Raw genomic sequence first — 115,343 nt, forward strand, 5'->3', positions numbered from 1 at the left:
CAAATGCAAAATCGGAAATGGCGCGCGATTAGTGTAATTGCTGATGTCGTCGAGCTCGGTATCGTCAAATTGGAACTCGGGATGGAAACTAGCCACCTGCAAAATACCTTCTAATTCATGCTCAGCCACAATCTCATCGGCGAGCGCCTGCACATCATTAAAGATCTCAAAGTCAGGAAACAGTGTTGGATGAATTAACAAGGTGGTATCGACTTCCGCTGCAGGCGTTTGCGCCAGAAAATCAAGCTCGCGATCAAGATCATCCAAAAAACCATCTAAATGCTTGGCATTACTGACCACATAACGAATCTGGTTTTTAACGAATACCGCTTTCGCAAACGGGCACAAATTTAAGCCAATAACGGCGTTTTCTAACCAATGCTGGGTGGTTTTGATGATGTGGTCGTGATCCATAGTGCTTCCTTGACAAGATTTGACAATTTTACCTGCCCACGCTGATTTTGGCTTGTTAACAATCACCACCCATCAATTAGAAAATAAAAAGCGTCGATCTCACGATCGACGCCTTGAGGTATATTAGCACAAGCAATAAAAATACTAAGCCATATCCAGATACCCACTATCTCAGCAAACTTAATACCTGACCAGCATTCGCTCTGGCTTGCACTTGCATTGCTAAACCCGCATTAGTGCGAATGTTTTCCTGCGCCAATCGCGCGGTTTCAGCGGCGTAATCGGTATCGGCAACTCGGCTTTTTGCCGCCGAAGTATTAATCGCTGTCGTTTGTAAATTTTGAACGCCATTTTCTAATCGACTTTGGAAAGCGCCCAAATTAGCGCGTTGCCCAGAAATCATATCGATATCGGCATCCAATGCTTGCAAACTCGCAGTCGCAGCGGCTGGACTGGATAAATCAACACGGCCAGCGACACTATTTAAGCCCGATGTCCCACCCAGTTGAGCATTGCTCAAGCTCAACTGATCGCCCGCATTGGCACCCGCTTGAAAGTTGAACTGCCCGCCTTGCAGCACCGCTTGCCCATTAAACTGGGTGTTTCTAACAATATCATCGTTACTTTGTGACAAAGCGTCCGCCTCAGCTTGCAAGGCTTGCCGATCACTGGCCGATAGCGCGCTATTGCCAGCAGCGACCGTTAATTCACGTAAGCGTTCGGTATTTTCCGCAATCGAACTTAAGGCTCCTTCAGTCGTTTGCGCCAAAGAGATACCGTCGCTCAAATTACGCACCGCTTGATTACTACCTGCAATTTGCGCGGCAAACTGCTGAATGATGGCCGCTCCGGCGGCATCGTCTTTCGCACTATTAATCCGCGCACCGCTGGATAATTTTTGCAAACTCGCTTCCTGAGCATTCTGTGCCCGAGAAGTATTGTTTTGTGTAATTAGCGCGGCGAAATTGTTGTTTGGATTGATCATCATGATAAACCCCGCCAAAGTGATTGCAGCTCAAAACAGAATACGCCAATTGCCGGCAAAACCCAATCGATAGTTGACTAACGGAAGCAAAAATACGCCATAGAATCAATCATTAAGAACGATAAAACCACAGGTCAATAAGGTATTTCTTTACAGCCAAGTCCATAAAAAATCGCTATGCTGCGCAGCAATTGAATGACTTTATAACGAGATGTAATGCCGCATCCCCCTCACACCTTACTCGACGATTTACAAGGCATGCTCAGTGGCGTGATTTTAGTCGCACTAGGCTTGCAATTTTTCAAACATGCCAATTTATTAACTGGCGGCGCGACTGGTTTGGCATTTGTTGTTTTTTATCTTGGTCAGCTACCGTATGGGCTCATTTTATTCGTGCTCAACCTGCCCTTTTATGTATTTGCCTATCGAGTAATGGGCAAGGAATTCACGCTGAAAACCTTTGCCTGCGTGGCTAGTCTAGCCATCATTACCGAGTGGATGCCGCAACTGATTCGCTTACAAGACGTCAATCCCATTTTTGCGGGACTGATGGGCGGTTTGCTCGCTGGCGTTGGCATTCTGATGCTGATCCGCCACAAGGCCAGCTTGGGTGGTGTCACCGTTTTGGCATTGTATTTGCAAAAAACCAAAGGCTGGCGCGCTGGTCATGTGCAGCTGATTGTGGATTTGGCTATTTTGGCGGTGGGGATGTTGATTGTCAGCTGGCAACAATTAGCGATTTCAATATTCAGCGCCTTCATCTTAAATATGGTGATTGCGACCAACCATAAAACTGGGCGATATATGGGGATGTAAGCCTAGCAACAGAGATTCGCCTTAGTCTATGATGAAGCTGCTAAACTCCACTCAAACCAATAAATGCCGTGTCATCGATTCGTTAACACTAAACTCGCCAACAAAAAAGGCATCGTTACATGCTGATTGTTTTGTCTGTCTGCGCAGGCATTTTATTATTACTATCAGTGCTGCTTGCACTCCAGCTGCTACGCGCTCGGCGTAGCCTACAGCAGTATCAGTCCTTACTGGATAGCATACCTGATTTAGCTTGGGTCAAAGACAAACAAAGCCGTTTTGTCATCGTTAACCAAGCATTTCGCGACATCTGGAATATCAAAGACCCACAATGGCTCATTGGCAAAGACGATTTTGCCTTATCGCCCCCCGACTTGGCCGCCAGCTACCAAGCCGACGATCGCCGTGTCATGAATGAAGCACAAGCACTGCAGTTTGAGCGAAACTTTGAGCACATTCGCGATGGCACACGCTGGATGGAGTTGATCAAAGTGCCAGTCTATGAACATAACGTCATTATTGGCACAGCAGGTATTGCTCGCGATATCAGCATGCGTAAGGCCGCCGAAGAACGCCTCTCTTGGCTGGCGCATCACGACCCATTGACCAAGCTAGGTAATCGCAGCTATTTAGCGATCAAAATCAAAGAACGCATCGACAGTGCAATTCCGTTTTGCGTTTGGCTAATCGACTTAGATCATTTCAAACGCATTAACGACGCCCTAGGCCACCGCGCTGGTGATCAAGCACTGGCACAGGTCGCCGAGAGCTTGAGCAAAATTGGCGCGGAAGTATTCCGATTGGGAGGGGACGAATTCGTATTACTGGATGATCTACGCCATGCCGAAAGCATCAATGATGCACTGAGCCAGCAAATTAAAATCCCCGTCACCATTGAAGGACTGTATTTCGAGCAAGGCTTTACCGCGGGTCAAGTGGATTTCCCCAACGATGGACATACCGCCGAGCAACTACTCAAGCACGCCGACGTTGCCTTATATGAAGGCAAAGAGCTAGGCCGTGGCCACATACGCCGCTTTGAGTCCCATATGGCAACGCAAGCGGTGCGACAACTGGAATTAGAACGCGACTTACGCCGTGCGCTGCAAGAAGGGCAGTTCCGGCTGGTTTATCAGCCACAAGTGGCACTGGATAAAGCCGAACTCATTGGTTTTGAAGCTTTGCTTCGCTGGCGTCATCCCGAGCGCGGCGAAATTGCCCCCAATGACTTCATCCCATTTGCCGAGCAAACGGGCATTATTTGTCGCATCGGCGAATGGGCACTCGATTGTGCCATCTGGCAAATCAAAGCATGGCACGAAGCAGGTTTGGCACTGGTGCCCATTTCAGTGAATGTTTCTGCGCTACAATTGGCACAGCCTTTGTTTGCACAAACCGTGATTGCACGACTGGATGCACTCCCCGCCTATTTACGGAGTCAAATCGCATTAGAGCTAACCGAATCAACACTGATGCACGAACAAGCGCTCGATAGTGTGCACCAGCTCACCGAGGCCGAGATTCCCATCTTTATGGATGATTTTGGCACCGGTTATTCCAATCTTTCGACGATTTCACAACTGGCGCTCTCCAAGCTCAAATTTGACCGCAGCCTGATCAAAAACATCGGCAATGATGCCGCCCACCAACGTGTATGTCGTGCCTTACTGGATTTAGCCGATGCTTTGGCACTCGATGTGATTGCCGAAGGGGTCGAAACACAGGAAGAAGCTCAATGGCTCGCTCAACAAGGTGTACTTTATGCGCAAGGTTATTGGTTTAGTCGCCCGCTAGAGAGTCAAATCGCGGCTCAGCACTTAAAACCCAAAACAAAGTAAGCAAAATCACAGAATACCAAGCAAAAACTTACAAAAAACAATACTTTGTAGAAAATAATCATTCACTGTACTAAGATGCCAGTTCAAAATTTGCCTTGAATGAAACTGTGCCAGCTCGCTTTGATTTTCAACCCCACATTCGCCACTCCTTCGTGCTTGGCACGCTGCTGCTACTGCTTGTGCTGAGCTATTTCTCACTTCCTTTCTGGTTAGGCGACGATAAATATCTCTGCATATTAATCCCCTATATTCAGTGGCTGATTTTGGGCTGTATTGGCATTATCGCGCTATTTGGCCTACACCCCTACTGCAGCCCTATTTTTCGATCACCCGCTAGCTTGAGCGCGAATTCTGAGCTGCTATCCAAAATCCCGACTGAGGGACGAAAAAGATTCAGTCTTGCTGCGATTAGCCAATTTCTGTTGCCGCCCACCTGGTCGATTGAATTTATGCAGCAACTCAGTCCAGAGCAATTTACCCAACTGTGCCTAGCGTATTACGAAGTAAAAGGCATCCCCCACACTACGCACAAATTAGGCGCATCAACGGGTTTGAATATTTTGATTTGGCAAAATGATATCGTGAGTAAAGTCATTCATTGCAGTAACGATCAAGTCGTTGAAATGAAGGCGCTACGCCAATTTTTAGGCGTGCTGGTACACGAGCGCGCACATGCCGGCGTTTATATTCATCGGGGGAAATTTGGTGAGGAAGTCCGCAACTTTGCTGCAAGCCACAATATACAATTGCGCAATGAATACGCCTTACTCGCAAAAATTGAAAATCTGTCTGAACGACGCAAACAAAGCTTGCTGAAGATGATCCAAAACTAGGTTTAGTTGAGACTTGGTTTCCCGCCGCGCTAGCACGATTTTCATAACAGCAAATTGTCACAAGCTGCGCGGAGAAAGGCGCTATTCTGTGCCGCAGGCACTGAAACCTCATTAATACCTAATCTGAACGGCCCCCGAGGCAAGTGTTTGGACTCGCCACGGGGCTTAGCGGCTCAATCAAAGATGAACTTCAATATTATCAATCAAGCGTGTTGTGCCGATTCGGGCGGCAATCAGAATCACTAAATTTTTATCGGTACTTGCCGCGGGTTTAAGCGTTTCGGCGTTGCGTGTATCGACGTAATCAATGTCAATCCAGCCCCGCACGCGTAAATCAGTCACCGTTTGAATCGCAAGTTTGGAATAATCCCGTTCACCCGCTTCAATCGCGGCTTTCATCCGTGATAAATGATGATATAAACGCGGCGCCTCAATGCGTTGATCGGCGGTTAAAAACGCATTGCGCGATGACAAAGCCAAACCATCATCGGCGCGCCCAGTGTCGACTGGTAGAATTTGAATATTCATATTCAAATCGCTCACCATACTCTGAATCACAAATAACTGTTGATAGTCCTTGCGCCCAAAACAGGCAATATCAGGCTCAACGATATTAAATAGCTTAGTGACCACCGTCGCCACACCACGGAAATGCCCAGGGCGGAACGCGCCGCACAGCTCTTCGGCAATCGCCGGTGGCGTCACTTGATACTGCTGAATCACATTCGGATACAGCTCTTTTTCATCCGGCGCGAAAATCACATCCACACCGCCTTGCTCAGCAATCAGTGCGGCATCATTTTCCAGCGTACGCGGATAGCGATCAAAGTCTTCACCTTGGCCGAATTGCAAGCGATTAACGAAGATACTTACTACAGTATGTTCCGCTGAGGCTTTTGCAGCATGGATCAGCGACATATGCCCCGCGTGCAAACTACCCATCGTCGGCACAAATGCCACCGTGCCGACAGTTTTACGCCAAGCGCGAAGTTCTGCAATGGTATGGATGATTTTCATATTATCTGTAAGGAGTAAGGGGTAAGGTGTGAAGCGATCAGTTGATTCGGCACTCAGGTTTTACCCCTCCCGCCTAACACCTCACGCCTCACCGGATTAAAACGAATGCTCTTGAGTCGGGAAAGTTAAGCCTTTTACTGCTTTCACATAGGCTTCAACTGCACCTTGAATACTGTGAACGCTGCCGCTCATAAAGTTTTTCACAAAGCGTGCCTTTTTGCCCGGATACACGCCAAGCATGTCGTACAGCACCAGCACTTGACCATCAACATCAAGGCCTGCGCCAATCCCAATTGTCGGCACCGTCAATGATTCGGTAATGGCTTTAGCGACACTCGCCGGCACCATTTCCATCAGCACCATACTCGCACCTGCCGCTTGCAGCGCCAGCGCATCGCGCTTCAAAATATCAGCTTCAGTCTCGGTTTTGCCTTGTACCTTATAGCCGCCGTATAAATGCACCGATTGCGGTTGCAGGCCGATATGCGCGCAAACTGGAATACCGCGCTGAACCAAGAAATCCACCGTGTCGACCATCACCGCGCCGCCTTCGATCTTCACCATTTCTGCGCCTGCCGCCATCAATTTGGCGGCGTTTTCGTAAGCTTGCGCATGTGACGCTTGATAGCTGGCAAACGGCAAATCGGCCAAGACCAAGGCTTTTTGCGTACCACGTGCCACTGCGGCGGTGTGATAAATCATATCGTCCATCGTCACCGGCAAGGTCGAAGTATGACCTTGAATCACATTACCCAGCGAGTCACCAATCAAAAAGATATCCACGCCCGCTTCATCCAGCAAATGCGCAAAGCTCGCGTCGTAACAGGTCAACATGGCAATTTTCTGGCCATCTTGCTTCATTTTTAAGAGGGTATTTAACGTCGTCTTCATGGTTCGGTATCCATGGTTAGCAGATCTGCACTCTTGGTGCAGCTGGAAAAAAGGTCGCCCACCATTGCAAATGGAGGCAAAACGCAGCTAGGCAATCGGTCAGCCTCATCTGCAGAGCAAGAAAGCAAATCCTAACGGAAAGCGGGCCGGAATTCGACAACTTTACGCAGAAGTAAGGGATTTCTCGGGGATTCGCGTCAATGTTTGCGCTGCGACGGCCGCCAAATAGTCTTGCGCGGCCCCCAATCCGGGAATCTGCGCCTGCGGTGCAATTTCTAGTAGCGGTTGCAACACAAACGCACGTTGATGCATGCGAGGATGCGGCACGGTTAAATCAGCTAAATCAATTTGCTCGTTGCCGTACAAGATCAAATCCAAATCTAAAGTGCGCGGTGAATTTTTGAAATTTCTTTCTCGACCATTTTCCGCTTCAATCGCCAGCAGCGCGGCCAAAACGTCCACAGCGCTGAGTTCGGTTTCCAACTCACACACCGCATTCACAAAATCCGGCTGATCGGTATAACCCACTGGCGCGCTGGCGTAAAACGACGAAGTTTGCAACAGTGTCATCGTCGGCCACGCCGCCAAATGGCGTAATGCCGCCTGTAACTGCGCCACTGGATCACCCAAATTGGCGCCTAAAGCCACATAAATACGAGTCAAAATTAAACCTCGGACTGCTTGGCTGACGCTGGCTTGCGATGACGACTACGTTTACGCCGTTTCGCTGGCACATCGCCCGCCAAGCCATTTTTAGCGGCCAATTCAATCATTTCCATCCGCTCGGTGCTTTCACTGAGTTGGAATTTCGTCCACCAATCGGCCAGCTCTTGTTCAACCAAGCCACATTCAGCGCGCAACAACAGGAAATCATAAGCCGCACGGAACCGTGGTTGCTCAAACAGGCGGAATGGGCGCAAACCAACCCGCTGTTCAAAGCGTGGTTGCATCGCCCAGATTTCTTTCATCGCGGCACCGTAGCGATTTGGAATCGCCAAGCGCTTGCACACTTTGCTTTCCACCTCATTCATCGCTTCGATCAGCGCAGGCGTTTTCACTTCGCCAGCAGCGATACGTTTATGCCAGTTTTGCTCGACTTCATGCCACAGCAAGGCCGCGAATAAAAAACCAGCCGAAACAGGCTTGTCTTCCGCCAAACGCTGATCAGTATTTTCTAAAGCTTTTTGCAAAAATTTAGCCGTATCAGGCTTGGATAACAACTTGTCAAGCAGCGGAAACAGCGGCTTATGCAAACTCAATTCACGCAAAGTTTGCACACACAGCCAAGCTTTGCCAGACAGCAATAGCTTCATCATTTCATCAAACAAACGTGCTGTCGGAATGTTTTCCAGCAAGACCGCATGTTCACGAATTGGATTTTTGGTGTCGGGTGCAATTGCTAAATCGAGTTTGGCCGACAAACGCGCTGCGCGCAGCATACGAACTGGATCTTCGTGATAGCGTTTGACGGGATCACCAATCATCACCAGCTGCTGTTTTTCGAGATCTTCGATACCGTGATGAAAATCGATAATTTCTTCAGAATTCGGATCGTAATACAGCGCATTGACAGTGAAATCGCGGCGATCAGCGTCCTCGCTAATCGTACCGTAAACGTTGTCGCGGATAATGCGGCCTGAGGCATCGGTAGGCGATTCGGCGCTACCACGGAACGTAGTCACTTCAATAATTTCTTCGCCCGCGCGATCATAAAATGGCACGTGCACAATACGGAAGCGGCGGCCAATAATGCGTGAACGATGAAAAATATGCCGTACTTGCTCTGGCGTAGCGCTGGTGGCCACATCAAAGTCCTTGGGATCTTTGCCGAGCAGTAAATCACGCACCGCACCACCCACAATATAGGCCTCGTAACCCGCCGCTTGCAGCCGATCACAGACTTTCAACGCCCCCGAATGCAGTTGATCACGGCGAATGCCGTAGTGCTTGGCGTGAATCACACGTTTGCCTGGGCGCCGCAGCACCTTGCCAATAAATTTACGAATCATGGGTGTTTTTGCTGTTGCTATTGATTTTGCCAAAGCGGCCAAGCCCAGTATTATACAAGCTGAGTCGCGCATGCAGGGGATGATTTACCGACTTAAGCGACTACAAATCAGCCCCTGAGCTACCCTCCATCGGTTTTAACGCCAGCACATCAGACGTATATGCTGGTATATCAATATTGAAAAAGCATTGCTAGCAATACCCAAGGATAAATCAATGAAACGAGTTCATTATCAACTAGTCAATGTTTTTGCGACGGAAGCACTTTTTTCCGGTAATCCGCTCGCTGTATTCACCGATGCCAGCGCCATTAGCGAAACCGAAATGGCCGCGCTTGGCCAGCAAATGAATTTATCCGAGATCACGTTTGTCAGCCCCTGCGATGACGCCGATGCGCATGTGCGAATTTTTACACCTTCGTATGAAATGCCATTTGCCGGCCACCCGACCCTCGGCACCGCATATGTGCTCGCCAACGGTAGACCCGCACTGCGACTCAAAATGAAAGCCGGCATCATTCCGGTCGCCTGCGATGGTGAGCAAATCACGCTCACCGCCAACGCGCCCACCTATCGCGATGGCCCTGCGCTCGCGCAACTTGCCGCCGCGCTCAACATTCAAGCAGAACAAATCAGCGGCACGCCGCGCTTTGTTAATTGCGGCAGCGAACAACTGATAGTACCGCTCGACAATGCCGCAAGCGTCGCGCAATGCAATCTCAACTTAGCGCTATTTGAGCAAGTAGCCACTAATCTTGAAGGACGTTCCGGCGCTTTAGTGTGGGCGCGCCAGCGCAACGACGACGGCAGCGAAACCATTATTGCGCGCTATTTCTGGTCACAAAACGGCCAAGCCGCCGAAGACTTCGGCACTGGCTCAGCCTGCGCCAATCTAGGCGGCTGGCTGCTCGCCGAAAACGCCCCATTACCGTTGCAAATTTGCATGGAGCAAGGGCATGGTATTGGACGTATTGCTCGATTGAACTTGTTAATCAAAGCAGACAAGCAAATACAGGTAGGGGGTAAAGTGATAGCAATTGGTCAAGGCGAATTTAAGCTCGAAACATAGCCAACTCAATCCCCGAAATCCTGCAAGCCTCGTTACGGGGCTTTTTGCTGTCAAGCCGAAACATTCACTCTGATTTCGCGGAACAAAACCGCAAGATGGCCGTCAGTAGCTTGGGTTTGCCCGTATAATTGCCCACACTTTTGTTCACCCTTTTCATAGCTGACCCCCATGCCACGCATTGCCATTACCGCCAGTTTGATTGCCGCGCTCTTTAGCAGCAGTATCGCCCACGCTTTTGTGCCGCCGGTGCCAGAAATCGCCGCCAAATCGTATTATTTATACGATAAGCAAAGCGGCCAAGTGCTCGCCGCGCGCGATCCGGATATGAAGGTCGAGCCTGCTTCACTGACCAAATTGATGACTGCTTACCTCACGTTTAAAGCGGTCAAAGAAGGCAAACTCAAGCTCGATCAAATGTTGACGGTGTCGGAAAAAGGCTGGAAAACCGAAGGCTCACGGATGTACCTCGATCCGAAAGTCCCCGCCTCGGTCGATGATCTGATCAAGGGCATGATCGTGCAAAGCGGTAACGACGCTTGCGTCACGCTCGCCGAAGCGATTGCGGGCTCAGAAGAAGTGTTCGCGCAATTGATGAACAAAGAAGCCAAACGCCTTGGCTTGCATGATTCATTCTTTACCAACAGCACCGGCCTACCCGACCCAAAATTGCACGTCACCACCAGCGATTTATCGCGTTTAGCCAGCGCCATCATTACTGATTTTCCTGAGTTCTATCACATCTACTCGATCAAAGAATTCAAGTACAACAACATCAGCCAACCCAACCGCAATCTCTTGCTCTATCGTGACCCGTTTGTCGATGGCATGAAAACCGGCCACACCGAAAGCGCAGGCTACAACTTGGTGGCCTCAAGCAAACGCGATGATCGCCGCCTGATTTCCGTTGTCGTTGGTACGACCAGCCCTGAAGTTCGCGCGACTGAATCATCTAAATTACTGAACTGGGGCGCGCAATTTTATGAAACACCGCGTCTTTACACCGCCAAACAAGCCGTGCAAACCGTGCCAGTCTGGAAAGGCAAAGCCGATACGGTGGGCGTAGGCTTCATGACTGATCAGTTCATTACCGTACCGAAAGGCGACGCAGCGAAGATCAAAATTGAACTGACTAGCCAGCAACCGTTGATTGCGCCGATTAAAGAAGGCCAACAAGTCGGCACGCTCAAAATCATGCTCGATGGCAAAATGCTGTCGGAACGCCCTGTGGTGGCGATAGCGGCAGTCGAAGAAGCCAATATTTTTGGCCGGGCGTGGGATACGATTCGTCTGTGGTGGAAAGGGATTTTTGGTTAATCTCTGAGTTTTCCGAACGAGTTTTTAAAAGCCCAACGTTGTTGGGCTTTTTTGTGGGTATTTCATTTTAGCCATTGATTAAAAATAGCTAGATCGATATACCCAATAGATCTAATTCATACTTTGAGTTGAGTGCTGAAAAAAAGTCGTTTTACTAAAAATAGAAACTTCAATTTTCTACTCACCATAGTCGCGCTAATGCCGCGCGGCACCTACCTTTCTTGAACGGCCAAGAAAGGTAGGCCAAAGAAAGCCGCCCTGCATCTGCGTCCCGCTACGCGGGATGCCCTCGCTGCGGACAATCGGCAAGGCGTCGGGCTTTAACAAAACAGAGCCCGCCGAAACCCCCTTGCCGCTTGTTCCTCGCTCGGCTTGATGCAAGGGATTTCGCGCAGCTCAACCACCGCGGCATAGCATCAACACAAAATCTGACCACCACCTTTTTATTGCAGTATTTATTTTGAGCCATACCCCACGCACGCGGTTTAAAATACCCCAAATTATTCGCAAGGCCACACGATGTATAACTCAGACCCGCAACACGGCATTACATTAGAACGCATGCTGATCGATTTAGTTGATTATTTCGGCTGGGAAGAACTGGCACGGCGGATTCCGATTAAGTGTTTTTCGAATAATCCATCAATCAAATCCAGCCTGACTTTCCTGCGCCGCACCCCATGGGCACGGGCGCAGGTTGAGGAATTGGATGCGAGGATGCGGCGGTGAAAAGCCAGCTTACTAAATAAGGATGAATTTTGATAAATTGCCATTATGTACCGAGGTTGATTTTACGCCATTTTGCTAATGAAGAGAAAATTCAGTACTGTGACTTAGATAAAAGTAAAGTAGAAAATAGAAACATCAAGTCTACTTTTTCCGAAAAAGGATATTACCCAGACGAAATAGAAAAAGAATTGTGTTACAAAATTGAGTCACAGTTTTCTAATCTTTTGAATAATAAAATTTTAAAAGAGCGCTATAAAGTTTCTCTTTCGAGACAGGAACTTTTTATTCTTAAGAAATATCTTATTGTTACTGCAATAAGATTCAACGTAACCGAAGGAATGGAAAGTGTGGGAGCCCACCCTAACATTGTAAAAAGTTATTCTAAAAGTTTTTACACTAACATTAATAAAGTGCTAGCTTGTGTAAATGCTGAAGAAATATTTACACATCTAGATATTGATACCGATGAAGCACTAGAAAATGCAAGTAATAGTGATTGTTATGGTGAAGTAAAGCTTTGGGCGAATATAAAGAATATTCTTCACTCCTACATTGCAATCGTTAGTACAGATAGGTGCAAGGAAGATTTGATTGTTCCTGATGCCGGATTTTCTTATAAAGCAACAAATATTGCTTTCGGTCTAGGTGGGAAGTTTGATAAGTGTATGTATACACTGAATTACGCATTAAAAAGTGGAAACCCTTTCTTGCTTCAGATGTCGCAGATGCTTACTCCGTATGACTATATGCTTTTTCCTGTGGCAAAAAAAATGGCCATTGTGTCATTTAGTGTATTTTATAAATTCTTCGATAATAAGTCAGGTTTTTCTGGTTTGCTGCCGCTCAATGGAATGACTGTAAGTGAGTTAATTGGTTTTGGAAGTTCCGATATTGTTGAACCGCCAAAGGTGAAGCTGCAAAACGGAAAACCTGTAGGGTATGAATACGGAATAAAACAACTATCAAAGAGTGATGTTATCTCTCTTAACACCGCCATGTTTAATACCGCTGAACATTATTTTGGATATTGTGATTTGGAAGCAATTAAATCGAGCTTAGAATACTATAACTCACTCAAGAAAAACGAACGAAGATACGATCTTCGTTACATCCTTGAACCGTAATTCCGCAGGTTGGGCTAAATAAAATGCAGCCCAACGTTTACCGCGAATGTTGGGCTTCGCTAGCTCAGCACCAACCTACAAAATAAAAACTTGGACTTAGCGGCAAAGAGTACGCATAAAAACATATTTTGCTTGCTTCACCACAAAACCAAGCCCACCCATTTCGCTTAAACTAGCACCCAATCCGTCATCGAGTCATCACCATGTCATCACCCTGCTCTACCTTAGAAACGCCCACCAATCCAGCCCTGATCACGCTGGCGCAAGCGCATTTGCATGATGTGTTGACGATTGCGTTTGAACACATCGATGGTGAGCAGCAGGCGGTGGTGGTGTTTGATACGCGCTGTGAATTGGCGGCGACGTTGGCGGCGGCGTATCGGCTGGCCTTGCCCAACGCGCTGTTTATTGATTTTGACGCCAGCACGCCAGAGCAAGTATTGGCGGCGTTTGCGCCACTGGCGGCGAAAGATTTGGTCGTGTTGGTGCAATCGACCAATTTCCGGCTTGAAGCCTTCCGCATCCGCGTTGAGCTATTCAAGCGTGGCTTGAAAGTGATTGAGCATCCGCATTTGGGGCGCATGGTCGGTGATGAAGTGCCGATTTATGTTGATTCGCTGGCCTACGATGCGGCCTACTATCGCGGCGTCGGTCATACGCTGAAAGCCAAAATCGACAGCGCCAGCCGTGGCCTCGTTGATAGTGGCGACGGCAATGTGCTGCACTTTGCGGCGCCGTTTGAATCGGCCAAGCTCAATATTGGCGATTACAGCCAGATGAATAATATCGGGGGGCAATTTCCGCTCGGCGAAGTGTTTACCGAGACGCAGGATTTTGCGGCGGTGAATGGCCGGATTCGCATCTTTGTATTTGGCGATACGCGTTTTCGCGTCAACCGCCCTGCCTTGCCGATTACCTTGGTCGTTGAAGCCAGCCAAGTGGTTGACGTGATCGATTCAACGCCCGAGTTTGACGCCATGCTAGCGATGATCCGTGCTGATGAAGGCGGTGTGGTGTGGGTGCGGGAACTGGGCTTAGGGCTCAACCGCGCGTTTAGTTTTGATCGCACCGTCAGCGATATTGGTACTTACGAGCGCATGTGCGGGATTCATTTATCGCTGGGCATGAAACACGGCATTTACGCCAAACCGAATATCAAACGTGGTGAAGGCAAATATCATATTGATGTGTTTGCGATTACCGAGTCGGTGCAGTTTGACGACGACATCGTTTACCGCGATGGGGCTTGGGTGATTTAGCGGCCTTTAATCTGTAAGCAAAGTTCAGACTTGATATTGATGCTGTATCGCGCTCGTTGAGCTAAAGGTTGTAAAACCCCTCATATCAAACCGACGAAGTCGGTGCAGATATATGGGGCGCCTTCTTTTGCTTACTTTTCTTGGCGAAACAAGAAAAGTAAGTCCCCGTCGCGGATGGCGACTGTAAAACACCGTGCACCCTGAGGGTGTGGGCTTTGCTAAGCCGCCAGCGGCTAAGCGACACCATACCGCAGGCACATAAAACCATCAATCCATAGTCTGAACATCGACATATAGCAAAGGGTATTGCCATCTATACATTCAAAGACAATGCTTATATAACAATACCCATATTGATTTAAATACTAGGCCGATACAGCACACACCGCCGCTTCGTCTTCTTCATCCGCCGCAGTACCCCAGTGCGGAAATGGGTCGTTCATTTTCAGCCATGCATCGGTGCCCAAGGCCAATTCAGCTTCGGTGAGCAAACATTGGTTTAAGCGTTCACGCAGTAGCGCTTCATCCATATCGATGCCGATAAACACCAATTCTTGCTTGCGGTCGCCAAAGTCGTCGTCCCAACGATCCATGATGCTATCGATTTGCTCGTCGTCAGTCGGCCAGTGCGCTTTCGGTACGCTGGCCCACCAGTAGCCTCCCGCGCCGTGACGGCAGGCGCCGCCCGCTTGCGACCAACTTCCGGCAAAACTTGGGCGGCTGGCCAGCCAGAAAAAGCCTTTCGAGCGCAACACCCCTTGCCATTCGCTGTGAATCAAGTTCCAGAAGCGCTCTGGATGCAGCGGCGCACGCGCCTGCCAGACAAAGCTGCTGATGCCGTATTCTTCGGTTTCTGGGATATGCTCACCGCGCAACTCAGCCAACCAGCCCGGCGCATTGGCTGCCTCTTCGAAATCAAAACGCCCCGTTCCTAAAATAGCATTCAGTGGCACCTCGCCATTTTCCGCGACAATCTGCACCGCGCGCGGATTGAGCGCGGCAAGAATGCTTTGTAATTCAGCCAATTGGTCAGGCGACACCAAATCAGGCTTGCTAATCACTAGCACATCGCAAAATTCGACTTGCTCGGTCAACAAATCAACCACGGTACGGTCATCGCCCTCACCTGCGGTCTCACCGCGTTCGGCCAGTAATTCGCCCGTTGAATAATCGTGCAAGAAATTAAACGCATCGACCACCGTCACCATCGTATCGAGTTGCGCGATGTCCGAGAGCGACTGCCCCGCTTCGTCGCGGAAGGTAAATGTCTCAGCAACGGGGGGTGGCTCGGCGATGCCGGTGGATTCGATCAATAGGTAATCAAAGCGGTCTTCTTTTGCAAGGCGCGCCACTTCGAGCAGCAAATCTTCGCGCAAAGTGCAGCAAATACAGCCATTGCTCATCTCAATCAGCTTTTCTTCACCGCGCGCAAAGCCGCCTTGATGAATCAATTCACCATCGATATTCACATCCGACAAATCGTTCACAATCACCGCAACGCGCAAGCCGGCGCGATTTTTCAGCACGTGATTCATCAAGGTGGTTTTGCCAGCGCCCAAAAATCCTGACAACACCGTAACGGGTAAGCGCTTTGCCATTTTGCCTCTCCTTCAAAAAAGTAAAGCATACCTTTTTGCAACTTGGTTGCGCAACTATGTTGCATAAAGTCGGTAAATCAAACAGGCAAAAAAAACCACCTCGTTTGAGGTGGCTCATTTTGATGCAAGGATTTATAGTTGCTTCGGATCAGGGTAAATCAGGGGTGTTGCTTGCAAAGCCTTTTTTAGTGGTGGCGGCGGGGTAATACCCATCGACATATACACGCTAGTGAGTTTATCAACGCCAATATTGGCCGGGCGAATCCACTCCTTCGGAATGTAGAGCAAGCCACCACCAATCGGCACTGGCGCAGTCGGCACTAGCACGGCTTGATATTCGCGGCCTTCGATATCCATGATTTCTGGGTTCGGCATCAGTGCCAACACCGCCACACCATCGCCGCCAAACAAACACCACACCGGGCTCATCGCGCCGATATCGGCGTCTTGTTTTTGGTCGAGCAAACTGACAAAACGATCAGCCACATTATATAAGCTGCCAATCACCGGAATCCGGCGCACGGTTTTATCGAGCAAGGCGGTGATTGGCCCTTTGAGGCGCGACTGCACCACAATCCCCAGCGGATAAATTGCGCCCACTACAATCGCCCAGCCCAGCAGATAACCCAAAATCGGGTTATTCACCATCGGCTGACCTAGCATCGCAAACAACTGCCCAGCAAAGCTGCTTGGCCCCAAGAATTTATCCAGAATATTGACCACCCAACCGAGTAATGACACGGTCAAAATCAACGGCAGCAGTGCCAACAAGCCGGCAAACCACGTGGTCATGACACTTCTTATACTACGTTTTATCATGCAAACTCCAAATTCCTTCTTAGGTATATCTATCAAAGCTTTATAAATAAAAACTTACAGCACAATACATATCAGTCATGAAGCATTACACCTCACGGTAAAGCTTTTTATCCACCGACTTCATTTTCTCAAATTCGCTGCGCAAAATACACACCAGCTCACCATCGCCAATCCCGCGCACCGCCACCGCGCGAGTGATAATCCGGTCGGTAAAAAATGGCGTGGTGCGGCTGTCTTCCAAATCAAAACCACGCCGATTAAAGGCAAAACTAATACCCGGCAGCTTTTGCATCCGCGCCGCCATATTGATACACGAGCCAACATAATCATTGCCCTCGCCCACCGAATACACCGTGCCGCGCGCCAACCCTACGCGCAAACGCGTTGGTGGCTCGACCACCCGCGATTTAAGCGATGGCAAAAAGTCAGTTTGATACTTTTTACAAATGCTCCACGTACTGGCAATCACATTGCGCATCGCCGCCTGTGACAAGTCTTTGCTCGACCAAATCACCAGCAATCCATCGCCCAAAAACTTGGTAAAAAACGGCAAGGGGCACCACAACGCCACGCCCTCTTCTTCGTCTTTTTGCTTCATCTGATTGCGCAACTCATCCATCAGCCAGCTTAAAAACGGATGCAAAAAGCTCGGCACCGACAAGTGTGGATCAATTTGATTACAAAATTGGCTAAAGCCTTCCAAATCAAACACCGCCGCAATCGCATCGGTTGGCTTCGATTCCAGCGTTAAATTTCCTAGCCCCAGCATCGATGCATTAAAGCGATCAAACGCCGGATAGCTCAATAACTTGCGACGATGGCCATCAATGATAGTACGCACATAATCGGCGCTACGAGGTTTATACGTTGGCATGGTTGGGCGCAGTAATGAAACGAATCGGCAAATGCTTATCTTACAGTATTAGACGGCGCAAAGCTTGCTCACCGTGTATTGCGTTTTTTCATAACACGGTGGTGGAACGGCGTCTGCTTTGCCAAAAAAATGAAGTATCACGAGGCGAAAGGCAGCGGATTCTGTTGACGTGAGTCACGCTAATGCCGCGCGGTACTTACTTTTCGCTGCAGAAAATATGCAAGCGCCCTACATCTGCACCGACTTCGTCAGCTTGATATCAAGGGTTTTAAAAGCACTCAATCAACGATCAAGAATAAATATGGATGTATTGCCAGCTAAACATTGAAAAATAATAGCTACAAGCAAATACTTCGACACTAGCAAAGCTAGTAACAAACGCTGATTAAAAAAGCTACCTGCCGCGGGCGCCCCCGCCCGAAAACCCACGCGGCATGGCCGGATAAAGCAAAACAGTCAGAGCCAATCAACGGTTTATGTTTATTTCCTATTTTTTTAGGTTCAACGTAATGCGCGCGGCTTGTGTCGCCCGACTAACCCATTCCGCCACACGCTGTATTTCGCAGAAAACAAAACCAAACCCAACAACCTTTGGCTATAACATCCCCAATCGCATCTTGATCGGCCAGCGCACGGCGCGGTACTGGCTAGGGTCTCCCCACATTGACCGCAGCTCTGTGGCAAAATTTTGCAATATATCTTCGCGCGACGCCTCGCGCACGCGGCGCACCGCCGACCACGTCGAAATGTAGCCTAATAACTCATCCAGCTTCCAGGCCTTGCAAATTGCCAGCTCGGGCGCGACCTGTTCTGCAAACGGAAACGGCAAATCGGCGTAGCCGCTATCCACCAGCTTGCGCTCAGCAGGCCAGTACGGGCCGATTTCCTGCCAATAAAAACGCCCGAAACGCGCATCTAACTCCTCATCCAAACGCAGCACGCCGTAGCTAATCAAGGCCAGCAAGGCGTTGCTGCTGGCGACTCGCCACACTTGGGCATAAAAACGAGGCAGGTCAAACCAATGCGCCGCTTGCGCCGCAGTAATTAAATTAACGCTGTGATCCGCAAGCGGCAATTGCTCCGCCGGCGCGCACGCGTACTGCACCCGAGGATGCGCAATAGCATGGGCGATTTGATCGCTACTCGGATCCAAGCCCAGCACCTGATCAAAATGCTGCGCCAGTTGGCGGGTCAGCTGACCATTCCCGCAGCCCACATCCAGCGCCAGCGCCTTATCCTTGCTGATGCTCGCCAAAAACTGCGCCAATTCAGGCGGATACTCTGGCCGAAAACGCGCATAAGCCTCACCACCTTGCTCAAACCAGTTACGAGACGCTCCCATGCTGACGCTCCTACAAATTGTGTGAAAACCGCTAGCCCATCATAGCAAATCAGCCAGCGACAAGGGTTCGCGTAATTTGACGAGGTCTTAAATACAGCAGATGTATTGCCCGATAAGCATTGAAAATAAAAGGCTTCAGTCAAATACATCGACATGTAGGGTGTGAAAATTCCGCAGGAATTTGCGCACCGAGAATGCGATTCAAATTAGCAAAAATTTTAATTACCGCGAAGTCCGCGTGCGCAAATAAAACCTTGCGCACCCTACTCGGCTCAGTGGAATCATGGTTTTCAAATCCCGTCTAAGCACACCGAATGCGGAGCGCTTTGAGAATTGCTGCGGTGTTCTTTCGGAATGAGTCGCGCTAATGTCGCGCGGCACTTACTTTCTTTTTCGCTCCAGAAAGTAAGCAAAGAAAGGCGACCCTATATCTGCACCGACTTCGTCGGTTTGATATCAAGGGGTTTAAAAACACATATCAACGATCAAGAAACAATATCGATGTATTGCCAGCTAAGCATTGAAAAATAATGGCTATAACTAAATACGTCTATAAAAAATAGGTAGCAGCAAATCCTGATTACTCAGCGCCAGCACATTACCAAGAACGCCAATGGTGGATGCATGGTTTTCAAATCCCGTCCAAGCGCACCGAGTGCGGAGCGAGACCTAGGCTCGCGACAATCGAGGGCATCGGGGACCGATGCGCGCCCGGGGCTCCTTTTCTTTGGTTCGTTTCTTTTGGAGAAGCAAAAGAAATGAACCTGCCGCGGGCAGCCCCCGCCCCAAACCCCACGCGGCGCAGCCGCATAAAAAACAAAACCGCCAAAATCAATCGACGGTTTTTTTATTTAACGTTTTTCATACAGCTCAATGCACGTGGCATTTTTCGCCCTACGATATCATTCCGCAGTATGCGGTAGCCCAACACCAAGCTTGCTGTAAGCGATCAGCTCATATTTTGAATGCGTATTAGCTAACGCTGTTTGTTAACCCGCCTCCACAAAGTTACAATAAGCTTTCTTAAAAAGAATAATCAACAAATTTAAAATTACAGGTCGGAGAATGTATTAATGAAAACCAATAAAATTGTATCCACTTTACTTCTTACTCTGCTCACCGCAACAGCATCGGTAGCATCAGCGAATGTGATCACCTTCGATGAATTTACCCCAGATGGGGCTGAGCCTGCTTGGATTACAAATGGTTATCAAGGCTTTCAATGGTACGCATTTGGTGTCTACAAGGGAGATGCTTATCGTGGTTCTGGCTACGATACAGGGACGGTTTCAGGTGAGAATGTAGGATTTTACGCAGGCGGACTAACTGGTTCATTCTCAAGTGACGATGCGTTCACTCTAAATGACTTGTATGCAACAAAAGCTTGGGATAACGGAACAACCCACTTTGAGGGTTATGTTGGTGACAAATTAACCTATTCCAAAGATGTTTTTGCGAACGCTAAAGAACGAACACTCGTAACTCTGAATTGGACCGGTTTAAACCGGGTTGTCATTTACACTACAGATTGGAGTCGCCAAACTGCAATCGATAATATTCGTGTTAATGAAGCTATAACCGCACCAGTTCCAGAACCAGAAACCTACGCTTTGATGGGCATGGGCTTGCTGGGGCTAATGGCTGCTCGTCGTCGTAAAATGAAATAGTCAGCACCATTTAAAAAACCGCCAATTATTAGTTTGGCGGTTTTTTTGTGGCTGTTGATGGCGCTATCAACACTGATTTCCGTTTTATCGCCCCAAACCATTGCTCCGTTCACGGTGGTTACTTAGGATGAATATTAAAACACCAACAAACAGCAAATAATTAATTTCTTATATAATACACAAGGCTTTCTATATTTTGACATTTACCCCAGTTGCCATGATTATGAATGCATTAATTCATATCAAAAAGTACTTACGATGAAACGATACCTAGCATTAACAGCATTATTCCTATCAATGAGCGCATCTGCTGCGGTGATCGATCTCGGCACATGGGAAGGCCGTAGTGATACTAACGGCTATACGTCACGCGAAATTTGGATTTCTGATGTCAATCAAGTTGATCAACGAATCAATAACTTTAGTAATGTCTATACCTTCGAATTAAAAGCGCCTGCGCTGTTTGGTATTCAATATATTTCATCAGCTGTAGTGCCTCAAATTGGACCTGGTACTCTAGTTAGCCGTCAAGCGCAGCTAGAAAAACAAAACAGTGATGGAACATGGCAAACCATTACTAACCGTGGGCCTCAGTATGAAGATACTAGCTTTGGCGGATGGAGCCTCTTAGATATGCGCAGGCGAGATGGAACCTTTTACCCAAGCAATCCAAATCATATTGATACAATGGGTAATTATCGTTTGACCTTAGCAGCACAAGCCGCAGATGGTCAGTATTTATCATCATTTGTTTATTTAAATGCGAATTGGGCTTTAAATGCAAACGCACCAATTACAGCACCTGTGCCAGAGCCAGAAACTTATGCCTTGATGGGGATGGGCTTGCTAGGTCTAATGGCTGCGCGACGCCGCAAGACAAAATAATCAATACCAACTTCATGAAAACCCGCTCAGCGAATTTCATCGCCAGCGGGTTTTTATTTATTTGAGCATCTAATATCACCAAAAATAGCTGTAAACCTTGCACGTATACAACTCACATAATTTTGTTAAAACATACGGGCAAAGTTCACAAAAAAATCACCCCTGATACTTCCCCATCAACCGCACATAATGCGCTGCCGAATAGGCAAAATGCTTAATCTCATCTTCCGTTAACGCCCGCACTTCTTTCACTGGCCGCCCCATATATAAATACCCCGAACGCAGTACTTTATTCGGTGGCACCAGCGAGCCTGCGCCGATCATCACGTGGTCTTCTATGACGACTCGATCCAGCACGATGGTTCCCATGCCGATCAGGCATTCATTGCCGATGGTGCAGCCGTGCAGCATTACGCCGTGGCCGATGGTGACGCGCTCGCCGATCACCAGCGGCGCGCCGAGCGGATCATCAGGGCGTTTGTGCGTGGTGTGCAGCACGCTGTTGTCTTGCACATTGCTGTCTTTGCCAACGTGGATATGATTCACATCCCCGCGCAGCACCGCGCCCGGCCAGATCGAGACGTTTTCACCGAGTTTCACTTCGCCAATCACACTCGCTTGCGGGTGCACCCATGCGCCTGCGCCGATTTCGGGTTGGATTCCATCAAATTGTTCAATTGACATTGTTGCTCCTAACTTGAATTCGGGCGAGAAACGCCCATTTATATTAAATCGATCAAAACCATAGTCCACGAACAACACGAAAAGCACGAAAAGTGCAAAAACAGGCCGTTTTGATTATCTGTCAGTGCGAACTAACTATGACAGCATTGCACTTTCGGACAAGCCTGCCAGTGCAAGTTCTTACCTACTGAGAAGAACCACTTTATTTTCGTGCTTTTCGTGTATTTCGTGGACAACCAATTTCATTATTCTACCTGAGAGCTTTCATGACACTCGCTAATCCACTCCTCGATTTTGCCGATTTACCTCGCTATAGCGAAGTCAAACCCGAACACGTGAATCCTGCGCTGGATATTTTGCTGGCGGATGCCACAGCGGCGATTGCGGCGGCGGAGCAAATTACAGATGCGTCGTGGGATAGTTTGAGCGTTTTAGAGGCGCCGCTAGAAAACCTCGGCCGCGCTTGGGGTGTGGTGGCGCATTTGGAATCGGTGGTCAATTCGCCTGAATTGCGCGAAGTGTATAACGCCAATATTCCACGGATTTCGAATTTCTTTACCGAAATTGGCCAAAACGAAAAACTGTTTGCTTTATATAAAGCAGTCAAAGAGCGTGAATACGATAGCTTGAATTCAACGCGTAAAACGGTAATTGATGATGCGATTCGTGGCTTTGTGTTGTCGGGCGCAGAATTGCCAAGCGAGCAAAAAAATCGTTTCAAAGATATCGAAGAAAAACTGTCTGAACTCACGACCAAATTCTCACAAAATGTGCTCGATGCAACCGATGATTTTGCGCTGTATGTGACTGCGGAAGAACTCGTTGGCCTGCCAGCCGATAACCTCTCTGCTGCGGCAGCAGCGGCGAAAGCCGACGAAAAAGAAGGCTACAAAATTACGCTAAAAATGCCATCGTATATGCCGGTGATGCAATACGTACAAAACCGCCCGCTGCGCGAACAATTGTATAAAGCGTATTCAACGCGCGCTTCGGAATTTGGCAAGGCCGAATGGGATAACGGCAAGTTGATTCCAGAAATCTTGGCGCTACGCCAAGAAGCGGCGACTCTGCTCGGCTTTAAGAATTTTGGTGAAGAATCTTTATTCACTAAAATGGCCGATAGCCCAGAACAAGTAATTGAATTTTTGTCGGATTTAGCCGCGCGCGCTAAGCCGTTTATGCTCGAAGATCGTGCGGAGCTTGAAGCGTTTGCGAAATCTGAATTTGGCATCGACAAGCTGCAAGCATGGGATGTGGCCTTGGTATCGGAGCGTCTACGCGAAGAAAAATACTCGTTTAGCGAACAAGAAGTGAAGCAGTATTTCACCGAGCCAACCGTGCTGACTGGCTTGTTTAAATTGATTTCCGAGCTGTATGGCCTGCAATTCGTTGCTGCAGATGCGCCAGCGTGGCATACCGACGTACGGTATTACGAACTCAAAAACAACGACGGCAGTTTGGTTGGCGGTCTGTATATGGATTTGCATGCGCGCGAAGGCAAGCAAGGTGGCGCGTGGATGAATGATGTGCGCGGTCGTAAATTGCGAGCAGACGGCATGGTACAAACGCCAGTGGCGCTGATTGTGTGTAACTTCGCCAGTGGCGTGGATGGCAAAGATGCGATGTTGCCGCACGATGACGTGATTACGCTATTCCACGAAATGGGCCATGCGCTGCATCATTTGCTGACTGAGGTGGATGAATTGGAAGTATCAGGCATCAGCGGCGTGGAATGGGATGCGGTGGAATTGCCAAGCCAGTTTATGGAAAACTTCTGCTGGGAATGGCAGGTATTGCCTGCTTTGACGCATCACATCGAGTCTGGCGAATCGTTACCCCGCCCGCTATTTGATAAAATGCTGGCGGCGAAAAACTTCCACAGCGGCTCAGGGTTGCAACGCCAGTTGTATTTCTCGATTTTTGATATGGCTTTGCACCAAAAATCAGAAGCGGTTTCGGCTGGCGATTTAACGACGTTCGCGCAAGCGGTACAACAAGAATTAGCGCTGCCTTTGCCACCAGAATACAACCGCTTCCCGCAATCGTTTAGCCATATTTTTGCTGGCGGCTACGCGGCGGGTTATTACAGCTACAAGTGGGCGGAAGTATTGAGCGCCGATGCGTATGCGGCATTTGAAGAAGCAGCGGATCAAACCGGTCACAGCGTAGTGAATGCCGAAGTCGGCGCACGTTTCCGCAAGGAAATTTTGGCCGTCGGTGGCTCACGCCCAGCGGCCGAATCCTTTGCCGCTTTCCGCGGCCGCGCGCCAGCGATTGATGCCTTGTTACGCCACAATGGGCTGACCGCTTAATCATTCAGCGCATTATGTAAAACACACCAAGCGGAACTTCGGTTCCGCTTTTTTTATGTGTCGCATATTCATCGCATTTACTGCTGCGACATAGAGAGTGCTGGCGTTTGTTGATCTATATCAAGTTGCACAAATTCGCTCTGGGCAATATGAGCGCTTCAACGTGGAGTGCAGCAATGAGTTTATTAATCGAATGGAATGACAGCTTATCGGTCGGGATTCAAGAGATCGACGAGCAGCACAAAGTGCTGGTCAACTTGCTCAATGAATTGCATGAGGCAATTCGTCAGCATCACGGGCGCGAAGCGTCGGTGGAAATTTTAAATCGACTCGCTGACTACACGCGGATTCACTTCACCGTCGAAGAAAGTTTGATGCGAATTTTGGCCTACCCCGATTACGAAGCGCACAAAAAACATCATGAAGACTTGATCCAACAAATGCAGGATTTACAAGAACGCATGAATCACGGCGATGCGGTGTCGTTTGAGTTGCTACATTTTTTGCGCAATTGGCTAACCAATCACATTATGGAAGGCGACCAACGTTACGTTGAGCATTTTTTGTCGCGCGGCGCGCAGCGCACTTGGCAAAAGAAAGGTTGGTTGGAGCGTTTCTGGTCATAACGCAGCCATGAAATAACCATGTAGGTATATGTATAAAGCGTTTCATTTACATTACCTACATGGCAATACCCCAATATTACTTCGCAGGACGGCCGGTTTTAATTTTCTCTAGGCCAGCAATCGTTGCAAGTAATTGCGCTTGATCCATCGCCACCAAAGCAGCCAAACCTGCTCGCATTAATTCGCTTTTTTTCACTTCCACGCCCGCTTTTAATAGCTGCTGTTTGAGCGCAGCGATCTGTGCGTAATCGTTGGCTGGGAAAGTAAAGCTATCACGGACTAATTTGGGTTTCTTAGCCGCTTTCTTTTGTGCTGATTTTTTTTGCACCAACACCGTCGCGCGATCAAGTTTCTTTTCCATCTTCGCCACCGGTGCGGCATTCGACTCTTCGGCGAGCAAGGCTTGAGCGATCTCTTCTGGCTTGGCCGCGGGTTTTACCGCAACAGGTTTTACCGCTACGGCTTTGGCTGGGGCTGGTTTTGCTGCAAGGCTAGACTTGGTAGTCGCTGCGGGTTTTGCTGCTGGAGCTGGCTTCGCAGCGGGAGCGGATTTAGCCGCTGGAGCTGGCTTCGCTGCTGCGACTGATTTTGTCGCTTGCGCCGACTTTGCCGCTGGACGGGGCTTAGCTGCGGTTGCAGGTTTTGCAGCGGCGGCTGCCATTTTTGCTTCATTGGCAGCAATCACCGCTTCACTGGATGCTTGCAGAGGGGACTTAGGCATAAATAGCTCCTGAATTAAGTGTATAAACGGTATAAATCATTTTTTATCCCATTCTGCACTGATTTCAATCCGCTGTGTGTTGCATTTTTATGACTAAGTCATCCCCTAAAAAAAATACTACACCTGCGCGAGCGCTTGCTCCAAATCAGCCAAAATATCGTCGATATGCTCGATGCCAATCGACAAACGAACCATGTCTTCGGAAACCCCTGCTTTTTTGAGTTCATCCGGCGACAATTGGCGGTGCGTCGTGCTGGCTGGATGGCAAGCCAGAGATTTAGCGTCGCCAATATTCACCAAACGCGTAATCAATTGCAGCGCATCTTGAAAACGAGCGCCACCATCACGGCCGCCACTCACACCAAACGTCAGTAGACCCGATGCTTTTCCACCGAAGTACTGATCAACCAAAGCTTTACTTGGATGACCAGCCTGCCCCGCGTAGTTCACCCAAGCGACTTTTGCGTGTCCTTTGAGGAAATCAGCGACTTTAAGCGCATTTTCCACATGCCGATCCATGCGTAGCGCCAACGTTTCTAAGCCCTGCAAAATCAAGAACGAATTAAATGGCGAAATGCACGCACCCATATTGCGCAGTGGCACCGTGCGGGCGCGGCCGATAAAGGCAGCTTCACCCAGCGCTTCGGTGTAAATTACGCCGTGATAGCTCACTTCTGGCTCGTTCAGGCGACGAAAACGCGCTTTGTGCTCAGCCCAAGGGAACTTGCCGCTATCGACAATAATCCCGCCAATGCTCGTACCATGACCGCCCATATACTTGGTCAAACTATGCACCACAATATCTGCACCATGCTCAATTGGTCGCGTCAGATACGGCGTTGGCACCGTGTTATCAACGATCAGCGGCACGCCACCAGCGTGCGCCACAGCAGCAAAAGCAGCAAAATCAACCACGTTACCGAGCGGATTGCCGATTGATTCGCAATAAATCGCCTTGGTTTTCTCATCAATCAGCGCGGCAGCGGCTTGCGGATCATTGGCATCGACAAATTTCACGCTAATGCCGTACTGTGGCAAGGTGTGTGCGAACAGATTGTAAGTGCCACCATACAAGGCACTCGTGGCGATGATATTGTCGCCCGCTTCGGCAATCGTCAGAATCGCATAGGTAATCGCCGCTTGACCCGATGCCAGTGCCAACGCACCGATACCGCCTTCTAGCGCCGCAACGCGTTGCTCGAGCACATCAGTAGTCGGATTCATAATCCGCGTATAGATATTGCCTTTGACTTTCAAATCAAACAAATCAGCGCCGTGCTGCGTATCGTCAAACGAATAACTGGTCGTTTGATAAATCGGCACTGCCACGGCTTTGGTGGTGGGATCGGGGCTGTATCCGGCGTGAATCGCGAGCGTATCGAATTTCATCGTGAGTGTTCCTGAGGGTGAAGGACCCAAACACTCTAGCAGCTTGTCATTTCAATGATAAATGCTTGTTACGACTAATCTTGTTGCTGATTGATCTAAGGCAATAATGCAGGCCAGCATGAAGAGAGAGAATCGCGATGGGCGCATCATGAAAGATGCTCGTAAAAATAATCCAGCAGCAATGAGAAAACCCCAGCAAATTTGCATTTGCTGGGGTTTAATATTTTTGGTGCCGACGGCAGGAATCGAACTCGCGACCCCCTGATTACAAGTCAGGTGCTCTACCAACTGAGCTACATCGGCAACAGGACTGCATAATATACAACACCTAGCGTTTAGGCAAGAACAACTTACAATTTAATTGATAAACGTTTGGTTTTACGACGTTTATTGATTCACATCCTTGCTACTAAAGAAGGCGTCAGAGAAAAATTCATCGGCTGGTAATTGGTGGGCAACAAAACTCGTATACGCCGCCTCGACCATCACCGGGGCACCGCATGCGTACACTTGGAAGTTTTTCAGGTTATTAAAGTCTTCCAACACCACCTCATGTAAAAAGCCCGTCCGGCCTTGCCATGCGTCTTCGGGTTTTGGCTCAGACAACACCGGGATAAAAGTGAAGTTTGGATATTCCTGCTGCCATTCAGATGGCAAATACGGCATATACAGGTCTTCTAAGCTACGGCACCCCCAATAGAGCACCATCTCGCGTTGTGTATTTTTCGCCAACGCATGCTCAACGATACCTTTAATCGGCGCAAACCCCGTCCCTGTAGCCAAAAATAAAATCGGTTTATCGCTGTCTTCACGCAAAAAGAACGATCCCAGCGGTCCCGTGAAACGGAAAATTTCGCGTTCGCGCAGTGTATTCCACATATATTCAGAAAATTCACCGCCCGGCACACGTCGAATATGCAATTCAATAAAGCCTTCTTGCTCCGGCGCATTGGCAATCGAAAAACTGCGTTTCTTGCCTGTTTTGGTATGAATATCAATGTACTGCCCAGCCAAAAAGGTGAGTTTTTCAGTCGACGGGAGTTTCAAAGTCAGCACAGCCACATCGTGCGAAACTTTATGAATCGCCTCCACCCGCGTGGGCAAAGTTTTGATTTGAATGTCTTTGGTCGCGGCGACTTCTCGACATTCAATACTGACCGAGCTGCTTACTGGTTTGGCACAGCAAAATAGTGCGTAGCCTTTTTCAGCTTCGGCTTGGCTCAACGCGGTCTCAGAATGCGCGTCGTGGACGACTTCGCCGCTGAGCACTTTGCCTTTGCAAGCTCCACAAGAACCATTTTTGCAGCCGTAGGGCATATTAAACCCTTCACGCATCGCGGCATCGAGGATGGTTTCTCCTTCAAATACCGAAAGTTGCTGGCCCGAGGGTTCGATGGTAAGTTGTTGGCTCATACTCTTTTATGTCCATAAATTATTTATAAAACTACGGTTTTAAACGCTTTCAAAACCATCACGAAGCACAAAATCGAGGATCGCTCTCCCTTCAAATACCGAATTTGCTAGCCCGAAGAGGAGATGGTAAGTTGTTGGCTCATCCATATTTCCGTACTTATATTTGCAACGCGAGGCCTTGAATGAACAAACCCCGCTTATTAATTGTGGGTTGCGGCGACGTCGTGCGCCGTGCCTTGCCTTGGCTAAAACAACGTTTTACGGTGTATGCGACTGCACGCACTGATAAGTCTGCACTACAACTCAATACCCTAGGTGTAATACCGATCTATGCCGATTTAGATCATGCACAAAGTTTACGCAGACTGAGAGGGATTGCCCAATTTTTGATTCACAGCGCACCACCTGGTGAGCGCCAAGGCGACGCGAGAACGAAGGCCTTGCTGGCCGCTCTGGGCCACACCAACCGAAGTAAAATTTTACCACAAGGCTTACGCCGCGCAGTTTACATCAGCACCAGCGGCGTGTATGGCGATTGCGGTGGCGAATGGATTGATGAAACGCAGCCTTTGCGCGCCCAATCAACACGCGCGCTACGCCGAGTCGATGCCGAAACACAGCTGCGCAATTGGGCTGGCCGCCATGGGGTGCGCTTAAGTATTTTGCGTGCGCCCGGCATTTACGCCGCTGAGCGATTGCCGCTGGAGCGGGTGCGGCGTGGTGATCCCGTTTTGCATGCTACAGAGGATAGTTACAGCAATCACATTCATGCTGACGATTTGGCGCATGCGCTGTGTTTAGCTTTGTTTCGTGGCTTGCCGCTGCGTACTTACAATATTGTTGACGATGAACCGCACAAAATGGGTGATTATTTTGACCAAATCGCCGACTACGCCCAACTGGCTCGTCCACCTCGTATCAGCCGTGCGGCAGCGCAAAGCCAGCTCTCGCCCGCCCTGCTTTCCTATTTAAACGAATCGCGACAAATCAGTAACGCACGCGCCAAACGCGAACTCAGACTCAAACTCGCTTATCCAACGCTCAGTGATTTCATCGCTCAGCACTGCTGAGGTTTATTCACCGTGCACAGTTGTCATTTTTGTCACTGATAAAAATTGAACGCCATCGCAAACAAGGGAAATTTTCATAATTATTTAATAATTATGTGTTTTGACTTTTTTATTTCTTTGTATATCCTGACGAAAAACAAAAGGAAGCGAAGAAATGCCTGCAACATTGATCCCGATTGCGCTCATCATCGGCTTTGCGGTTTACTTGCTGTACTGCTGGTGGGCAGATAAAAAATCACCTAGCTCGCCCACCGCAATCGCGGATGAAGTGCACTTTAATCCGCATCTCTATGTACACGCCAAGCAAATTTGCGGGCACAAATCGATGCACAAAGAATAGCTTGATCGGCGGCAAGACACTCTACCGCCCAGCAACAAAGATGTATTGCTCGCTAGACCAATTAATATAATGGCTAGCAGCAGATACACCAAAACCTAATCAACAATGGACTGCTTGATTTCGCGCAGCAATACATTTTGCAAAGCGGCAAAGCATTCGCGATCAATCGCAGAATCCACCATCCCCTGCATAATCTCTAAAGTTCGCTCTGGTGAATTGGCGGCGTGGTATGGACGCTCGGCACTGATGGCATCGAAAATATCGGCCACGGTAATAATCCGAGTTTCCAAGCGGATCTCAGCGGCGCTCAAACGGCGGGGATAACCGTTCCCATCGAGTCGCTCGTGGTGGGCACCAGCCACTGTAGCCAACTCGTCAAATTGCGCGATTTTGCCAAGGATTTCTTCAGTTAAACGCGCGTGTTGCTGCACCGCGCGAAACTCTTCGTCAGTCAGGCGGCCGGGCTTTTCTAAAATGGCGCTGCTCACTCCCAATTTGCCCACATCATGTAATAGCGCCGCGCGCTTAATCCAATTGCATTGCGCCACAGGCAAACCCAATTCTTGTGCAATCGCTTCGGCATAAAAACCGACACGCTCAGAATGGCCGGCAGTAAACGGGCTTTTTGCATCGACCACCTGACCAAATGCCGATGCAATGTCGTCCATATACGCATCATCCAGTGGCAAGGTAAACTGCGCGGGCTCTAGTGATTGCACTGCCGACGCGATGTGTGCGTCATCTAAAACTTGCCAAAAAGCGGCATCGTTTGCCACCACTTCAAATGCCGCAACTAAAGCCGGATCAAACCAAAAACCGGCGCGCAGCTTGATTTCTTGCAGCGCCGCCTGTTTTCCATGCGAAAAATGAAAGACATCAATCACTTGCGCCAACAAAGCAATCCGCGCATTCAATGGAATAGCGTCGCCACGCAATGCTTCTGGTCGCCCTGAACCATCCCAATGCTCATCCAGTGAATGAATTCCCAAGGCTACCGTCTCTGGAAACCGCAACTGCCGCGCAATCCGCGCACCGCGATCACAGCGGGTTTTAATCAACTCATTAGCAATCGCATCACCGTTACGAATGATATTCAAAATCGACGTCAGACGTTTAGTCCAACTTTGATTGCGCCCGGTGTGCTGAAAAACGAAACTCAGTACCTGCGATACATTGCTGCCGACCAGCTTAAAGTCTCGCTTAAAGCTCTGATCATCAGTGAGATACAATTCACAAATGCGCGCTGCATTGCTACTGCAGCCCAAATCTTTGAGCAGCAAGGTATAGTACAAAGCCCAAATCGCTTGCTCGTCCATGCCGATTTGTCTTCCGATATGCACACCAATCCAGCAGCAACGAACGCAATGCCCTTCTGGTTGCCCCTCAGTCATATCTAAGGCATAAGAAAGTGCACCGAGTAATTCAGCGAGTTTAAGCTTATCGACCAATTTTTTACTCCAAAACACAGCTTCAAAGTATAGACATAAAACTTCGCCGTACAGCAGCAGAACTCTTGCCAATATGTAGCGATCAGCAAAGAACAGCAAATGCCGCCCCCAATGACAAAACAGACGTTGTGCACTATGGTGATTGAATGAAGTAAGCCGCCGGAAGCTAAGCCATGCTGCACAAATCCAATCCACCTGACTTATTGCACTCTTTAGCCGAATTTACTGGCTTAATTGATCGTGATGATTTGGCAGCTAGTTTATGCATCACGCTGTTTGAAATGCTGCAAGCTGACGTCATGGATTTTTATCGCGTCACTCATCGCGCGAATCAACGCCCAGAATTGCATTTACTAGTCGAATTTGATCAACAAGGCATACGCCAACACTCGATGGAACAACTGCGGGCAAAACAATCACCAACGCCGCATACCGCAGATGGTTTTCTAGCCAGTGCTTTGCACAGCAATAGTGGATTATTGATTGATCCCACCGGTTTACGTGTCATTTTATGTCTGAACCGACAAAACGAACTGTACGCCCTACTTGATTTTCGCTTAAAAAACGGATTGTCAGCGGCTGATTTACGGATGCTGCAGGGAATAGTGCGAATTTATGAAAACCATATTGCCTTACTCGATTATGGTGAAACCGATACGCTGACCGGCTTGCTCAATCGTAAAACGCTAGAACGGCAGCTATTAAAAATAGTGTCCTCGCTGCAAAACTTGCCCAGCACTGAGCAACTACAACAATTGAGCCGCGATGACGAGACAAACTATTATTTTTTGGTCGTGCTCGATATTGACCACTTCAAACGCGTTAATGATAAATGGGGACATTTATTTGGCGACGAAGTACTGCTCACTATCTCGCAAATCAAGCGACAAAATTTTCGCGAAGTTGATTATCTATTTCGCTTTGGTGGCGAGGAATTTGTGATCATTCTTGGGCCACAAACCCGAGCCAGCGTGGCGATGGCGTTAGAACGATTTCGCGAAGCGGTAGCCCAGCATGATTTTGCCCAAATTGGCACCATCACGATTAGTGGCGGCATTACCGATATTCGACCGTTTGAAGTACTCAGCATGACATTAGGACGCGCCGACTTAGCTTTGTATGCAGCCAAAGAAGGCGGCCGCAATCAAATGTTATTTTTTGATACCTTGCCAGAAAGTCAAATACAAAGCGGCAGTGAAGAATTGTTTTGATGTTCAAATCCCGTCGATGACGGTAGACCACGCCTTACCTACTTTCACAATCACCCTACTCTGTCGTGCTCGGATTACTCCAAAACACTTGCTTCACAGGAGGCAAGGCAATCAGTTTTTCGATCATCGCGTCCAGCGTTGCCGACTCCACCGCACCCGATGGCAAAGTGGCAGTAATTTCAACGTCATCATCACCAAACGGCGTCACATCGACATTGCTTAAAGGGCACTGCGCTTCTTCCAGCAACAGCTCTAATTTAGCCATCGCGTATTTTTGCTGCGCTTCGTCGACAATCACGCAAAGCTGGTATATCACTTCGCTGTCTTCATCATTAATAGGCTGGCGATTAATAGCCTTCACAACCGGGCGCAATAAAGTATTCGCGGCGAGTACGAATAGCGCGGCCAGCACCGCTTCAACAATCAAATGCGCGCCAGCGCAAGCGCCTACGGCGGCCGAACCCCACAAGGTCGCGGCGGTATTCAGACCGCGAACATTCAGACCGTCTTTCATAATCGTCCCCGCGCCCAAAAAACCAACGCCGGACACCACATAGGCGACGACGCGTGCTGCGCCACCCGAACCGTCAAGGCTATACGCCATATCGACAAAAATCGCCGCGCCAACGGCGACCAAAGTATTGGTGCGCAGCCCGGCGGTACGTTGCCGATATTGCCGCTCGTAACCAATCAATGAGCCAAGCACAAACGCGACCACCAAACTAATTAAAGTATCAAATAAGCTAAACCAGCTGAAGTTGGCCAAGGTTTGCATCTTGCTTCCTTAAATAAAAATGGCGCAGCCGCCCGCGCCATCATGATAAATATCTTCAGTGACACGCTTATTGCCAGCCGTAACGTCTCGCGTAAAACCCTTTCATCGCTTGCGTGAGCGAAGCGTAGCCCAGCAATATTGCGATCAGCCATGGGAAGTAGCTCAGTGGCAATGGCTCAAGCTTAAAGTAGCTCGCCAACGGCCCCATCGGCAGAAAAATCCCAATCGCCACAATCACCACCGTCATCGCAATCAAAGGCCACGCAGCGCGGCTTTGGAAGAATGGAATCTTGCGCGTACGGATCATGTGTACGATCAAAGTTTGCGATAGCAAACCTTCAATAAACCAACCCGATTGGAATAGCGTTTGGTTTTCTGGCGTGTTCGCGCTAAATACAAACCACATCAACGCGAACGTCGCGATATCAAAGATCGAGCTAATCGGGCCAAAGAACAGCATAAAACGGCTCAGCTCGTTTGGATTCCACTTTTGCGGCTGCAGCAGCAACTCTTCGTCGACGTTATCAAACGGAATCGCCACTTGCGATACATCGTAAAGCAGGTTTTGCACCAAAAGATGCAAAGGCAACATCGGCAAGAATGGGATAAACGCACTGGCGACCAGCACCGAAAACACATTGCCAAAATTCGAGCTGGCAGTCATTTTGGTGTATTTGAGCATATTGGCGAAGGTCTTGCGGCCTTCGATCACGCCCGCCTCCAGCACCATCAAATTCTTTTCTAGCAGAATAATATCGGCGGCTTCTTTAGCGATATCCACCCCCGAATCAACTGAAATCCCGATATCGGCGGCGCGTAATGCCGGAGCGTCATTAATACCGTCGCCCATAAAGCCAACCACATGGCCGTTGCCGCGCAAAGCCATCACCAGACGCTCTTTTTGCAGCGGCGATAATTTGGCAAACACCGTTGCCGTATCGGCTGCGGCCGCTAATTGCGCATCATCCATCAAATCAATTTTGCTGCCGAGCAAGACTCCTTTCACGGTGAGGCCAACTTCTTTGCAGACTTTCAGCGTGACCAACTCATTATCGCCCGTTAACACTTTGACATCGATGCCGCTAGTTTGCAGCGCTTTCAGTGCGGGCGCGGTGGTTTCTTTCGGAGGGTCTAGGAAAGCGATATAACCGACCAAGGTCAACTCGGCCTCATCAAGCACACTATAAATATCGCGCTCGGGCACTAAACGTTTGGTCGCCACAGCCACCACACGCAGCCCTTCTTGATTGAGCTCTGTCGTCACACTACGGATTTTTTCCAATAGCGTGGGGCTGAGTGGCTCAACCGTATCGCCGTGCTGCACTTGCGTACACACTGCAAGCATTTCTTCCAGTGCGCCCTTGCAAATCAATAGATGTTGATCATCATATTCGCTGAGTACCACCGACATTCGCCGCCGCACAAAATCAAACGGAATCTCATCGACTTTGCGAAACTGACTGGCAAGATTAAGCTGATTATGAATCTCGGCATGCTCCAGCACCGCCACATCGAGCAGGTTTTTCAAACCCGTCTGGTAATAGCTATTTAGATAAGCCATATCCAGCACGACATCGGCTTGCTCGCCAAATACGTCGGTATGCCGCTCCAGCACGATTTTGTCTTGCGTTAAGGTGCCGGTTTTATCGGTGCATAAAACGTTCATCGCACCGAAGTTTTGAATCGCATCGAGCCGCTTAACGATGACTTTTTTCCGGCTCAGCAGCACCGCGCCTTTAGCCAGCGTTGACGTCACAATCATCGGCAGCATTTCTGGCGTTAAGCCCACCGCCACCGACAATGCAAAAAACGCTGCTTCAACCCAATCGCCCTTGGTGAAACCATTCAAGAACAAGACGACCGGTGCCATCACAAACATAAAGCGAATGAGCACCCAGCTGACCTGATTCACGCCAGCCTGAAACTGCGTGACTGCACGATCTTGGCTGGTCACTCGATGCGCCAAAGCGCCAAAATAGGTTTGATTGCCCGTGCCAATCACCACCGCCAGCGCCGTGCCACTGATGACATTGGTGCCCATAAAGCACAGATTGTCGCGCTCTAGCGGGTTTCTAACGCTGTGATCGCGCTGCTCAGCAAATTTCTCCACTGGCATCGATTCACCCGTTAGCGCGGCTTGGCTGATGAATAAATCTTTCGCCGTCAGAATCCGCAAATCAGCCGGAATCATATCGCCCGCCGACAGCACCACGATATCGCCGGGAACGAGCAGCTTAATCGGCAACTCGATGCGGTGCGCGTCTCTAGCATGCAGCGACGTTGCGGTATGGTATTCAGCATCGGGCGCGATATCGCGACGCAAGACGGTTGCGGTATTGCTGACCATCGCCTTGAGCTTGTCGGCGGCGGTATTGCTGCGTTTTTCTTGCGCAAAGCGCAGAAGCGTTGAAATCAGCACCATGCTGGCGATCACCACCGTCGCAATATCATCGTCGCTGGCATAGGAAATCAGCGCCAGCACCGTGAGCAGCACATTGAATGGATTGCGATAGCACAACCACAAATGCTGGTACCAAGACATCGGCTTTTCGTGCTCAACTTCATTCAAACCGACGCGCTCGCGTTTTGCCGTCGCTTCAGCGTCAGACAAGCCCGCTTCTTGCGTGCCCAAACGATTGAGTAAAACACTGGGGATTAATTGCGATTGCACCTGAATCCGCTCGATAAAATCAGGCGCGACATCATTGAGCGAGGCCTTACCCGCTTCGCTACCACGCAGCAGATCGGCAAAAGCACGGCGGCGAAATTGCTTCGCGCTCAGACCTTGTTGCAAAAAGGCCAAAATATTGAATTTAAAAAAACGCATACATCACTCCTGCCGAGCGCGTGCCTGCGCCCAGCCTATGGCAAGGTGAAGTCCGATCTCGATCATGCGCCGCTGCGGATCAGCAGTCAGTGCAAAGACGACATTTCAAACGCGAAGCCGCACGGCTGCTCAAGAGCTGCGTGCATCAGCTTACACAGCCAGACGCGACAAACCGTAGAAACGGCAAAGCCAAACGACGGAGCAAGCTGCCTCGCAAAGAAATGGGACTAAAAAGTATACGGATGAGGAAACGCCGCGTTGGAATAACGCAGTGATGCCACTACCCGCCAATGAGCTTGGCAAGGCAGCAGCAGAATGGAAGTCCTGCGATGGCCTTGCCTAGCAATCGATCATCGATCGACAACTCGGACTACTGTCCACAATTGGACTCCATCAAAAAAAGATGCGCGTAAGGTAGGCCGAAGCTGCGCTGGGGTCAAGGCGAAAAGGCGGGAAAGTAAATATTTCCGAACAGCGAAAAGTGGCAGGTTCCCAGATGAAATAAATTGAGTAGAGCAAAGCGCCACTAACAAATCACAAGGGTATCTAGCCAAAAGCAATGTTTTATATTGCATAGAAGCATATACGCCAACAGCCACGCAAGGTGGCTGTGGTGGTCTAGCTTAAACTACACGTTAAAACGATCAATCGACGCCACGTGCACGGTCGGCGTTGAATTTTGCGACAAATTGCGGAAACTGATCGACTTCAATCGCGGCACGCATCTCCGCCATCAGCACTTGGTAGTAGTGCAAATTGTGGATGGTATTGAGTTGTGCGCTCAGGATTTCTTGGCAACGGAATAAATGATGCAAGTAAGCGCGGCTAAAATTGCGGCAGGTGTAGCAATCACAGCTTTCATCAAGCGGGCGAGTGTCTTTTTTGTAATGCGCGTTTTTGATTTTAACATTGCCATAACGGGTAAACAGCATGCCGTTGCGGGCATTGCGGGTTGGCATCACGCAGTCAAACATATCAATCCCTTGTGAAACGCCGTACACCAAATCCTCCGGCGTACCGACGCCCATCAAGTAACGCGGCTTGTTCACTGGCAATTGCGGCGCGGTATGCGCTAAGATGCGCTCCATTTCTTCTTTCGGTTCGCCAACCGACAAACCACCAATCGCCATACCGTGAAAATCAAGTTCATTCAGACCCGCGAGCGATTCATTGCGCAAATCTTCGTGCATACCGCCTTGCACAATTCCAAATAGTGCATTCGGATTTTCCAATTTATTAAATTCGTCTTTCGAGCGTTTGGCCCAGCGCAAGGAGAGACGCATCGAATCAGCGGCAGTTTTATGATCCGCCGGATACGGCGTGCATTCGTCGAATATCATTACAACGTCAGAATTGAGCACCTTTTGAATGCGCATCGATTCTTCAGGCGTTAAAAACAATTTATCGCCATTAATCGGACTTTGAAACTTCACGCCTTCCTCAGAAATTTTGCGCATTGCGCCGAGGCTAAAGACCTGAAAACCACCCGAATCGGTCAACATCGGCTTATCCCAGCCCATAAATTGATGTAGGCCACCGAATTCTTTAATCACGTCCAGACCTGGGCGCAGCCACAGATGGAAAGTATTACCGAGAATAATTTGCGCGTTAATATCGTTCAAATCGCGCGGCGTCATTGCTTTGACCGTACCGTAGGTACCAACCGGCATAAATACAGGGGTTTGTACGACACCGTGATTGAGTGTCAACGTGCCACGACGCGCACCCGCGGAAGTCGTGTTTAATTCAAATTTCATGGTAAATCCTCGCAAGCCAGAAAACAGTCCGGCGCATTTTTATAGGTAAGGAGTAAGGCGAAAGGGGTGAGGCGTAAAAGCTGTAACTCCTCACGCCTCACACCTTACCCCTCACGTTTTTCAAGCAACATCGCATCGCCATAACTAAAAAAGCGATATTCATTCTTCACCGCATGCGCATACGCAGCGCGCATGGTGTCAAAGCCAATAAATGCAGCCACTAGCATTAATAGAGTTGACTTGGGCAAATGAAAATTAGTGATCAAGCGGTCGACCACTTTAAACTCAAAACCGGGTGTGATAAAGATGTCGGTATCCCCGACTGGCTCAGCCAAAACACCGTTTTGCGATGAGGCTTCGAGCGCCCGCAAACTGGTCGTACCCACTGCAATCACGCGACCACCGCTGGCTTTGGCCGCATGAATGACGGCGATGGTTTCAGGCGGAATGTAATAGCGTTCGTAGTGCATCGTGTGCTCGCTGATATCATCAACGCGCACTGGCATGAACGTGCCCGCTCCCACATGCAGCGTCAAAAATGCCGTTTGCACACCCATGGCGCGAATTTGCTCGAGTAAGTCATCGGTAAAATGTAGCCCCGCTGTCGGCGCAGCCACCGCGCCTGGATCCCGCGCATAAACCGTTTGGTAGCGTTTCGCGTCTTCATCATCCGGCACATGTGTGATGTACGGCGGCAAAGGCAACAACCCCGATTGCTCCAAGATTTCTAAGACACTGGCATCTCCATCAAAATGCAGCTTGAACAGGTCTCCTTGTCGCTCAACCATCTCGGCCGTGAAACCGCCGTGAAAATGCAAAATCGTGCCGGCCTTAGGCGCTTTCGACGCTTTGATATGCGCTAAAGCAGTACGCTCATCCAAAACGCGCTCAATTAAAGCCTCAATCTTGCCGCCGCTGGCTTTTTCACCGAACAAGCGCGCTTTAATTACTTTGGTATCGTTAAACACCAAAACATCTCCCGCGCGCAAAAAGCTGGGCAGAGATGAAAACAGTGTATCTTCTCGCAATTCACCATCAATATGCAGCAAACGACTCGCGCCACGCACCTCTGGAGGAAACTGCGCGATCAACTCATCGGGCAAATGGTAATCAAAATCTGCAATCTGCATTTAAAATACGCCTTCATCACACCTGTAGCAAAACTACATGATTATATCAGCAAACATCGATATAAGCCGCGCCAACATTGATGTAGCACGACTTTAAAACGATCGTTTATAAATTAAAGTTAAAAGAAAAAGTACGCTTTTTCTGGACAAGTTCGCAGAACTTGCGGCAAACTTCGCCGATTACATAGCGTTACAAGGAATCACGAATGGCCGACATTGGTAAAATTTTGGTTTTGCATGGCCCAAACCTTAATTTACTCGGACTGCGTGAACCACAACATTATGGCAGCAATACGCTGGCCAGCATCAATCAGCAACTGATTGACTTGGGGCTTAGCCAAAAAGTTTCCGTCGAAACTTTTCAATCCAATCGCGAATACGAAATCATCGAACGGATTCATGCCACGCTACAAGATGGCACGGACTATATCGTGATTAATCCCGCCGCATTCACCCACACCAGCGTTGCGATTCGCGATGCCTTGGCTGGTGTCAAAGTACCGTTTGTTGAAGTGCATTTGTCCAATGTGCACGCGCGGGAAACGTTCCGCCATCATTCTTATTTCTCAGATCTCGCCATCGGCGTGATTTGTGGCTTAGGCGCTAAGGGTTATACCTATGCGCTGCAGTTTGTCATCGACAAACTCACCTTGAGCGACAGCAAAACAGTTTAAACCCATAAGGCGTCCTGCATGACAGGACACCATTTTTACTTTTCAGAGGGGATTGCAACATGGATCTGCGTAAACTTAAAAAACTAATCGACTTAGTTGAAGAATCAGGCATTGCTGAATTAGAAGTAACCGAAGGTGAAGAAAAAGTACGGATTACCCGCAACGTACAAAATGCCGCTCAACAATATATGCAAGCGCCGATGCAATACCATGTAGCCCCCGCTGCCGCACCAGCACCGACAGCAGCTGCAGCACCGGCAAGCAGCGCGGAAGCCGCTGCACCGGTCGTTGCAGGCAATACCCAAAAATCACCGATGGTCGGTACGTTCTACCGCTCTTCTAGCCCTGATGCAAAACCTTTCGTTGAAGTCGGTCAAAGCGTCACCGCAGGCCAAACATTGTGCATCATCGAAGCGATGAAATTATTGAACGAGATCGAAGCCGAACACAGTGGCGTCGTGAAAGCGATCTTGGTAGAGAATGGCCAACCCGTTGAATACGGCGAGCCAATGTTTGTGATTGGGTAAGGAGTTAGGAGAGAGGGGTAAGGAGTAAAAGCAAGAATGCTTAACTCCGTACTCTACACCTCATACCTCACACCTCACACCTCACAGGACATCCAAATGTTTAAAAAAATATTGATCGCCAACCGTGGTGAAATCGCGTTAAGAATTTTGCGCGCTTGCCGCGAAATGGGCATTAAAACCGTTGTTGTTCATTCTGAAATCGACCGCGAAGCCAAATACGTCAAACTGGCCGATGAATCAGTGTGTATCGGCCCGAACCCATCGGCACAAAGTTACCTCAGCATGGCGGCATTAATTTCAGCTGCCGAAGTCACCGAAGCAGAAGCAATTCATCCTGGCTATGGCTTTCTGTCAGAAAACGCGGATTTCGCTCAGCGCGTAGAAGAATCTGGCTTTGTATTTATCGGCCCGCGCCCAGAAACCATCCGTATGATGGGCGACAAAGTCTCTGCCAAAGACGCGATGAAAGCTGCTGGCGTACCTTGTGTACCCGGTTCAGACGGCGCTTTGCCTGATGACGGCGATGAAATGATTAAAATTGGCCGTCAAGTGGGCTATCCAGTCATCATCAAAGCCGCTGGTGGTGGCGGTGGTCGCGGTATGCGCGTGGTTGAGCGCGAAGAGGACTTGCTCGCCGCCGTGGCAATGACGCAAGCCGAAGCCGGTGCCGCATTTGGCAATCCAGTGGTGTACATGGAACGCTATTTGCAAAATCCACGCCACGTCGAAATCCAAGTTCTGGCCGACCAGCATGGTAATGCGATTTACTTGGGCGAGCGTGATTGCTCAATGCAACGTCGCCACCAAAAAGTATTGGAAGAAGCGCCTGCACCGGGCATCACCGATGAACAACGCCAACGCATTGGCGAATCTTGCGCAGAAGCTTGCCGCCGCATGGGCTATCGTGGCGCGGGTACGTTTGAATTCTTATTTGAAAACGGCGAGTTCTTCTTTATCGAGATGAACACCCGCGTGCAAGTTGAGCATCCGGTGACTGAATTGATTACCGGTATCGACATCGTGCAAGAACAAATTCGCGTTGCTGCGAACTTGCCACTGCAATACACGCAAGACGATGTGAAGCTCAAAGGCCATGCGATTGAGTGCCGGATTAATGCCGAAGACCCACTCAATTTCTTCCCAAGCCCAGGCCGGATTACGACCTACCACACTCCAGGCGGCCCTGGTGTACGCGTTGATTCTCACGTGTATCAAGGCTATTTTGTACCGCCAAACTACGACAGTATGATCGGCAAAATCATCACTTACGGTAATACCCGTGAGCAAGCGATTGCCAAAATGCGCATCGCGCTGTCGGAAATGGTTGTACAAGGCATTGCTACGAATATTCCCTTACACCAACAATTATTGGTCGATGCGGAATTTATCAAGGGTGAAACCAGCATTCATTACCTTGAGCACCAGATGCCAACCATTCGCGAATTGATTGCCAAAAAAACGGCAATCTAATCCTGATCTCAACGGAGCCACTCGGCTCCGTTGTTCATTCTGCCCCGCCAAGCAAAATCAAAAGTAATCGAAGGCTTGCACTTCATACTCATCACCTTGCTATCAACATCAACAAATAATCGACACGAATAGAAAACGTTTTCGTCGAAGTTGCGTGGTTCGTGGCAAAATACGCCCCTACAGAATTTAGGAAATACCATCATGGCTTGGCAAGAACTCCGCCTCACAACCGACTCCAAACAGGCCGAAGCCTATTCGGACGCTTTATTTGATTTGGGTGCGCTTTCAGTTTCGATTGAAGACGCTGCTGCTGACACCGCAGACGAAAAACCCATTTTTGGTGAGCCCGGAGAGCCTGTCGACCAATTGTGGGACAACAGCATTGTATTGGCGCTCTTTGATGTTGACATCGATGTCGATGCCATCGTCGCCACCGCCGCTGCAACACTGAAATTGGCCGCGCCAAGCTACGTGATTGTGAATATCGCCGACCAAGACTGGGTACGTTTAACGCAATCACAATTTGACCCCATTCCGATTTCACCGCGCCTATGGATTACCCCAACGTGGCACGAATGCCCAGATCCTGCCGCAGTCAGCATTCAACTTGATCCGGGCTTGGCATTTGGCACGGGTAGTCACCCGACCACCCGCCTCTGCTTGCAATGGCTAGATTCGAACCTTGCAGGTGGCGAAAATGTGCTCGATTACGGTTGTGGCAGCGGAATTTTAGCAATTGCCGCACTCAAACTCGGCGCAGGCGAAACCGATGGAGTCGATATTGATACGCAAGCGATGATTGCCAGCAAGCAAAATGCCGAGCAAAACGGTGTGGTTGGTCAGTTCTACCTGCCCGATGCTGCGCCTAGCAAAACCTACGATCTGGTCGTTGCCAATATTTTGACCAATCCACTCAAAGCACTCGCGCCACTATTGGCTGCACGTTGCCGCAGTGGTGGCCGTTTGGTGTTGTCAGGTATTTTGGTCGAACAAGCGCATGAAATTGTCGCAATTTATAACGAATGGTTTGACTTTACTGCCCCCGCCGAATTTGAGGGCTGGGTGTGTTTATCTGCAGTGCGTAAATAAGCGACTCCCGCTTACCTTCGAGTGAGTGGGATTTAGTATTGATTGCCATGATTTGATAAAGAAGTGAAATAAGCGCATGAGCCAAATTACTTGCTGCCCTAATTGCAGCACCACCTTTCGTGTTACCGACGCACAGCTCGCCGCGCACCAAGGCAAGGTGCGCTGTGGCCGCTGTGCTTTTGTGTTTCATGCGCCTGATTTTATTCAGTCATTAATCATTGATACGCCTAGCGCGGCCACAACCGGCTCAGTCACGGCGGCGAATCCAGTTGCCAGTCAGTCCTTAGTCCAGCCTAAAGAAATGATGCACAGTAGGGCTTCAAACTCAAGCACGGCTGTAAGCGAACAATCAAATACAACAAGTATAACCAGCAAAGCTAACAAAAATACTGCTAGCAATCAGATACCCAAAGAAATTTCTGCAAACATCCCCCATGACGCGCAGCACGAAAAACTCGCTCAACTTGCTGATGAAGAGCTCGCCCTCGACGCCGCTTTGAGCAAAAACGAAGCAATGCTCGACTTAAACATTGAGCCAGAAGAAGACGCAACCGACACACCTGCCCGCGCCGTTATTGAAATAGATAGTGAATCCGAATATCAACCCATTCTCACTGACGATGATTTATTCGCTCCGGCTCAAGCCAAATCTCGCTTTACTTGGCTGTGGGTGCTCGGCTGTGCGCTTGCCAGCATCGTCTTGGTGGCGCAGCTTATTTATGTATTTCGCAACGAATTAAGCCAAGAATTTCCAGCACTGCGCCCCAAATTGCTGGTGCTATGTGAACATTTAAACTGCAGTTTACCGCTACCGCGCGAAGCGCAATTACTGCGTTCGGAATATTCCGAACTCACATTTATCCCCAATAGCCCAACCCTCATCCAACTAAATGCAACGCTTAGAAATTTGGCTCCATTTGAGCAAGAATTACCCAAACTTGAAGTCACACTAACCGACGAAAACGAAAAAGTGGTCGTCCGCAAAATTTTTACGGCTCAACAATACCTGCTGCAAAACGAAAGAACGCAAAACACCATCGAAGCCAACGAAGAAGTTAGAGCTTTTTTACAGCTCGATTTAGGTGAACTGCACTCGACGGGCTATTCGCTGTATTGGTTTTATTGAACAGCAGACGGCGACAGCAAGTAGGATTCAACACCACTCAACATCGGTCAAATTCAAGCTAGATAACTTGTTTTTCAGGCATTTCAAGCCATACTGAAAAGATTCGATGTTCAGGAGTCTTCAGCATGTCTACCGTAATGCTCAATAGCACCCCCATCAGTATTGGCGGACGCTTTCCTCGCGCCGGAGAAACCGCGCACAGTTTTATGCTGGTTGACCTACAGCTACAAGATGTAGCGCTTTCCAAATTTTGGGGGCAACGCAAATTGATCGCCGTTGTTCCCAGTTTGGATGCCGCAATTGGCCTCACCATTGCGAAGAAACTAGAATCCATCGGGTATGAGCTGGATAACGTTGCTATCATGACGGTATCAGTCGATACCCCCTATGCGCTATCACGAATCAATGAGGCAGAAGGCTTTCGCAAAATTCAACTCATGTCGACATTACGTGGTCGTGATTTTCACAAAGACTATGGCGTGATGATTACCGATGTACCACTCTCAGGCCTGATGACCACCGCACTCTTTGCGCTCGACACCGACGATACGGTACTGTATTCAGAATTAGTCAGCGATTTAAATTCCGAACCGAGCTACCAATCCGCAATCGAAAAATTAACGCCTCCGGTCATTCACAAGGCGGAAACAGAGCCGGATCAAAAAGAATAATTAATCTGAAGGCCGCAAGGCCTTTTGTTTTATCGAATACACCCCATTTATGCAAAGCAAGACTTTACAATAACACTCTCTGGAGCCACTACATGTCAGCAGTCACTCTCGGCGGTAACCCTGTCGCTATCAACGGTACTTTCCCAGCAGTAGGCAGTAAAGCCCCTGCTTTTAGCTTGGTTGCCAAAGATTTATCGGATGTAACTTTGGCGAGCCTCGCCGGCAAACGTAAAGTATTGAATATTTTCCCAAGCGTAGACACGCCAACTTGCGCCACTTCAGTGCGTCGCTTTAACGAAAGTGCGGCTGGCCTCGCCAATACCGTAGTGCTGTGCATTTCGGCCGATTTACCATTCGCGCAAGCACGTTTCTGCGGCGCGGAAGGCATTGAGAACGTCATCAACCTATCCACCATGCGTGGTCGTGAATTCTTAGCGAATTATGGCGTTGAAATCACTAGCGCACCTTTGGCTGGCGTTGCCGCACGTGCCGTTGTGGTTCTTGATGAAAATGACCAAGTTTTACACGCTGAATTAGTTGCTGAAATCAAAGACGAACCAAACTACGACGCAGCGCTGAAAGTTTTAGCCTAAGTAGCACAAGCAGGGTTAGAATCCTATCGGAGAAATAACCCTGCAAATTTTGTGTGAATTAACTTCAATGATCTCTTGGCCGCTCGACTTCTTTCGCAACACCCCTGCCTTTGCCCCCATTCTCCCCTTTCTAAGTCGCTTTAGCCGCCCTCCTAGTCATGCAGATTGGTTGACTGTTAGCGAACACATCGTAACCGAAGGTGGTGCGACCGTCCGCTTTGTTGACCCAGACAGTATCACCCAATATTACGAGCTCGAAATTTATCAACTCGGCAACGTGGCGACCCGACTCAATTGGCATGACACTTTCAATGCGATGGTTTGGCAGTCCTATCCCAAAACGAAAGTAGCACTCAATGCGCTACACTACCACGCGATGCAGCACAGCCCGAACACGACACGCGGCGCGCTGCGTGATGCCGCCACGCTGTTTGATGAATGTGGTTTTATTCTGCCGTACAGCAATCCAGCCTTGCTGGAATTAATGATTCAGCATGAATGGTATGAACTATTTGTTACCCAAGCACAAAGTTGGGGCAGAGAAATCAATGCACTGGTGTTTGGTCATGCGACCTTTGAAAATCTACTCGCGCCATTTATTGGTCTAACCGGAAAATGCTGGCCAGTACTTGTAGACTCTGCTTTTTTTAACTTAGATTTCCCCGCGCAACGACAACACCTCGACCACGTCATCGCCGAGCAGATTCATCAAGGCTGGCTACAACGCCCAAGACAGCTGCCGCCACTACCCTATTTAGGTATTCCACAGTGGTGGCCACAGCAAGACGAAGCTTTTTATCGCAATCAAGCCTATTTCCGCCCCCGTCGAACCACAGGCTAGATCGCACCAAAAAAAGGCATGACGCACCCTTTTGAGCCCATTTAAACGCACCAATAACGACATCACTCGCACCACTATCAGCCAAAAAAAACCAATAATTCATACAAAACAAATAGATAGGCAATTTGGCATACTGCTTGCTTTTAGTGCATCCACAATAATATTGCTTACCATTTTGGAGAGATGTTGATGAGTGCAAATAGTAGCGATGTGCTATTTATTCTGCTGGGTGCCATTATGATTTTGGCCATGCACGCTGGCTTTGCGTTTCTTGAACTAGGCACGGTACGAAAAAAAAATCAGGTCAATGCCCTAGTAAAAATTCTGACTGACTTTGCCGTTTCAACAATTGCTTATTTCTTTATCGGCTACAGCATTGCCTATGGTGTCAGCATGCTAGCTCCGGTTAGCGAACTGAATATTGCCAATGGCTATGGCATGGTGAAATTCTTTTTCTTGGTCACCTTTGCCGCGGCCATTCCCGCTATTGTGTCAGGCGGCATTGCCGAGCGCGCCAAGTTTCACCCACAAACAGCGGCAACTTTTATCTTGGTCGGTCTGGTGTACCCCTTCTTTGAAGGCATGATCTGGAATAATAATTTCGGCGTACAAGACTGGATGAAAGCGAGCTTTGGCGAAACATTTCACGATTTTGCTGGTTCGGTCGTCGTGCACGCCGTTGGTGGCTGGATTGCGCTGGCAGCCGTGCTCCATCTTGGTGCACGACGCGGTCGTTACAGCAAAGAAGGCCGCGTTGCAGCACATCCGCCATCGAGCATTCCATTTTTGGCGCTCGGGGCTTGGATTTTAATTGTCGGTTGGTTTGGCTTTAATGTGATGAGCGCGCAAAAAATCGACGGCATTTCTGGCCTAGTAGCATTAAATTCATTGATGGCCATGGTCGGCGGTACACTCGTTGCGACCTTTACTGGCAAAAATGACCCTGGCTTTATCCATAACGGCCCATTAGCAGGCTTGGTTGCCGTTTGCGCTGGCTCAGATATCATGCACCCAATCGGCGCCTTGGTGGTTGGTGGCGTAGCAGGTGGGATGTTTGTTTATCTATTCACCATCACGCAAAATAAATGGAAGATCGACGACGTACTTGGCGTGTGGCCTTTACATGGCATTTGCGGTGCCTGGGGGGGTATAGCAGCAGGCATATTCGGTAGCAAAGCTTTTGGCGGCATGGGTGGGGTGAGTATCCTAGCGCAACTTGTTGGCACAATGATGGGAATGACTATTGCTTTTGTGGGTGGCTATATCGTTTACGGCTTATTGAAAAAAACCGTCGGCATTCGCTTGACTGACGAAGAAGAGTTTAATGGCGCAGACCTGAGCATCCATCAAATTTCCGCCAGCCCAGAACGAGAAACCAATTGGTAAGCATGCTGAATCTGAATGAAAAACCCGCTTAGCCAGCGGGTTTTTTACATTTAACTTAAGATTTTCTTCTTATTTATGCAACACAAGGATATTAGGATGTATTAATGTGCATACCAATGATCGAATGGCGATGAACTCGATACCTACAAGCATACTCAAAACCATCTTTCGAAAAACGTCGGCTGGTAATCAAGAAATACTCACTCGCCAACTTGGTTTATCAGCTAAAGAGCGTCGTGTGTTGATTCTAATTGATGGTGATAAATCAGTCAGTGCTCTGAATAAAGTAGTTCTCGAAGTTGATTTATTACCCGCGATCATCAAGTTACAAGCGCTTGAATTGATTCACTCTTCACAAAATCAGCAACTTGAGCAAGCGCAAGTTGAGAATGACCCCATCGATACCATCGAGCAGCAACGAGATGAACCTGTAAAAACAGATTCAACTTTAGACTTTGCACGTTTTAATGCCATCAAAGCACTGATGATCGATAGCTCGGAAACATTATTGGGGGTGTTTGGCAAACCCTTGGTTGAAAAAATCAAAGTACTCCATGACGAGTCTGAGCTAAGTAATACCATTACGCAATGGAATCTCAGTCTACGCGAATCGAAAAAAGGCCAACAACATGCAGAGCAGTATCTAGAGGCAATTAAAACACTGATGAAATAGCCACAATCGTAATGGCAGCGATATACTGAGCGCCTACCCATTTTAAGTAGGTTTGCCCTAATGTTTGCTCGAATTACTTCTTCATTCTTTGCCGCATTGACTGCTTTCAGTGTGGTCACTTCCCCTGCTGTTTTAGCGGCGCCCAATAATCAAGCCATTTTGTGGAAAGTAGAAAAAGAAAACACCCCTCATTCTTGGCTACTGGCCACGATCCCAGCAACGACAGCACAACTGGCTGAGTTTAATCCCTCCACTCAAAAAGCACTCAGCGAAGCAAAATATATCGGCACCGAGTTTCATAATGACATTAATTCTGTCGTTGAAATGGCGCAAAATATGCTGGATGACAAGCCCAGCCTAGAGCAAAAAATCGGCAAAGATGCCTTTGCCAAGTTAGTACCATTACTAGAAGCTCGCGGTTATCCAAGTAGCGTTACAGCGAAGCTCAAGCCATGGGCTGCCATCATGATGCTACTTTCTCCTCGCCCAGCCAAAGAAATTATTCCTATGGATGATCGCCTACTGAAATACACCATGGAGAATAGCCGTAAATACTTTGCCGTCGAAACTGTTGAGCAACAGTTGGCACCTTATAAAGCGATTCCCGCTGACAAACAAATTCCGGTATTAAACGCTTTAATTAAGAACGAAAGTAAATTAGAACAAAACTTCAGCAAAATCATCGCGGCCTATCAGCAACAAGACTTAGAAAAAGTAAAGCAATTGCTACAAGATGAAACCATTGCGATGGAGCCCAAAGAGCGTGAATGGTATAAGCAGTGGCGTCTACAAACCATCAGCCAACGCAATAAGGTGATTGTGGAACGCCTCAAAATTCCTTTTGAAAAAGGAGATTCATTCGTCGGAATTGGTGCCGCACAATTACCAGGCAAAGATGGACTGTTAGCACAACTGCGCGCAGCGGGTTACCGTGTTTCACCAGTGACCAAGGCGAGCAAATAATGATCGCAACTCGAACTTTGCCTGGCACAGAGCTATCCGTATCTAGCCTGTGCTTGGGCACCATGACTTTCGGTGAACAAAACACTGAAGCCGAGGCTCATGCTCAGCTCAATCGTGCAATGGAATGCGGGATTAACTTTATCGATACCGCAGAAATGTACCCTGTGCCAGCCAAAGCGTCGAGTCAAGGCTTGACTGAATTGTATGTAGGGAGTTGGCTCAAGCAACAAGCACGTGACAAAATTATTCTTGCCAGCAAAGTAGCGGGCCCCAATCGCGGAATGGAATGGATTCGTGGCGGACCTCAACTCAATCGGGCGCAAATTATTGCGGCATGTGATGCAAGTTTGCAGCGCTTAAACACAGACTACATCGATTTATATCAACTGCATTGGCCTGCTCGGCATGTTCCGATGTTTGGTCAAACCTACTATGAACCCAGCCAAGAATATAGTAATACACCGACCATATTCGAGCAATTATCTGCCTTAAACGAATTGGTACAGCAAGGCAAGGTTCGCTATATTGGTGTTTCTAATGAAACACCTTGGGGCGTTTCAGCCTTCATCAAGCTAGCGGAACAGCACAACTTACCTCGCATTTGCACAATCCAGAATGTTTACAACTTAATCAATCGAAATTATGACCATGGATTAAGTGAAACTTGCCATCGGGAACATGTCAGCTTATTGGCCTATAGCCCTCTTGCATTTGGTTTGCTCAGCGGTAAATATCTCGACAATCCTGCTGCCGATGGCCGTATGAACCGTTTTGCCAATTTTGGCCAGCGTTACCTGAAACCACAAGTGACACCTGCCGTGGCCGCATTTTGTGAGTTAGCAAAGCGCCATAACATTAGTCCTACACAAATGGCTTTAGCATGGCTGCAAAGCCGTTGGTATATTGCAAGCACAATTATTGGTGCAACGAATTTGCAACAGCTTAATGAGAATATTGCCAGCTCAAGCACCACACTCAGCCAAGACTTACTCAACGAAATCGAAGCAATACATCGTATTTCTCCAAGTCCAGCGCAGTAATTTTAAGAATCGTTCTCTCAATTGCAGACAATAAAAAAGCCGCTCAAATTGAGCGGCTTTTTTATTGAACAAACCTGCGATTAGCGGTTACGCTTAAATGCCAAACCTTCTGCATCAAACAACATGCAATGCTTCTCTGGGAACACCACACGTACTGTGTCACCAAATTTCAATGCCGTCATATGCGCAGGCAATTTCAAGCAAATGATTTCATTGATACCAGGAATTTCAACGTAAGCCAATACGATATCACCCAAGTGCTCAACCAAGTCAATCTTCGCTGGAATTGAGCCAGCAACGCTTTCATCTGCCAATTCAATATGCTCAGGACGAATACCCAAAGTGACTTTGTCGCCAACTTTAGCATTACCAGCCTGAACTGCTGCGCGTGCAGTAATGCCTTTTGGCAAGCGAACCACTGCAGCACCTTGTTCAACAGACACCAATTGTGATTCAAATAGATTCATTTTTGGCGAACCCAAGAAACTTGCAACAAACAAGTTCGATGGGTTTTCATACATTTCTAACGGGCTACCCACTTGCTGAATCACGCCGGCATTAAATACGACGATACGGTCAGCCAAAGTCATTGCTTCAACCTGGTCGTGTGTCACATAGAGCATGGTCGTTTTGAGTTCTTGGTGCAATTTAGACAACTCAACGCGCATGTTCAAACGCAATGATGCATCCAAATTAGACAATGGCTCATCGAGCAAGAATACTTTTGGATTGCGAACAATCGCACGACCAATCGCGACACGTTGACGTTGACCACCTGACAATGCTTTTGGCTTGCGATCCAGTAAATGCGTCATTTGCAAAATTTCAGCTGCTTTTTTAACGCGCTGATCGATATCTGCTTTTGGTGTACCAGCAAGTTTTAGCGCAAAGGCCATATTGTCATACACAGTCATATGTGGGTACAGGGCGTATGATTGAAACACCATCGCAATACCACGTTTAGAGGCATGAACATCATTAGCCAATGTATCACCAATGTACAACTCGCCAGCAGTAATCTCTTCCAAGCCTGCAATCATACGCATCATCGTAGATTTACCGCAGCCAGATGGACCTACGAATACGATAAATTCACCATCTTTAATTTCTAAATCGACACCTTTAATCACGCAAACATCTTTGGTGTAATTTTTCTTAACATTTTTAAGAGTAATGCTAGCCATTTTTAATATTCCTTAATTCTGAATTGGGTATTTGATAAAGCGCCAATACACAAGCATCTTATTTAACTGCGCCATCCATACCAGAGATAAAGTAGCGCTGCGTGAAGGCAAAGAAAATCAATACAGGGATTACAGTCAGAATAATGGCTGCCATCAGTGTATTTTGCGAACCAGCTAATGGGCCAGTTAAATCATTAAACACACCAACTGCCAATGGCTGCATCTCTTTTGCCCGCATAATAATCGACGGCCAAATAAAGTCATTCCAAGTATTCACCAACGTGAAAATACTCAATGCCGCAATAGAAGGCACGGTCACCGGCAACATCACACGCCATAAAATTTGCATCTCAGTCGCACCGTCAACGCGTGCAGCATCGATCAAATCTTGTGGAACAGCTTCAAATGCTTGCTTCATCAAAAAGATGCCGAATGCCCCAGCAACACCTGGTGCGATTACAGCGAAATAACTATTTACACCAACAAAACGCTTCCAAGTTTCATCAGGGCTACCCAATATAGCTTGCAATTCATTCATCCAACGTCCCATGTTTGAAACAGTAATGTAGTTCGATACAAAACCAGCCTCAATCGGGAGCATCAAAGTTGCAATAATTGCAACAAAGATAAAATTACGACCAAAGAATCTCATACGTGCTAATGGATATGCCGCCAGTAGAGAAATAATTGCCGTAAATACTACTGAAAATCCAGAAATGACTACCGAATTGAAAAAGTATCTTGAAAATGGAATTTCAATAAAAACTCGTTCAAACCAAATCATAGTCATGCCAAAGGTGTAATTACCATCTGCGTCAGGTGTAGTTGGTAAAAAACCTTGTGGAAATTTATATGCCGTTGAACCGTCTTGGGACAGCGCAAATGATAGCGCCCATACCAAAGGAAACACGGTAAAAAAGGCAAACAAAATCAAGCCGCTGTAATGTGCCGTAATCGCTATGGCTTGGCGGACTGCTTTACTTTTAAACATAACAATTCTCCTCTATGTTCTTATTGTTTTTCGCCAAAGAAGCGGAATTGAATCGCCGCAAGCAGCACGCAGAAGAAGGTCACTACCAAACCTGCCGCAGCCGATGTACCGAAACTGAAGTTTTTAAACGCCTGATCATAAACATAAAACAGCGCGGTATAGGTTTCTGCTTTACCAGATGTCAGTACCACAACCTCCTGGAATACTTTCAACGCACCAATCGTTGACAGCATCGTACACAGCAGAATGGTTGGTTTCATCATCGGCACTGTAATTTTCCAAAAACGATCCCAAGCATTCGCGCCATCCAGAATAGCTGCTTCTTCAACTTCGCTCGGAATTCCCTGCAAACCAGCAAGGTAAAGCACCATGTAGTAACCCAAACCTTTCCAGAAGGTAAACAACATAATTGAGTACATTGCGATACTTGGATTACCTAGCCAGTCGATTTCGAGCATTTTGCTTGGCGGCAGCAAAAAGAAGAAATGACCAATCGATGACAAAATCGCATTGAGCATACCTGTGTAGTTCAATACAAAAGACCAAACCACGCCGGCAATAGAAATTGCTGTAATTACAGGGACATAGTAAACCGCACGAAAGAATGTCATCCCTGGTAACTTGTTATTTACTAGCTTAGCAATCAGCAAAGAAAACAACTGAATTGGCGGCACTACTAACAAGAAAAACAATGAGTTTTTTACTGCTTGATGAAACAGCGGATCTTCCCAAATTTGCTTAAAGTTAGCAAAGTTGTTCCACGTTGTGGCTCCCCCTGCGATTTCATAATCATGAAAAGCCAAATAGGTGTTAAAACCCACAGGCCAAAAAACAAAAATACCCATCAGAATCAAGGCTGGTGCCAAGAAAAAGTAGGCTAACAAGTTGGAGTTTTTCACGTTTCGACTCTTCAGTGCGTTACAGACAAGGTAGATAATAACTCAAACCGCGTAAATTGTGACTTGATATTAACCAAACCCATGTGATTTACAATCAAGCAATTATAACTTAGCAATCCCTTTTTTGCACATTTACACTGTATTTTTGGCAATCCAAAATTAAAAACCATAACCGCTAGCATCTTGATCGCTAATTTACTGCAACAATACAGTGCAGAAGTAAAAAAAATTGCATCACAATAGTGCGACAGAAAGTAATGATAAATTTGAGGTAAGCAAATTAAAATAAAACACAAGGAATTACTGCACCGCACAAATAAAAATGGCGGTAATGCTTAAGCATTACCGCCACTAAATTTATTCAGTAAATATTATTTACCGAATGCTTTGTTCCAAGCTGCAACTGCTTCGTCCAAAGCTTGTTGAACTGGGATACGGCCTTGAATAGCAGCATCGATCTTATCGTTCATTACTTTAGTCAAAGCTGCTTCGTCAGCACCAGCTGGCAAATCTTTTACCATGAAGTGACGAGTTTTATCGATTACCATGCCACCCATTTTGAATGCTTTCTTGCCTGGGTCAGTCATGTCGTTCAAAGCTGGATCTTTAGCAGCTGCTGCATTTGCCAATTTAGTAGATGCAAATGTGTAAGAAGCTTTAGCAAATTGCTCTTGAGCCCATTCACCAGTGATGAAGTTACCAACAACACCTACTGATTTCATGTCTTTTTGGCCTTTTGGAACTACGTACATAGTAGTCCAACCACCAAATGCCAATTTGCCGCTATCACCCAATGGGAATGCAGTTACGTCAGCTGCTTTGTAAGCTGCTGGGTTTGCATCTTTAATTTTCTTAACTGCATGGCCGCCTTCAGCGAACATAGCAAAGCTGTTGTTTGCAAAACCAGCGATTTGCTTGTCAAAGTCAAGATTCACGTCTTTAACGATGATGCCTTCTTTATAAGCGTCAGCAAATTTTTGCACCAAAGCTACGTGTTTTGGGCTATTGAAAGCTGCTTTGCCATTTGCCATCAATGGCAAACCTTCAAACATGAACCAGCCAGTGAAGCCGTCTTGAAGTTTAGAAGCCCAGCCTGGTTTGCCAGTAGCTGCTTTGATTTTACGAGCTGCAGCAAATACGTCATCCAAAGATTTGAACTCTGGTTTAACGCCTGCTTTAGCAAACATTTCTTTGTTGAAAACCATAACAGCAGTTACTTGGTAAGATGGGAAACCAAAGATCTTGCCGTCAACAGTTGCATTTTGCAAAGCTGCAGAAGTAAATTGTGCTTTGTTGATGATGCTGTCAACTGGAGTCAACAACTTACCAGACATTTCATTCATCCAGTCAGTTGGAACCAATGCCAAGCCTGGTACGTTACCTTCAGCAACAGCAGCAACGATTGCTGGCTTCATTGCGCCCCAGCCCAAATCTTTGTGAACTAGTTCGATGCCATTGTTCAAGCTGTTGAATTTAGCAACAACTTCTTTGTGGTATGCATCGTAAGTTGGTGCCAAAGAGTGAGACCAGAACTCAACTTTAGTAGCAGCTTGAGCTGTTACAACAGAAGCAGCGAAAAGTGCTGCACCAACAAGAACGGAACGTTTAAAGTTCATAACAACTCCTAAAATTTAACATTAAATCTAGCAACACAAAGGATGCAGGAAAAAGGCGCAAGTCAAAAACTGCAAAACTACTTTAAGGCACAACAAATTTCAGCGTCAACTTTAAAGGAAAAAATCAGCACCTAAATGTAACAACCTAACAAGGCTTGGGCTCCGCCAAATCTTTGCGAAGTCAGCTAATTTTCCAAATCAGCACTTGGCACATTCAGCTCACCAGTCAAGCTAATACTATGTAAGCTGCTGTTTGACACTACGGGAGCTAGATTACCGTAAATCGTGAATGGGGTGAACTCTGTTACTTGGTTCACAAGAAGGGTTTAGCGCCTAAATATTCAAGACGACACAGCTTAATTTGTCTGATTACCCTACTTGCATACAGAGAAATATGTAGGCAATACCCCTAACACATTCTGCAATACTACAAACTGGTAGTACAAAGCCAAAAAATCCTAATTAAAAACAAGAAAATAAGCCGACTTTTGATATATCCATGTAGCAAACTACAAAACAACCTGCACGCACCACGTCAAAAAGTACATTTTTTAAAAGTAACCTTCGCTGAAAATAGCAGCCTCAAGAGCTGATTCATGCTGCATTTTTAAGCAAATAAACTTATTTGTATTTTGTATTTTTTTGTATCAAAGCTGCAACACTAGCAATAAAAATGGCGTGTAGACCGTCGCCTCACGCCATTTTTATTGCAATGTTTTCAAGTTCTATCTATAAAGTTCGACGACAAAATCATAGTAGTCACTTCTAAACCAAGAGTGAGTTAGCTCAATAGCCGAACCATCATCCAAGTAACCAACCCGCGTTAAATGCAGCATCGCAGCACCAGTCTCGACACCGGTCAGTTTAGCCAGCTCTTCGGTTGCATTAATAGCACCAATATTTTGAATCGCTCTAACTACGCTAATATTGGCCTCTCGCATAAATTCATACAAAGACTCGCCAATCAGCTCAGGCTCTGGCACGTAGTGAAATGGTAATGAGGTATGCTCAACCGCCATTACCACATCGTTAGCCAACCGCAACCGCTCTAAATGAGCTACTCGACTATTTGGATTCAAATTCAATCGAAGCAGCTCTTCTGAACCTGCCAATACAATTTCACGCTTTAGCCACTTCGATGAAGGACGAAAGCCGCGCTGTTTCAGCATTTCAGACAGATTGGTCAAACGTGTCAAAGGCTGCTCAAGCTTTGGCGTGATATAAGTGCCAGAGCCTTGACGACGCAAGATCAAACCTTGCTCAAACAACAAATCCAAGGCTTTACGCGCGGTAACTCGTGAAATCCCAAGCACATCACAAAACATTCGCTCGGACGGAAGGGGGTCATCCGCTTTCCAAAACCCAGCATGAATTGCTGCGGCAAGCTTGTGACCAAACTGCAAATATAACGGTGTTGCACTGTCATTATCCGGCTTGAGCACTAACAGCTTATTTTGGTTTTGCATCCCCGACCCCCCAATTCCATTAGCGGATTACTTAAACTCACGAGCAATCAAAATTAATGCACCAGCACAGGAATCTTTCTGCGCCCGTGTTGTGCTGGCTAGAAACTCTGCCGGCATATAAGGACGCAAGGCTTCTGATAACCCACCACCACAAATTGCAATCGGCAAATCAGGCGCAGAAGCACGTAAAGCTAAGCCAATATTTTCAATTTCACGGCCAGCATCCAGCAAAAACGCTTTCGCATACTCATCAGTTTCGCCGAACTGAACCACCGCTGGCGATAATGTAGCGCATTCGCTTTGCTTCATTTTACCCATCCACTCAAATACTTTTTCACGTGTATTTCCCGTGATAGAGAGCAGTTTTTCACCAAATGGTGTTACTGGACGACGGCCATCCATAATGCGCTGTACATGATTAATCGCTTTCAAGCCAAGATAAGCCCCCGAGCCCTCATCCGAGGTTGGGAATCCCCAGCCACCGACTTCAAGTCGAGTGCCATCAGCCAGCCACGCCTCACCAATCGAACCTGTTCCGATTGCAATAATGCCGCCATGTTGACCATTATGTGCGCCCAATAAGGTCGAATAACCATCCGTTTCAACCACAATCTTTGCAAAGCCTGGGTTTTTAGCCGTAAATTCATCGGCCCACGCTTTCACGGTGACGCCTGACAAACCAAAGCCCACAGCGCATTGGCTAAAATCAGGCTCATCAATGCCTAATGCTTTAAAGCCATCATAAATCGCTTGAGTAATATTGGCCCACGCTTTATCAATTCCCTGCCCCAAAGCCGAAGGACCAGCCTCAGCACGCAGCTTCTCAACACCATCCAGTCCTGCGATACAAATGCGTGTACCTGTACCACCACCATCAACACCAATCAAATACTGAATATTGCTCATTTCTTTTTCCTTCTTGTGAAGAGATAGCCGATTGACCTAATTCAAAATAGAACTTAAAGACCACTTTGGAAGTAAATTATTTGTCGTCAGCGCTTAAACCAACAAAACCAAGCCTTAAACTCAATACCTAGCGTGAAACATCAATGCAACAAACGTACCAATTTAGTCAGCCCGACCTCAATTGTCAATTGTGCATGCAATAAAAAACGCCCGATTTCTCGGGCGTTTGTTTTCAAACAACAATCACTTACTTCAAAATACTCACCGCAGCGGTTTTTACATGCAAACCACACTCTTTGTTCTCTGGATTTTCCCACCACCAACGACCAGCGCGAATATCTTCGCCCATCGCAATCGGCCGCGTACAGGGCGCACAGCCAATTGAGGGCACATGTTGATCGTGCAATTTATTGTACGGCACATTATTTTCACGGATGTATGCCCAGACTTCTTTTTCGGTCCACTCTATCAGAGGATTGAATTTCTCAAGACCATTGCCAGCATCAAACTCTTGATATCCCAAATCAGTGCGCGTTGGTGATTGTTCGCGGCGCAAGCCAGTGATCCACGCTTTTTGACCCGCTAATGCACGTTGCAATGGCTCAATTTTACGAATGTGGCAGCATGATTTGCGTAATTCAACTGATTCATAAAATGCATTGATGCCTTTTTCATTTACGTATGCCTCTACGGCTGCCGTATTCGGGAAGTACACTTGAATTGGGTGCGTTGGATAAGCCACTGCCACTTCTTGCATCAAGGTATACGTTTCAGCAGGCAATCGCCCTGTATCCAAACTAAATATCTTCACCGCGACTTGATGCTTAGCCAATAAATGGGTAATCACCATATCTTCTGCACCAAATGAATTAGCAAATACCGCAGGGCTATATTCAGCTGCAATACGTTCTAATAAGGCGACCGTTTCTGAAAGCTTTTGTGCAAAATCCATTCTTTTATCCTTATTAAATGACTGTCCAACAGTTTTCGCGCAAGGCATAAAGCCGCAGACAGTATAAATAGTATGGTAAGGCGCTGTAACGAAGCGTGGAAACCTTTCCTACTACTTAGAATACTAATTTATAACCAATTAACACCAGCATCGTTGCCAAGCAAGGGCGCAATACATGATCTGAAATACGGCCAGTCAAGTGACTACCTAAATAAATACCTGGCAAAGAGCCCATTAATAAATAACCTAACAAGCTCCAATCCATATTGCCCATGCTGGCGTGCCCCAAACCTGCCACCAACGTAAGTGGTACTGCATGCGCAATTTCAGTCCCAACGAGACGCTTAGTCGCCAGTAATGGATAAAGTAAAAACAAAGCCACCGTACCGAGCGCACCAGCACCGATTGAAGTGAGCGTCACGATCGCGCCGAGAAAAATACCCGTGATTACTGTTAAGGTATTTAAGCGTGTCGCGCTCATTTTAAACTTATCGCCAGCGTGTTTTTGGGCGAAAGCAATAATTTGCTGCTTAAACACAATCGCCACGGCAGTAAATAACAAGGCCCAGCCCAGCGCATGCTTAATCACCGCGTTCATCACTTTGGTATCGGTATGCAGATTATGTAGCACCCACAAAGTAATCGCCGCCGCAGGCACACTGCCTAGCGCCAGCCAACCGGTAATTTTCCAATCGATATTTTTGTTCTTTTGGTGAACATAGACGCCACCTGCTTTCGTAATCGCGGCATATAGTAAATCAGTGCCAACCGCCGCGGCTGGCGGAATACCAAACCACAATAGAATAGGCGTCATCAAAGAGCCGCCGCCGACACCTGTCATACCCACGATAAAACCCACCACTAAACCAGCGACGACAAAACCAAGCATGCCAACTTCAATTATTCCCAAATCCATAACTCGTCCTAAATCGCCTTTGATGAGCGGGTTTTTATTCAGCCTCGCATCATAGCAATTTTACTTATAACGCCTTAGACAAATATGTTACGATTTTAGAACTAGAAATTCTCAGCGAGAACGCGCATGAAATTACAACAACTCCGCTACTTAGTCGAAGTCGCCAAACAAGGCCTGAATGTTTCTGAAGCTGCTGAGAAACTCCACACCTCACAACCGGGAATTTCGAAACAAATTCGTCTGCTTGAAGATGAGCTCGGGGTGCAAATCTTTATCCGCAATGGCAAGCGTGTGGTGGATATTACCGCCCCCGGTCGAGAAATCTTGCGAATTGCGGAGCGCATTTTAATGCAATCGCAAAATCTCAAACGCATCGGAGAAGAATTCGTCAATGTAGAAGGCGGCAGTTTGACGATTGCCACTACACATACCCAAGCGCGCTACGCATTGCCGAAAACGATCCAAACCTTTTTACAGCGCTACCCTAAAGTACGCTTATCAATTAAACAAGGTAGCCCAACGCAAATTTCTGAAATGGTAGTCGACGGTAGCGCCGACATCGCGATTGCAACCGAAGGGATTGATCACTATCCCGAACTAGCGATGCTCGACTGCTACACGTGGAATCGCAGTATTGTCGTACCCAAGGGCCACCCTTTAACCGAATTACAGCGTCAAATCAGCTTAGAAGACATCGCGGCATGGCCATTGATTACCTATGATTTTGCCTTTGCCGGACGTTCCAAAATCAACCGCGCGTTTGAAAGCAAAAAACTCAGCCCGAATATCGTTCTCACCGCGATTGACTCGGACGTCATTAAAACCTATGTGGGCTTAGGGCTGGGTATTGGGATTCTAGCTAGTATGGCGTTTGAGCCTGAGCGAGATACCCTACTGACCGCGATTGATGCCAGCCATTTATTTGAAGCATCAACCACTCGGATTGGTATTCGCAAAGATGCGTACTTACGCGGCTATGGCTATGACTTTATTGAGTTATTTGCCCCGCACTTGAATCGCCATATTGTTCAAGCAGGCTTACTGTGCGAGAGTGAAGACGAGTAATAGCAACGTATTGCCAGCTAGACTTTATTATTTATAAGGCTAGCTAGCAATACCCATCAAACCAAGCCTTTCTGCTGCGCCCAAAAAATACCGCTCACCGTTTTGGCATCGGTAATCGAGCCATCTAAAACGCCGGCAACTAATTCGCTCATGCTTAGCGTGATACTTTCTAGAAACTCACCTTCATCAAGCTGCTTCTCACCAGCAGTTAAATCCTTGGCAAGATAAATTTTAATTTCTTCATCGGTATAAGAAATAATCGGGTGCAGCACGCCCAAATATTCCCACGATGCGGCGCTGTAGCCGGTTTCTTCAAGCAATTCACGCTGCGCGCACAATAAAGGATCTTCTCCAATTTCAAGCTTGCCTGCCGGAAACTCAATAAATACACGGTCTAGCGGATAGCGAAATTGGCGTTCGAGTAGTAAACGACCATCCGGCAATTGTGGAATAATCATCACAGCACCGGGGTGCTTGATGTACTCGCGCGTAGCCTCCGAGCCGTCAGGTAAACGCACCGTATCGCAAAATGCATTGAGCAATTTGCCTTTAAATAAGGGCTGACTTGTAATTTTCTCTTCAATTAAATGACGATCCATGATGATTTCCAATTCTCGAATAAAAAACGGCGACCTGTAGTCGCCGTCAAAACAGATTTCAGCTGAGTCTACACCGTAGGCCTCATCTTTTACACTTCATCACATCAAAGTTTGACCGGTTTGGTATACCAAATGCGGTCGGCGTATTCTTTAATGGTGCGATCCGACGAGAAATGCCCCATGCCAGCCACATTATAAATTGCACGTTTGGCCCACTCTTCTGGCTTGGCATACAAAGCATCTACTTTAGCTTGGGTGGCCACGTAAGATTCAAAATCCGCAAGGAGCTGATAATGATCGCCCCAATTGACCAGCACATCAAAAATCACCCGATAACGCTCTGGCTCAGTCGGGCTAAAATAGCCTGAAGCCAACATATTGAGCGTATCGCGTAAATCTTTATTGCCCTCATAAATTGCACGCGGATTGTAACCATTGGCGCGTAATTCGCCGACTTCTTCCGTGGTATTACCAAAGATAAACATATTATCGGCACCGACGGCGTCTTGCATTTCAACGTTAGCACCATCGAGCGTACCAATCGTTAAAGCGCCATTCAGGGCAAATTTCATATTGCCAGTGCCTGAAGCTTCAGTACCGGCAGTTGAAATTTGCTCCGACAAATCAGCCGCTGGAATAATGATTTCCGCCAAACTGACGCTGTAATTCGGTAGGAACACCACTTTGAGCTTGTCGCCAATGCGGTGATCATTATTGATCTTGATGCCGACATCATTGATGAGTTGAATCACCAATTTGGCCATGTGATAGGCTGAAGCGGCTTTGCCGGCAAAAATCACTACACGTGGTTGCCAGTTTTTGTCTGGGTTGGCCAAAATTTGGTTGTAACGGGTAATCACATGCAACACGTTCAGTAACTGACGCTTGTATTCATGAATCCGTTTCACCTGCACATCAAACAGCGCATGTGGATTAATCACGCCACCCAAAGTACGCGCGACATAATTGGCCAAACGTTTTTTGTTTTCGAGCTTGGCTTCACGGAACGCTTCAACAAATTGCGGGAAATCAGCCGAGCCTTTCAATTCAGCCAACTCAGTCAAATTAGCACGCCACGTTTGGCCAATCGCCCCATCAATCAGTTTAGATAAGGATGGATTGGCCAAGGCCAACCAGCGGCGTGGTGTCACGCCATTGGTGACATTAGTAAAACGCTCTGGATACAAACGCGCAAAGTCGGCAAAAATCGACTCCACCATCAAATCCGAGTGCAGCGCTGAAACACCGTTGATTTTATGACTACCAACGACAGCTAGATACGCCATCCGTACTTTACGATCACCATGCTCTTCGATCAAAGACACGCGACGCAAAAAGTCTGTGTCATTCGGCACCACCAATGCGACTTCTTTCAAAAAGGCTTCGTTAATATCAAAAATAATTTTCAAGTGACGCGGCAACAAGCGACCAATCATGTCCACCGGCCATGTTTCCAAGGCTTCGGACATCAACGTATGGTTGGTATAACTAAAGACCTTACTGGTCATCGCCCATGCTTCATCCCACTCATAATTGTAATCATCAAGCAAAATGCGCATTAATTCAGGAATCGCCAACACCGGATGCGTGTCGTTTAAGTGAATCGCGACTTTGTCTTCCAAGCGATCCAAATTATCGTGAGTGCTCAAATAACGATGGATAATGTCTTGCAAGCTAGCGGCAACAAAAAAGTACTCTTGGCGCAAACGCAGCTCTTTGCCCACATACGTTGAATCATCCGGATACAGCACGCGTGATACGTTTTCAGAGAGATTTTTCTCTTCCACCGCCGAGAAATAATCACCTTGGTTGAATTTTTTCAGATTGATTTCACGCGTTGAACGCGCAGTCCATAAACGCAGTGTATTAGTTGATTTGGTTGCGTAGCCTGGAATCACGATATCGTGCGCCACTGCCAGTACATCGTTTTGGCTATCGAGCCAACGCACTTTTTTACCTTCTAACTCAAGTCGACCACCAAAACGAACGCGATAGCACACTTCATCACGCGGAAAGTCGACGATATTCACCGAGCCCAACCAGGTATCGGGCACCTCAACTTGACGACCTTCAATAATGCGTTGCTTAAACATCCCAAACTGATAGCGAATCCCATAACCCATCCCCGGGATGCCCAAAGTCGCCATCGAATCCAAAAAGCAAGCAGCCAAACGCCCCAAACCACCGTTACCTAAGGCCGCATCCGGTTCTAAACCAACCAGCTCATCATAATCAACCCCCATTTCATCGAGCGCAGCGCGAACTACATCTTCCATATCCAAGGCCAATAAAGCATTGGACAAAGCGCGGCCAATCAAGAATTCCATTGAGAGGTAATACACACGTTTCACATCTTGTGAGTATTGTGCGCGAGTGGTTTCCATCCAGCGCTCGACCATTTGGTCACGCACAGCAAGAAAGGTCGCGTCCATCCAATCTTTCGGTTGTGCTACCCGCGGGTCTTTACCAATTGAGTACATTAATTTATTGGCGATGGCTTTTTTCATTGATTCAGCATCATGCTGATTCGCTGAATCGTATAGAAATGGCAAACTCATAAATGGATTACTCCTAGTTAAACGGGATGTGGCCAAAGGCTGCGTTATGCGCCTAGCGCACGATATAAAGCACAATATTCTGTTGCTGCGGTATGCCAGCCAAAATCTGAATTCATCGCTTGCTGGCGCACTGCTTTCCACTCTTTAGGACGCGCCCACAGTGCAAACATCCGGCGAATACCCCGGGTGAGTTCTTCACTAGAAAACCCGTTAAATACTGCGCCAGTGGCAATACCGTCTTGCAAATTTTCCAATGAACAATCAACCACCGTATCAGCCAGCCCACCAACGCGGCGCACCAGTGGCAAAGCACCATATTTCAAACCATAGAGCTGCGTAAGCCCGCAAGGCTCAAAACGGCTTGGCACCATAATGACGTCGCTACCAGCCATAATTTGATGCGAGAATGATTCGTCATACCCGATCTTCACCGCGATTTGAGTTGGATTTTCGGCAGCGGCCACACGAAACGCCGCTTCCATCGCGGCATCGCCACTACCAAGCAGCACAAACTGACCACCACGATCAGTGATTTCATGCAAAGCAGCCAATACCAAGTGCAAGCCTTTTTGCTCTGTTAAACGGCTAACAACGGCAAAAATTGGTTTATCAGCGGCCACCTCCAAACCCATCATGGTTTGTAATGCGGCTTTGCATTTTGCTTTGCCGGCGGGCTTTTCAGGGGTGTAACTGGCAGCAATCAAGGCGTCGTGCGCCGGATTCCAAATCGCATCATCCACGCCATTAAGCACGCCCGACAACGCACCGCCGCGATCTCGCAATAAACCGTCCAAACCGCAACCTTGCTCAGTTCCGGTTATTTCAGCAGCATACGTCGGCGATACCGTCGTCACGCGATCAGCAAAGTAAATCCCCGCTTTCATAAACGACAAATGACCGTGAAACTCAACGCCATTGACGTCAAAAAAGTGCGCGGGTAATTCAACCGCAGCAAAATCCGATGGTGAAAATACGCCTTGATACGCCAGATTGTGAATCGTGAACACACTCCGGGCCGGGTGACCCACCGCCGCCAAATACGCTGGCGCCAACCCTGCGTGCCAATCATGAGCATGCACGACACTCGGACGCCAAAATCCATCGCAGCCTTCGGCAATTCGCGCCGCCACCCAGCCAAGGATGGCAAATCGCAGATGATTATCAGCATAAGGATGATGATTACCGTCTTGATATGGATTACCGCCGCGGTCATACAAATGCGGCGCGTCAATCACATACACGCCGACACCATCAGCTGTTTTGCCAAACAACAAACGCACCGCACCGGCAAACGTATCAAAGTGAGTCACTTCACCATCAATCGTGAGCCCGGCAAATATGCTGGGAAAGCCAGGCAATAAGACCCGCACATCACAATCTAACGGTGCCAAGGCCAAAGGCAAAGCACCAGAAACGTCGGCCAAGCCACCCGTTTTTAATAATGGAAACATTTCCGCACAAACATGCAGTACGCGCATTGTGAGCATCCTGTGTAAATTAATCTGAGCAATCCACTAAGCCAAGCAAGCCTCAGAGTTTAATGATCGTTCTTTACAGTTTGGCCAACATGTCTTTGGTAATCAGCACGACTCCCGTTTCACTGCGGTGGAAACGGCGGGCATCTTCTTCCGCGTTTTCACCAACGATGGTGTTTTCCGGCAGCACACAACCACGATCGATAATGCAGCGACGAATACGCGAACCGCGACCAATCGTCACCTGCGGCAATACCACGGTTGAATCAATGGTGCAGAATGAATGAATCCGTACTTGCGAGAACAACACTGAGTTAATCACCAAGGAACCCGACACAATACAACCACCGGACACCAAAGAATTAAGCGTCATTCCATGGCTACCGTTGAAGTCTTGCACGAACTTGGCGGGCGGCAATTGCTCTTGCAAGGTCCAAATCGGCCAATTGGTATCGTATACGTCCAAATCTGGCGTGACTGATGCCAAATCCAGATTGGCAGCCCAATACGCATCTACGGTGCCGACATCGCGCCAATATGGCTGTGCTTTCTGATCACTCATCACACAAGAGAGACTAAATGGATGCGCAAATGCTTTGCCTTCACCCACGGCTTTTGGAATCAAATCTTTGCCGAAATCATGTGTTGAGCCTTCTAGCACGATATCTTCTTCCAACAAGCGCTCTAGATATTTGGTATTAAAAATGTAGATGCCCATCGACGCGAGCGAGACATTGTCATTGCCCGGCATCGCAGGTGGATTTTCTGGTTTTTCGACAAAGTCGACAATTTTCCGTGTCGAATCCACCGCCATCACGCCAAATGCATGCGCTTCTGCGCGCGGCACTTCGATACACGCCACAGTAACCTCTGCGCCAAGCAGGACATGGTCGACCAGCATCCGTGAATAGTCCATTTTGTAAATGTGATCACCCGCCAAAATGACGACATACTCGGATTCGTACGTGCGCAAAATGTCTAAGTTTTGATAGATTGCATCGGCAGTACCGCGATACCAATGCTCATCAGCCACGCGTTGCTGCGCAGGCAATACATCAACAAACTCATTCATTTCATTGCGCAAAAACGACCAGCCGCGTTGTAAATGGCGCATCAAAGAATGCGATTTATACTGCGTAATCACGCCGATTCGGCGAATGTCCGAGTTAATACAATTTGACAAAGCAAAGTCGATAATCCGGAACTTGCCGCCAAAATACACGCCGGGCTTAGCGCGATGATCAGTCAATTGCTTCAAACGCGAACCGCGACCGCCAGCCAACACCAAGGCCACTGCGCGGCTGGGCAATTGACGGGCTAATGTGGCTTTATCAATCAGTTGGGTTTCCATCTTCTTCTCCGATTTAGGTCACGACCGTCGCGGCATCGCGACCAGTACGCGTTTTAATTTGTGCCAATTGATCTGCAATCACGATCAACTCAGCCAAAGCCGTTTGCGTTGCGACGCCATGCTGCGCAGCATCTGCAGCGTATTTTTCTAAGTAAACGCGTAGCGTCGCCCCTTCTGTCCCTGTACCAGAAAGACGGAACACCACACGGCTACCATCGGTCATTACCACGCGAATTCCTTGCTTCTCGCTGCGCGAACCATCAATCGGATCGTCATAGGCAAAATCATCCGCCAGCGCCACCGTAAATGAGCCTAGTATTTGCCCTTTTAGCCCTGCTAACTGGCTACGTAAATGCGCCATCAAGCCATTAGCGGCTTCGGTATCCACCGCTTCATAATCATGGCGCGAATAAAAATGGCGGCCGTATTGTTGCCAATGCGCCGTCACGATCTCCTCTACTGATTTGCCCGTCACCGCCAGCAAATTCAGCCAAAACAATACCGCCCATACACCGTCTTTTTCACGCACATGGCCAGAACCCGTGCCATAGCTTTCTTCACCGCACAAAGTCACTTTGCCTGCGTCGAGCAGATTGCCGAAAAACTTCCAGCCTGTTGGCGTTTCATAGCAAGGCAAGTCCAGTTTTTTCGCCACTGCATCTACGGCGCATGAGGTTGGCATTGAGCGCGCTACGCCCGCAATGCCTGCAGCATAGCCTTTGATTCGCGTCGCATTCGCCGCCATCACCGCCAAACTATCGGATGGTGTCACCAAGAAATTACGTCCCAACACCATATTACGATCCGCATCACCATCGCTGGCCGCGCCAAAATCTGGCGCATCCGCGGCTGACAAATGTGCAACCAAATCATCGGCATACACTGGATTTGGATCAGGATGCAGGCCACCAAAGTCTTCAAGTGGTACACCGTTGACTACCGTGCCTTTCGGCGCGCCGAGCAGACCTTCAATAATGCGAGTCGCGTATGGACCAGACGCGGCGCACATCGCATCAAAACGCATCCGTTTGCCCGAAGCGAACCAAGCACGAATCGCATCGAAATCAAACAGACTTTCCATCAATTCGGCGTAATCACTGACCGGATCAATCACCTTCACCTGCATCTCACCAAGGGTATATTCACCTAGCGATTCAATATCAATGGCCGCAGCCTTATACATCTTATACTCAGTAATCGTTGTCGTACGCTCATAGACCGCTTCGGTGATTTTTTCTGGCGCAGGGCCACCATTGGTCACATTGTATTTAATGCCGAAATCACCCTCCGGCCCGCCGGGATTATGCGACGCTGACAAGACAATCCCACCGACCGCCCCATGTTTGCGAATCACACAACTCACCGCAGGCGTCGACAACAAACCTCCTTGCCCGACCAAAACCTTGGCCACGCCATTGGCGGCGGCCATTTGCAAAATCGTCTGCACTGCGGCGCGATTGTGGTAACGACCATCGCCACCCAGCACCAGCGTGCCGCCTTTGAGTTCTGGCACCACATCAAAAATCGCTTGGACGAAGTTTTCTAAATAATGCGGCTGTTGAAATACCGTGACTTTCTTGCGTAAACCGGACGTACCCGGACGTTGCCCAGCGAACGCAGTTGTTGCTACCGTTAAAACACTCATTACTAACTTACCCCTGATTTTGATTTAGATCTCTTTGTAATATCGTCACACTACGCGCCGCAACGCGGCAGTCTTTACCACTAAAATCCGATTGTGTATCACCCGTACTTGCCAGGCGTAAAACCCAAGCGCCGGCAGGTAAATGGAAATGAATTTGATGCGCTGATGCATTCATTAGTATCAATAGATTTTTCGCCAAACACACCATCAGTGCGCGGCCAGCAGCGTCTTCCCAGTCGTGCGCATGCAGCGGTGCGCCGGAAGGATTGAGCCATTCCACATCCAAAATATCGTCTTCATCCGGCACTCCCGTCCACCAGCGACTATTTTGCAAAACACTGCATTCGCGGCGAATTGCGCTTAATTCAGCGACATAATCGATCAAATCCTGATTCGCTTGCGACCAATTGAGCCAAGTAATTTCATTATTCTGGCAATAAGCGTTGTTATTCCCTTGTTGAGTGTGACCCAATTCATCGCCCGCCAACAACATCGGCGTGCCTTGACTGAGTAATAATGTCGCCAACAGTGCTTTGGTCGCGCGTAAACGCAATAGCAATACGCCCTCATCTTCACTCGGCCCTTCCACTCCGCAATTCCAACTGTGATTGTGATTGTGGCCGTCTCGATTGTGCTCTTTATTCGCTAGATTATGCTTGCGGTTGTATGACACTAAATCGCGTAGATTAAAACCATCGTGCGCGGTAATAAAATTAATCGATGATTTTGGCGCACGGCGTTGCTTATGGAAAATATCACTCGATGCGGCAAAACGTCGCGCAAACAGAGCGCGATTCACGCCGTCGTGCAGCCAGAATTTACGCATCACATCACGATATTGATCATTCCACTCAGCCCAACCTAAGGGGAAATGCCCAACTTGGTAACCACCCGAGCCAATATCCCATGGCTCAGCAATCATTTTGACTTGTGATAAATGTGGATCTTGCGCAATCGCGGCAAAGAACGGCGCTTGCGGCGTAAATCGACCATCGAGTCGTCCCGCAATTGGCGCCAAATCAAAACGAAAGCCATCAACATGACACTCGTTGACCCAATAACGCAAACTATCCATCACCATCTGCAACACGCGTGGATGCGAAACGTTCAGGACATTGCCGCAGCCCGTCCAGTTTTCATACAAAGCGGGCTGCCCCGGATTCAGCACGTAATAACTGGCGTTATCAATCCCTCGATATGACAGTGTCGGGCCGATCTCATCTTGTTCGGCGGTATGGTTAAACACCACATCCAAAATCACCTCTAGCCCTACTGCGTGCAAGGCTTTGACCATATCGCGAAACTCGGACAAGGGCGTTGTCCCCGCTCGTTTGGACCAATAGCTCGCGTCCGGCGCAAAAAAGTTGATGCTGTTATAGCCCCAATAATTTTGCAAACCCAATTGCAATAGCCGTGGCTCATCGACATGAAAATGCACCGGCAATAGCTCAATCGCCGTGATACCCAACTTTTTGTAATGCGCCAGCATCACCGGATGTACTAAGCCAGCGTAGCTACCACGTAGTTCGGCAGGAATATCAGGATGAAGCTGTGTCAAACCACGGACATGCGCTTCATAAATGATCGTTTTCGACCATGGTACTCGCGGTGCTTCATCATCAGCCCAATCATAAGCTTCTGAGACAACCTGCCCCTTCAGTGCAACCGATGTATTATCCTCTGGGCAAGCCAAATCAGGGTTATCTGCCCGATAGCCATGATAAAGAGGACTATCCACAAATTGCCCGACCACCGCTTTGGCATAAGGATCGAGCAAGACTTTTTTCGGATTGAAGCGCTGCCCAGCATGCGGACTATACGGGCCAGATACCCGATAGCCATACACCAAACCCGGCTTAGCATCGGGCAAATACCCGTGCCAAATCCCATGGCTGAACTCGAGCATCGGCAAACGCGACGTTTCGATCAAGCCAGTTTCATCAAACAAGCACAACTCAACCGCAGTGGCATTCTCGCTAAACAAAGCGAAATTCACGCCATCGCCATCAAATGTAGCCCCCAGCGGGTACGGCGTACCGCGTTCTAGCATCAAGCGTTACTCCAGCGCAAATACACTGTTGCCAATGGTGGTATTGTCATACAAATAGAATTAGCTCTACCGTGTGCGGCAATACCCTCGCTCGGCAAGCCGATATTACCGATATTGCTACCACCATAATATTCCGAATCACTATTGAGAATTTCTTGATACAGGCCTACCTTTGGCACGCCCAAACGATAACCGTGGCGCGGTACGGGGGTGAAATTACTTACCACCAGCACAAATTCATCCTCCGCTTCGCCTTTACGGACAAAGCTGAAAATCGAATTTTCGCCATCGTCATGGCTAATCCACTCAAAACCACGATGATCAAAATCGATTTGATAAAAAGCTGGATTGGCGCGATACGCCGTATTTAAGTCTTTGACCAACTGCTGCACACCACGATGCCAAGGATTGTCGTCCTGCAACAAATGCCAATCAAGGCTGGCATCGTGATTCCACTCTGCGCCCTGCGCAAATTCGCAACCCATAAACAGTAATTTCTTACCCGGATGCGCCCACATAAACGCGTAATAGGCGCGCAAATTGGCAAACTTTTGCCATGCATCACCCGGCATTTTGTCGAGTAATGAACCTTTGCCGTGCACGACTTCATCGTGCGACAACGGCAGCACAAAATTTTCGGTAAACGCGTACACCAAACCGAAAGTCATTTTATTGTGATGATATTTACGATTGATCGGGTCTTCTTTCATGTACGACAGCGTGTCATTCATCCAACCCATATTCCACTTGTAGTGGAAACCCAAACCGCCCATCGCCGGCGGGCGCGATACCGAAGGGAATGCAGTGGACTCTTCGGCCAGCGTAATCGCTTCGGGGCGCTCAACGCCAACCACTTCATTCATGCGGCGCATAAAATCGATGGCTTCAAGATTCTCGCGGCCACCAAATTGATTTGGAATCCACTCACCGTCTTTGCGCGAATAATCGCGATACAGCATCGAGGCCACGGCATCAACGCGCAAGCCATCAATCCCGTAGCGTTCCAACCAATACAGTGCATTACCAATTAAATAATTACGAACTTCATTGCGGCCAAAGTTGTAAATCAGCGTATTCCAATCTTGATGAAAGCCTTCGCGCGGATCACTGTGCTCGTATAAATGTGAGCCATCAAATTCGGCCAAACCATGGGTGTCGGTCGGAAAATGCCCCGGCACCCAATCGAGGATGACACCCAAGCCATTGGCATGCGCGGTTTCAACAAAGAAACGGAAATCATCTGGCGTACCAAAGCGTGACGTAGGTGCATAAAGCCCTAGCGGCTGATACCCCCACGAACCATCAAATGGGTGCTCATTAATGGGTAACAATTCAATATGGGTAAAGCCCATTTCAACACAATATTTGACCAATTCATCGGCCAACTCTCGATACGACAGCCAGCGATTGCCTTCTTCGGGGCGGCGACGCCACGATGCCAGATGAACCTCATAAATCGACACCGGCGCATTGAGTGCATTAGCAGCTTTACGCGTCTGCGTGCCTTCCACCCAAGCCGGCAGACGAGCAACGCGTGACGCTGTGGCCGGGCGTAATTCTGCCGAAAAACCATACGGATCGGCTTTAATTTGCAGGCCGCCATGCTGATCAATAATTTCGTATTTATATGCTTGGCCTTCGGCCACATTGGGTAAGAAAATTTCCCAAACGCCGCATTCACGGCGCAAACGCATCACGTGGCGGCGGCCATCCCAGTAATTAAAATCTCCAACGACTGAAACACGCCGTGCATTCGGCGCCCACACCGCAAACGCGACGCCATCCACCCCGTCGATGGTGCGAAAATGCGTGCCAAGACGCTCATAAGGGCGCAGCTGATTCCCTTCAGCCAGCAGCCACAAATCCATTTCACCCAATACGGGTGGAAAACGATAAGCGTCTTCGATCTCTACCGTAACGCCGTGCCACTCAACGCGCAAACGATAGTGAAAATGATTTTTCCGGCGTGGAACCGTGACAGCAAAAAAGCCACGCTCGTCAATTTTCTCAAACTCAGCCAGTTTTTTACCGGTTTTTACTTCAATCAAACTACACTGAATAGCATCAGGCAACCAAGTGCGTACTTGCAACACACCATCTATTGTGTGCATGCCCAGCAATGAAAACGGGTCAGAATGTTGGCCTGTACAAATAGCGTCAACTTGCGCGGAATCCATCGAAATCATTCATACCTCGTTTTACGTTTGTTTTCTGATGCAATAATGATGCGGACAATCTTAAATACTAGGGAAAATCCTAGCGCAACACAGCACAAGAATCTTATGCTTTGCTCAGGAACAGACGCAAGCTTTGCTGTAATAAAATTACATCTTCTCTGCAAAAGCACACACTTTTTCGCAAGGAAAGCGACATAATGGCAAAAAAAAATCCAGACTGGTGGCGTGGCGCGGTGATTTATCAAATCTATCCGCGCAGCTTCAAAGATAGTAATGGCGATGGTGTCGGCGATTTGCGCGGCATTATCCAGCAGATGCCTTACTTACAGTCACTCAATGTTGATGCGTTGTGGATTTCGCCATTTTTTAAATCGCCGATGGCGGACTTTGGCTACGATGTCAGTAATTATCGGGAAGTTGATCCGCTATTTGGCACGCTAGACGATTTTGATGAACTACTCAAAGTCGCACACAAGGCCAAGCTCAAAATCATCATCGATCAGGTGCTATCACACACCTCAGATCAACACGAATGGTTTAAAGAAAGCCGCAGCTCACGCGACAACCCCAAGGCCGATTGGTATGTTTGGGCCGACCCGCAAGCCGATGGCACACCGCCGAATAATTGGCTCTCAGTGTTTGGCGGTAGCGCTTGGCAATGGGATAGTCGACGTTGCCAATACTATTTGCACAACTTTTTAACCAGCCAGCCTGATTTGAACTTCCACTGCAAAGCGGTGCAAAAAGCAATTTTGGCTGAGGTTGAATTCTGGCTGGAGCGTGGCGTCGATGGTTTCCGCTTTGATGCCTGTATCTTCCATTTCCATGACCAACAGCTACGCAATAATCCACCTGCAAAAGTAGCCGACACCACCAGCGTCGCGGCGAGCAATCCCTACGGCATGCAGCAGCATTTATATGATAAGTCGCAACCAGAAAATATTAAATTTTTGAAAAAGCTGCGCAAATTACTGAATAAATACAAAGCCGCCAGCATCGGCGAAATTGGCGACGATGATTCACCAAGCCGCATCGCCGAATACACCGAAGGCGGCGACAAATTTCATCAAGCCTACAGCTTTGATTTATTGACCGAAACTTTCAGCGCCGCGCACATTCGCAGTATCGTTGAAACGATGGAAGGCAAATTTGCCGCACTTGAACAACCCGGCTGGACTTGCTGGTCGATTGGTAATCACGACGTACCGCGTGTGGCGACTCGCTGGGGTAAAGGCACTGGCGGCGCGCCGTTTTCTAAATTGATGATGGCGCTGCAAGCCAGCCTGCGTGGCTCGGTCTGCCTGTATCAAGGTGACGAACTTGGGCTCACCGAAGCCGACATTCCATTTGAATTGCTACAAGACCCGTACGGCATTACCTTCTGGCCCGAATTCAAAGGCCGCGACGGCTGCCGCACGCCCATGCCGTGGCAAGCGGGTGCCGCCAACGCAGGCTTCACTGTTGCTCAGCCTTGGCTACCGATTCCAGCCGAGCACGCCCTTGCGGCAGTTGATACCCAAGAAAAACCACGCGAATCCGTACTCAATTTCAGCCGCCGTTTTTTAGCTTGGCGGCGTAAAAATACGGTGCTAGTGACGGGTGAGATTCAATTTTTAGCCGCCACTGAACCCATCCTGCTATTTGAGCGTAGCAATGGCAAAGACCACGTCTTAGTGGCGTTTAATTTGAGCGATCAAACCCAAACCATCGCACTCCCCAAAGGCTGGGAAAAAGTCACTGCGATGGATGGCCATGGTTTGATGGGCGGCGCAGTCGACAAAAAACACATCGTCCTTAAGCCATGGGGAGGATATTTCGGGCAACTCTAAGGTAGTCCATTTAAGGGTATATGCCAGAAATAATTAAAGATATTAAATCACTTGCATATACCCAACCAAATCAACCCCAACCGTACCAAGCATCATCCAGCTCAGCTTCGCAGCTTGCGATTTGCTTTTGCGCTAATAAAGCAGCGCGAATTTCGACCAGCAACTCTGGCGTGACCGAGGCAAAATCGCTCACAATCATCAATTCAGCCTCGCGCACTGGTGCCTCATCTGCCCCGCCCGTCATCGACAATTCACGCTCGGCCAACCAGTGGTGTAAATCGTCAGCCCACAGCGCAAAATCTGCTTCGGATAAGGGCGTAGCAAACTGGACTTTGACTACGGCTAGCCATTCTTGAAAGTCAGCCAAATACATTTTTTTGCGCTGACGACGATTCAAGCGCCGTATCCAGCGCTGAGACGGTTGTTTATCAAGACGCATCACAACTCCTTAAATTGAAAGAATAAACATAGCTCGATCGAGCCAAGGTATTACACACCAACTCCTCAATAATCCAAGCAGTGTACACGCTCAATCCAAACTGTCGGGAATCCAGCCTCCCTTTTGCCGGAAAAACCGAGTAAAATAGTCAGTCATTCCGTACTAATTTAAAGCAACAGCTATGCTAGACCGTTTGCGTGAAAATATCCGCGTGGTTTTCGACCGCGATCCTGCCGCCCGCTCGACCTTGGAAGTGGTGACCTGTTATCCCGGATTTCATGCACTCAGCCTACACATCATCGCGCATGGCCTCTGGCTGCGTGACTGGAAACTACTGGCACGTATGGTCTCGCATGCTACGCGATTCTTGACCGGCATAGAGATACATCCGGGTGCAACGATAGGTCGCCGGGTATTTATTGATCATGGCATGGGCATTGTCATCGGCGAAACCGCTGAAATTGGTGACGATTGCACGCTGTATCACGGTGTGACTCTAGGTGGCACCTCATGGAACCATGGCAAACGCCACCCAACTTTAGGCAAAGGCGTGATTATCGGTGCGGGCGCCAAAATTCTCGGACCAATTACTTTGCATGATGGCGCCAAAGTAGGCTCTAACGCGGTCGTGGTGAAAGACATTCCAGCCAATGCCACTGCAATTGGGATTCCTGCCCGTGTGTTAACGGCCAAAGTAGAACAAGCTCGCGAAGAAAAAGCCGAGCAACTGGGGTTTTCGGCTTACGGCGTCGGTGCCGATATGAATGACCCAATGGTCAAAGCCATCCACGGCCTACTTGATCATTCGGTCACCACTGACAAACGCCTTGAAATGGTGCTGGCTCGGCTTGAACAACTCGGAGTCGATTGCGCCGAAGAGCGCGCCACGGCCGATAAATTTGACCCTAATTATCTTAATCAAATCGTCGATTAAATCAGCGGCCTACAGCAGCAATACCCGACTAATTTAATCAGGAATATACTTGACCAAATTAGTCGGGATTGATACCATCAAGCCATAAAATAAATCAGCAAGGAAATACACCATGCGCTTAACCACCAAAGGCCGCTTCGCCGTGACCGCAATGCTCGATGTGGCACTACGGCAAACTGGTGGCCCTGTTACTTTGGCAGGGATTAGCGAACGGCAGCACATTTCCTTGTCGTATTTAGAGCAGTTATTTGGCAAATTACGTCGCTGCGAATTGGTCGAAAGTGTACGCGGCCCTGGCGGTGGCTACTGCCTCGCACGCCCAGCCAGCGAAATCAATGTGGCAGAAATCATTAAAGCAGTTGACGAGCCTATCGATGCCACACAGTGCGGCGGCAAAGAAAACTGCCGTGACGAAGGCCGCTGTATGACACACGATTTATGGAGCGATCTGAGCACCACGATTCATGACTATTTATCGAACGTGACGCTGGGCGAACTGATTGAAAAACAGCAAAAAAAACTGAAACGTTGCGCAGATAAACCCGGTGTTCTGCAAGACAAACGTGCTAGCCACATCGCCACTCACTGATGACACGGGGCTTTACCCTACGATTTTGAAATCGGAACATATTCAATTGGAAAAAGCACAATGAATCCAAAACATCCAATCTATCTTGATTACTCGGCCACGACGCCAGTGGATCAGCGCGTTGCCGCCAAGATGATTCCTTACCTCACCGAAATGTTTGGTAATCCCGCTAGCCGCTCACATCCTTATGGCTGGGAGTCTGAAGCAGCAGTCGAAGAAGCACGTGAGGAAGTGGCCAAACTCGTCAACTGCGATCCAAAAGAAATCGTCTGGACTTCAGGCGCTACCGAATCGATCAACTTGGCTTTGAAAGGTGCGGCGCACTTTTACCAAACCAAGGGCAAACACATCATTACGGTAAAAACCGAGCACAAGGCGACGCTAGACACCGTGCGTGAACTCGAGCGCGAAGGGTTTGAAGCAACGTATTTGGATGTCAAAGAAAACGGCTTGCTCGATCTTGAAGCATTCAAAGCAGCAATCCGCCCAGACACGATTTTGATTTCCGTCATGTTCGTGAATAACGAAATCGGCGTGATTCAAGACATCGCGACGATTGGTGAAATCTGCCGCGAACGTGGCATCGTGTTCCACGTTGATAGTGCGCAAGCGACTGGCAAAGTGGCGATTGATTTATCCACGCTCAAAGTTGACCTGATGAGTTTCTCGGCGCACAAAACCTACGGCCCCAAAGGCATGGGTGCTTTGTATGTTCGCCGTAAACCTCGTATTCGCCTGGAAGCGCAAATGCACGGTGGCGGTCATGAGCGCGGTTTCCGCTCAGGCACCTTGGCAACGCATCAAATCGTCGGCATGGGCGAAGCGTTCAAAATCGCCCGTGAAGACATGGTTGAAGAAAACCAACGCATCGGCGCACTGCGAGATCGTTTGTGGAATGGCTTGAAAGAAATCGAAGAAACTCATTTGAATGGCGACATGGAACAACGCGTTCCGCATAACTTGAACGTGAGTTTCAATTATGTTGAAGGCGAATCGCTGATTATGGCACTCAAAGACTTGGCGGTTTCATCAGGCTCTGCCTGTACCTCTGCTTCGCTTGAGCCATCGTACGTGCTGCGCGCTTTAGGCCGCTCTGATGAATTGGCGCACAGCTCGATTCGCTTCACGATTGGCCGCTTCACCACCGAAGCTGAAATCGATTTTGCGATTGAATTAATCAAAAGCAAGATCGACAAGCTGCGTGCCTTGTCGCCATTGTGGGATATGTATAAAGAAGGCATCGATATCAGCACCATCGAATGGGCTGCACATTGATTTGCTAGGGGTAAGGCGTGAGAGGTGAAGTGTAAAACCCCCTTCACTTCTTACCATACTGGATTTTTGGGCAGGGCGGCGAATGAGAACAACACCTCACGCCTCACACCTCCCTCCTCACTGGAGAATTAAAATGGCATATAGCGAACAAGTACTCGACCACTACGAAAATCCACGGAACGTGGGTGCGTTTGAAAAAGGCGACGACACCGTGGGTACCGGCATGGTCGGCGCGCCTGCCTGTGGCGACGTAATGAAACTGCAGATTAAAGTTGGTGCCGATGGCCTGATTGAAGACGCAAAATTCAAAACCTATGGCTGTGGCTCAGCGATTGCATCGTCGTCCTTAGTGACTGAATGGGTCAAAGGCAAAACGCTAGACCAAGCTTTAGCGATTAAAAATACCCAAATCGCCGAAGAGCTCGCTTTGCCGCCGGTTAAAATTCACTGCTCGATTTTGGCCGAAGACGCCATCAAAGCGGCAGTTGAAGATTACAAGCAAAAACACGGCAATTAATATCTAGGTATTGCCCGCTAGTCATTACCAAATAAAGCCTAGCGAGCCATACCTACTGGAGTCTGCAATGGCACTAACATTGAGCGAGGCGGCAGCGAATCACGTTGCCAATTTCATCAAGAAACGCGGCAAAGGCCTTGGCATTCGCTTGGCGGTAAAAACCTCAGGTTGTTCAGGCATGGCCTACAAACTTGAATTTGTTGACGTCGAAAGCGATACCGATCTGGTGTTTGAAAGCTTTGGTACCAAAATTTACACTGACGCCAAATCGTTAGCTTACTTAGATGGCACCGAACTTGATTACACCAAAGAAGGCCTCAACGAAGGGTTTAAGTTTAATAATCCCAACGTAAAAAATGAATGTGGCTGCGGCGAAAGCTTTGGTGTGTAAGGCTGCGCCAGTGAGGCGTTAGGAGTAAGGCGTGTGGTGTAAAACCTAAACGCACCTTATCTACCTTTACACCTTACCCCTAACACCTAACACCTCACTCCTCACTCCTCACACAAAACCCATGATCAATTTCGCCCAATCCCATTTCGACCTGTTTGACCTGCCCACCGCGTTTGCAATCGATGCCAAATTGCTCGATACCCGCTACCGCGATGCCGTGGCGCAATATCATCCAGATCGCTTTGCAACCGCCAGTGATGCGGACCGCCGCATGAGTTTGCAAGCCACCACCCATATCAATGAAGCGTATCAGACCTTGAAATCAGGCCTCGCTCGGGCGCGTTATTTGCTCAAATTGGCCGATGTGGATACGCAAGAAGAAACCAATACAGCAATGCCGATGGACTTTTTGATGGCGCAAATGGAATGGCGCGAAGGGATTGCGGATGCCAAAGCCAGCCAAAATTTAGATGCCCTCGAAAACCTCGCCAGCGAAATGCGCGCCGAAATGCAAGCCTTAGAGAGCAAACTCGCCACGCAAATCGATGCGCAACAAGACTATATCAATGCAGCGGTGAGCGTGCGAAAATTACGTTTTATGGAAAAGCTGGATCAGGAAATTGGGGATGCGATTGAAGCTATTTTGTATTAAGTGCGGCATTTACAATCGGATAGTCGTTTTAATCGGGCTGCTGTTGTCTGCCTGTACAAATACGACTCAAATCGCACTAGAAAAACCTAAATCAGAAAGAGTACAAACTCCTCAATTTGCTTGCATTTCAATTGCAGATCAAACAAAAAGAAATGGCGAAATTTCGCATCGGATTACCTAGCTTCCAACGATTAGAAAGCACCTAGGTTCGAACATAAAATTTGCTGTTGATGGACAATTAACTAAGCAATGTGAGTTTACACAATTAAAGATGGTTCAAAGTACAGGCAATAGTGAACTTGATGAAGCCATCATGAAAGAACTACAAGAAGTTCGACTACCCACACAAGATTCGACCAAAGAAATAGAAAACTTCAAACTTAGGTTCAGAGAAAGGCCCTAAAAACCCTTTTTAATTAGGTCGTAACCCTTAGTTGAAGACAAAAGAGATATAACATGGCTTTGCTGCAAATTTCAGAACCCGGTCTTTCCGCTGCACCGCATCAACATCGTTTGGCAGTGGGCATTGACTTGGGTACGACGAATTCATTAGTCGCAACGGTTAAAAGCGGCAGCGCGGTGTGCTTGCCCGACCATGATGGCCGTACGCTGTTGCCTTCGGTCGTGCATTACGGCAAGGACGATGAGTTATTGATTGGTCATGCCGCACAGCAAAAGCAAAATGAAGATCCAAGCAATACGCTGGTTTCGGTGAAGCGTTTTATGGGTCGTGGCATCAATGATATTGCCGACCTTGCGACGCCGTATCGCTTTGTTGACGAGCCGGGCATGCTCAAAATCGTCACGCGTGCGGGGATTAAAAGCCCCGTCGAAGTCTCCAGCGAAATCCTCAAGAATCTGAAAACCCGCGCGGAAGAAAGCCTAGGCGGCGAACTGGTTGGCGCGGTGATTACGGTGCCCGCTTATTTCGACGACGCGCAACGCCAAGCCACCAAAGACGCCGCAACGCTGGCGGGTCTAAATGTTTTGCGCCTGCTCAATGAGCCAACCGCCGCAGCAATTGCGTATGGTTTGGATAATGCGAGTGAAGGCACTTATGTGATCTACGATCTGGGCGGCGGCACGTTTGACGTATCGGTACTCGAACTAACGCGCGGCGTGTTTGAAGTCCGTGCGACTTCCGGCGATTCGCAACTCGGTGGCGACGATTTTGACCACCGAATTTATTGCTGGATTTTAGAACAAGCCGGCATTCACGGCCCGAATCCAAACGACACGCGCCTGCTACTCACGCGTGCGCGCGAAGCCAAAGAAGCGCTCACCGATCATCTCAGCACGCAAATTACCGCAGTGCTCTCCGATGGCGCAATTGTTGATCTAACGCTGAGTGCCGAACAGTTTCACACAATGACGGCGCATCAAATCAGCAAAACGCTGTTGCCGGTAAAAAAAGCATTGCGCGATGCAAAATTAAACATCGAAGACGTCAAAGGCGTGGTATTGGTGGGTGGCGCAACGCGGATGCCACATGTGCGCAAAGCGGTGCGTGAATTATTTAACCAAGAACCACTCACCAATCTCGACCCCGATAAAGTCGTTGCGATTGGCGCTGCGATTCAAGCCAATGTGCTGGCGGGCAATAAAGGCGACGACGATTGGTTACTACTGGATGTAATTCCACTCTCACTCGGTCTTGAAACCATGGGCGGCTTGGTCGAAAAAGTCATTCCACGCAATAGCACGATTCCAACGGCGCGCGCCCAAGAATTCACCACGTTTAAAGACGGCCAAACGGCGATGGCGATTCATGTGTTGCAAGGCGAGCGTGAACTGGTAAGCGATTGCCGTAGCTTGGCGCGCTTCGAATTACGTGGCATTCCGCCGATGGTGGCGGGTGCTGCGCGAATTCGAGTCACCTTCCAAGTCGATGCCGATGGTCTGCTATCGGTTTCTGCACGCGAACAATCGACCGGCATCGAAGCCAGCATCGCCGTGAAACCATCGTATGGTTTGGGCGATGATGAAATCAGCCGCATGCTGACTGAATCAATGACGCACGCGCAAGTCGATGTGCAAGCTCGCAAACTCGCCGAAGCTCGCGTTGAAGCCGAAAGTATCGTTACGGCGGTACTTGTCGCCCTCGACACCGACGGTCAATTACTGAACGATGCCGAACGCGCGCAGATTGAAACCGCGATTGCGAATGTGCAAACGGCCTCGACCGCAGGCGACGCCGATGCGATTATCGCCGCCACCGAGCAACTCAATGTAGCCACCGATGAATTTGCGAGCCGCCGCATGAATGCAGCGGTCAAACGCGGACTGGCTGGCCATAAAATTACTGAGATTTAAGGATTTTCTGATGACACAAATCGTCGTTTTACCTCACCCCGTATTGTGTCCAGAAGGCGCAGTATTGGACGTCACCCCCGGCACCACCATTTGCGATGCGCTGCTGGCCAATGACATCGAAATTGAGCATGCCTGTGAAAAATCGTGTGCCTGTACCACTTGCCACGTCTTGGTGCGCGAAGGCTTTGCCAGCTTAAATGAAGCCGACGAACTTGAAGAAGATCAACTTGATAAAGCTTGGGGTCTAGAAGCCTGCTCACGCCTGTCGTGCCAAGCCGAAGTTGCGGAAACGGATCTGGTGGTTGAGTTGCCGAAATACACCATCAACCACGCCCGCGAACACCATTAATTACGCGTGAGGCGTGAGGCGTGAGGCGTGAGGCGTGAGGCGTGAGGCGTGAGGCGTGAGGCGTGAGGCGTGAGGCGTGAGGCGTGAGGCGTGAGGCGGCAATAGTATATTCATACAGCCCTTTATTAAAAAAGCCTACAAAGCAATACTTAGTGGAGAACAATCATGAAGTGGACTGATAGCCGCGATATCGCGATTGAGTTAGCCGACAAATTTCCAGATGTTGATCCAAAAACCATCCGCTTTACCGATCTACGGGATTGGGTACTGGCGCTAGAGGGTTTTGATGATGATCCCAAGCATTGCGGCGAGAAAATCCTCGAAGCGATCCAATTAATGTGGATGGATGAAGCCGAATAATTTTGGACGAGTGAGCGATTTGGCCATTTATCCATTTTGCATAAAACTAAGGTGAAACCTCATTTCTCCGTGCATTAGATTCCGCTAAACTACCGCTTTTGCCCTTTCTCGGCCAATTGCATGCCCCCAACTCATTTATCTGCCGCGCAGCATTTACTCGCTGCTCGGCAGCAATTAATGCCGCTACTGGCGCTCGAACCGAGCGAACACAGTGTAGTTGCACAAGTCACCGAACTTGTCGCGCATATTTACGCCAGTTGTGAAAAAAGCGCTGATGTGGCGCTGGCGATGATTCAGCTTGATCTGGATGCACCGTATGCAATTCGCCACGCGATCAATGTGGCCGTCATTGTCAATTTGGCTTTACAAAATCTGGGGCAAAGCAAAGAAGAACGCTGGCATTTTGTCGCCGCGGCACTGACGATGAACATCGGCATGTATGAGCTGCAAAACACCTTGTCGCAGCAAAGTACGCCACTCACCGATGAACAAAAGATTCACATTCGCCAGCATCCAACGATTAGTCGTGAATTACTCCGTAGCGCCGGCGTGGCAGATGCGATCTGGCTCGAATGCATTTCTCAACATCACGAAGCACCAGACGGTAGCGGCTATCCACTCAAACTCGCAGGCGATGAAATTTTATTTGGCGCGCGCCTGATTGCTATCGCCGATCGCTATTGCGCTCTACTTTCAAATACCACCTATCGCAGCAGCCAATCAGCTGACGTGGCATTGCAAAACTCACTCAATAGTGACGGCGGCAGCATCGACGACAAACTACTCAATTTGTTTACGCAAACCATCGGCAGCTATCCACCCGGATCAGTGGTGCAGCTCAATAACGGTGAAAGCGGTGTAGTCAGCAAATATGATCAGCAAACGCGTGCACCACATGTGTACGCGCTATTTACCCGTGATGAGCAACTCTATGAGCACCCACCAATACGTCAGTGCCATTTAACTGAATTTGGTATTCATAAAGTACTCGATAATCGCATCGTTGCAGGGGCAATGCCGCTCACCTTTATTTGGGGGGCAGCGGCGCAGAGATAATAAAAAAGGCTTCTTCTCGAAGCCTTTTTCACTTTATTTAACAGCCGCAGTCGCTGACGCTGGCTTGCCTTTACCACCATGTGGGCAATTTGCTCGCATATACTCACGAGCCGCACGGCGCTCTTGAGCCGTCAACACACCGTCTTTATTGGTGTCCATTTGATCAAAGCGTGCATCAGACATTTTTTGATGTTCAGCTTTGGTGAGATCGCCTTTGGGTTTCATCTCTGCAGATGGACAAGTTGGACCAGCAGCGAACACAGCGGAAGTCGACAACACAGCTACCGCGAGTAAACCAGCTTGAATTGATAAACGCATTTTCATTCTCCAAGTAAATCAAACTACACCATGCAGCTTGAACTAAGTCAGCAAAAGTTTTCTTGCATCGCTGTCTTGCCTTGCCATAAAACTTTTGCACGAGTACTTATGTGATATAACGTCGCAAACTCAATTTGCGTTGACACCACAAGAGAGGAAAACATGAATTTCAACGAACAGCTGGCTTTATTACCAACGATTGAACATCTCGCAGCATTGGAATTATTGGATGGCGAACAAATCGTCGCGCGCATCGAAAACAAACCCGGCCAAGCTGGCAGCGTGCGCGTATACCATGCGCTATTTCAAGAATTTGGTGCCATTGATAGCTTGGCGGCGCAAAAAGGCTTACGCATTTATGCAGAACACACCGCGGATGCGCAAGCCTTTCCAGGCAAACATCCAAATATCGACCGCCTGATTGAAATTGCAGCCAACCAGCACGCGCTAGCAGTGCGGATGATTGAGGCTTAAATTTTTCCGTCGCCAACATAAAAAAATGGACTCCAAAGAGTCCATTTTTTGTGGCCAACGTTAGGCTTTACTGCGCTTAGGCGGCTGAAACAAGGCGGCAATTTGTGGTGGGCGTTTTGGCAACTTAGGCAAATTGTTTGGAAACGCAGGGACTTCACTGGCTTCGCGCTGCGCCCGAGATGGCATACGATCACGCCCTTGATAATCCCTTACCCCTTGATCTTGCTCACTATGATGACGGCGCTCAGCACGCGCTGGGCGCTCGTCAATCACTTGAATCGTACCGGGCGAGAAACCATGCACTGGGGTCAAAGGCATGTCACGGTTCAACAGCTTTTTAATTCCTTCGTAGGCCTTGCCCTCTTCAGGAGCTACCAAAGAAATCGCCACACCCGTGGCACCCGCACGGCCAGTACGACCAATCCGGTGTACGTAGTCTTCGGGAGTGGTTGGTAATTCATAATTCACCACAAACGGCAAATCAGTCACATCCAAACCACGCGCGGCGACATCGGTTGCGACCAATACTTTGATCTCACCAGCTTTAAATTTATTCAGCGCTTCGGTGCGCGAGCGTTGATCACGATCACCATGAATCGCTTCGCAACTAAAGCCGGCGCGTTTTAAATCACGCGCCACTTGATCAGTGCCGACTTTGGTACGACAAAACACGATCACTTGCGTCATTTGATGCACATGAATCAAATGCGCCAGCAATGCACGTTTACGCGCAGTTTCCACCGGATGCAATTCTTGTTTAACCGACTCATTGGCTGAATTTTTACGCGCTACTTCAATCTTGACTGGCTCATGCATAAACTGCTGAGACAATTTCAAAATTTCCGGTGCAAACGTCGCCGAGAACAATAGCGTTTGCTTGCGATTGGTGCACAAATTGAAAATCGTTTGAATATCTAGGATAAAGCCCATATCGAGCATACGATCGGCTTCATCAAGGACCAGAATTTCAACTTGAGATAAATTAATTGATTTTTGCTGAATATGATCAAGCAAACGACCAGGCGTGGCGACCAAGACTTCAACGCCTTCACGCAGCGCAGGGATTTGGCCTTTAATATCAACGCCGCCATACACTACATGGCTACGCAAACCAGTGCCTTTGCTGTAGGTGGCCACGTTGGCATAAACTTGATCGGCTAACTCACGCGTCGGTGCTAGGATCAAAGCACGAATCGGATGACGCGCAGGTGAGGCGCTATGATTGGCATGGCGAATAATGCGCGTCAAAATCGGTAAAGTAAACGCGGCGGTCTTGCCTGTTCCCGTTTGGGCAGCGCCCAATACGTCTTTACCTTCCAGAATCACTGGAATTGCTTCGGACTGGATTGCGGTCGGGGTTTCATAGCCTTGCTCGACAACCGCCTTCAAAACTTCAGGCGCCAAGCCTAGTGATGCAAATGTGATACCCATTACGCTCCAATACTGCAGAAAAACTAAAGGCAGCACTTTACACCAAATGGGCCTTTATGCCTACCACGCACTGATCTTGCAGCAGCGATTTACTGAAAAAATAAAGAATAAAACCAAGCATTTAAGGGCAAGCCCAGCTCAAGCGATTTTGCATACTCAGTCGATTGATTGACCCGCCATCACGCGTCCAGCAACAAATTTCGACTCAGATCAGTGCAAATGCATTCATTCGCAGTAAACTAGCGGCTCTCACTGACCCACTCTTTGGAGCCACCGTATGTACGATATCGCCCGTGAACATCTGCGCACAGTGCGTGATCTGCACCGCTTTGCCGTCAGCCGTTTTAATACCGCTGAATTATTTTATGGTCACGGCACCACTGAAGCGTGGGATGAAGCCGCTTATTTGATTTTAGCGACGCTTAAACTCCCCATCGACCGACTTGAGCCAGTATTTGACGCGCATTTATTGCCCGAAGAAATCGCCCAAGTACTTGATGTGATTCAAGAGCGCGTGGTCACTCGCAAACCCGCTGCTTACTTAACCAAAGAAGCGTATTTAGGTGAGTTTAAATTTTATGTCGATGAACGCGTCATCGTGCCACGCTCGTTTATCGCCGAAATTTTGTTTAACGATGGCTTAGAGCCCTATGTTGAACATCCAGAACTGGTGCATCGCGCACTTGATTTATGCACCGGCTCGGGTTGTTTGGCGATTTTGATGGCGCATGCCTTCCCTGATGCGGCAATCGATGCGGTTGATTTATCACCCGATGCACTGGATGTGGCCGAACTCAACGTGATTGACTACAGCTTGGGTGATCGGATCGATTTATTGGATTCAGATTTGTTTGAAGCCATTCCTGATGAAACTTACGATCTGATTATTTCTAATCCACCGTATGTCGATGCCCACAGCGTTGAAGAATTGCCGCCGGAATATTTACATGAACCCGAACTCGCGCTCGGCAGCGGTGAAGACGGACTTGATATTACGCGCCGGATTTTGAGCGAGGCCACCAAACACTTAAATCCACACGGGGTCTTGGTCGTCGAAATCGGTCACAACCGTGATGAGCTCGAAGCGCAATACCCAACGCTACCGTTTGTGTGGCTTGCTACTGAATCTGGCGACGGATTTGTATTCTTGCTAACGCGAGAAATGCTCGTCGAAGCTGGACTTTAAATAGCAAGGTATATCCGTCTAATTATTCAATTTCAATATCTAGACGGATATACCTATCAACCCAATTCGACTCGGTTACGGCCATTGTCTTTTGCTCGATACAAAGCGGCATCGGCTCGCTCAATTAAAGAACTAAACTCCTCACCTTGCGCGCGCATCGCTACGCCACACGAACAGGTTACCGTCATCGAATCAGGCCACGCGGCATTGGCCACACTAGCTCGCAATTTCTCTGCTAATTTCGCCGCTTGCGCCAAATCCGTATTCGGGCACACCACCAAAAATTCTTCGCCACCCCAGCGCACCAACGCATCACTACTACGAATTTCACTCAGCACCAATTGCGCAAACTGCCGCAACACCGTGTCGCCCACCGCATGCCCGTAATGGTCATTCACCCGCTTAAAATGATCCAAATCAGCAAATAACACGCTCATTCCTGCCGACATCGGCATTTCGCCTTGCCATTGCTGAAGTAAAAAATCACGTAAACCTTCTCGATTGAGTGCGCCAGTGAGCGGGTCGAGCTGGATTTTATTACTCAAGACTTCTGCCTGAATTTCCAGCACCCGATTAATCGTTTCCAATTCATGCATGCGTGCACGTTTTGTTTGATCTCGCTCCCGATAAGCCAGTAGCTCCATAAACAACCAAACAAAACAAAAAATCAACCATGCCGCGACGATCAGCGTCAAAACCTGCGTCAAACTCAACCATTTACCATGAAACTCCAAGGCTCGCATTTCGATCTGGTGCAGTCCTGTTTGCACCTTACCCGGCGTAGCAATCTCGATCTGCGTCACATTGTCCAAACGCATATCACTGCTAAAAATCGGTACATCTCGGTCGTCAACCCACCAAGATGCCACGCGAAAATACTTCAAAGGCACGCTAAACGCCTCGCCCTTCGGCGGTGCAAATTCTAATTCGTTGACTTTACTGGATAAGGGGTCGTCTAATTTTGAAATGTCGGCTTCAAAATTGCGTAAATAAACGCGTACTTTCTTAAATTCAGGCCCTCTCAAATCCATATCAAACACAACTCGGTCAAACTTTGACAAATCAACACCTTGCGCCGTATTCGAAAGCGCAATGCTCATTTCACAAAACGGCCATTCGTATTGATTCTTTTGTAAATCGCATTGCAACTGCAGCGCGCCTTGGTTTCTTGCAAACTTCGCCACACTGGCACCGCCTTGTGATCGATCATCAAGCGCGGTGATTTGATACGGTGTCTGCGTATCAATCCGCAACACACGGCTCATTCCAAAATGCTGCCATATCAATAAGCCCATCGAGAGCAGCATCAAGATCACCATCGCAATACGTAAAAAATTAATCGTACGATTAGACATTCCAACTCCAAAACCAAGTGCAATAAACCACACAGCGCAGCCATTCAATTTAGTGACTACCGCCGATAAAGGCGAGAAATTGAGCAATAATTTACCAATCAGGCTCGATGCTCAGCAAAATTCATACAGGAGCAGGATCAATATTTGCAGCGCAAAATGCGGACAAATCCTTGCTAGTTAGCACATCTAGCAATTGTCAGACTACACAATCCTGTGTAGTTTGTCGCGCCGATACAAGCCCACATATTTACCTTGCCGCATTGAATATGCTTAATGAATACTGTCGGTATTCGATCTTCATTCGGCCTTTAGGTCTGCACATGATTCAACTCAAAAATTTAAGTAAATTTTATCGCGTCGATGGCCGAGAAATCCCTGCGCTGAAACGGATTGATCTTACGATCAACGCTGGCGAGATTTTCGGTGTGATTGGCCATTCTGGTGCGGGAAAATCAACACTAATTCGCTTGATTAATCTCTTAGAACGCCCCACTGGCGGCTCGGTCTTCGTCGACGGCACAGAGATTACAACGCTCTCCAACAGTGATTTACGCTTGGAGCGGCAAAAAATTGGCATGATTTTTCAGCATTTCAATCTGCTTTCGGCCAAAACCGTGGCCAACAACGTAGCCTTTCCACTGCAAGTCGCAGGTGTATTAGATAAAGCCGCGATTCAACGCCGCGTTGCTGAATTGCTTGAACTGGTCGGGCTATCCGATCACGCGGATAAATATCCGGCCCAGCTCTCTGGCGGACAAAAGCAACGTGTCGGTATTGCGCGGGCACTAGCAAATAATCCCAAATTACTACTGTGCGACGAGGCCACTAGCGCCCTCGATCCACAAACAACCCAATCGGTGTTGCAACTACTACTCGAAATCAATCAAAAACTCAATCTGACCATCGTGCTGATTACGCATGAAATGGACGTGATTCGTACCGTATGTGATCGCGTAGCGGTAATTGATGGTGGTGAAATTGTTGAAATGGGGCCTGTAACGCAAGTCTTTTTGCATCCCAAACACCCAACCTCACGGCGCTTTGTATTTGAAAGCGAGCACATCGATGAAAATCGCCAATTTGAAGACTTCAATCATGTGCCCGGCAAGATCGTACGGCTTACCTTTATTGGCGAATCGACCTACAAATCCTTACTCGGCGATATGGCACGCGATTTTGGGATTGATTTTTCGATTCTGGCAGGACGTATTGAACGCATCAAAGGCACGGCATGCGGCCAGCTAACCCTTGCGTTTACTGGGGAGGATGCCAATATTGCCGCTTGCTTAGCGCGATTTACAGCAGAAGGGATTGATTTTGAGGAGTTACGCGCATGCTAAATGATTTTTTTAGCAATATTGATTGGGCAGAAATCGGCCTTGCTACGCTCGATACGCTAACAATGCTCGGCGGATCACTGCTGTTTACATTAATACTGGGACTGCCTCTAGGCATTTTGTTGTTTCTAACTAGCAAACGGCAATTGCTGGAGCAGCCTTATGTTTATGGAATTTTGTCATTCATCGTGAATATCCTGCGCTCGGTGCCATTCGTGATTTTACTGATTATCATGATTCCATTCACAGTCTTGCTCACAGGCACCTCGCTGGGTGTCGCCGGCGCAATTCCGCCGTTGGTGGTGGGCGCAACGCCATTTTTTGCCCGCTTGGTTGAAACCGCATTGCGCGAAGTCGATCGCGGCATTATCGAAGCCACCCAAGCAATGGGAGCCAGCACCAGCCAGATTGTTTTTAAAGCCTTACTTCCTGAAGCAATGCCGGGCATGATGGCCGCGGTGACGGTGACCGCGATTACCTTGGTTTCGTATGCCGCAATGTCAGGCGTGATTGGCGGCGGTGGCTTGGGAGATTTAGCGATTCGCTTTGGCTATCAGCGCTTTCAAACTGACGTGATGATCGTTACCGTGCTGCTATTACTGGTTTTGGTACAAGTACTACAAATGATCGGTGATCGCTTAGTGATCCATTTCAGCCGCAAATAAACTCAAGTGAATTTATTTAGCTCTATTTAATCTATAAAATTAGCGCTAAATAACCGTAATATACATCCCTAGATGCGCAGCGGTGGAAAACCCTGATCCCGCTGCGCTATAAAATTCAGGACAATCCATCCTGAACTATTCAATTCATCCCACAAGGACGCCATGATGAAAAAAACACTAACCGCCATTGCCCTCGCCGCACTTGCTTTCTCTGCTCACGCTGCTGAAAAACTCACCATCGGTGCCACCGCGATACCGCACGCCGAGATTCTAGAATTTGTAAAACCAGCACTGAGCAAACAAGGTGTCGATTTGCAAATCAAGGTGTTTACTGATTACGTACAACCTAATGTGCAAGTCGCAGAGAAAAAACTCGACGCGAACTTCTTTCAGCACCAACCTTACCTTGGTGAATTCAACAAAGGCAAAGGCACGAATTTAGTCAGCGTAGCGGGCGTGCATATCGAGCCATTTGGCGCGTACTCAACTAAAGTAAAAAAACTGGCTGACTTAAAAGAAGGCGCAACGGTTGCGATTCCGAATGATGCTACCAATGGCGGCCGTGCCTTGCTCTTGCTCGACAAAGCCGGTGTGATCAAACTGAAAGACAATAAAAACATCTTGGCCACCAGCAAAGACATCGCGGAAAACCCGAAAAAACTCAAAATCCGCGAACTCGAAGCGGCGACTTTGCCACGCGTATTGGGTCAAGTTGATGTAGCACTGATCAACACCAATTACGCCTTGGAAGCAAAACTCAACCCAAGCAAAGATGCGTTGATTATCGAAGGTAACGATTCACCGTACGTCAACATCTTGGTGGCTCGCCCTGATAACAAAGACAGCGCCGCACTGAAAAAACTGAGCGCCGCTTTGCAAAGCCCAGAAACTAAGAAATTTATCTTAGAAAAATACAAAGGTGCAGTTGTTCCTGCGTTTTAATCGCGAAAGCAGCAACCCGCTAAGATAGCAACCCGCTCACAAAAAAGAGGTAAAGCACTGCTTTACCTCTTTTTTCATTTGAATCTTCGCGCTATAAAGAGACTTCACTGTATTAGGTCGCCGTATGTTGCGAAAATTATCCTACTCCACTTTATTAGCCATCATCATCGGCTTGATTGCACTCGATTTTGCTTGGCTGAATATCGGACTTATTATTGATCAGCGTTTTGGCGACGTATTGCAGCGCCAGCTGGCGCAATCTCGCCCTGCCAGCAACGACATTATCATCATCGATATTGACCAAAAAAGCTTGGAAGAAATGAACGAAAAAGCAGAGAGCGGTAGTTGGCCTTGGCCGCGTTCGATTCATGGTGAAATGGTGCAATACATCGCAGCACAAAACCCCAAAGCAATTGTATTTGATATTTTATTTAACGAACCAGACACCTTTCGACCTGAACACGACCAGATTCTGCAACAATCAATTGCTGACTTAAAAAATGTCTATTTCCCCTATCAAAAATTACCCGATGGCGATGGCAAGAAACTTGCCGACTTACCAAAGTCACTAGGTATATTGCCAAATCCGAACGCTAACAAGGCAGCCAGAGCAACACTCCTGCTACCTAATGTAATCCAGCAAGAAAAATGGCAAGGTGGGCTGATTAATTTCAATGCCGATAGCGATGGAATAGGTCGCTATTATCTGGCTCATGCAAATGTCGATGGTTGGCTAATTCCATCCTTACCAGACAAACTCGCTCGTGATTTTAACTGGCCAAAACATGATGCTGAGCGAACTCGCCTGAACTGGCAAACAGGTAGGCAGCATATTCCATTTTCAGATGTTTACCTCGCCGCCAATAGCGAACAATCAAATCGTCCCGCTAATGAATTCAGCAATAAGATTGTGATTATTGGCACGGCTGCTCCCGGACTACAAGACCTACGCCCAACTTCGATGGGTCAGCTTTACCCTGGTGTAGAAATCCTTGCCACGGCGATTGATAACCGCAAACACGGTGATTGGCTGCGCGATGTACCGCGTATTTACTTCATCGTAGTAGCGCTGCTGTTGTGCAGTCTATTGGCGTGGGGCTTTGCAATTAATCTCAACACGATGACACTAGCGGCAAGCATGCTGGGTATATCGCTGCTGGCGGCACTGAGTATGTGGTTGGGGCTTAAACACTATTATTTCTTACCGCTCGCCTCGGCGATCGCTTGGGCGTGGCTGTATTTCTGGGTGGCGGCGCTGGTGTCGTATTTGGCCGAAAAAGCCACGCGTGAGCACGCGATTGCACTGTTTTCACGCTTTTTGGATTCACGCGTCGTTGGTGAACTGATTTCCAGTGGCGAAATTGATCTGCATAAACCGGCTGAAGCACGCGAAATCACTGTCTTATTCTCTGACATTCGTGGTTTTACTACCCTTTCCGAAAGCCACGATGCTGCGTATATTGTCCAACTACTCAATCGCTACTTCACCTTGCAGGTGGAAATTATTTTCAAACACGGCGGCACTTTGGACAAGTTCATTGGCGATGCCATCATGGCCTTTTGGGGCGCGCCCGCGAACGATCCAGAGCATGCCCGACACGCGATTGAAGCCGCACTCGAAATGTCACAAGCTTTAGAACAATTCAAACTCGAGTTGAAAGATTTAAATGCTCATTTTGATGTCGGAATTGGCATTCACACCGGTTCAGCCGTAGTGGGTTTTATCGGCTCCGAGTCGCGGCTCGATTACACTGTGATTGGTGACACAGTGAATTTATCCTCACGGATTGAAGGGCTAACCAAAGGCAAAGCACGAATCTTGGTATCTGACAGCACTCGCGCCGCTTGCGCAGAACATTTCAACTTTATTGAACACGGCAGCCATACTGTGAAAGGCCGTGAACAAGCTGTACAACTCTTTGAACCTCAGGAGAAAAACCAATGAGGCCGCTTCTTCCCCTCGCATTTGTTTTAGTCAGTAGCAGTGTTTTAGCCCAATCGGGTACCGTAGTACGCAAAACAGATTTACGCGACAAACCGTTTCTCGATGCGGCCGTCATCGCGCCGATTGCCGCCAATACGCCGATTGAAATCCAAGCCAATAAAGGCGCTTGGATGCAAGTCAAAGCTGCCAATGGTCAGGTAGGCTGGATTAAACTACTGAATGTACGCACCAGTGGCGGCGGCACCAATAGCAGCAGCCTCGCACTGGGTAATGTCATCAAAACGGGGTCTTCTGGCCAAACCGTAACAACAGGGGTTAAAGGACTATCAGCTGAACAAATTCGGCAAGCCGAACCCAACCCCGCTGAGGTAGAAAAAATGGATAGCTACGCCAGCACGCAAAGTGAAGCCACTCGCGCCGCCGTACAAGCCAAATTAATTCCGCAAGACGTCGCCGCACTCACCACCAGCACCAGTTCCGCCACCAGCGCACCAAGCAACGGGAGACGCCCATGATCCGCTACTCACTCCGCCTCTTGCTAGTCAGCAGCCTATTGGCCGTGCCAGCGCATGCACTTGACTTGGGCAAATTACTGACCACAGAAAATATCGAATCAGTCGGTAAAATCCTCAATAACACCGTCGAAGCCAATAAAACCATTACCCCACAGCAAGAAATTGTCATGGGGCAAGGCGTGATGGCGACTTTGCTTGGCGCAGCTCCGTTGGTCAAAGACCCTGCGCTACAAAAATACGTCAATCAAGTCGGTATGTGGGTCGCGGCGCAATCGGAACAGCCGAATTTAGGCTGGCGTTTTGGCGTGATGGACAGCCCGAATATCAACGCGTTTGCCGCTCCCGGCGGTTACATCTTAATTACCCGTGGGCTATGGGACCATATTCGTAGCGAAGCCGAACTCGCCGCAATTTTGGGGCATGAAATTACCCATGTACTCAAAAAAGACCAAATCGAAGCCATCAAAAGCACCAATCGCGGCGCGATTTATGAAGAATTATTGGTACTCGGCGTCAACAACAAGGTCAAAGGTGGCGGAAAAGAATTAGGCCGCAAAGCCGCCAAAGCCACGACTGAGGGTTTTTATATCAAAGGCCTCTCCAAGGACGCAGAATACCAAGCCGACATCGGCGGTATGGTGCTCGCTGCACGCGCCGGCTACAACCCATACGCAATGGTCAGTGTGCTACAAACACTAGGCAACGTTAGCCCAAGCGACACCGCTGTTGCGCTCTTTTTTAGCACGCACCCTAGCCCACAAGATCGGCTTGACCAAATCGACGCCAAGGTGGGCGATCAGCTGGAAAAATACGCCGAAGGGGTAGAAAACACCGCACGCTTTAGCAAACTGAAAAAATAAAGGCTTATCTAGCGCGTTTTAAAAACACCCTCAGGGTGTGCAACAGCACCCTAGGGAAATCGAGGGTAAAAATCACGGCCGCCGCTGCATCGGGCGGCCGTATAATTTCGCTACTTACCACCGTTAACCATATTCGCGGTGTTTTTCGCCCGACATTTACGATTCGGAGTTTCCATGTCAGAACTCACCCCATCTGAATTAATCGCCGCTTGCACCGCTCGCCGTGCCTCCCTCGCCGCCCGTTTAGAGCCGGGGATTGTGATTGTGCCAACGACACAAGAAATCATCCGCAATGCCGACAGCACCTATCCGTTTCGCTTTGATTCTGGCTTTTACTATTTAACCGGCTTCACCGAGCCTGATGCAGTTTTTGTCCAAATCATTGGCAACGATAAAGTCGAAAACATCCTGTTCTGCCGAGATAAAGACATTGAGCGCGAAATCTGGGATGGCTACCGCTATGGCCCTGCCGCTGCCGCGGCACAATTTGGTTTTGATGCTGCGTATCCAATTGAAGAGCTAGATAAGCGCATCGTCGACATGCTGAAAAATCAGCCGCGTATCTATTATCCGCTCGCCAAAGAAATGCGCTGGGATCGCCGCGTGAATCGCTGGTTGAGCGATGTGCGCGCCCTCGCTCGCACTGGCGTTGCAGCCCCAACAGCAGTACTCGACGTGCGCAGTGCGCTAGACGAAATGCGTCTTCTCAAAGACAACTATGAAATAGGTATCTTGCGTAAAGCAGGAAAAATTAACGCACAGGCGCATATACGTGCCATGAAGTTTGCTCAAGCCGGCCAAATGGAATATCAAGTCGAAGCCGAAATGCTGCACGACTATTACCGCCAAGGCAGCCGCTTCCCCGCCTATAGCAGCATCGTCGCCAGCGGTGCCAATAGCTGTGTGCTGCATTATGGCGAAAACAATGCCCGCATGAACGATGGCGATTTACTACTCATCGACGCTGGCTGCGAAATCGCCGGTTACGCCAGCGACATCACGCGTACCTTCCCCGTGAACGGTAAATTCACGCCAGCACAACGCGCCGTTTATGACATCACGCTCGCCGCACAAGAAGCGGCATTGGCAACGATTTTCCCCGGCAGCACATGGAATGCACCGCACGACGCAGCGGTTCGTGTATTAGCACAAGGTATGCTTGACCTAAAACTACTGACTGGTTCGCTCGATGAAGTACTGGAAAAAGAAACGTATCGCCAATTTTACATGCACCGCACCGGTCACTGGATGGGTTTGGACGTCCACGATTGCGGCGCGTACAAAATCGATGGCGAATGGCGCAAGCTGCAAGCGGGTATGGTGATGACCGTTGAACCGGGCTTTTACATCCGCCCTGCCGCCAATGTGCCAAAAGAATTCGAAAACATCGGCATCCGTATTGAAGATGATGTTTTAGTCACAGACAACGGCTATGAAAATCTGACTCGTGATTGCCCGAAAACGGTGGCTGAGATTGAAGCGATAATGGCGAAGTAAACCCAAGCTAGCCCTATGAAAATACCAAAAATCAAGCCACAGCTTGCTCAATACTGCACCTGGATTTTGCTTTTACTTCAAGCATGCCTCATTAGTATAAGTTGGTATTTGCATTGGTACGCAGGTAAGCTTTTTGACTACAAAACAGGCTCAAGCGGCGATTTTCAAGCCGCTGAAGCCTATAACAGCATCTCAGCAATATTTTTCGCTATGTGGTTATCAACGATAATCATTGCGATCATACTGGGTGTGTTTTTCGAAGCAAAAAATAGAGAAACACTTTATTTATTTGCGCTTGCTTTAATGCCGCTGGTTGAAATTATCATATTATTCATCGCAGGCCTTTTCAGTTATTAATCGGCAACACCGCGTTTTTCAGCGCCCGCCTAAGCCAGAGCGGGTAGAATTAAGCCTTCATCTTGCAATTGGCAATACAGGAATCTCATGCTCGTCAGCAAACTCCCGCAACACGTTGATATTGTGATCGTTGGTGGCGGCCCGGTTGGGGCGCTGCTGGCGCAGCGTTTGGTCAGTAGTGGTCATGATGCGCTCTTGGTCGAAGCCAAACATAGCGTGGGCAACGATCCGCGCGCCTTGGCCATTGCCTACGCCAGCTCACAAACCTTAGCAGCCAATGGTTTATGGGATGAATCGCTGGGCGCTACGCCGATTACGCGAGTGCATGTCTCGCAAGCGGGAACGTTGGGGCGCACTGAGCTCAACGCCGCGGAACTTGATTTACCGATGCTCGGCTCGGTGGTGAAGTACGAAAAGCTGGCGCAATACGCCTTCGATCAACTCAGCCATAATACGGTACGCTTGGCGCTGGGCGCAAAAGTGACGCAGATTCAGCGTTTGGCGCGCTTTGCTCATTTGACGCTAGAAACTGATTTAGGCGAGCAGCAAATATCGTGCCGCCTGGTGATTCTGGCGGATGGCGGACATTTACTGGCTCAACTCAACGACATCCAGCAAACCGTCAAGTCCTACGAACAACACGCGGTGTTGGCGACGTTGACTCCCAAGCATCCACACCAAGGTATTGCCTTTGAACGCTTTGCAGATGATGGCCCGCTGGCATTACTCCCTACGGGTAATGATTACACCTTGGTCTGGACGCAAACACCCGAGCAAGCAGCTTCGCGCTTAACCTTATCGGATGCCAATTTTATCGCTGAAGTGGAGCAGCGTTTTGCTGGCCGCGTCACTGGCTTTACAGCAGTCAACGGTCGAGCTAGCTGGCCGCTGTCCCTAAAAACGGTCAACTCCGTGGTAGGCCAACGTGTCGTGTTAATTGGCAATGCTGCGCAAACTTTGCATCCGGTCGCAGGACAAGGCTTGAATTTAGGTTTACGCGATGCGGCAACGCTCGCCGATGTCTTGGCCGCTACGCCTGCGCGCGAACTCGGTGAAGCGACGAGCTTAGCGCGCTACGCCAAACTCCGAGCGCGCGACGCGGGCCTCGTTACTGCCGTGACCGATAGCTTGATTACCCTATTTGATTCATCCGCGCTGCCGCTCAAACACGCGCGTAGCTTGGGTTTGCTAGCAATGGATCAATGCAGTTGGCTGCGGCGCGGTTTTGCCGAACGGATGGTGTACGGCGCGCGCTGATTCACACCGTCAATTGCTTAGCCATAAAAAAAACCGCAGCATTTGGCTGCGGTTTTTTAATCCAACACTTATTTTTGCAAAATGGCAGGTGTTTTTTCAATTTCGCCGACCACCACTTTGGCCATATCCAGCAGCATTTCAACTTCTTGTGCAGTCATATCGCGCGGGCTGCGATCAATCAAACACAAAGTGCCCACATTCACGCCATTGCTCACCGTCAGCGGTGCACCAGCATAAAACCGGATATGCGGTTCGCCAGTCACCAAAGGATTATCGGCAAAGCGTTCATCTGCTAATGCATCGTTGATGACCATCACTTCATTTTGCAAAATCGCATGACCGCAGAATGAGATATCGCGCGGCGTTTCCTTCGCATCCAAGCCGCAAATCGATTTAAACCATTGCCGATTGGTATCGACCAAACTGACCACTGCAATTTGTACCCGAAAAAAACTCGCAGCAGCTTTGGTTAGATTATCAAAACGCGATTCAGCGGGCGTGTCCAAAATCAAAAATTGCCGCAAAGTTTCAATTCGAAGCGCTTCGTTATCGGGCTGCGCTGGTGCTTGCATTGATCAATCCAATAAAGTTAACTCACTTTTCGATTATAACTGCAAGCACCAATTCAGCAAATCACAAGTTTAATGACATGCACATCCTGCACCATGCGCAATCACCGGGTCTTGCTTGCGACTCTCGATGACGAGTGCTTTGCCTTCCGCCAGCGCGCTGCGTGCAGTCTGCGTCGCCTGCAACATATTGACTAAAGCGGCCTCTGTTTCTGGCCAAGCACGCGTTTTCAAACCGCAATCAGGATTGATCCATAAACGATCAGCGGGCACTACGTCGAGAGCCTTGGCAATCAACCGCAGCATTTCATTCACTGTCGGCACGCGTGGGCTATGAATATCGTAGACCCCTGGGCCAATTTCGTTCGGGTACTTAAATTCACCAAAAGCTTCCAATAGCTCCATATCCGACCGACTGGTTTCAATCGTAATCACATCGGCGTCCATCGCTGCGATTTCCGGCAAAATGTCGTTGAACTCCGAATAGCACATATGTGTGTGAATTTGCGTGTCGTTGGCGACGCCCGATGCCGAAATTCGGAAAGCTTCGCCCGCCCACGCCAAATAAGCGGCCCAGTGCGATTGTTTTAAGGGCAAGCCTTCACGAAACGCTGGCTCGTCGATTTGAATAATGCCAATGCCCGCGTTTTCCAAATCCACCACTTCATCGCGAATCGCCAACGCGATTTGCTGGCAAGTCAGCGAGCGCGGCTGATCGTCGCGCACGAACGACCATTGCAAAATTGTCACAGGCCCAGTCAACATGCCTTTCATCGGCTTGGCAGTCAGACTTTGCGCGTAGCTACTCCACGCCACCGTCATCGGCTGTGGGCGGCTGACATCGCCAAACAGCACGGGCGGTTTGACACAACGACTGCCGTAGCTTTGCACCCAGCCAAATTGCGTAAAAGCAAATCCAGCTAATTGCTCACCAAAATACTCGACCATATCATTACGCTCGGCTTCGCCATGCACAGGAACATCAATACCAAGTTCATCTTGTTTGCGCACGACTAAAGCGATTTCAGCTTTCATCGCCGCATCGTAATCCGCTGCGCTTAACTTGCCTTGTTTAAATGCAGCACGTGCAGCGCGAATTTCGCTAGTTTGCGGGAACGAGCCAATCGTCGTGGTCGGCAATAGTGGCAAGTTAAAGCGAGCACGCTGCGCGGCTTGGCGAATTGCAAACGGCGAAATACGTTGGTCGGCATCGCTCGGCAATGCAGCTAAACGAGCGGCGACAGCGGGGTTGTGAATTCGTGGCGAACTGCGACGATGGGCTTGCGCTACGGCATTAGCCGCTAACTCAGCTGCCACAGCTTCACCATTCAGCGCGCGCTTTAATACGCTGATTTCAGCGAGTTTTTGTTTGGCAAACGCCAGCCAAGATTTCAGTTCTGTATCTAGTTGCGTTTCTTGCGCCAAATCCACCGGTGTATGCAGTAAGGAGCACGACGGTGCAATCCAGAGGTATTGCCCTAAAAGCGTTTTAACCTCTTGGATTGTCACCAATACCTTACCTAAATCAGCAGCCCAAATATTGCGGCCATCAATGACGCCGAGAGACAAAATTTTATTTCTTGGCCAAAGTGCGATAAACGCTGGCAATTGCTCCGGTGCGCGGACCAAGTCTAAATGCACGCCCGCCACCGGCAAATCAGCCAAAAGCTGCGCATGGCTTTCTACCGAATCAAAATAAGTCGCAACTAACACATTGAGGCCATGACCCGCCAAAGCTTGATAGGTAGGCGCAAATGCAGCAATCCATTCAGTTGGTAATTCCAAGCCCAAAATCGGTTCATCCAATTGAATCTGCTTAACGCCTTTAGCGGCCAGCTTTTGCAGCACTTGGGTATATCTATCCAGTAATTTAGGCAAATGATCTAGCTTGCTATACCCCAGCTGTTTTGACTTTGCCAGCCACAAGAAGGTCAATGGACCGGGCAATACCGCTTTGACCGCATGGCCTTGGGTTTGCGCGTCATCGATTTCATGAAAAAACCATTCGACGCCGCCATCAAACGTCGTTTCTGACGATAACTCGGGCACCAGATAGTGATAATTGGTATCGAAATACTTGGTCATTTCCAGCGCAGGCTGCGCCGCATTACCGCGCGCCAATTCAAAATATTGCGCGAGCGTTAACCGCTTGGCGTCAAAACCAAAGCGCGCGGGTAAGCAACCCAACAAGGCCGCGGCATTCAAAATCTGGTCGTACCAGGCAAAGTCGCCCACGGTGACAAAATCCAAGCCTGCCTCAGCTTGCCAAGCCCAATGGCGGCGGCGCAGCGTTTGGCCGACATTCACCAACTCGGCTTCCGTGATTTCACCGCGCCAGAATTTTTCGGTGGCGAATTTCAACTCGCGCTGCGCACCGATACGCGGAAATCCTAAAATATGTGTTTTTACATTTTGAGGTACCGTTACATTATGAATTACTGTCATTGCAAACATCCTTTTCCATGAATAGTGTTTGCATGATACGGCTCCGAGCGATATGATTACAGTTCATTATTTTCACAAAAAGCATGAGAAAAATTAATGCAATCGCTTTTAGAGCTGCGCCACCTGAAAACCATCCTCGCGATTCAAGACAGCGGCAGCTTAACGCGCGCGGCGGAACGCCTGTATTTAACGCAATCGGCCTTGTCGCACCAAATCCGCTTGCTCGAAGACCACTACGGCATGCCATTATTTGCGCGTAAATCCTCGCCGCTCAAGCTCACCGCGGCGGGTGAAAAGCTCGCGCAGTTGGCGCAAGAGGTGTTGCCTGCAATTGCCAGTGCCGAGCGCGATATTGCCCGGCTGCGTGAAGGTCAAGCAGGGCAATTGCGCATCGCCGTTGAATGCCATACCTGCTTTGATTGGCTGATGCCGGCGATGGATCAATTTCGCAGCCACTGGCCCGAGGTGGAGTTGGATATTGTGTCGGGCTTTCATGCCGATCCAGTGCAACTACTGTTTGAAGATCGCGCCGATTTGGCGATTGTTTCGGAAGTCGAGCCGATGGTGGGTTTGAGCCACCTGCCGCTATTTAGCTACGATATGGTGGCGTTACTGGCGTCTGAGCATGCGCTTGCAAACAAACCGTATTTGGATGCGGCTGATTTTGCCGACGAAACGTTGATTACTTATCCGGTGCCGGATGAAATGCTTGATTTGCTGCGCAAAGTATTAAAGCCAGCAGGTGTCAATCCAAAACGTCGCCCCACTGAGCTAACAGTAGCGATGTTGCAATTGGTGGCGAGTCGCCGCGGCGTTGCGGCGTTGCCTCGCTGGAGCGTACAGCATTATTTGGAACGCGGTTATGTGGTTGCCAAACCGATTACCGAATATGGGCTCACATCTGAATTGCATGCTGCGCTGCCGACAGACCGCATCAGCACCGCCTATATGGCCGACTTTGTAGAAATTATGCGCAATGTGAGTGTGCAAACGCTACCGGGGGTCGTGCTGCTGTAATCAGCAAATTAATTGGTTAGCGCAAAGCGTGCTTCGTACTGCGCGCTGATTTTTTGCAGCGTTTTATCCGCGCGCATACTTTCAAATGCACTGGTGAGCTTGGCCAGCGTTGCGGACGGTGTTTGCAAATTGCAGGCTAAGTAAAGGTCGATCTGATTGAAAACATATAAGGCTTGCACTCGCTGCGGGTCGATTTTTAAACGTTGCACGATTTCACGCGCACTGTATGGCGTACCGGGATAAAGGTCGATGTGCCCCACCAGTAATTTGCGCAAGTTTTGGTCTTCGGTATTGGCGTAATCAATCACAAAACCTTTGCTCTCTAAAAATATCGCATTGGCGCCTTGGCGAAGATCGCCAATCCGATATTTTCTCGCGTCTTCTAAACTCCGAATTTGCAATTGCCGCTCGCGCAAGCCAAACAAGGTTCCTTGCACCGTTGCAATCGGGCCCAGCCAATGAAATTTGGCTTCGCGCTCAGGAATACGCCCCACAGTATAAGCACAATGATTAGGCATCATTTGCACGGTAGTGAGCGCACGAGCCCACGGAAAATCTTTATTCTCGGCGCTGAGTTGACTGCGCTTGAGAACCTCGGTCATGACTTCGACTGCCATACCTTCGGGACGATGGGCGACAAATGAATTAAACGGCGGATTATCGCCCAAGTACAGTGTCAAATCGGCCGCCTGTGCACTACTCAGCCACCCGCAGAGTAAGCCACTCAAGCAAAGACGAAAATACCTCACGCACCACCTCGTTGCACAGAATTCTTACTAAAACACTAAAAAATAGCCGAAAACAGCCCAAAAACAGCTAAACAATGCCCTAGTATGTAAGGAATGGAGAAAAAAGCAAGGGAATTCATCGGATATACAGACATCATGGCTAATATTTGTAAGCCACAAAGCACTGCGCAAGCACTATGCAAACAAGACGCGCAAATCAAGCCTAATTAAATTTTCAAAATCAGTTGCCAATCTTGATGATCTACTTGCATTACTGCTGGGTATTGCCATTGTTGCGGAGTATCACTGGCGAGCGCCAATATGACATTCGGACGAATTTGCCAAACACTGACGAACCAATCCAAGGCATCAGAAGTTTCGCAGCACCAGCCAGTGCTAGTGTTCAGTAGCACAAAGCGAGCTAAGCCCCCTACTATGCCCGTTCCCAAGGCTTTCAGCAGCGCTTCCTTAGCGACCCACAGCATAAAAAATGCCTGCTGTTGCTGATCAGCCGCCAAACTAGCCAGCCAAGCCGTTTCGCGCGGATCAAAATACCGCTCGGCAATCGATAAGCACTGTTTGCGGGGGCGCATCGTCTCGATATCAATGCCAACACGCCCTTGCCCGAGGGCGGCGGCACAAAATTGTGCGCCATGACTCCACGATAATCCCATCGTATGGGACCAAGCCGGTGCCCACGGACGACCATTTTCGTGTTGCGACAAAACGGAAGAAGTTTGACTCAGTTGCAGTAATTGCTGCGCGAGATGCCGTGCCGATAAAAACTGTGTGCGGCGCAGTGAATTTTGAATAGCCGCCAGCCGCTTTAGTTGCGCGGCGTCTAAACCCGCCAAGGTAGCTGAAAAATCCGTCGTTGCTGCCATCGCAGAAACCGCAAAATACGAAATCAACATGCCACCTTCAGCAGTAGACGCTGGTACAAACAAAATACAAAAGAACTAAAAAACAAGATGTATTTAATCCAAACAATTATATGTAAATGACTACAGAGCAATACCCGTTACTTTAGTTTAAAATTCACCCGCGAAACACGGCCTTGGTCTGCTTGCGCATCTGCCGCGGTCGCATTGATTTTCGCCTTGGTAATAAACATCCGTGCATCATCCACGCCTGCGTCTTTCAGCGCATTTTTAACCCGCTGCGCGCGCGCCATGGCCAAAGCTTGCAATTGCTCATCACCAATCGCCGTATTGGCAAGCAGCAGTTTTTCCATTTCTTCAACAGGTAAGGATTTATTGAAACCCAGTGCATTTTTCGGTTTGGGGAATTTTTCTTTTTTATAAACTTGGGTCAATAAAGCAGGTTTTTCAGCTTCGCTGATACGCACTTCTGACTCCGAATTAACCGATTCCGCTTTTTCACCTAATTCTTCTGCCTTCAATTGTTGCATCTTATTTTGCAGCGCTTGCACGCGTAAGCCTTCAGCGTCGACGTCAACACCAGCCCAACCAGTGATCTCCAGTTGTAAGTCGGGTCTATCATTTAAGGCTTGCGCCAAGTTGGCAATCGCCTGCTTCGCTTCATCATCCAAACGCGTTTGGCCAGAAGCAAACTGCACATAAGATAAACTAGGGCCATCGCCAAACGCGCTTGCTAGCGCATCAAAGGGGGCGGTAACGATTTTCTCCAACACATTACCAATCACCTGCCAGATAATCCCACCGACACTAAACTGCGGATCGTCAAGCGAGCCTTGAATTGGTAGATTGAGCTTGATTTGTCCCTTGCGATCGGTCAGTAAAGACAAAGCAAATTTCACTGGTAATTTTGTCGCCGTCGGACTTTCCACAGCATCACCTAACGTCAGTTGATCGAGGAATAATTTATTACTGGCTTTGAGCTGCTTATTCTCAATCAAATACGCGACATCCATCGACATCTTGCCTTTCTCAATACCGTAGCCCGCGTATTTGATCGCATACGCAGATGCATTAGTCAGCTCGTAACCTTTCACACCGCCTTTGATATCGATAAAGAAATCTTTCGCCAGTGGATTAAGGCTGCCTTTAATTTCAACCGGCGCGATTTTGTCGACGCTACCGCGCAAATCTAATGTTGCACGAGTGTCATTTTGACTGGATATTCCACCAATAACCCCGCCCATTTCGGTGAGATTGGCAGAAAAATTAGGCTTGATAAACAAATCACTGTATTGGATCTGGCCATTTTGCAAAGTGATTTTATTGACTTTAATCGGCACCTCAACGCCACGGCTATCAGCCAAAGTTTTGCTCGCTTCAGCAGGGGCACTCGCCTTGTCGCTAGCGGCTCGTTCCGTCGTAACAGACACTTGCTCACCGTCTTTGACCATCACATCCTGCAAATTCAAGCGCCCATCGCTTGATAAAATCAAGCGCGAGTAAAAGTCGCTCAATGCCACTTCACCAATCTCAAGCTGGAGGGGGACAAACTGTGCATTGACGCCCCTCACATCAAGATTTTTCCACTTCAAAAAATCATTGCCTGTGGATTTATCAAGCGCATAAAGATCGGTCGAGCGCAGATTGCCTTTGTATGTGCCAGAAAAACTCGGCTGGGTTGCAATACTGAGTTGGCCTTGCGCGTGCAAAAAACCGCTCGCCAAGGTGATGTTCACAAAGCGACTAAAGTACGGCTGCCCAAAAGCGGCATCCACATTGCGAATATCGAGATTAAACACACCAGAAAACGGTTGCGGCAACCAAGTTCCCGCGACATTCACTTTGGCACCACGTCCACCCAAGGCTTGAAATTTTAACTCAGCCTTGGTTTTGCCACGTGAGTCGACATTTTTAACGAATAATCCGATGTTCTTCCACTGTAGCGGCTTGGCATTTTCCACACGCTGATCATGAAGATCTGCGCGCCAATCCTGCAAAGCGCCATCGACCAAGAACACCGACCACGGTTGTTGCGCGCTTGGCGCGCGTTTTTCTTCTGCTCGCGGCAGCGAACTAACAAATGCCTGAGCTAGATTGATGCTGCCATCTTTTAACAAGGTCAAATCAAGCGCGCCTTGTTCCGTATTCAATTTGGCAATTTGTATTTGCTGAGTCGTCGAATCCAGTGCGACATCGGCCAATGCAAACCGAGGAATCGTCAACGCTGGCTTTTTCTCTTTCGGTAGACGCAAACTCAAGTCGCTGATCTCAAGCTGCCCTTTTTTCAAACCGTACTTCAAATCTTGCGACGTAAAATCGATTTCAGCATTTAGATTAATTTTGGCATTCAGCGCCCCAGCGAAGAAAGCCTGTGAGTAAGCGGCAAAATCCGCGGCTTGAATCCCCGATGCACTCACTGTGCCAGTCACACGAAAAGGCCGTGGCACAAGATGAAGCTCTGCCGCCAACCGCGCAGACTGATCAGTACTTGCGTTCAGTTGCAAAGGAAATCCGGACTGAGACTGGTTCGAAATATTTTTTAGATTCAGTGAAATCGCTTGTAACACCGTACGATGAGCGGGGCTGACGCCCTCATCAAGCCAGCGTAGCTGACTATTGCTCACCTTCAATTCCGTCGCGGCCAGCAACAGTGAATCAGGCGCAGCTGTTGCTACTGTTGGCTTTGCAACATCAGACGCAACGACTGCCGACGCCGCGGCGGACTTACTTGCTGAATGATTGAACAATTTTTGCCAATTCAATTGCTGCGCCTTATCGCGAGCAACGATAACTTCCAAGCCATCGAGCTCAATTTTGCCAAAACGAAATTGCTGCAACAAAGGCTGCATATTTTTGAGCTCGACATCGAGCGTTTTAAAGGCCGCCAAAGGCTGCGATTGCTGCAATGTCGCCACATCTGCGAATCGAAGACGGCCATTCAAAATGAGATCGGCACGATTTTTTTGCTGACGAAATGTTAAATCCAACTGACTACTTAACTTTGCGCTCGCGACTTGCAAGTCCGCAGGCAACGGCACATATGCCAATAAAGGCATTAAATCCTGTTGTTCAATACTTAGCTTTAAGGTCGTATCCAGACTGTCTTTGAAGGGTTTACTTTCCCCTTGCAAAGCAAATGGCCGACCATTCCAGCGACCAGAAAAATGGGGCTGTATATATTCATCGATTCGATTAGGTAAGGTCGATAAAAAAGGTAAAGCAAAATTGAGTTGATCTAATTGCTGCCGTTGCCCAACAAAGCGGTCGTCCAGCTGAACGCTGCCATTGACCAACTGAATATTATTGAATGAAAAGCGTGGTAATTCAGAAGACTCAGATGAAGATTGCTGATTTGAATTAAGCAAATCTGAAAAATTGTATTGGTGAGCACTGAGCCGAACGATATTTAGCTTAGCCTGCTCTAAAGTAATGGCACGCAACACCGGCGCTAGTCGAACAATCGACGAGAGCTCGGCATCTAGCAATAAAGATTTAAAACTAAGAAAGCGACCATATTGATCGTCAATCGTCACATCGCGTAGCGTCAGTTGAAAAAGATAAGGATTAATATCAACAGCCCCAATCTGAACTGGACGTTTTAAGGCGATGCTGGCTTTCTCCGCAAGCCAAGGTCGCAATATCGCCGGCAGCGCCCAAGCGCCTACCGCGCCAAATAATAAGGCGGCGGCAAGACTGTAAACAACAATACGCGTCCAACGAGGATACAATTTTTTAAATATTGTCATAAGCATGCAGGCGAGTGAATATAAGCAAGCAGAACGATGACGTCACTCAGCACAAAAACGCCCAAACACCGCACTGCCCCATAGTTTGGCGTCTTGTAGACTGTGCCGCATCACCAAGCACAGTCTGAGAATCCACCGTTCGCGAGGCGCTTTGCCATATAGTTAAGCACGATACAGGCACAACGCATAAACCAAACATTAACCATTCCTAGCTGAAATGGTTCGGCTCAAACTATACTTGATTAAAAAGACTATCGTCTCTGCTGCATATTAGCAGTAAAATCCAAGGGTCTGTTGACGTTTGGTTTATCTACCGCGTTTGGCCAAATATTGGTTTGAAGCACCGCATAAAGCGCATACACTTTTTATCTAAGTCAGCGTTTTGCAAGGCCGCATCAAGCAAAAATGGCGCCAGCATGATCGTAAACCCAATGTTAAATGACCCTAATTAATCGGGTGTTTTTCCACCAAACCTAGGACATCAGCAGTGTTTTCGTTTTTTCGCAAAAAAGACCACGATAGCAATCACCCGCAAACGCAAAATGGCCCAGCGACTGTAGCCGCGCGCGCGCAAGGTGTTGCAACACAGTCCAAACCCTTTGGCCCCGAAACGATCATACCGCACGACAATGCGGCAGCGAGCGATGCGCCCGAGCCCCATCACGACACCCAGCAATATGATCTGTCCACACTAAAGATCGAAGTTGAATCAAGCAGTGATGTACTTTCTCCGGCCGAAGAACAAGCGGCGATGCTCCATGCCAATGACCAATTACTCGCTGCAATTGCAATTTTAGAAGCCGATAAACCCGAGTTCAGCAGCAAACGTAAACTCGAGTCATGGCTGATGCTGTTTGAACTCTATCAACAGCAACAAAATCGAACGGCTTATGATGCGCTGGGTTTAGATTTTGTCGTCGCTTTTGAAAAAACGCCCCCAGTCTGGCGCCAGCAACAGAATAAACCGCAAGTCGTTAGCCATGCCAGTGCCTATCACGCTTTTCCGGCCGAACTCACGATTGCGAATATCGAAAAAGAAGCGCAGCAATTTTTAGCAATTCGCCAAAAAACACCGGATATTCGCGTTGATTTTAGCAAACTCAAAAAAATCGATGCCTTAGGTGCCGCCGAGTTAGTGGCCGTATTGCCACGCCGCAATAAACAGCAAGGTCAATTGCAAATCTTAGGCTCCAAAGTGCTGATTGATTTAATCAGCCCGATGATTGAAGTGGGTCGACGTATTCCTGCGGAAGCTCCATTCTGGCTGCTATTGATTGAAATACATCAAATTCTGGGCCTGCAAGAAGAATTTGAAAATTTAGCTGTCGACTACGCGATAACCTTTGAAGTTTCCCCCCCATCGTGGGATCCACTGCAGGCTCCCAAAACCGGCGCGCAAATTGCGAAAGAAGAAGCCAAAGCAAAAGCCGAAGTCGAGCAAGCCGCAGATGAACAAAACCATTTGATCGGCATCATTACCGCTGATCATCCGCAGCTATTGGACAAAATCAACGATCTAGTAGGTAACCATACCCAAGTGACGCTCGACTTTGCGCGCATCGACCGAATTGATTTTGAATCGGCAGGGCAATTGCTAAACCGCGCGATGATTTGGCTGCAGCAAGGCAAGCAAATCCGAATTATCAATACCAATGAACTAGTACTTGGCCTACTGCGCGTAATGGGCATTACCGAAATGCTGCAAGTTGAGCGACGCAAATAATCCCATGCCAACTTGCTTTTCCGTCAATTGCCTTCATCTAAACAGCACATTTATTTGAAGGAGTTCAGCATGGAGCAGTTTGACGGAACAACAATCGTCTCGGTACGCCGTGGCAATCATGTAGCGGTCGGAGGTGACGGCCAAGTGACTTTAGGTAATGTCGTCATCAAAGGCACTGCGCGCAAAGTACGCAAGCTCTACCACGACAAAGTCATTGTTGGTTTTGCCGGCGGCACCGCCGATGCATTTACATTGTTTGAGCGCTTTGAAGCCAAGCTCGAAAAACACCAAGGTCACCTGACCCGCGCAGCCGTCGAGCTCGCCAAAGACTGGCGTACCGATCGCATGTTGCGCCGCCTCGAAGCGATGCTAATCGTCGCCGACCCCAGCGCAACCTTGGTCATCACCGGCAACGGCGACGTATTAGAGCCCGAAGAAGGTATCGCGGCGATTGGTTCAGGTGGTGCATTCGCGCAAGCCGCAGCCACTGCGCTACTACAAAACACCGATTTAGCACCCGAAGTCGTCGTCAAAAAGGCGCTCGAAATTGCGGGTAGTATTTGTATCTACACCAATCAAAACCATACGATCGAAAGCATGGGCGCTGAGATCTAAACAATATGCTTGGGTATATACGCCAAAACTCTATTTAATAAAGATCAACGCAATATACCCTTGATAGAAATCATATTCTGTGATGCACTGACTGTGACGACCAACTAGAAAAAATGGCTTGTTCCAGCGAAAATAAAACCATTCAATTAATTTAAATAATTGAGAATTGATTGAGTCGACCCAATCACTTCTAGAGCAATCCCATTCAAATCGATCAGCGAATCGCACCCAGCCCACTTCACTACTGCGTTTTCCCGTAAAATACCGCAATGCACGATACCCTTAGCTTACTGCGTGAACTGAACGCGCAAGAATTCACCTCCGGTGCACAAATCGCACACAACCTTGGCATTTCCCGCGCTAGCGTGTCATTGGGATTGGCCAAGGCCGAAGACTATGGGATCCATGTGGAACGTCGCCATGGCGTTGGTTATCGCCTCAGTCGCCCCATCGAGTGGTTGTCGTCGACATTAATTCAAGGGTATTTACCTGTAGACAGCATTAGCAATATAACAATAAGTAATACCCTTGCATCAACCAACCGACAACTATTACTCAACCCGCAGCACGGCCAGCTCTTAGCCGCTGAATGGCAAGATAACGGTCGCGGTCGCTTAGGGCGCACGTGGTTTGGTGCAGTGGGGGGCAGCCTGTTGTTTTCTTATGCTTGGCGTTTTGAAAATGGCTCAGCTCAATTGGCAGGCCTGCCGTTAGCCGTCGGCGTCGCCATTGCAACGGCCTTGCAAGCGGCTGGAGTAGCCAAAATCGCGCTCAAATGGCCTAACGATTTATTATTACCTGATACGGCGGGCGCATGGGGCAAGGTAGGCGGCATTTTGATAGAAATGCAAGGCGACGCCTTAGGGCCATCGCATGTCGTGATTGGCATTGGCCTGAATCTTGACCAGCCCACTGCCTGGCAAGGTGAACTGAATCAAACTACCGCCAGCCTTAACCACGGCGGACTGACCTGCGGTCGCAATCAATTATTAGCCCACATTGTGATGCAACTGGAAATGACGCTGACGCAGTTTGCCGTCACTGGATTTGCGCCATTGCGCGAACAATGGGAAGCACTTCACGCGTGGTCTAACGACACACTGAACGTGATTGCAGCCAGTGGCCATATACAAACAGGCCAATTCGCGGGGTTGGCTGCCGATGGCTCATTGAAACTCGCCACGGCAGCAGGTGAAGTTTTGGTGCACTCTGGTGATGTTAGCCTAAGGCGGGTAGCATGAGTTCAGTACCACTCCTGCTTGACTTAGGAAACAGCCGAATCAAATGGCGGCAAGCTGAACAATCAGGTGTTGCTCATAGTGTTGCCGAACTCTGGCAACAATGTGCGCAGCTAGTGCGAACAACAAAAATCATCGGCTGTGCCGTTGCCAATCCTGCACTACAAACACAAATCGAGCAGTTATTTGCTCAGCACTGGCAAGCACACACTCAGTGGCTCAAAGTAAGTCGCAAAGCGTTGGACGTACGAAATCATTACCAGAATATAGCTGAGCAAGGCCCTGATCGTTGGGCTGCCGTATTGGGCGCGCGCCAACGCTTTGCAAAGCAAAATGTGCTGGTTATCTCTGCTGGCACGGCATTGGTTATCGATAGCCTCAGTGCGGAAGGCGATTTTTTAGGCGGCACGATAGCCCCCGGACTTGGCTTAATGAAAACCGTGTTGCATCAAGCAACCGCACGACTTCCGTTAGCACAAGGGCAAGCCCTTGCTTTTCCGCAATCAACAATCGATGCAATTGAAACTGGTTGCCTGCGCGCCATGCTCGGGGCGATTCAAATCGCCGAAACAGCACTACAGCAGCAACACCAAGCCGCAACGCAAATCGTCTTGTTTGGTGGCGATGCCGCAATCTTAGCGACATTACTTAACGGCAAAGCAATTGCAGTGGATAATCTGGTTCTGGATGGTCTAGCTGCTTTGCTGGCCGCAGGCGATGGAGAATTTTGCTAATGAAGTGGTTGTTTGTATTTCTCGTATTGATCAACCTTGGCTTATATGGATTTTCCAAGCTTGATACACCGCCTGCCAATATTAATATTACCCAACGCGAAATCAACGCTAGCCAAGTTCGCGTGGTAACTGGGCAATTAGGCAAAACATCAGAGCCAAGCAGCAATCCAGACAGCCCCCCAGCGGCGCTAGCAACTGAAGCTCCTAGCCCAACACCTAGCCCTAAACCCATAGCGACCGCATTACCAACGCCGCAAGCGACGGTGCAGGCCAGCGCGGGCACTTGCTGGCGCTGGGCCGGTGTCACCGGCGAGCAAATTGAAAACGCCCGTAACAAGATCAAAAGCTTAGGACTTACAGCAAGCGAAACCTCGAGTGGTGAATCGACCAAAGTTTGGGTGTATATGCCACCGCTAGACAGCTTAGAGATTGCCAAGCAAAAGGCACAACAACTCGCCGAGATGGGAGTTACTGATTACTTTGTCGTCAACAACGGCGGCCGTTGGCAAAATGCAATTTCACTCGGCATTTTTAGTACCCGAGAAGCAGGTGAACGGCATCTAGCAGAACTCAAAGCACTGGGTGTTAAATCAGCCGTCGTACGCGATCGCGATGACACACTAAAACAAGCCAGTTTTAATTTTAAAAATATCAGTGATGCCCAAGCAGAAAAAATCAGTAAGCTACCAGCGACATTTACAGGCTCAGTCGTTCGCGAACTGAAATGTAAATAATCCAGCCAAGCAATTACCCCTCACCAAAGTAAGTAAATCGCACAGAGCGACCTTAGCAAAAATTTGCTTTGCTGTGGTCGCTCTATCCGCATTCGCCCTAAATCCAAACACCAGTAGTACAGCGACCTTAATACCACCTTGAAAAGAAGTAGACATCAAATGCGCAACCCTACTTTATGCTCAGTAAACCCAACAAACTGCACAACAAAATCATTTGAGCATATTTGAATATCACAAACTACTAATCTGCAACACTATTTTACAAAGTAACAAAATAGAAACCTTGTAAGAAAAAAGTTCAAACTTTACCGACAAACGGTAGGGTATATCAGAAAAGCCTGTTTGTGATTAATACCACTACTCAATAGAATGCGAACTGTAAACCGAATGCTCACAGCATAAGTAAGGGAGTACTCGGGTAAAAATCTTAATACAATATTTTTTAAATTTTCTTAAGAGAGATATAAAATGAACATGATCAAATCACTTTTTGCTTCTGCTCTTCTTGCGGTTAGTTTTTCTGCTTCAGCTGCCGTGTACGATTTCGGTAGCCACGATTCAATTGAATCTAAAACAGTATCTGTAAATGGTTCATTTACAGATTACTTTACTTTTAATATTGCTAAACCAGTTAATGTAACGAGTATTTCAACTCAACTATCAATTCCTTTAGCATTCAACATTGACTCATCGGCTAGAGTTTCTTTGTTTAGCGGCACATGGAATGGTGCAAATACACTAATTGGTAATGCATTTAGCTTTGACCAAGCAGCTGCGTTTACTTCACTTTCTGCTGGTTCATACTTCTACAAGGTAACTGGCAACACAACGGGCGCATTTGGAGGCATCTATGCGTTATCTTCTGCAGCTAACGTAGCTCCAGTTCCAGAACCAGAAACTTATGCTTTGATGGGCATGGGCTTGGTTGGCTTGTTGGCTGCACGTCGTCGCAAAGCAAAACAAGCTTAATTGTTATTGCTGGCCACAAAAAACCCACTGCATGCAGTGGGTTTTTTACTGAATACTGCTTTACCATCCAAGCAAAACTCGAGATGCTATGGATAGCTATAATACTGCCACCGCGTTTCAGGATTAGTCTCTGAATAATATTTCGGCGAAGCAATCTTTCGCCCCGCCACCGGAGTTACCACCGCATCAACCGAGGGTTGAGCCACATCGAGTCCTTTTTGTACCTCTAATTCACCAGCCCCCCAAACAACATTCGATTTTGGATTAGGCACAACGGCTTTCTCCCGTGTAGCCTCAGTCCACTTCATTTGCTTAGACGGCGGTAGTATCGCGCTACTTGGTATTTGCGCAGCGGGCAAAACTCGAACAATACCTGGTTTCATCGCATAAGAAGCCGTTGCAGCTGAAGTGTGTGACTTATTGCTGGCTTTGGGCGCCTTTGACTGGACAACGGGGCGATGCGTGGCGGCTTTTGCCGCTGAAAATTGAGGCGAGACATAACGGGTCATCGCTTGGCCAGTTGGCTTGAGCACTTCGGGTGTCGAATGCGCTTCTGCGGCAGGCTCAGGCGCTGCTGATGGCTTGAGCAACTTAATCGGTTCAGTCATTTGCTGCGGCGCGGCATGCTTAGACGCAGTTTTCGCGGTTGGGACTGGTGCGGCATGGCCATCAACGGGCTTTGCCCCATGTGAATCGGTCGGCTTTGCCGCTTTTGTATCTGGCGCAGCATGGGAATCTGCCGCCTTAATCGGCTGCGCTTTTGGCGGCGGCAATTCATTGGCCCAAGCTGCCAGCGGCAGCAATAACATCAATGCAGCATGCTTTTTCATTTTATCGCTCCTGCCCAACATATCGCACATAATCACCAGGCTCAACCCGTACCCCACTCACTGTGCCAAGGGAAAACAAAGGCTGCACTTGGGTCACCGTATAAGTTCCTAGCATTTCTTCTGGCATTCCCAAGCGTTTACTAGGGAAAAAACTGGCCGAATCAATCGGCATTGCTAATGCCGACACTTTAAAAACTTTAAAGGTATCGCCCGGACGTACATTAGACGTATAGCCTGCATCGATATACACTGAATTTTTCTCGACACGCGTAATTGTAGCGGTGAATGGAATGCAATTGAGATCTTGACTCACCACTTGGGTAGCTTCCTGTAGCTTCTCATTCACCAAACGACCATAGTCGGTTTCAGAAAATCCCAAAGTCCCCAACCCAGCACTTAAAGATTGAACGACATCACCACGCGCTTTACCAGCAATCCGGTGACGATTCACTAATGCACCAGAAACACCATCAAAAACAAATAAATCCATATCAAAACGACGCTCGGCAGGCACTGCTTTGACGCCAACTTGCATAAAATTCAAAATCGGCAAATTAGCTACTGCCTTGCGCTCGCCATTGCGAATTTCGTTACCATTGACCACTGTGTAACGTTCTCCGCTAAATGAGGTATCACGTACAATCCCAGCAACAATAAATTGCGTTGAGTACAAACGCGCCATTTCGCGTACGCGCTCGGGCTGCAGCAGCGGGTCAAACATCTGCGGCTGTAAATCGAATACCGCCACCCCGGGTGAACGCTGCGGCAAAAATTGCTCGCTATCATGCAAACGCCGCACCATTTCAATCTGAATTCCATCTGGAAAACGATCCAAATCCTGAGTCTGAGCGGGATGTTCAATCCAAAAGTGTGAAATCAACACTTTCCTACGATAGGCTCCACGATCACAAGCTGCTGTCACTTTTGCTAAGCCCGCCGACTGCGGATTCTCGACTTTGGGAGTCGGTGCCGCAACATCCACCACCACGTGCAAAAATCCATTGCTTTGCCATTCGCGCAATAATTGATAGTCACCCTGTGCAGTGCCAGTGATTTGCGTGGTTTCCCCCCATTGCGTACCTTTTTTGATGGCTTGTGACTGCACTTTGGCACCATTAAACAATGCCGCATTTTCTAAAGCGTCCTGAATTGCTAAAGAACGAGCGGCAGCAAGGCCATCTAAACCTAGAGGCGCAACCCCTTCAAATTCGGCAGCAAATACCGTGGTTTGCCACAACAAGCACAGCGCAATAATTTTTTTCACAGTGATAAATAAAAGTTTTGAGTTGCATCCATTTTAGCGGCAACTGGTTGCGGTACAACATTGATTGGCGCAGGTGCTTTTTGCGGTGTCGTCGCAACAGGCATTTCGCTACTCACCGCCGCAGGCGTAGGTACTGCACGGTAAAAATCACCACCCAGAGTTAGCTCGAGAATCGTTTCAAACGCCCCATCCGGCAAAGGGGTAATACTCACCACCCGAGCTCCGCGCATATACGCTTCGATATAAGCTTTATAGCTATCGCTAGTCAACGCCATCGCAGAAACGGTGCTGGTTCCCGTAATTTTAATACCGGCCACCGTTTCTGCCAGCGCCCGATACGCGTCCAACTTGGAGGCGCGCATAGCCAACAAATGTCGCTGCGCTGGCGCTAATCCCTCACCCACCGGCATAGCCCCAAAGCCCACTGCCGTCACTTTGGTCGGTAAAACCACAGGAGGCATGTCGTGTGCAGAGTGATTAGAAGGTTTCGTATTCGCGCAGCCAGACAGCACAAAAAGGCTACTCAGTAATAGAGAGATGAATAAATATGAAGTTTTTTGCATCGTACACTCCTAGCCCTTCCGATTATTTTTCACTCTAGCAAGCCTTGCGACAGACGCTAGCATTTTTATATCGGCGGTAATTGCGTTTTCTGCAGTGCAAGTATCAGCAATTATGCAAATTCAATCGACAAGTGAGCAATCATTTCCTGCAACACTAGCCTTGACGCTTGAGGCACGGAGGTCAAGCATAAAAAAACCGCCCTCATACAAGTCAGGCGGTTTTCTTATTACTATTTTTTACTTTTTCTGAAATACCAAATCCCAAACGCCGTGACCTAATTTAATGCCACGATTTTCGAACTTAGTCAGCGGGCGATAATCAGGGCGCTCAGCATACCCTTCAGAACCCGTTACCGTATTA

At 48.5% G+C, this 115,343-nt stretch carries 103 protein-coding genes, 1 tRNA gene and 1 pseudogene (2 of these 105 cut by a window edge); 57 read left to right on the forward strand and 48 right to left on the reverse strand.

The genetic code is table 11. The features are described from left to right. Positions 1-414: the 5' portion of a DUF1415 domain-containing protein gene (locus GM173_RS07315; RefSeq protein WP_203570705.1), read on the reverse strand. The gene continues 138 nt to the left of window position 1, outside the view; the window shows 414 of its 552 coding nt (coding positions 1-414); its start codon is at positions 412-414; its stop codon lies beyond the left edge, outside the window. Between the two features lie 166 nt (positions 415-580). Next, the gene (locus GM173_RS16190) at positions 581-1,402 is read right to left on the reverse strand and encodes a flagellin N-terminal helical domain-containing protein (RefSeq protein ID WP_203570706.1); all 822 of its coding nucleotides are present in this window, start codon (positions 1,400-1,402) and stop codon (positions 581-583) included. Between the two features lie 213 nt (positions 1,403-1,615). On the opposite strand from GM173_RS16190, the gene GM173_RS07325 reads away from it, so the two are divergent. The 3 genes from GM173_RS07325 to GM173_RS07335 all read left to right on the forward strand — a co-directional run bounded on the left by GM173_RS07325 (position 1,616) and on the right by GM173_RS07335 (position 4,883). After that, on the forward strand, positions 1,616-2,215 hold the full coding sequence (locus tag GM173_RS07325) for a YitT family protein (protein WP_203570707.1): 600 nt from the start codon (positions 1,616-1,618) through the stop codon (positions 2,213-2,215). A 119-nt stretch (positions 2,216-2,334) separates the two neighbouring features. Beyond that, entirely contained in the window at positions 2,335-4,050 is a 1,716-nt protein-coding gene (locus GM173_RS07330; RefSeq protein ID WP_203570708.1) for a sensor domain-containing protein, read from the forward strand. Between the two features lie 95 nt (positions 4,051-4,145). After that, a complete protein-coding gene (locus GM173_RS07335) occupies positions 4,146-4,883 on the forward strand; it encodes a restriction endonuclease (RefSeq protein ID WP_203570709.1) in 738 nt (245 codons plus the stop codon). 177 nt (positions 4,884-5,060) lie between these two features. Here the strand turns inward: GM173_RS07335 and panC are convergent, their stop codons facing one another. The 4 genes from panC to pcnB all read right to left on the reverse strand — a co-directional run bounded on the left by panC (position 5,061) and on the right by pcnB (position 8,800). Then, positions 5,061-5,900 (reverse strand): pantoate--beta-alanine ligase, encoded by an 840-nt coding sequence (panC, locus tag GM173_RS07340; protein ID WP_203570710.1) that lies wholly within the window; start codon positions 5,898-5,900, stop codon positions 5,061-5,063. A 96-nt stretch (positions 5,901-5,996) separates the two neighbouring features. Continuing rightward, entirely contained in the window at positions 5,997-6,791 is a 795-nt protein-coding gene (panB, locus tag GM173_RS07345) for a 3-methyl-2-oxobutanoate hydroxymethyltransferase (protein ID WP_203570711.1), read from the reverse strand. Positions 6,792-6,953: 162 nt separating this feature from the next. Continuing rightward, positions 6,954-7,454: a 2-amino-4-hydroxy-6-hydroxymethyldihydropteridine diphosphokinase gene (gene folK / locus GM173_RS07350; RefSeq protein WP_203570712.1), complete on the reverse strand. Its 501-nt coding sequence runs from the start codon at positions 7,452-7,454 to the stop codon at positions 6,954-6,956. A gap of 2 nt (positions 7,455-7,456) precedes the next feature. Beyond that, positions 7,457-8,800, reverse strand: a complete 1,344-nt coding sequence (pcnB, locus tag GM173_RS07355; RefSeq protein WP_203570713.1) for a polynucleotide adenylyltransferase PcnB — start codon at positions 8,798-8,800, stop codon at positions 7,457-7,459. 214 nt (positions 8,801-9,014) lie between these two features. On the opposite strand from pcnB, the gene GM173_RS07360 reads away from it, so the two are divergent. The 5 genes from GM173_RS07360 to GM173_RS07380 all read left to right on the forward strand — a co-directional run bounded on the left by GM173_RS07360 (position 9,015) and on the right by GM173_RS07380 (position 14,292). After that, the gene (locus GM173_RS07360; protein ID WP_203570714.1) at positions 9,015-9,866 is read left to right on the forward strand and encodes a PhzF family phenazine biosynthesis protein; all 852 of its coding nucleotides are present in this window, start codon (positions 9,015-9,017) and stop codon (positions 9,864-9,866) included. A 168-nt stretch (positions 9,867-10,034) separates the two neighbouring features. Further along, positions 10,035-11,180 carry a D-alanyl-D-alanine carboxypeptidase family protein gene (locus tag GM173_RS07365; RefSeq protein WP_203570715.1) on the forward strand — a complete coding sequence of 382 codons (1,146 nt, stop codon included), beginning with the start codon at positions 10,035-10,037 and terminating at the stop codon, positions 11,178-11,180. A 519-nt stretch (positions 11,181-11,699) separates the two neighbouring features. Beyond that, positions 11,700-11,909: a VF530 family protein gene (locus GM173_RS07370; RefSeq protein ID WP_203570716.1), complete on the forward strand. Its 210-nt coding sequence runs from the start codon at positions 11,700-11,702 to the stop codon at positions 11,907-11,909. A gap of 29 nt (positions 11,910-11,938) precedes the next feature. Further along, a complete protein-coding gene (locus tag GM173_RS07375) occupies positions 11,939-13,033 on the forward strand; it encodes a DUF4238 domain-containing protein (RefSeq protein ID WP_203570717.1) in 1,095 nt (364 codons plus the stop codon). A 203-nt stretch (positions 13,034-13,236) separates the two neighbouring features. Further along, positions 13,237-14,292, forward strand: coding sequence for a M29 family metallopeptidase (locus GM173_RS07380; RefSeq protein ID WP_203570718.1), 1,056 nt, complete (start codon positions 13,237-13,239; stop codon positions 14,290-14,292). A gap of 365 nt (positions 14,293-14,657) precedes the next feature. Here the strand turns inward: GM173_RS07380 and zigA are convergent, their stop codons facing one another. From zigA to GM173_RS07400, 4 genes are all read right to left on the reverse strand, one after another. Then, a complete protein-coding gene (gene zigA, locus GM173_RS07385; protein ID WP_203570719.1) occupies positions 14,658-15,890 on the reverse strand; it encodes a zinc metallochaperone GTPase ZigA in 1,233 nt (410 codons plus the stop codon). A 132-nt stretch (positions 15,891-16,022) separates the two neighbouring features. Continuing rightward, positions 16,023-16,682 (reverse strand): DUF502 domain-containing protein, encoded by a 660-nt coding sequence (locus GM173_RS07390; protein ID WP_203570720.1) that lies wholly within the window; start codon positions 16,680-16,682, stop codon positions 16,023-16,025. 112 nt (positions 16,683-16,794) lie between these two features. Continuing rightward, the gene (locus GM173_RS07395) at positions 16,795-17,583 is read right to left on the reverse strand and encodes an adenylate/guanylate cyclase domain-containing protein (protein ID WP_203570721.1); all 789 of its coding nucleotides are present in this window, start codon (positions 17,581-17,583) and stop codon (positions 16,795-16,797) included. A gap of 595 nt (positions 17,584-18,178) precedes the next feature. Beyond that, the gene (locus GM173_RS07400) at positions 18,179-18,925 is read right to left on the reverse strand and encodes a class I SAM-dependent methyltransferase (protein WP_203570722.1); all 747 of its coding nucleotides are present in this window, start codon (positions 18,923-18,925) and stop codon (positions 18,179-18,181) included. Positions 18,926-19,998: 1,073 nt separating this feature from the next. On the opposite strand from GM173_RS07400, the gene GM173_RS07405 reads away from it, so the two are divergent. Both GM173_RS07405 and GM173_RS07410 read left to right on the forward strand, forming a co-directional pair. Beyond that, the gene (locus tag GM173_RS07405; protein WP_203570723.1) at positions 19,999-20,592 is read left to right on the forward strand and encodes a PEP-CTERM sorting domain-containing protein; all 594 of its coding nucleotides are present in this window, start codon (positions 19,999-20,001) and stop codon (positions 20,590-20,592) included. 258 nt (positions 20,593-20,850) lie between these two features. Next, complete coding sequence (locus tag GM173_RS07410; protein ID WP_203570724.1) at positions 20,851-21,477, forward strand: PEP-CTERM sorting domain-containing protein; 627 nt, start codon at positions 20,851-20,853, stop codon at positions 21,475-21,477. Between the two features lie 156 nt (positions 21,478-21,633). Here the strand turns inward: GM173_RS07410 and GM173_RS07415 are convergent, their stop codons facing one another. Then, on the reverse strand, positions 21,634-22,161 hold the full coding sequence (locus GM173_RS07415) for a gamma carbonic anhydrase family protein (protein WP_203570725.1): 528 nt from the start codon (positions 22,159-22,161) through the stop codon (positions 21,634-21,636). A 266-nt stretch (positions 22,162-22,427) separates the two neighbouring features. Between GM173_RS07415 and GM173_RS07420 the strand changes: the two genes are divergently transcribed. Then, on the forward strand, positions 22,428-24,473 hold the full coding sequence (locus tag GM173_RS07420; RefSeq protein WP_203570726.1) for a M3 family metallopeptidase: 2,046 nt from the start codon (positions 22,428-22,430) through the stop codon (positions 24,471-24,473). 176 nt (positions 24,474-24,649) lie between these two features. Then, a complete protein-coding gene (locus tag GM173_RS07425; protein WP_203570727.1) occupies positions 24,650-25,099 on the forward strand; it encodes a bacteriohemerythrin in 450 nt (149 codons plus the stop codon). 76 nt (positions 25,100-25,175) lie between these two features. On the opposite strand, the gene GM173_RS07430 is transcribed toward GM173_RS07425, so the two are convergent. The 4 genes from GM173_RS07430 to GM173_RS07445 form a co-directional block, all read right to left on the reverse strand. Next, positions 25,176-25,820 carry a hypothetical protein gene (locus GM173_RS07430; protein ID WP_203570728.1) on the reverse strand — a complete coding sequence of 215 codons (645 nt, stop codon included), beginning with the start codon at positions 25,818-25,820 and terminating at the stop codon, positions 25,176-25,178. 117 nt (positions 25,821-25,937) lie between these two features. Further along, positions 25,938-27,209, reverse strand: coding sequence for an O-acetylhomoserine aminocarboxypropyltransferase/cysteine synthase family protein (locus GM173_RS07435; RefSeq protein ID WP_203570729.1), 1,272 nt, complete (start codon positions 27,207-27,209; stop codon positions 25,938-25,940). Positions 27,210-27,436: 227 nt separating this feature from the next. Beyond that, a tRNA-Thr gene (locus tag GM173_RS07440) sits at positions 27,437-27,512 on the reverse strand. Between the two features lie 84 nt (positions 27,513-27,596). Then, positions 27,597-28,622, reverse strand: a complete 1,026-nt coding sequence (locus GM173_RS07445) for a CDP-6-deoxy-delta-3,4-glucoseen reductase (RefSeq protein WP_203570730.1) — start codon at positions 28,620-28,622, stop codon at positions 27,597-27,599. A 182-nt stretch (positions 28,623-28,804) separates the two neighbouring features. On the opposite strand from GM173_RS07445, the gene GM173_RS07450 reads away from it, so the two are divergent. Together GM173_RS07450 and GM173_RS07455 are read left to right on the forward strand one after the other, a co-directional pair. After that, complete coding sequence (locus GM173_RS07450; protein ID WP_203570731.1) at positions 28,805-29,692, forward strand: NAD-dependent epimerase/dehydratase family protein; 888 nt, start codon at positions 28,805-28,807, stop codon at positions 29,690-29,692. A gap of 154 nt (positions 29,693-29,846) precedes the next feature. Beyond that, positions 29,847-30,032, forward strand: coding sequence for a hypothetical protein (locus GM173_RS07455; protein ID WP_203570732.1), 186 nt, complete (start codon positions 29,847-29,849; stop codon positions 30,030-30,032). Positions 30,033-30,127: 95 nt separating this feature from the next. Here the strand turns inward: GM173_RS07455 and GM173_RS07460 are convergent, their stop codons facing one another. Continuing rightward, entirely contained in the window at positions 30,128-31,480 is a 1,353-nt protein-coding gene (locus tag GM173_RS07460) for an HD-GYP domain-containing protein (RefSeq protein WP_203570733.1), read from the reverse strand. 173 nt (positions 31,481-31,653) lie between these two features. On the opposite strand from GM173_RS07460, the gene GM173_RS07465 reads away from it, so the two are divergent. Further along, positions 31,654-32,691, forward strand: coding sequence for a GGDEF domain-containing protein (locus GM173_RS07465; RefSeq protein ID WP_203570734.1), 1,038 nt, complete (start codon positions 31,654-31,656; stop codon positions 32,689-32,691). Between the two features lie 55 nt (positions 32,692-32,746). Here the strand turns inward: GM173_RS07465 and GM173_RS07470 are convergent, their stop codons facing one another. From GM173_RS07470 to queA, 4 genes are all read right to left on the reverse strand, one after another. Beyond that, complete coding sequence (locus tag GM173_RS07470; RefSeq protein ID WP_203570735.1) at positions 32,747-33,466, reverse strand: MgtC/SapB family protein; 720 nt, start codon at positions 33,464-33,466, stop codon at positions 32,747-32,749. A gap of 67 nt (positions 33,467-33,533) precedes the next feature. Beyond that, a complete protein-coding gene (gene mgtA / locus GM173_RS07475) occupies positions 33,534-36,293 on the reverse strand; it encodes a magnesium-translocating P-type ATPase (RefSeq protein WP_203570736.1) in 2,760 nt (919 codons plus the stop codon). A gap of 644 nt (positions 36,294-36,937) precedes the next feature. Continuing rightward, positions 36,938-38,050 (reverse strand): tRNA guanosine(34) transglycosylase Tgt, encoded by a 1,113-nt coding sequence (tgt, locus tag GM173_RS07480; protein ID WP_203570737.1) that lies wholly within the window; start codon positions 38,048-38,050, stop codon positions 36,938-36,940. Positions 38,051-38,154: 104 nt separating this feature from the next. Beyond that, positions 38,155-39,180 (reverse strand): tRNA preQ1(34) S-adenosylmethionine ribosyltransferase-isomerase QueA, encoded by a 1,026-nt coding sequence (queA, locus tag GM173_RS07485; RefSeq protein ID WP_203570738.1) that lies wholly within the window; start codon positions 39,178-39,180, stop codon positions 38,155-38,157. A 206-nt stretch (positions 39,181-39,386) separates the two neighbouring features. Between queA and aroQ the strand changes: the two genes are divergently transcribed. From aroQ to GM173_RS07545, 12 genes are all read left to right on the forward strand, one after another. Further along, positions 39,387-39,854: a type II 3-dehydroquinate dehydratase gene (aroQ, locus tag GM173_RS07490; protein WP_239078417.1), complete on the forward strand. Its 468-nt coding sequence runs from the start codon at positions 39,387-39,389 to the stop codon at positions 39,852-39,854. 59 nt (positions 39,855-39,913) lie between these two features. Next, on the forward strand, positions 39,914-40,381 hold the full coding sequence (gene accB, locus GM173_RS07495; protein WP_203570739.1) for an acetyl-CoA carboxylase biotin carboxyl carrier protein: 468 nt from the start codon (positions 39,914-39,916) through the stop codon (positions 40,379-40,381). A gap of 96 nt (positions 40,382-40,477) precedes the next feature. Continuing rightward, positions 40,478-41,851, forward strand: a complete 1,374-nt coding sequence (gene accC / locus GM173_RS07500) for an acetyl-CoA carboxylase biotin carboxylase subunit (RefSeq protein ID WP_203570740.1) — start codon at positions 40,478-40,480, stop codon at positions 41,849-41,851. Positions 41,852-42,052: 201 nt separating this feature from the next. Further along, the gene (gene prmA, locus GM173_RS07505; protein ID WP_203570741.1) at positions 42,053-42,940 is read left to right on the forward strand and encodes a 50S ribosomal protein L11 methyltransferase; all 888 of its coding nucleotides are present in this window, start codon (positions 42,053-42,055) and stop codon (positions 42,938-42,940) included. 76 nt (positions 42,941-43,016) lie between these two features. Continuing rightward, on the forward strand, positions 43,017-44,066 hold the full coding sequence (locus tag GM173_RS07510) for a DUF3426 domain-containing protein (protein WP_203570742.1): 1,050 nt from the start codon (positions 43,017-43,019) through the stop codon (positions 44,064-44,066). A gap of 125 nt (positions 44,067-44,191) precedes the next feature. After that, positions 44,192-44,737, forward strand: a complete 546-nt coding sequence (tpx, locus tag GM173_RS07515; protein ID WP_203570743.1) for a thiol peroxidase — start codon at positions 44,192-44,194, stop codon at positions 44,735-44,737. Between the two features lie 92 nt (positions 44,738-44,829). Then, positions 44,830-45,330, forward strand: a complete 501-nt coding sequence (tpx, locus tag GM173_RS07520) for a thiol peroxidase (RefSeq protein WP_203570744.1) — start codon at positions 44,830-44,832, stop codon at positions 45,328-45,330. A 67-nt stretch (positions 45,331-45,397) separates the two neighbouring features. Continuing rightward, complete coding sequence (locus GM173_RS07525) at positions 45,398-46,171, forward strand: DUF3025 domain-containing protein (RefSeq protein WP_203570745.1); 774 nt, start codon at positions 45,398-45,400, stop codon at positions 46,169-46,171. A gap of 189 nt (positions 46,172-46,360) precedes the next feature. Further along, entirely contained in the window at positions 46,361-47,557 is a 1,197-nt protein-coding gene (locus GM173_RS07530; RefSeq protein ID WP_239078418.1) for an ammonium transporter, read from the forward strand. 130 nt (positions 47,558-47,687) lie between these two features. Then, positions 47,688-48,230, forward strand: coding sequence for a hypothetical protein (locus tag GM173_RS07535; RefSeq protein ID WP_203570747.1), 543 nt, complete (start codon positions 47,688-47,690; stop codon positions 48,228-48,230). A gap of 60 nt (positions 48,231-48,290) precedes the next feature. Continuing rightward, positions 48,291-49,193 (forward strand): TraB/GumN family protein, encoded by a 903-nt coding sequence (locus tag GM173_RS07540; RefSeq protein ID WP_203570748.1) that lies wholly within the window; start codon positions 48,291-48,293, stop codon positions 49,191-49,193. Beyond that, complete coding sequence (locus GM173_RS07545) at positions 49,193-50,233, forward strand: aldo/keto reductase (RefSeq protein WP_203570749.1); 1,041 nt, start codon at positions 49,193-49,195, stop codon at positions 50,231-50,233. Before GM173_RS07540 ends, GM173_RS07545 begins: the two co-directional genes overlap by 1 nt. Positions 50,234-50,313: 80 nt before the next feature. On the opposite strand, the gene GM173_RS07550 is transcribed toward GM173_RS07545, so the two are convergent. From GM173_RS07550 to GM173_RS07585, 8 genes are all read right to left on the reverse strand, one after another. Continuing rightward, the gene (locus GM173_RS07550) at positions 50,314-51,417 is read right to left on the reverse strand and encodes an ABC transporter ATP-binding protein (RefSeq protein ID WP_203570750.1); all 1,104 of its coding nucleotides are present in this window, start codon (positions 51,415-51,417) and stop codon (positions 50,314-50,316) included. A 58-nt stretch (positions 51,418-51,475) separates the two neighbouring features. Then, entirely contained in the window at positions 51,476-52,408 is a 933-nt protein-coding gene (locus tag GM173_RS07555) for a carbohydrate ABC transporter permease (protein WP_239078419.1), read from the reverse strand. Between the two features lie 20 nt (positions 52,409-52,428). Further along, the gene (locus tag GM173_RS07560) at positions 52,429-53,307 is read right to left on the reverse strand and encodes a carbohydrate ABC transporter permease (RefSeq protein WP_308439586.1); all 879 of its coding nucleotides are present in this window, start codon (positions 53,305-53,307) and stop codon (positions 52,429-52,431) included. A 371-nt stretch (positions 53,308-53,678) separates the two neighbouring features. After that, positions 53,679-54,923, reverse strand: coding sequence for an ABC transporter substrate-binding protein (locus GM173_RS07565; protein ID WP_203570751.1), 1,245 nt, complete (start codon positions 54,921-54,923; stop codon positions 53,679-53,681). Positions 54,924-55,648: 725 nt separating this feature from the next. Further along, complete coding sequence (locus tag GM173_RS07570) at positions 55,649-56,389, reverse strand: GntR family transcriptional regulator (protein WP_203570752.1); 741 nt, start codon at positions 56,387-56,389, stop codon at positions 55,649-55,651. Positions 56,390-56,416: 27 nt separating this feature from the next. Then, positions 56,417-57,295: a glucosamine kinase nucleotide-binding domain-containing protein gene (locus tag GM173_RS07575; RefSeq protein WP_203570753.1), complete on the reverse strand. Its 879-nt coding sequence runs from the start codon at positions 57,293-57,295 to the stop codon at positions 56,417-56,419. Between the two features lie 247 nt (positions 57,296-57,542). Further along, positions 57,543-58,247, reverse strand: coding sequence for a phosphoadenylyl-sulfate reductase (locus GM173_RS07580; RefSeq protein ID WP_203570754.1), 705 nt, complete (start codon positions 58,245-58,247; stop codon positions 57,543-57,545). A 115-nt stretch (positions 58,248-58,362) separates the two neighbouring features. Beyond that, positions 58,363-59,163 (reverse strand): sulfite exporter TauE/SafE family protein, encoded by an 801-nt coding sequence (locus GM173_RS07585; RefSeq protein WP_239078420.1) that lies wholly within the window; start codon positions 59,161-59,163, stop codon positions 58,363-58,365. A 126-nt stretch (positions 59,164-59,289) separates the two neighbouring features. Here GM173_RS07585 and cysB point away from each other — a divergent pair, with 126 nt between their 5' ends. After that, a complete protein-coding gene (gene cysB, locus GM173_RS07590) occupies positions 59,290-60,228 on the forward strand; it encodes an HTH-type transcriptional regulator CysB (protein WP_203570755.1) in 939 nt (312 codons plus the stop codon). Between the two features lie 56 nt (positions 60,229-60,284). Here the strand turns inward: cysB and GM173_RS07595 are convergent, their stop codons facing one another. The 7 genes and pseudogenes from GM173_RS07595 to glgB all read right to left on the reverse strand — a co-directional run. After that, the gene (locus tag GM173_RS07595) at positions 60,285-60,827 is read right to left on the reverse strand and encodes an NUDIX domain-containing protein (RefSeq protein WP_239078421.1); all 543 of its coding nucleotides are present in this window, start codon (positions 60,825-60,827) and stop codon (positions 60,285-60,287) included. A gap of 104 nt (positions 60,828-60,931) precedes the next feature. Then, entirely contained in the window at positions 60,932-63,385 is a 2,454-nt protein-coding gene (locus tag GM173_RS07600) for a glycogen/starch/alpha-glucan phosphorylase (RefSeq protein ID WP_203570756.1), read from the reverse strand. A gap of 44 nt (positions 63,386-63,429) precedes the next feature. Then, positions 63,430-64,863: a glycogen synthase GlgA gene (glgA, locus tag GM173_RS07605; protein ID WP_203570757.1), complete on the reverse strand. Its 1,434-nt coding sequence runs from the start codon at positions 64,861-64,863 to the stop codon at positions 63,430-63,432. A 73-nt stretch (positions 64,864-64,936) separates the two neighbouring features. Then, entirely contained in the window at positions 64,937-66,211 is a 1,275-nt protein-coding gene (glgC, locus tag GM173_RS07610) for a glucose-1-phosphate adenylyltransferase (RefSeq protein WP_203570758.1), read from the reverse strand. Between the two features lie 13 nt (positions 66,212-66,224). After that, positions 66,225-67,856 (reverse strand): alpha-D-glucose phosphate-specific phosphoglucomutase, encoded by a 1,632-nt coding sequence (locus tag GM173_RS07615; RefSeq protein ID WP_203570759.1) that lies wholly within the window; start codon positions 67,854-67,856, stop codon positions 66,225-66,227. A gap of 7 nt (positions 67,857-67,863) precedes the next feature. Beyond that, a complete protein-coding gene (glgX, locus tag GM173_RS07620; RefSeq protein ID WP_203570760.1) occupies positions 67,864-69,906 on the reverse strand; it encodes a glycogen debranching protein GlgX in 2,043 nt (680 codons plus the stop codon). Continuing rightward, positions 69,906-72,068 (reverse strand): annotated as a pseudogene (gene glgB, locus GM173_RS07625) (1,4-alpha-glucan branching protein GlgB); the annotation flags it as partial. The gene glgX and the pseudogene glgB, both read right to left, overlap by 1 nt. 212 nt (positions 72,069-72,280) lie before the next feature. Here glgB and GM173_RS07630 point away from each other — a divergent pair. Beyond that, positions 72,281-73,912, forward strand: a complete 1,632-nt coding sequence (locus GM173_RS07630; protein ID WP_203570762.1) for an alpha-glucosidase family protein — start codon at positions 72,281-72,283, stop codon at positions 73,910-73,912. Between the two features lie 70 nt (positions 73,913-73,982). On the opposite strand, the gene GM173_RS07635 is transcribed toward GM173_RS07630, so the two are convergent. Beyond that, on the reverse strand, positions 73,983-74,351 hold the full coding sequence (locus GM173_RS07635) for a 50S ribosome-binding protein YggL (RefSeq protein ID WP_203570763.1): 369 nt from the start codon (positions 74,349-74,351) through the stop codon (positions 73,983-73,985). Positions 74,352-74,532: 181 nt separating this feature from the next. Here GM173_RS07635 and cysE point away from each other — a divergent pair, with 181 nt between their 5' ends. The 10 genes from cysE to GM173_RS07685 all read left to right on the forward strand — a co-directional run bounded on the left by cysE (position 74,533) and on the right by GM173_RS07685 (position 82,787). After that, a complete protein-coding gene (gene cysE / locus GM173_RS07640; RefSeq protein WP_203570764.1) occupies positions 74,533-75,285 on the forward strand; it encodes a serine O-acetyltransferase in 753 nt (250 codons plus the stop codon). A gap of 112 nt (positions 75,286-75,397) precedes the next feature. Beyond that, positions 75,398-75,874, forward strand: coding sequence for a Fe-S cluster assembly transcriptional regulator IscR (iscR, locus tag GM173_RS07645; protein WP_203570765.1), 477 nt, complete (start codon positions 75,398-75,400; stop codon positions 75,872-75,874). 60 nt (positions 75,875-75,934) lie between these two features. Continuing rightward, positions 75,935-77,149: an IscS subfamily cysteine desulfurase gene (locus tag GM173_RS07650; protein ID WP_203570766.1), complete on the forward strand. Its 1,215-nt coding sequence runs from the start codon at positions 75,935-75,937 to the stop codon at positions 77,147-77,149. Between the two features lie 133 nt (positions 77,150-77,282). After that, complete coding sequence (gene iscU / locus GM173_RS07655; RefSeq protein ID WP_203570767.1) at positions 77,283-77,666, forward strand: Fe-S cluster assembly scaffold IscU; 384 nt, start codon at positions 77,283-77,285, stop codon at positions 77,664-77,666. Between the two features lie 67 nt (positions 77,667-77,733). Next, the gene (gene iscA, locus GM173_RS07660) at positions 77,734-78,057 is read left to right on the forward strand and encodes an iron-sulfur cluster assembly protein IscA (protein ID WP_157669734.1); all 324 of its coding nucleotides are present in this window, start codon (positions 77,734-77,736) and stop codon (positions 78,055-78,057) included. Positions 78,058-78,178: 121 nt separating this feature from the next. Continuing rightward, positions 78,179-78,709, forward strand: coding sequence for a Fe-S protein assembly co-chaperone HscB (gene hscB, locus GM173_RS07665; protein WP_203570768.1), 531 nt, complete (start codon positions 78,179-78,181; stop codon positions 78,707-78,709). A 456-nt stretch (positions 78,710-79,165) separates the two neighbouring features. Then, positions 79,166-81,022: a Fe-S protein assembly chaperone HscA gene (hscA, locus tag GM173_RS07670; RefSeq protein ID WP_203570769.1), complete on the forward strand. Its 1,857-nt coding sequence runs from the start codon at positions 79,166-79,168 to the stop codon at positions 81,020-81,022. A gap of 10 nt (positions 81,023-81,032) precedes the next feature. Continuing rightward, positions 81,033-81,371: an ISC system 2Fe-2S type ferredoxin gene (fdx, locus tag GM173_RS07675; protein WP_203570770.1), complete on the forward strand. Its 339-nt coding sequence runs from the start codon at positions 81,033-81,035 to the stop codon at positions 81,369-81,371. A 165-nt stretch (positions 81,372-81,536) separates the two neighbouring features. Further along, the gene (gene iscX / locus GM173_RS07680; protein ID WP_203570771.1) at positions 81,537-81,731 is read left to right on the forward strand and encodes a Fe-S cluster assembly protein IscX; all 195 of its coding nucleotides are present in this window, start codon (positions 81,537-81,539) and stop codon (positions 81,729-81,731) included. Positions 81,732-81,851: 120 nt separating this feature from the next. After that, positions 81,852-82,787: an HD-GYP domain-containing protein gene (locus GM173_RS07685; RefSeq protein WP_203570772.1), complete on the forward strand. Its 936-nt coding sequence runs from the start codon at positions 81,852-81,854 to the stop codon at positions 82,785-82,787. Positions 82,788-82,820: 33 nt separating this feature from the next. Here the strand turns inward: GM173_RS07685 and GM173_RS07690 are convergent, their stop codons facing one another. Next, positions 82,821-83,105: a hypothetical protein gene (locus GM173_RS07690; RefSeq protein WP_203570773.1), complete on the reverse strand. Its 285-nt coding sequence runs from the start codon at positions 83,103-83,105 to the stop codon at positions 82,821-82,823. Between the two features lie 162 nt (positions 83,106-83,267). Between GM173_RS07690 and GM173_RS07695 the strand changes: the two genes are divergently transcribed. After that, positions 83,268-83,579, forward strand: a complete 312-nt coding sequence (locus tag GM173_RS07695) for a DUF2322 family protein (protein ID WP_203570774.1) — start codon at positions 83,268-83,270, stop codon at positions 83,577-83,579. A 60-nt stretch (positions 83,580-83,639) separates the two neighbouring features. On the opposite strand, the gene GM173_RS07700 is transcribed toward GM173_RS07695, so the two are convergent. Then, positions 83,640-85,010, reverse strand: a complete 1,371-nt coding sequence (locus GM173_RS07700; protein WP_239078422.1) for a DEAD/DEAH box helicase — start codon at positions 85,008-85,010, stop codon at positions 83,640-83,642. Between the two features lie 277 nt (positions 85,011-85,287). Between GM173_RS07700 and prmB the strand changes: the two genes are divergently transcribed. Continuing rightward, complete coding sequence (gene prmB / locus GM173_RS07705) at positions 85,288-86,196, forward strand: 50S ribosomal protein L3 N(5)-glutamine methyltransferase (protein WP_203570775.1); 909 nt, start codon at positions 85,288-85,290, stop codon at positions 86,194-86,196. Positions 86,197-86,252: 56 nt separating this feature from the next. Here prmB and GM173_RS07710 read toward each other — a convergent pair whose 3' ends face one another. Then, entirely contained in the window at positions 86,253-87,551 is a 1,299-nt protein-coding gene (locus GM173_RS07710) for a GGDEF domain-containing protein (protein WP_203570776.1), read from the reverse strand. Between the two features lie 320 nt (positions 87,552-87,871). Between GM173_RS07710 and GM173_RS07715 the strand changes: the two genes are divergently transcribed. The 9 genes from GM173_RS07715 to GM173_RS07755 all read left to right on the forward strand — a co-directional run bounded on the left by GM173_RS07715 (position 87,872) and on the right by GM173_RS07755 (position 96,926). After that, positions 87,872-88,891 (forward strand): methionine ABC transporter ATP-binding protein, encoded by a 1,020-nt coding sequence (locus tag GM173_RS07715; RefSeq protein ID WP_203570777.1) that lies wholly within the window; start codon positions 87,872-87,874, stop codon positions 88,889-88,891. Beyond that, positions 88,885-89,553 (forward strand): methionine ABC transporter permease, encoded by a 669-nt coding sequence (locus tag GM173_RS07720; protein WP_203570778.1) that lies wholly within the window; start codon positions 88,885-88,887, stop codon positions 89,551-89,553. Before GM173_RS07715 ends, GM173_RS07720 begins: the two co-directional genes overlap by 7 nt. 165 nt (positions 89,554-89,718) lie before the next feature. After that, positions 89,719-90,495 (forward strand): MetQ/NlpA family ABC transporter substrate-binding protein, encoded by a 777-nt coding sequence (locus tag GM173_RS07725; protein ID WP_203570779.1) that lies wholly within the window; start codon positions 89,719-89,721, stop codon positions 90,493-90,495. A 124-nt stretch (positions 90,496-90,619) separates the two neighbouring features. Further along, positions 90,620-92,440, forward strand: a complete 1,821-nt coding sequence (locus GM173_RS07730) for an adenylate/guanylate cyclase domain-containing protein (RefSeq protein ID WP_203570780.1) — start codon at positions 90,620-90,622, stop codon at positions 92,438-92,440. Then, the gene (locus tag GM173_RS07735; protein WP_203570781.1) at positions 92,437-92,955 is read left to right on the forward strand and encodes an SH3 domain-containing protein; all 519 of its coding nucleotides are present in this window, start codon (positions 92,437-92,439) and stop codon (positions 92,953-92,955) included. The genes GM173_RS07730 and GM173_RS07735 overlap by 4 nt, the downstream gene beginning before the upstream one ends. Beyond that, positions 92,952-93,815 (forward strand): M48 family metalloprotease, encoded by an 864-nt coding sequence (locus GM173_RS07740; RefSeq protein ID WP_203570782.1) that lies wholly within the window; start codon positions 92,952-92,954, stop codon positions 93,813-93,815. Before GM173_RS07735 ends, GM173_RS07740 begins: the two co-directional genes overlap by 4 nt. A gap of 174 nt (positions 93,816-93,989) precedes the next feature. After that, complete coding sequence (gene pepP / locus GM173_RS07745) at positions 93,990-95,312, forward strand: Xaa-Pro aminopeptidase (protein ID WP_203570783.1); 1,323 nt, start codon at positions 93,990-93,992, stop codon at positions 95,310-95,312. 15 nt (positions 95,313-95,327) lie between these two features. Further along, positions 95,328-95,669, forward strand: coding sequence for a hypothetical protein (locus tag GM173_RS07750; RefSeq protein WP_203570784.1), 342 nt, complete (start codon positions 95,328-95,330; stop codon positions 95,667-95,669). 87 nt (positions 95,670-95,756) lie between these two features. Continuing rightward, on the forward strand, positions 95,757-96,926 hold the full coding sequence (locus GM173_RS07755; protein ID WP_203570785.1) for an FAD-dependent monooxygenase: 1,170 nt from the start codon (positions 95,757-95,759) through the stop codon (positions 96,924-96,926). Positions 96,927-96,994: 68 nt separating this feature from the next. On the opposite strand, the gene GM173_RS07760 is transcribed toward GM173_RS07755, so the two are convergent. Continuing rightward, on the reverse strand, positions 96,995-97,498 hold the full coding sequence (locus tag GM173_RS07760; protein ID WP_203570786.1) for a GAF domain-containing protein: 504 nt from the start codon (positions 97,496-97,498) through the stop codon (positions 96,995-96,997). 69 nt (positions 97,499-97,567) lie between these two features. Next, positions 97,568-99,940 carry a 5-methyltetrahydropteroyltriglutamate--homocysteine S-methyltransferase gene (metE, locus tag GM173_RS07765; protein ID WP_203570787.1) on the reverse strand — a complete coding sequence of 791 codons (2,373 nt, stop codon included), beginning with the start codon at positions 99,938-99,940 and terminating at the stop codon, positions 97,568-97,570. Positions 99,941-100,036: 96 nt separating this feature from the next. Between metE and GM173_RS07770 the strand changes: the two genes are divergently transcribed. After that, positions 100,037-100,957, forward strand: coding sequence for a LysR family transcriptional regulator (locus tag GM173_RS07770; protein WP_203570788.1), 921 nt, complete (start codon positions 100,037-100,039; stop codon positions 100,955-100,957). Positions 100,958-100,965: 8 nt separating this feature from the next. On the opposite strand, the gene GM173_RS07775 is transcribed toward GM173_RS07770, so the two are convergent. The 3 genes from GM173_RS07775 to GM173_RS07785 all read right to left on the reverse strand — a co-directional run bounded on the left by GM173_RS07775 (position 100,966) and on the right by GM173_RS07785 (position 106,312). Continuing rightward, entirely contained in the window at positions 100,966-101,706 is a 741-nt protein-coding gene (locus GM173_RS07775; RefSeq protein ID WP_203570789.1) for a substrate-binding periplasmic protein, read from the reverse strand. Positions 101,707-101,912: 206 nt separating this feature from the next. Continuing rightward, positions 101,913-102,599, reverse strand: coding sequence for a 4'-phosphopantetheinyl transferase family protein (locus GM173_RS07780; RefSeq protein WP_203570790.1), 687 nt, complete (start codon positions 102,597-102,599; stop codon positions 101,913-101,915). A 107-nt stretch (positions 102,600-102,706) separates the two neighbouring features. Next, positions 102,707-106,312 (reverse strand): DUF748 domain-containing protein, encoded by a 3,606-nt coding sequence (locus GM173_RS07785; protein ID WP_203570791.1) that lies wholly within the window; start codon positions 106,310-106,312, stop codon positions 102,707-102,709. A gap of 487 nt (positions 106,313-106,799) precedes the next feature. On the opposite strand from GM173_RS07785, the gene GM173_RS16290 reads away from it, so the two are divergent. The 6 genes from GM173_RS16290 (at position 106,800) to GM173_RS07815 (ending at position 112,325) form a co-directional block, all read left to right on the forward strand. Then, complete coding sequence (locus GM173_RS16290; protein ID WP_203570792.1) at positions 106,800-108,035, forward strand: STAS domain-containing protein; 1,236 nt, start codon at positions 106,800-106,802, stop codon at positions 108,033-108,035. Positions 108,036-108,104: 69 nt separating this feature from the next. Continuing rightward, positions 108,105-108,650, forward strand: coding sequence for an ATP-dependent protease subunit HslV (gene hslV, locus GM173_RS07795; protein ID WP_203570793.1), 546 nt, complete (start codon positions 108,105-108,107; stop codon positions 108,648-108,650). Positions 108,651-108,919: 269 nt separating this feature from the next. Further along, complete coding sequence (locus GM173_RS07800; protein WP_203570794.1) at positions 108,920-109,891, forward strand: biotin--[acetyl-CoA-carboxylase] ligase; 972 nt, start codon at positions 108,920-108,922, stop codon at positions 109,889-109,891. Then, entirely contained in the window at positions 109,888-110,622 is a 735-nt protein-coding gene (locus tag GM173_RS07805) for a type III pantothenate kinase (protein ID WP_203570795.1), read from the forward strand. Before GM173_RS07800 ends, GM173_RS07805 begins: the two co-directional genes overlap by 4 nt. After that, complete coding sequence (locus GM173_RS07810) at positions 110,622-111,356, forward strand: SPOR domain-containing protein (protein WP_203570796.1); 735 nt, start codon at positions 110,622-110,624, stop codon at positions 111,354-111,356. Before GM173_RS07805 ends, GM173_RS07810 begins: the two co-directional genes overlap by 1 nt. Before the next feature lie 468 nt (positions 111,357-111,824). After that, a complete protein-coding gene (locus tag GM173_RS07815; protein WP_203570797.1) occupies positions 111,825-112,325 on the forward strand; it encodes an FxDxF family PEP-CTERM protein in 501 nt (166 codons plus the stop codon). 86 nt (positions 112,326-112,411) lie between these two features. Here GM173_RS07815 and GM173_RS07820 read toward each other — a convergent pair whose 3' ends face one another. The 4 genes from GM173_RS07820 to trmB form a co-directional block, all read right to left on the reverse strand. Then, positions 112,412-113,155 (reverse strand): hypothetical protein, encoded by a 744-nt coding sequence (locus GM173_RS07820; RefSeq protein WP_203570798.1) that lies wholly within the window; start codon positions 113,153-113,155, stop codon positions 112,412-112,414. Between the two features lies 1 nt (position 113,156). Further along, the gene (locus tag GM173_RS07825) at positions 113,157-114,419 is read right to left on the reverse strand and encodes a flagellar assembly protein T N-terminal domain-containing protein (RefSeq protein WP_203570799.1); all 1,263 of its coding nucleotides are present in this window, start codon (positions 114,417-114,419) and stop codon (positions 113,157-113,159) included. Next, positions 114,416-114,982 carry an LPP20 family lipoprotein gene (locus GM173_RS07830; RefSeq protein ID WP_203570800.1) on the reverse strand — a complete coding sequence of 189 codons (567 nt, stop codon included), beginning with the start codon at positions 114,980-114,982 and terminating at the stop codon, positions 114,416-114,418. Before GM173_RS07830 ends, GM173_RS07825 begins: the two co-directional genes overlap by 4 nt. Before the next feature lie 237 nt (positions 114,983-115,219). Further along, positions 115,220-115,343: the end of a tRNA (guanosine(46)-N7)-methyltransferase TrmB gene (gene trmB, locus GM173_RS07835; protein WP_203570801.1), read on the reverse strand. Its footprint extends 602 nt past the window's final position; only the last 124 of its 726 coding nucleotides appear in the window; its start codon lies beyond the right edge, outside the window — the gene reads right to left on this strand; it ends in the stop codon at positions 115,220-115,222.

Origin of the sequence: Deefgea chitinilytica (genome assembly GCF_016881405.1) — a bacterium.
GTDB classification, from domain to species: Bacteria; Pseudomonadota; Gammaproteobacteria; order Burkholderiales; family Chitinibacteraceae; genus Deefgea; species Deefgea chitinilytica.

Excerpts from the sequence above, each read along its gene's own strand:
- GM173_RS07555 (WP_239078419.1), bottom strand. The coding sequence starts at position 52,408 with ATGTTTAAAAGTAAAGCAGTCCGCCAAGCCATAGCGATTACGGCACAT.
- GM173_RS07510 (WP_203570742.1), top strand. The coding sequence starts at position 43,017 with ATGAGCCAAATTACTTGCTGCCCTAATTGCAGCACCACCTTTCGTGTT.
- GM173_RS07435 (WP_203570729.1), bottom strand. The coding sequence starts at position 27,209 with ATGAAATTCGATACGCTCGCGATTCACGCCGGATACAGCCCCGATCCC.
- GM173_RS07820 (WP_203570798.1), bottom strand. The coding sequence starts at position 113,155 with ATGAAAAAGCATGCTGCATTGATGTTATTGCTGCCGCTGGCAGCTTGG.
- GM173_RS07580 (WP_203570754.1), bottom strand. The coding sequence starts at position 58,247 with ATGGATTTTGCACAAAAGCTTTCAGAAACGGTCGCCTTATTAGAACGT.
- GM173_RS07370 (WP_203570716.1), top strand. The coding sequence starts at position 11,700 with ATGTATAACTCAGACCCGCAACACGGCATTACATTAGAACGCATGCTG.
- GM173_RS07325 (WP_203570707.1), top strand. The coding sequence starts at position 1,616 with ATGCCGCATCCCCCTCACACCTTACTCGACGATTTACAAGGCATGCTC.
- hscA (WP_203570769.1), top strand. The coding sequence starts at position 79,166 with ATGGCTTTGCTGCAAATTTCAGAACCCGGTCTTTCCGCTGCACCGCAT.
- GM173_RS07450 (WP_203570731.1), top strand. The coding sequence starts at position 28,805 with ATGAACAAACCCCGCTTATTAATTGTGGGTTGCGGCGACGTCGTGCGC.
- GM173_RS07600 (WP_203570756.1), bottom strand. The coding sequence starts at position 63,385 with ATGAGTTTGCCATTTCTATACGATTCAGCGAATCAGCATGATGCTGAA.
- GM173_RS07525 (WP_203570745.1), top strand. The coding sequence starts at position 45,398 with ATGATCTCTTGGCCGCTCGACTTCTTTCGCAACACCCCTGCCTTTGCC.
- GM173_RS07690 (WP_203570773.1), bottom strand. The coding sequence starts at position 83,105 with ATGCGTTTATCAATTCAAGCTGGTTTACTCGCGGTAGCTGTGTTGTCG.
- pcnB (WP_203570713.1), bottom strand. The coding sequence starts at position 8,800 with ATGATTCGTAAATTTATTGGCAAGGTGCTGCGGCGCCCAGGCAAACGT.
- GM173_RS07635 (WP_203570763.1), bottom strand. The coding sequence starts at position 74,351 with ATGCGTCTTGATAAACAACCGTCTCAGCGCTGGATACGGCGCTTGAAT.
- GM173_RS07565 (WP_203570751.1), bottom strand. The coding sequence starts at position 54,923 with ATGAACTTTAAACGTTCCGTTCTTGTTGGTGCAGCACTTTTCGCTGCT.
- GM173_RS07420 (WP_203570726.1), top strand. The coding sequence starts at position 22,428 with ATGACACTCGCTAATCCACTCCTCGATTTTGCCGATTTACCTCGCTAT.
- glgA (WP_203570757.1), bottom strand. The coding sequence starts at position 64,863 with ATGCGCGTACTGCATGTTTGTGCGGAAATGTTTCCATTATTAAAAACG.
- GM173_RS07405 (WP_203570723.1), top strand. The coding sequence starts at position 19,999 with ATGAAAACCAATAAAATTGTATCCACTTTACTTCTTACTCTGCTCACC.
- GM173_RS07800 (WP_203570794.1), top strand. The coding sequence starts at position 108,920 with ATGCACGATACCCTTAGCTTACTGCGTGAACTGAACGCGCAAGAATTC.
- aroQ (WP_239078417.1), top strand. The coding sequence starts at position 39,387 with ATGGCCGACATTGGTAAAATTTTGGTTTTGCATGGCCCAAACCTTAAT.
- GM173_RS07725 (WP_203570779.1), top strand. The coding sequence starts at position 89,719 with ATGAAAAAAACACTAACCGCCATTGCCCTCGCCGCACTTGCTTTCTCT.
- GM173_RS07400 (WP_203570722.1), bottom strand. The coding sequence starts at position 18,925 with ATGGGAGCGTCTCGTAACTGGTTTGAGCAAGGTGGTGAGGCTTATGCG.
- GM173_RS07815 (WP_203570797.1), top strand. The coding sequence starts at position 111,825 with ATGAACATGATCAAATCACTTTTTGCTTCTGCTCTTCTTGCGGTTAGT.
- GM173_RS07445 (WP_203570730.1), bottom strand. The coding sequence starts at position 28,622 with ATGAGCCAACAACTTACCATCGAACCCTCGGGCCAGCAACTTTCGGTA.
- GM173_RS07530 (WP_239078418.1), top strand. The coding sequence starts at position 46,361 with ATGAGTGCAAATAGTAGCGATGTGCTATTTATTCTGCTGGGTGCCATT.
- GM173_RS07720 (WP_203570778.1), top strand. The coding sequence starts at position 88,885 with ATGCTAAATGATTTTTTTAGCAATATTGATTGGGCAGAAATCGGCCTT.
- panB (WP_203570711.1), bottom strand. The coding sequence starts at position 6,791 with ATGAAGACGACGTTAAATACCCTCTTAAAAATGAAGCAAGATGGCCAG.
- GM173_RS16190 (WP_203570706.1), bottom strand. The coding sequence starts at position 1,402 with ATGATGATCAATCCAAACAACAATTTCGCCGCGCTAATTACACAAAAC.
- GM173_RS07415 (WP_203570725.1), bottom strand. The coding sequence starts at position 22,161 with ATGTCAATTGAACAATTTGATGGAATCCAACCCGAAATCGGCGCAGGC.
- GM173_RS07595 (WP_239078421.1), bottom strand. The coding sequence starts at position 60,827 with ATGGATCGTCATTTAATTGAAGAGAAAATTACAAGTCAGCCCTTATTT.
- GM173_RS07685 (WP_203570772.1), top strand. The coding sequence starts at position 81,852 with ATGCCCCCAACTCATTTATCTGCCGCGCAGCATTTACTCGCTGCTCGG.
- cysB (WP_203570755.1), top strand. The coding sequence starts at position 59,290 with ATGAAATTACAACAACTCCGCTACTTAGTCGAAGTCGCCAAACAAGGC.
- iscX (WP_203570771.1), top strand. The coding sequence starts at position 81,537 with ATGAAGTGGACTGATAGCCGCGATATCGCGATTGAGTTAGCCGACAAA.
- prmB (WP_203570775.1), top strand. The coding sequence starts at position 85,288 with ATGTACGATATCGCCCGTGAACATCTGCGCACAGTGCGTGATCTGCAC.
- GM173_RS07760 (WP_203570786.1), bottom strand. The coding sequence starts at position 97,498 with ATGCAAGCACCAGCGCAGCCCGATAACGAAGCGCTTCGAATTGAAACT.
- GM173_RS07585 (WP_239078420.1), bottom strand. The coding sequence starts at position 59,163 with ATGGATTTGGGAATAATTGAAGTTGGCATGCTTGGTTTTGTCGTCGCT.
- GM173_RS07630 (WP_203570762.1), top strand. The coding sequence starts at position 72,281 with ATGGCAAAAAAAAATCCAGACTGGTGGCGTGGCGCGGTGATTTATCAA.
- cysE (WP_203570764.1), top strand. The coding sequence starts at position 74,533 with ATGCTAGACCGTTTGCGTGAAAATATCCGCGTGGTTTTCGACCGCGAT.
- GM173_RS07770 (WP_203570788.1), top strand. The coding sequence starts at position 100,037 with ATGCAATCGCTTTTAGAGCTGCGCCACCTGAAAACCATCCTCGCGATT.
- fdx (WP_203570770.1), top strand. The coding sequence starts at position 81,033 with ATGACACAAATCGTCGTTTTACCTCACCCCGTATTGTGTCCAGAAGGC.
- tpx (WP_203570744.1), top strand. The coding sequence starts at position 44,830 with ATGTCAGCAGTCACTCTCGGCGGTAACCCTGTCGCTATCAACGGTACT.
- glgX (WP_203570760.1), bottom strand. The coding sequence starts at position 69,906 with ATGCTAGAACGCGGTACGCCGTACCCGCTGGGGGCTACATTTGATGGC.
- metE (WP_203570787.1), bottom strand. The coding sequence starts at position 99,940 with ATGACAGTAATTCATAATGTAACGGTACCTCAAAATGTAAAAACACAT.
- iscU (WP_203570767.1), top strand. The coding sequence starts at position 77,283 with ATGGCATATAGCGAACAAGTACTCGACCACTACGAAAATCCACGGAAC.
- panC (WP_203570710.1), bottom strand. The coding sequence starts at position 5,900 with ATGAAAATCATCCATACCATTGCAGAACTTCGCGCTTGGCGTAAAACT.
- iscA (WP_157669734.1), top strand. The coding sequence starts at position 77,734 with ATGGCACTAACATTGAGCGAGGCGGCAGCGAATCACGTTGCCAATTTC.
- hscB (WP_203570768.1), top strand. The coding sequence starts at position 78,179 with ATGATCAATTTCGCCCAATCCCATTTCGACCTGTTTGACCTGCCCACC.
- tgt (WP_203570737.1), bottom strand. The coding sequence starts at position 38,050 with ATGAAATTTGAATTAAACACGACTTCCGCGGGTGCGCGTCGTGGCACG.
- accC (WP_203570740.1), top strand. The coding sequence starts at position 40,478 with ATGTTTAAAAAAATATTGATCGCCAACCGTGGTGAAATCGCGTTAAGA.
- GM173_RS07615 (WP_203570759.1), bottom strand. The coding sequence starts at position 67,856 with ATGAGTGTTTTAACGGTAGCAACAACTGCGTTCGCTGGGCAACGTCCG.
- GM173_RS07830 (WP_203570800.1), bottom strand. The coding sequence starts at position 114,982 with ATGCAAAAAACTTCATATTTATTCATCTCTCTATTACTGAGTAGCCTT.
- GM173_RS07570 (WP_203570752.1), bottom strand. The coding sequence starts at position 56,389 with ATGCAAAACCAAAATAAGCTGTTAGTGCTCAAGCCGGATAATGACAGT.
- GM173_RS07430 (WP_203570728.1), bottom strand. The coding sequence starts at position 25,820 with ATGCCTAAGTCCCCTCTGCAAGCATCCAGTGAAGCGGTGATTGCTGCC.
- queA (WP_203570738.1), bottom strand. The coding sequence starts at position 39,180 with ATGCAGATTGCAGATTTTGATTACCATTTGCCCGATGAGTTGATCGCG.
- GM173_RS07735 (WP_203570781.1), top strand. The coding sequence starts at position 92,437 with ATGAGGCCGCTTCTTCCCCTCGCATTTGTTTTAGTCAGTAGCAGTGTT.
- zigA (WP_203570719.1), bottom strand. The coding sequence starts at position 15,890 with ATGGCAAAGCGCTTACCCGTTACGGTGTTGTCAGGATTTTTGGGCGCT.
- GM173_RS07470 (WP_203570735.1), bottom strand. The coding sequence starts at position 33,466 with ATGCAAACCTTGGCCAACTTCAGCTGGTTTAGCTTATTTGATACTTTA.
- GM173_RS07710 (WP_203570776.1), bottom strand. The coding sequence starts at position 87,551 with ATGTCTAATCGTACGATTAATTTTTTACGTATTGCGATGGTGATCTTG.
- tpx (WP_203570743.1), top strand. The coding sequence starts at position 44,192 with ATGTCTACCGTAATGCTCAATAGCACCCCCATCAGTATTGGCGGACGC.
- GM173_RS07730 (WP_203570780.1), top strand. The coding sequence starts at position 90,620 with ATGTTGCGAAAATTATCCTACTCCACTTTATTAGCCATCATCATCGGC.
- GM173_RS07575 (WP_203570753.1), bottom strand. The coding sequence starts at position 57,295 with ATGAGCAATATTCAGTATTTGATTGGTGTTGATGGTGGTGGTACAGGT.
- GM173_RS07465 (WP_203570734.1), top strand. The coding sequence starts at position 31,654 with ATGCTGCACAAATCCAATCCACCTGACTTATTGCACTCTTTAGCCGAA.
- GM173_RS07390 (WP_203570720.1), bottom strand. The coding sequence starts at position 16,682 with ATGACCACGTGGTTTGCCGGCTTGTTGGCACTGCTGCCGTTGATTTTG.
- GM173_RS07545 (WP_203570749.1), top strand. The coding sequence starts at position 49,193 with ATGATCGCAACTCGAACTTTGCCTGGCACAGAGCTATCCGTATCTAGC.
- GM173_RS07740 (WP_203570782.1), top strand. The coding sequence starts at position 92,952 with ATGATCCGCTACTCACTCCGCCTCTTGCTAGTCAGCAGCCTATTGGCC.
- hslV (WP_203570793.1), top strand. The coding sequence starts at position 108,105 with ATGGAGCAGTTTGACGGAACAACAATCGTCTCGGTACGCCGTGGCAAT.
- iscR (WP_203570765.1), top strand. The coding sequence starts at position 75,398 with ATGCGCTTAACCACCAAAGGCCGCTTCGCCGTGACCGCAATGCTCGAT.
- GM173_RS07455 (WP_203570732.1), top strand. The coding sequence starts at position 29,847 with ATGCCTGCAACATTGATCCCGATTGCGCTCATCATCGGCTTTGCGGTT.
- GM173_RS07360 (WP_203570714.1), top strand. The coding sequence starts at position 9,015 with ATGAAACGAGTTCATTATCAACTAGTCAATGTTTTTGCGACGGAAGCA.
- GM173_RS07550 (WP_203570750.1), bottom strand. The coding sequence starts at position 51,417 with ATGGCTAGCATTACTCTTAAAAATGTTAAGAAAAATTACACCAAAGAT.
- GM173_RS07805 (WP_203570795.1), top strand. The coding sequence starts at position 109,888 with ATGAGTTCAGTACCACTCCTGCTTGACTTAGGAAACAGCCGAATCAAA.
- GM173_RS07695 (WP_203570774.1), top strand. The coding sequence starts at position 83,268 with ATGAATTTCAACGAACAGCTGGCTTTATTACCAACGATTGAACATCTC.
- GM173_RS07700 (WP_239078422.1), bottom strand. The coding sequence starts at position 85,010 with ATGGGTATCACATTTGCATCACTAGGCTTGGCGCCTGAAGTTTTGAAG.
- pepP (WP_203570783.1), top strand. The coding sequence starts at position 93,990 with ATGTCAGAACTCACCCCATCTGAATTAATCGCCGCTTGCACCGCTCGC.
- GM173_RS07380 (WP_203570718.1), top strand. The coding sequence starts at position 13,237 with ATGTCATCACCCTGCTCTACCTTAGAAACGCCCACCAATCCAGCCCTG.
- GM173_RS07540 (WP_203570748.1), top strand. The coding sequence starts at position 48,291 with ATGTTTGCTCGAATTACTTCTTCATTCTTTGCCGCATTGACTGCTTTC.
- GM173_RS07395 (WP_203570721.1), bottom strand. The coding sequence starts at position 17,583 with ATGCCAACGTATAAACCTCGTAGCGCCGATTATGTGCGTACTATCATT.
- mgtA (WP_203570736.1), bottom strand. The coding sequence starts at position 36,293 with ATGCGTTTTTTTAAATTCAATATTTTGGCCTTTTTGCAACAAGGTCTG.
- GM173_RS07715 (WP_203570777.1), top strand. The coding sequence starts at position 87,872 with ATGATTCAACTCAAAAATTTAAGTAAATTTTATCGCGTCGATGGCCGA.
- GM173_RS07750 (WP_203570784.1), top strand. The coding sequence starts at position 95,328 with ATGAAAATACCAAAAATCAAGCCACAGCTTGCTCAATACTGCACCTGG.
- GM173_RS07330 (WP_203570708.1), top strand. The coding sequence starts at position 2,335 with ATGCTGATTGTTTTGTCTGTCTGCGCAGGCATTTTATTATTACTATCA.
- GM173_RS07535 (WP_203570747.1), top strand. The coding sequence starts at position 47,688 with ATGAACTCGATACCTACAAGCATACTCAAAACCATCTTTCGAAAAACG.
- glgC (WP_203570758.1), bottom strand. The coding sequence starts at position 66,211 with ATGGAAACCCAACTGATTGATAAAGCCACATTAGCCCGTCAATTGCCC.
- GM173_RS07785 (WP_203570791.1), bottom strand. The coding sequence starts at position 106,312 with ATGACAATATTTAAAAAATTGTATCCTCGTTGGACGCGTATTGTTGTT.
- GM173_RS07810 (WP_203570796.1), top strand. The coding sequence starts at position 110,622 with ATGAAGTGGTTGTTTGTATTTCTCGTATTGATCAACCTTGGCTTATAT.
- GM173_RS07780 (WP_203570790.1), bottom strand. The coding sequence starts at position 102,599 with ATGTTGATTTCGTATTTTGCGGTTTCTGCGATGGCAGCAACGACGGAT.
- GM173_RS07425 (WP_203570727.1), top strand. The coding sequence starts at position 24,650 with ATGAGTTTATTAATCGAATGGAATGACAGCTTATCGGTCGGGATTCAA.
- accB (WP_203570739.1), top strand. The coding sequence starts at position 39,914 with ATGGATCTGCGTAAACTTAAAAAACTAATCGACTTAGTTGAAGAATCA.
- GM173_RS07410 (WP_203570724.1), top strand. The coding sequence starts at position 20,851 with ATGAAACGATACCTAGCATTAACAGCATTATTCCTATCAATGAGCGCA.
- GM173_RS07755 (WP_203570785.1), top strand. The coding sequence starts at position 95,757 with ATGCTCGTCAGCAAACTCCCGCAACACGTTGATATTGTGATCGTTGGT.
- GM173_RS07365 (WP_203570715.1), top strand. The coding sequence starts at position 10,035 with ATGCCACGCATTGCCATTACCGCCAGTTTGATTGCCGCGCTCTTTAGC.
- prmA (WP_203570741.1), top strand. The coding sequence starts at position 42,053 with ATGGCTTGGCAAGAACTCCGCCTCACAACCGACTCCAAACAGGCCGAA.
- GM173_RS07650 (WP_203570766.1), top strand. The coding sequence starts at position 75,935 with ATGAATCCAAAACATCCAATCTATCTTGATTACTCGGCCACGACGCCA.